94 protein-coding genes, 6 tRNA genes, 3 rRNA genes and 1 other annotated feature (2 of these 104 running past the window's edge) are annotated in these 115,343 nt (G+C 53.8%); of the genes, 73 read left to right on the top strand and 30 right to left on the bottom strand.

Annotated features, from left to right (window positions below):
• The 3 genes from PXC00_RS09760 to PXC00_RS09750 form a co-directional block, all read right to left on the bottom strand.
• Positions 1 to 574, bottom strand: partial view of a DUF4982 domain-containing protein gene (locus tag PXC00_RS09760; protein ID WP_275846232.1) — the 5' portion only. The gene continues 2,843 nt to the left of window position 1, outside the view; only the first 574 of its 3,417 coding nucleotides appear in the window; it begins with the start codon at positions 572 to 574; its stop codon lies beyond the left edge, outside the window.
• Between the two features lie 232 nt (positions 575 to 806).
• On the bottom strand, positions 807 to 1,205 hold the full coding sequence (locus PXC00_RS09755; RefSeq protein ID WP_275846230.1) for a metal-dependent transcriptional regulator: 399 nt from the start codon (positions 1,203 to 1,205) through the stop codon (positions 807 to 809).
• Positions 1,206 to 1,284: 79 nt separating this feature from the next.
• Positions 1,285 to 3,090 carry an oleate hydratase gene (locus PXC00_RS09750; protein WP_275846228.1) on the bottom strand — a complete coding sequence of 602 codons (1,806 nt, stop codon included), beginning with the start codon at positions 3,088 to 3,090 and terminating at the stop codon, positions 1,285 to 1,287.
• Between the two features lie 213 nt (positions 3,091 to 3,303).
• Between PXC00_RS09750 and PXC00_RS09745 the strand changes: the two genes are divergently transcribed.
• On the top strand, positions 3,304 to 3,858 hold the full coding sequence (locus PXC00_RS09745) for a TetR/AcrR family transcriptional regulator (protein WP_275846226.1): 555 nt from the start codon (positions 3,304 to 3,306) through the stop codon (positions 3,856 to 3,858).
• Between the two features lie 79 nt (positions 3,859 to 3,937).
• On the opposite strand, the gene PXC00_RS09740 is transcribed toward PXC00_RS09745, so the two are convergent.
• The 3 genes from PXC00_RS09740 to PXC00_RS09730 are packed head-to-tail and all read right to left on the bottom strand — an operon-like array spanning position 3,938 to position 8,958.
• Positions 3,938 to 6,850: a transglutaminase-like domain-containing protein gene (locus PXC00_RS09740; protein ID WP_275846224.1), complete on the bottom strand. Its 2,913-nt coding sequence runs from the start codon at positions 6,848 to 6,850 to the stop codon at positions 3,938 to 3,940.
• Between the two features lie 12 nt (positions 6,851 to 6,862).
• Positions 6,863 to 7,981, bottom strand: coding sequence for a DUF58 domain-containing protein (locus PXC00_RS09735; RefSeq protein WP_275846222.1), 1,119 nt, complete (start codon positions 7,979 to 7,981; stop codon positions 6,863 to 6,865).
• Positions 7,978 to 8,958 carry an AAA family ATPase gene (locus tag PXC00_RS09730; protein WP_407654269.1) on the bottom strand — a complete coding sequence of 327 codons (981 nt, stop codon included), beginning with the start codon at positions 8,956 to 8,958 and terminating at the stop codon, positions 7,978 to 7,980. Before PXC00_RS09730 ends, PXC00_RS09735 begins: the two co-directional genes overlap by 4 nt.
• A gap of 201 nt (positions 8,959 to 9,159) precedes the next feature.
• Here PXC00_RS09730 and PXC00_RS09725 point away from each other — a divergent pair, with 201 nt between their 5' ends.
• The 12 genes from PXC00_RS09725 (at position 9,160) to PXC00_RS09670 (ending at position 16,462) form a co-directional block, all read left to right on the top strand.
• The gene (locus PXC00_RS09725; RefSeq protein ID WP_316934939.1) at positions 9,160 to 9,531 is read left to right on the top strand and encodes an anti-sigma factor antagonist; all 372 of its coding nucleotides are present in this window, start codon (positions 9,160 to 9,162) and stop codon (positions 9,529 to 9,531) included.
• On the top strand, positions 9,515 to 9,958 hold the full coding sequence (spoIIAB, locus tag PXC00_RS09720; protein WP_275846218.1) for an anti-sigma F factor: 444 nt from the start codon (positions 9,515 to 9,517) through the stop codon (positions 9,956 to 9,958). The genes PXC00_RS09725 and spoIIAB overlap by 17 nt, the downstream gene beginning before the upstream one ends.
• Positions 9,951 to 10,598: a sigma-70 family RNA polymerase sigma factor gene (locus PXC00_RS09715; protein ID WP_275846216.1), complete on the top strand. Its 648-nt coding sequence runs from the start codon at positions 9,951 to 9,953 to the stop codon at positions 10,596 to 10,598. Before spoIIAB ends, PXC00_RS09715 begins: the two co-directional genes overlap by 8 nt.
• Positions 10,599 to 11,001: 403 nt before the next feature.
• A 16S ribosomal RNA gene (locus PXC00_RS09710) occupies positions 11,002 to 12,514 on the top strand.
• A gap of 133 nt (positions 12,515 to 12,647) precedes the next feature.
• Positions 12,648 to 12,723: transfer RNA gene (locus tag PXC00_RS09705), tRNA-Ala, on the top strand.
• A 32-nt stretch (positions 12,724 to 12,755) separates the two neighbouring features.
• Positions 12,756 to 12,832: transfer RNA gene (locus PXC00_RS09700), tRNA-Ile, on the top strand.
• Between the two features lie 171 nt (positions 12,833 to 13,003).
• Positions 13,004 to 15,839 (top strand): 23S ribosomal RNA (locus tag PXC00_RS09695).
• A gap of 70 nt (positions 15,840 to 15,909) precedes the next feature.
• A tRNA-Lys gene (locus PXC00_RS09690) sits at positions 15,910 to 15,985 on the top strand.
• Positions 15,986 to 15,987: 2 nt separating this feature from the next.
• A tRNA-Glu gene (locus PXC00_RS09685) sits at positions 15,988 to 16,062 on the top strand.
• Between the two features lie 61 nt (positions 16,063 to 16,123).
• A 5S ribosomal RNA gene (gene rrf, locus PXC00_RS09680) occupies positions 16,124 to 16,240 on the top strand.
• Together the 16S, 23S and 5S rRNA genes with 6 tRNA genes alongside form the textbook arrangement of a ribosomal RNA operon.
• 7 nt (positions 16,241 to 16,247) lie before the next feature.
• A tRNA-Asn gene (locus tag PXC00_RS09675) sits at positions 16,248 to 16,323 on the top strand.
• A gap of 62 nt (positions 16,324 to 16,385) precedes the next feature.
• A tRNA-Ile gene (locus tag PXC00_RS09670) sits at positions 16,386 to 16,462 on the top strand.
• Between the two features lie 354 nt (positions 16,463 to 16,816).
• On the opposite strand, the gene hydF is transcribed toward PXC00_RS09670, so the two are convergent.
• From hydF to PXC00_RS09645, 5 genes are all read right to left on the bottom strand, one after another.
• On the bottom strand, positions 16,817 to 18,043 hold the full coding sequence (gene hydF / locus PXC00_RS09665) for a [FeFe] hydrogenase H-cluster maturation GTPase HydF (protein ID WP_275845348.1): 1,227 nt from the start codon (positions 18,041 to 18,043) through the stop codon (positions 16,817 to 16,819).
• Positions 18,044 to 18,055: 12 nt separating this feature from the next.
• Complete coding sequence (gene hydG, locus PXC00_RS09660) at positions 18,056 to 19,474, bottom strand: [FeFe] hydrogenase H-cluster radical SAM maturase HydG (protein ID WP_275845346.1); 1,419 nt, start codon at positions 19,472 to 19,474, stop codon at positions 18,056 to 18,058.
• 40 nt (positions 19,475 to 19,514) lie between these two features.
• Positions 19,515 to 20,582, bottom strand: a complete 1,068-nt coding sequence (gene hydE, locus PXC00_RS09655) for a [FeFe] hydrogenase H-cluster radical SAM maturase HydE (RefSeq protein ID WP_275845344.1) — start codon at positions 20,580 to 20,582, stop codon at positions 19,515 to 19,517.
• Positions 20,579 to 20,836 carry a TM1266 family iron-only hydrogenase system putative regulator gene (locus PXC00_RS09650; RefSeq protein ID WP_275845342.1) on the bottom strand — a complete coding sequence of 86 codons (258 nt, stop codon included), beginning with the start codon at positions 20,834 to 20,836 and terminating at the stop codon, positions 20,579 to 20,581. Before PXC00_RS09650 ends, hydE begins: the two co-directional genes overlap by 4 nt.
• Positions 20,837 to 21,019: 183 nt before the next feature.
• The gene (locus PXC00_RS09645; RefSeq protein WP_316934938.1) at positions 21,020 to 23,176 is read right to left on the bottom strand and encodes a helix-turn-helix transcriptional regulator; all 2,157 of its coding nucleotides are present in this window, start codon (positions 23,174 to 23,176) and stop codon (positions 21,020 to 21,022) included.
• Between the two features lie 293 nt (positions 23,177 to 23,469).
• Here PXC00_RS09645 and PXC00_RS09640 point away from each other — a divergent pair, with 293 nt between their 5' ends.
• The 5 genes from PXC00_RS09640 to PXC00_RS09620 all read left to right on the top strand — a co-directional run bounded on the left by PXC00_RS09640 (position 23,470) and on the right by PXC00_RS09620 (position 25,668).
• Positions 23,470 to 24,126, top strand: coding sequence for an NAD(P)H-hydrate epimerase (locus PXC00_RS09640; protein ID WP_275845338.1), 657 nt, complete (start codon positions 23,470 to 23,472; stop codon positions 24,124 to 24,126).
• A gap of 124 nt (positions 24,127 to 24,250) precedes the next feature.
• Positions 24,251 to 24,439, top strand: a complete 189-nt coding sequence (locus PXC00_RS09635) for a hypothetical protein (RefSeq protein WP_275845336.1) — start codon at positions 24,251 to 24,253, stop codon at positions 24,437 to 24,439.
• The gene (locus PXC00_RS09630) at positions 24,432 to 24,611 is read left to right on the top strand and encodes a hypothetical protein (RefSeq protein ID WP_275845334.1); all 180 of its coding nucleotides are present in this window, start codon (positions 24,432 to 24,434) and stop codon (positions 24,609 to 24,611) included. Before PXC00_RS09635 ends, PXC00_RS09630 begins: the two co-directional genes overlap by 8 nt.
• Positions 24,612 to 24,962: 351 nt before the next feature.
• Complete coding sequence (locus tag PXC00_RS09625) at positions 24,963 to 25,328, top strand: FlxA-like family protein (RefSeq protein ID WP_275845332.1); 366 nt, start codon at positions 24,963 to 24,965, stop codon at positions 25,326 to 25,328.
• 67 nt (positions 25,329 to 25,395) lie between these two features.
• A complete protein-coding gene (locus tag PXC00_RS09620; protein ID WP_275845330.1) occupies positions 25,396 to 25,668 on the top strand; it encodes a hypothetical protein in 273 nt (90 codons plus the stop codon).
• A 3-nt stretch (positions 25,669 to 25,671) separates the two neighbouring features.
• Here PXC00_RS09620 and dinB read toward each other — a convergent pair whose 3' ends face one another.
• Entirely contained in the window at positions 25,672 to 26,895 is a 1,224-nt protein-coding gene (gene dinB, locus PXC00_RS09615; protein WP_275845329.1) for a DNA polymerase IV, read from the bottom strand.
• Between the two features lie 306 nt (positions 26,896 to 27,201).
• On the opposite strand from dinB, the gene PXC00_RS09610 reads away from it, so the two are divergent.
• The 10 genes from PXC00_RS09610 to PXC00_RS09565 all read left to right on the top strand — a co-directional run bounded on the left by PXC00_RS09610 (position 27,202) and on the right by PXC00_RS09565 (position 37,901).
• Entirely contained in the window at positions 27,202 to 28,707 is a 1,506-nt protein-coding gene (locus PXC00_RS09610; protein ID WP_407654331.1) for a 4Fe-4S dicluster domain-containing protein, read from the top strand.
• 95 nt (positions 28,708 to 28,802) lie between these two features.
• Complete coding sequence (mutY, locus tag PXC00_RS09605) at positions 28,803 to 29,840, top strand: A/G-specific adenine glycosylase (RefSeq protein WP_316934937.1); 1,038 nt, start codon at positions 28,803 to 28,805, stop codon at positions 29,838 to 29,840.
• A 29-nt stretch (positions 29,841 to 29,869) separates the two neighbouring features.
• Positions 29,870 to 30,418: a GNAT family N-acetyltransferase gene (locus PXC00_RS09600; RefSeq protein WP_316934936.1), complete on the top strand. Its 549-nt coding sequence runs from the start codon at positions 29,870 to 29,872 to the stop codon at positions 30,416 to 30,418.
• Positions 30,409 to 30,936, top strand: coding sequence for a GNAT family N-acetyltransferase (locus PXC00_RS09595; RefSeq protein ID WP_275845322.1), 528 nt, complete (start codon positions 30,409 to 30,411; stop codon positions 30,934 to 30,936). The genes PXC00_RS09600 and PXC00_RS09595 overlap by 10 nt, the downstream gene beginning before the upstream one ends.
• 70 nt (positions 30,937 to 31,006) lie before the next feature.
• Complete coding sequence (locus PXC00_RS09590) at positions 31,007 to 31,768, top strand: NYN domain-containing protein (protein WP_275845320.1); 762 nt, start codon at positions 31,007 to 31,009, stop codon at positions 31,766 to 31,768.
• Between the two features lie 187 nt (positions 31,769 to 31,955).
• Positions 31,956 to 33,074, top strand: a complete 1,119-nt coding sequence (locus PXC00_RS09585; protein WP_275845318.1) for a polysaccharide deacetylase family protein — start codon at positions 31,956 to 31,958, stop codon at positions 33,072 to 33,074.
• Positions 33,075 to 33,482: 408 nt separating this feature from the next.
• The gene (locus tag PXC00_RS09580; RefSeq protein ID WP_316934935.1) at positions 33,483 to 34,382 is read left to right on the top strand and encodes a hypothetical protein; all 900 of its coding nucleotides are present in this window, start codon (positions 33,483 to 33,485) and stop codon (positions 34,380 to 34,382) included.
• 229 nt (positions 34,383 to 34,611) lie between these two features.
• The gene (locus tag PXC00_RS09575) at positions 34,612 to 35,670 is read left to right on the top strand and encodes an inorganic phosphate transporter (protein ID WP_275845313.1); all 1,059 of its coding nucleotides are present in this window, start codon (positions 34,612 to 34,614) and stop codon (positions 35,668 to 35,670) included.
• A 67-nt stretch (positions 35,671 to 35,737) separates the two neighbouring features.
• Entirely contained in the window at positions 35,738 to 36,358 is a 621-nt protein-coding gene (locus tag PXC00_RS09570) for a DUF47 domain-containing protein (protein ID WP_275845311.1), read from the top strand.
• Positions 36,359 to 36,488: 130 nt separating this feature from the next.
• A complete protein-coding gene (locus tag PXC00_RS09565; RefSeq protein WP_316934933.1) occupies positions 36,489 to 37,901 on the top strand; it encodes an MATE family efflux transporter in 1,413 nt (470 codons plus the stop codon).
• A gap of 25 nt (positions 37,902 to 37,926) precedes the next feature.
• Here PXC00_RS09565 and PXC00_RS09560 read toward each other — a convergent pair whose 3' ends face one another.
• Positions 37,927 to 38,577 carry an HAD family hydrolase gene (locus PXC00_RS09560; protein WP_275845307.1) on the bottom strand — a complete coding sequence of 217 codons (651 nt, stop codon included), beginning with the start codon at positions 38,575 to 38,577 and terminating at the stop codon, positions 37,927 to 37,929.
• Between the two features lie 287 nt (positions 38,578 to 38,864).
• On the opposite strand from PXC00_RS09560, the gene PXC00_RS09555 reads away from it, so the two are divergent.
• The 3 genes from PXC00_RS09555 (at position 38,865) to PXC00_RS09545 (ending at position 43,344) form a co-directional block, all read left to right on the top strand.
• The gene (locus PXC00_RS09555; RefSeq protein ID WP_275845305.1) at positions 38,865 to 39,887 is read left to right on the top strand and encodes a hypothetical protein; all 1,023 of its coding nucleotides are present in this window, start codon (positions 38,865 to 38,867) and stop codon (positions 39,885 to 39,887) included.
• A 285-nt stretch (positions 39,888 to 40,172) separates the two neighbouring features.
• Positions 40,173 to 42,281, top strand: a complete 2,109-nt coding sequence (locus PXC00_RS09550) for a methyl-accepting chemotaxis protein (RefSeq protein ID WP_275845303.1) — start codon at positions 40,173 to 40,175, stop codon at positions 42,279 to 42,281.
• Positions 42,282 to 42,420: 139 nt separating this feature from the next.
• Positions 42,421 to 43,344, top strand: a complete 924-nt coding sequence (locus PXC00_RS09545; RefSeq protein ID WP_275845301.1) for a LysR family transcriptional regulator — start codon at positions 42,421 to 42,423, stop codon at positions 43,342 to 43,344.
• A 46-nt stretch (positions 43,345 to 43,390) separates the two neighbouring features.
• Here the strand turns inward: PXC00_RS09545 and metF are convergent, their stop codons facing one another.
• From metF to PXC00_RS09495, 10 genes are all read right to left on the bottom strand, one after another.
• Positions 43,391 to 44,248: a methylenetetrahydrofolate reductase [NAD(P)H] gene (gene metF, locus PXC00_RS09540; protein ID WP_275845299.1), complete on the bottom strand. Its 858-nt coding sequence runs from the start codon at positions 44,246 to 44,248 to the stop codon at positions 43,391 to 43,393.
• Complete coding sequence (gene metE, locus PXC00_RS09535) at positions 44,245 to 46,521, bottom strand: 5-methyltetrahydropteroyltriglutamate--homocysteine S-methyltransferase (protein WP_275845356.1); 2,277 nt, start codon at positions 46,519 to 46,521, stop codon at positions 44,245 to 44,247. Before metE ends, metF begins: the two co-directional genes overlap by 4 nt.
• Positions 46,522 to 46,745: 224 nt before the next feature.
• On the bottom strand, positions 46,746 to 48,218 hold the full coding sequence (locus PXC00_RS09530) for an RnfABCDGE type electron transport complex subunit A (RefSeq protein ID WP_275845297.1): 1,473 nt from the start codon (positions 48,216 to 48,218) through the stop codon (positions 46,746 to 46,748).
• Positions 48,218 to 48,994 carry an electron transport complex subunit RsxE gene (rsxE, locus tag PXC00_RS09525; RefSeq protein ID WP_275845295.1) on the bottom strand — a complete coding sequence of 259 codons (777 nt, stop codon included), beginning with the start codon at positions 48,992 to 48,994 and terminating at the stop codon, positions 48,218 to 48,220. Before rsxE ends, PXC00_RS09530 begins: the two co-directional genes overlap by 1 nt.
• Before the next feature lie 3 nt (positions 48,995 to 48,997).
• Positions 48,998 to 49,567 carry an RnfABCDGE type electron transport complex subunit G gene (locus tag PXC00_RS09520; protein ID WP_275845293.1) on the bottom strand — a complete coding sequence of 190 codons (570 nt, stop codon included), beginning with the start codon at positions 49,565 to 49,567 and terminating at the stop codon, positions 48,998 to 49,000.
• Complete coding sequence (locus PXC00_RS09515; protein ID WP_275845291.1) at positions 49,564 to 50,511, bottom strand: RnfABCDGE type electron transport complex subunit D; 948 nt, start codon at positions 50,509 to 50,511, stop codon at positions 49,564 to 49,566. Before PXC00_RS09515 ends, PXC00_RS09520 begins: the two co-directional genes overlap by 4 nt.
• On the bottom strand, positions 50,511 to 51,851 hold the full coding sequence (gene rsxC / locus PXC00_RS09510; protein ID WP_275845289.1) for an electron transport complex subunit RsxC: 1,341 nt from the start codon (positions 51,849 to 51,851) through the stop codon (positions 50,511 to 50,513). The genes PXC00_RS09515 and rsxC overlap by 1 nt, the downstream gene beginning before the upstream one ends.
• Before the next feature lie 218 nt (positions 51,852 to 52,069).
• Entirely contained in the window at positions 52,070 to 52,591 is a 522-nt protein-coding gene (locus PXC00_RS09505; protein ID WP_275845288.1) for a Gx transporter family protein, read from the bottom strand.
• 13 nt (positions 52,592 to 52,604) lie between these two features.
• On the bottom strand, positions 52,605 to 52,982 hold the full coding sequence (locus tag PXC00_RS09500; protein ID WP_275845286.1) for a NusG domain II-containing protein: 378 nt from the start codon (positions 52,980 to 52,982) through the stop codon (positions 52,605 to 52,607).
• A gap of 13 nt (positions 52,983 to 52,995) precedes the next feature.
• Entirely contained in the window at positions 52,996 to 54,051 is a 1,056-nt protein-coding gene (locus tag PXC00_RS09495) for an FAD:protein FMN transferase (RefSeq protein WP_275845284.1), read from the bottom strand.
• A 448-nt stretch (positions 54,052 to 54,499) separates the two neighbouring features.
• Between PXC00_RS09495 and PXC00_RS09490 the strand changes: the two genes are divergently transcribed.
• The 3 genes from PXC00_RS09490 (at position 54,500) to cdd (ending at position 56,162) form a co-directional block, all read left to right on the top strand.
• Positions 54,500 to 54,997: a YbaK/EbsC family protein gene (locus tag PXC00_RS09490; protein ID WP_275845282.1), complete on the top strand. Its 498-nt coding sequence runs from the start codon at positions 54,500 to 54,502 to the stop codon at positions 54,995 to 54,997.
• Positions 54,994 to 55,647, top strand: coding sequence for a tRNA (guanosine(46)-N7)-methyltransferase TrmB (gene trmB / locus PXC00_RS09485; RefSeq protein WP_275845280.1), 654 nt, complete (start codon positions 54,994 to 54,996; stop codon positions 55,645 to 55,647). The genes PXC00_RS09490 and trmB overlap by 4 nt, the downstream gene beginning before the upstream one ends.
• Before the next feature lie 92 nt (positions 55,648 to 55,739).
• Complete coding sequence (gene cdd, locus PXC00_RS09480) at positions 55,740 to 56,162, top strand: cytidine deaminase (RefSeq protein WP_275845278.1); 423 nt, start codon at positions 55,740 to 55,742, stop codon at positions 56,160 to 56,162.
• Between the two features lie 57 nt (positions 56,163 to 56,219).
• On the opposite strand, the gene PXC00_RS09475 is transcribed toward cdd, so the two are convergent.
• Positions 56,220 to 57,119, bottom strand: coding sequence for a DMT family transporter (locus PXC00_RS09475; RefSeq protein ID WP_275845276.1), 900 nt, complete (start codon positions 57,117 to 57,119; stop codon positions 56,220 to 56,222).
• A gap of 305 nt (positions 57,120 to 57,424) precedes the next feature.
• Between PXC00_RS09475 and yfmF the strand changes: the two genes are divergently transcribed.
• From yfmF to recN, 9 genes are all read left to right on the top strand, one after another.
• Positions 57,425 to 58,714, top strand: coding sequence for an EF-P 5-aminopentanol modification-associated protein YfmF (gene yfmF / locus PXC00_RS09470; protein WP_275845275.1), 1,290 nt, complete (start codon positions 57,425 to 57,427; stop codon positions 58,712 to 58,714).
• Complete coding sequence (gene yfmH, locus PXC00_RS09465; RefSeq protein WP_316934932.1) at positions 58,711 to 59,988, top strand: EF-P 5-aminopentanol modification-associated protein YfmH; 1,278 nt, start codon at positions 58,711 to 58,713, stop codon at positions 59,986 to 59,988. Before yfmF ends, yfmH begins: the two co-directional genes overlap by 4 nt.
• 74 nt (positions 59,989 to 60,062) lie before the next feature.
• Positions 60,063 to 61,088, top strand: a complete 1,026-nt coding sequence (gene lgt, locus PXC00_RS09460) for a prolipoprotein diacylglyceryl transferase (RefSeq protein WP_275845273.1) — start codon at positions 60,063 to 60,065, stop codon at positions 61,086 to 61,088.
• The gene (gene folD / locus PXC00_RS09455) at positions 61,081 to 61,947 is read left to right on the top strand and encodes a bifunctional methylenetetrahydrofolate dehydrogenase/methenyltetrahydrofolate cyclohydrolase FolD (protein WP_275845271.1); all 867 of its coding nucleotides are present in this window, start codon (positions 61,081 to 61,083) and stop codon (positions 61,945 to 61,947) included. Before lgt ends, folD begins: the two co-directional genes overlap by 8 nt.
• 12 nt (positions 61,948 to 61,959) lie before the next feature.
• Complete coding sequence (dxs, locus tag PXC00_RS09450; protein WP_275845269.1) at positions 61,960 to 63,822, top strand: 1-deoxy-D-xylulose-5-phosphate synthase; 1,863 nt, start codon at positions 61,960 to 61,962, stop codon at positions 63,820 to 63,822.
• On the top strand, positions 63,819 to 64,634 hold the full coding sequence (locus tag PXC00_RS09445) for a TlyA family RNA methyltransferase (protein WP_275845353.1): 816 nt from the start codon (positions 63,819 to 63,821) through the stop codon (positions 64,632 to 64,634). The genes dxs and PXC00_RS09445 overlap by 4 nt, the downstream gene beginning before the upstream one ends.
• Positions 64,631 to 65,479, top strand: coding sequence for an NAD(+)/NADH kinase (locus PXC00_RS09440; protein WP_275845267.1), 849 nt, complete (start codon positions 64,631 to 64,633; stop codon positions 65,477 to 65,479). The genes PXC00_RS09445 and PXC00_RS09440 overlap by 4 nt, the downstream gene beginning before the upstream one ends.
• 24 nt (positions 65,480 to 65,503) lie before the next feature.
• Positions 65,504 to 65,953, top strand: a complete 450-nt coding sequence (locus PXC00_RS09435) for an arginine repressor (protein ID WP_275845265.1) — start codon at positions 65,504 to 65,506, stop codon at positions 65,951 to 65,953.
• Between the two features lie 4 nt (positions 65,954 to 65,957).
• Positions 65,958 to 67,652 carry a DNA repair protein RecN gene (gene recN / locus PXC00_RS09430; RefSeq protein ID WP_275845264.1) on the top strand — a complete coding sequence of 565 codons (1,695 nt, stop codon included), beginning with the start codon at positions 65,958 to 65,960 and terminating at the stop codon, positions 67,650 to 67,652.
• A 39-nt stretch (positions 67,653 to 67,691) separates the two neighbouring features.
• Here recN and PXC00_RS09425 read toward each other — a convergent pair whose 3' ends face one another.
• Entirely contained in the window at positions 67,692 to 68,474 is a 783-nt protein-coding gene (locus PXC00_RS09425; RefSeq protein ID WP_316934931.1) for a class I SAM-dependent methyltransferase, read from the bottom strand.
• A gap of 120 nt (positions 68,475 to 68,594) precedes the next feature.
• Positions 68,595 to 68,853: a binding site (T-box leader), on the top strand.
• 57 nt (positions 68,854 to 68,910) lie between these two features.
• On the opposite strand from PXC00_RS09425, the gene tyrS reads away from it, so the two are divergent.
• Both tyrS and PXC00_RS09415 read left to right on the top strand, forming a co-directional pair.
• Positions 68,911 to 70,140 (top strand): tyrosine--tRNA ligase, encoded by a 1,230-nt coding sequence (gene tyrS / locus PXC00_RS09420; RefSeq protein ID WP_275845261.1) that lies wholly within the window; start codon positions 68,911 to 68,913, stop codon positions 70,138 to 70,140.
• Positions 70,141 to 70,268: 128 nt separating this feature from the next.
• On the top strand, positions 70,269 to 72,932 hold the full coding sequence (locus PXC00_RS09415) for a YfhO family protein (protein ID WP_275845260.1): 2,664 nt from the start codon (positions 70,269 to 70,271) through the stop codon (positions 72,930 to 72,932).
• A gap of 58 nt (positions 72,933 to 72,990) precedes the next feature.
• Here the strand turns inward: PXC00_RS09415 and PXC00_RS09410 are convergent, their stop codons facing one another.
• Positions 72,991 to 74,163: a glycosyltransferase gene (locus PXC00_RS09410; protein WP_275845258.1), complete on the bottom strand. Its 1,173-nt coding sequence runs from the start codon at positions 74,161 to 74,163 to the stop codon at positions 72,991 to 72,993.
• A 260-nt stretch (positions 74,164 to 74,423) separates the two neighbouring features.
• Between PXC00_RS09410 and hprK the strand changes: the two genes are divergently transcribed.
• The 8 genes from hprK (at position 74,424) to PXC00_RS09370 (ending at position 86,041) form a co-directional block, all read left to right on the top strand.
• Positions 74,424 to 75,389 (top strand): HPr(Ser) kinase/phosphatase, encoded by a 966-nt coding sequence (gene hprK, locus PXC00_RS09405; protein WP_275845257.1) that lies wholly within the window; start codon positions 74,424 to 74,426, stop codon positions 75,387 to 75,389.
• A gap of 197 nt (positions 75,390 to 75,586) precedes the next feature.
• Entirely contained in the window at positions 75,587 to 76,327 is a 741-nt protein-coding gene (locus tag PXC00_RS09400) for a phosphatase (protein WP_275845256.1), read from the top strand.
• 23 nt (positions 76,328 to 76,350) lie between these two features.
• On the top strand, positions 76,351 to 77,259 hold the full coding sequence (gene murB, locus PXC00_RS09395) for a UDP-N-acetylmuramate dehydrogenase (RefSeq protein ID WP_275845254.1): 909 nt from the start codon (positions 76,351 to 76,353) through the stop codon (positions 77,257 to 77,259).
• A 13-nt stretch (positions 77,260 to 77,272) separates the two neighbouring features.
• Positions 77,273 to 78,130: an RNase adapter RapZ gene (gene rapZ / locus PXC00_RS09390; RefSeq protein WP_275845253.1), complete on the top strand. Its 858-nt coding sequence runs from the start codon at positions 77,273 to 77,275 to the stop codon at positions 78,128 to 78,130.
• A gap of 448 nt (positions 78,131 to 78,578) precedes the next feature.
• Positions 78,579 to 79,511 (top strand): DNA-binding protein WhiA, encoded by a 933-nt coding sequence (gene whiA / locus PXC00_RS09385; protein WP_316934930.1) that lies wholly within the window; start codon positions 78,579 to 78,581, stop codon positions 79,509 to 79,511.
• A 28-nt stretch (positions 79,512 to 79,539) separates the two neighbouring features.
• Entirely contained in the window at positions 79,540 to 83,055 is a 3,516-nt protein-coding gene (locus PXC00_RS09380; RefSeq protein ID WP_275845250.1) for a DNA polymerase III subunit alpha, read from the top strand.
• A 150-nt stretch (positions 83,056 to 83,205) separates the two neighbouring features.
• A complete protein-coding gene (gene pfkA / locus PXC00_RS09375; protein WP_275845248.1) occupies positions 83,206 to 84,174 on the top strand; it encodes a 6-phosphofructokinase in 969 nt (322 codons plus the stop codon).
• Positions 84,175 to 84,382: 208 nt separating this feature from the next.
• The gene (locus tag PXC00_RS09370; RefSeq protein WP_275845247.1) at positions 84,383 to 86,041 is read left to right on the top strand and encodes a glycosyltransferase; all 1,659 of its coding nucleotides are present in this window, start codon (positions 84,383 to 84,385) and stop codon (positions 86,039 to 86,041) included.
• 57 nt (positions 86,042 to 86,098) lie between these two features.
• Here PXC00_RS09370 and srtB read toward each other — a convergent pair whose 3' ends face one another.
• Positions 86,099 to 86,857 carry a class B sortase gene (srtB, locus tag PXC00_RS09365; protein ID WP_275845246.1) on the bottom strand — a complete coding sequence of 253 codons (759 nt, stop codon included), beginning with the start codon at positions 86,855 to 86,857 and terminating at the stop codon, positions 86,099 to 86,101.
• Between the two features lie 3 nt (positions 86,858 to 86,860).
• Positions 86,861 to 92,719, bottom strand: a complete 5,859-nt coding sequence (locus tag PXC00_RS09360; protein WP_275845245.1) for a prealbumin-like fold domain-containing protein — start codon at positions 92,717 to 92,719, stop codon at positions 86,861 to 86,863.
• 449 nt (positions 92,720 to 93,168) lie between these two features.
• Here PXC00_RS09360 and PXC00_RS09355 point away from each other — a divergent pair, with 449 nt between their 5' ends.
• The 5 genes from PXC00_RS09355 (at position 93,169) to PXC00_RS09335 (ending at position 99,328) form a co-directional block, all read left to right on the top strand.
• Entirely contained in the window at positions 93,169 to 94,995 is a 1,827-nt protein-coding gene (locus PXC00_RS09355; RefSeq protein ID WP_275845244.1) for a methyl-accepting chemotaxis protein, read from the top strand.
• Positions 94,996 to 95,187: 192 nt separating this feature from the next.
• Positions 95,188 to 96,126, top strand: coding sequence for a quinolinate synthase NadA (nadA, locus tag PXC00_RS09350; protein WP_407654268.1), 939 nt, complete (start codon positions 95,188 to 95,190; stop codon positions 96,124 to 96,126).
• Positions 96,127 to 97,431, top strand: a complete 1,305-nt coding sequence (locus tag PXC00_RS09345; RefSeq protein WP_275845242.1) for an L-aspartate oxidase — start codon at positions 96,127 to 96,129, stop codon at positions 97,429 to 97,431.
• The gene (nadC, locus tag PXC00_RS09340; RefSeq protein ID WP_275845241.1) at positions 97,428 to 98,282 is read left to right on the top strand and encodes a carboxylating nicotinate-nucleotide diphosphorylase; all 855 of its coding nucleotides are present in this window, start codon (positions 97,428 to 97,430) and stop codon (positions 98,280 to 98,282) included. Before PXC00_RS09345 ends, nadC begins: the two co-directional genes overlap by 4 nt.
• A gap of 140 nt (positions 98,283 to 98,422) precedes the next feature.
• On the top strand, positions 98,423 to 99,328 hold the full coding sequence (locus PXC00_RS09335; RefSeq protein ID WP_275845240.1) for a glycoside hydrolase family 25 protein: 906 nt from the start codon (positions 98,423 to 98,425) through the stop codon (positions 99,326 to 99,328).
• Position 99,329: 1 nt separating this feature from the next.
• On the opposite strand, the gene PXC00_RS09330 is transcribed toward PXC00_RS09335, so the two are convergent.
• Entirely contained in the window at positions 99,330 to 100,193 is an 864-nt protein-coding gene (locus PXC00_RS09330; RefSeq protein WP_275845239.1) for an alpha/beta hydrolase, read from the bottom strand.
• Between the two features lie 338 nt (positions 100,194 to 100,531).
• On the opposite strand from PXC00_RS09330, the gene PXC00_RS09325 reads away from it, so the two are divergent.
• The 14 genes from PXC00_RS09325 to PXC00_RS09260 all read left to right on the top strand — a co-directional run bounded on the left by PXC00_RS09325 (position 100,532) and on the right by PXC00_RS09260 (position 114,242).
• Positions 100,532 to 101,200 (top strand): HAD family hydrolase, encoded by a 669-nt coding sequence (locus tag PXC00_RS09325; protein ID WP_275845238.1) that lies wholly within the window; start codon positions 100,532 to 100,534, stop codon positions 101,198 to 101,200.
• Entirely contained in the window at positions 101,182 to 101,856 is a 675-nt protein-coding gene (ispD, locus tag PXC00_RS09320) for a 2-C-methyl-D-erythritol 4-phosphate cytidylyltransferase (RefSeq protein ID WP_275845237.1), read from the top strand. The genes PXC00_RS09325 and ispD overlap by 19 nt, the downstream gene beginning before the upstream one ends.
• Positions 101,857 to 101,858: 2 nt before the next feature.
• Positions 101,859 to 102,326 carry a 2-C-methyl-D-erythritol 2,4-cyclodiphosphate synthase gene (gene ispF / locus PXC00_RS09315; protein ID WP_275845236.1) on the top strand — a complete coding sequence of 156 codons (468 nt, stop codon included), beginning with the start codon at positions 101,859 to 101,861 and terminating at the stop codon, positions 102,324 to 102,326.
• An 89-nt stretch (positions 102,327 to 102,415) separates the two neighbouring features.
• Entirely contained in the window at positions 102,416 to 102,646 is a 231-nt protein-coding gene (locus PXC00_RS09310) for a DUF3343 domain-containing protein (RefSeq protein WP_275845235.1), read from the top strand.
• Positions 102,643 to 103,827 (top strand): aminotransferase class V-fold PLP-dependent enzyme, encoded by a 1,185-nt coding sequence (locus PXC00_RS09305; RefSeq protein ID WP_275845234.1) that lies wholly within the window; start codon positions 102,643 to 102,645, stop codon positions 103,825 to 103,827. Before PXC00_RS09310 ends, PXC00_RS09305 begins: the two co-directional genes overlap by 4 nt.
• A gap of 68 nt (positions 103,828 to 103,895) precedes the next feature.
• A complete protein-coding gene (gene cdaA, locus PXC00_RS09300) occupies positions 103,896 to 104,780 on the top strand; it encodes a diadenylate cyclase CdaA (protein ID WP_275845352.1) in 885 nt (294 codons plus the stop codon).
• On the top strand, positions 104,770 to 106,077 hold the full coding sequence (locus tag PXC00_RS09295; RefSeq protein ID WP_275845233.1) for a CdaR family protein: 1,308 nt from the start codon (positions 104,770 to 104,772) through the stop codon (positions 106,075 to 106,077). The genes cdaA and PXC00_RS09295 overlap by 11 nt, the downstream gene beginning before the upstream one ends.
• A gap of 30 nt (positions 106,078 to 106,107) precedes the next feature.
• A complete protein-coding gene (locus tag PXC00_RS09290; protein ID WP_275845232.1) occupies positions 106,108 to 106,299 on the top strand; it encodes a hypothetical protein in 192 nt (63 codons plus the stop codon).
• A gap of 5 nt (positions 106,300 to 106,304) precedes the next feature.
• Entirely contained in the window at positions 106,305 to 108,365 is a 2,061-nt protein-coding gene (gene recJ / locus PXC00_RS09285; RefSeq protein WP_275845231.1) for a single-stranded-DNA-specific exonuclease RecJ, read from the top strand.
• A 17-nt stretch (positions 108,366 to 108,382) separates the two neighbouring features.
• Complete coding sequence (locus tag PXC00_RS09280) at positions 108,383 to 110,569, top strand: RelA/SpoT family protein (protein WP_275845230.1); 2,187 nt, start codon at positions 108,383 to 108,385, stop codon at positions 110,567 to 110,569.
• Between the two features lie 59 nt (positions 110,570 to 110,628).
• On the top strand, positions 110,629 to 111,249 hold the full coding sequence (locus PXC00_RS09275; RefSeq protein ID WP_275845229.1) for an MBL fold metallo-hydrolase: 621 nt from the start codon (positions 110,629 to 110,631) through the stop codon (positions 111,247 to 111,249).
• Between the two features lie 2 nt (positions 111,250 to 111,251).
• Complete coding sequence (gene hemZ, locus PXC00_RS09270) at positions 111,252 to 112,754, top strand: coproporphyrinogen dehydrogenase HemZ (protein ID WP_275845228.1); 1,503 nt, start codon at positions 111,252 to 111,254, stop codon at positions 112,752 to 112,754.
• Positions 112,711 to 113,670, top strand: a complete 960-nt coding sequence (locus PXC00_RS09265) for a uridine kinase family protein (RefSeq protein ID WP_275845227.1) — start codon at positions 112,711 to 112,713, stop codon at positions 113,668 to 113,670. Before hemZ ends, PXC00_RS09265 begins: the two co-directional genes overlap by 44 nt.
• Positions 113,671 to 113,789: 119 nt before the next feature.
• Positions 113,790 to 114,242: a zinc ribbon domain-containing protein gene (locus PXC00_RS09260; protein WP_275845226.1), complete on the top strand. Its 453-nt coding sequence runs from the start codon at positions 113,790 to 113,792 to the stop codon at positions 114,240 to 114,242.
• A 137-nt stretch (positions 114,243 to 114,379) separates the two neighbouring features.
• Here the strand turns inward: PXC00_RS09260 and mscL are convergent, their stop codons facing one another.
• A complete protein-coding gene (gene mscL / locus PXC00_RS09255; protein WP_275845225.1) occupies positions 114,380 to 114,808 on the bottom strand; it encodes a large-conductance mechanosensitive channel protein MscL in 429 nt (142 codons plus the stop codon).
• A gap of 391 nt (positions 114,809 to 115,199) precedes the next feature.
• On the opposite strand from mscL, the gene PXC00_RS09250 reads away from it, so the two are divergent.
• Positions 115,200 to 115,343 carry the start of an ABC transporter substrate-binding protein gene (locus tag PXC00_RS09250; RefSeq protein ID WP_316934928.1) on the top strand. The gene runs 1,488 nt beyond the window's last position, so 144 of the gene's 1,632 nt are visible here — the first part of the coding sequence; the start codon lies at positions 115,200 to 115,202; the stop codon falls past the right edge of the window.

The raw sequence follows: 115,343 nt of genomic DNA, 5'->3' as shown, positions 1-115,343 counted from the left end.
CCGACGGATCAAGCACCGTGTGGCGCACAGAAACTTTGGCAGCCGCGGGCAGGTGGCTGTACACTTCGCAGTCGGCAAACAGTGTCCAGTGTGTTTTATCCTGTGCGGCAGTGGAAAGGTACAAACCGCCGGTTGTAAAGTGCACAGCCGGCCGGCGCACCAGCCAGACATTCCGGTAAATGCCGGAGCCGGGGTACCAGCGGCTGTTGGGGCAGCGGTAGACATTGCGCACCCAGACGGTGTTTTCGCCTGCGTGGACTTTGCCGGTCAGGTCCACTTCAAATCGGGAGTAACCGCATTTCCACTGAAAAATCTTCTCGCCGTTGAGAAAGACGGTGGTGTCGCGGTAGACACCCTCAAAAAGCAGGGAAAGCCGGTCGGTTCCCAGTTCCTCCGTGCGAAAGGTCTTTTTGTAGCAGCTGACCGCCTCTTCGTACAGATTTTCACTGTTGTAAATCATCCAGTCGTGCGGTATATCAACGGGCTGCCAGTCTGTGACTTGAAAGAAAACTTCCATCGGTGTTTCCAGCGGTTCCTTGTGAAAGTACCAGTTGTCATTAAAAAGTTGTTTCATTTGGACTCTCCTTGCTGTTTCTGTAGAGCTGCTTTTGGTGGAGCAGCCCTACACCCAGAGCGATGCACAGGCAGAACCTGCAGGCTCCATTTTATGAAAAATACCGGAATTGATCCGCGTTATTATACCACGCTGCGGCGTGCAGCCGCAACGCGTGGAGCTGAGATTTCACGAAACGCATAAAGTTGTCCGTACAGATTTTTCGCGGCAAAAGGAAAAAGCGGCGCATTTTTCAATGCGTGCCGCTTTCTTCAGAAGTTTGTGAAAGATGCAGTTTGGCGTGTTCTTTGATTTTCTCGAAAGAAACTTCACTCAGGTCATGTTCCACTCGGCAGGCATCCTCCGCAGCGGTTTTTTCGTCAACGCCGAGGCTGACGAGCAGTTTGGTCAGCACGCGATGCCGCGTGTAAATTTCGCTGGCGATGGCCATGCCACTGGCGGTCAAGGAAATGAACCCTTCTTTGTCCATGGTGATATAGCCATTTTCACGCAGATGCTTCATCGCGACGCTGATGCTGGGCTTGGAGTAGCCTGTTTTGTTTACAATGTCGATGGAACGCACCACCCCCTGCTTTTCTTTGAGCATGAGGATGGATTCCAGATAGTCTTCTGCTGATTCATGAATTTGCATAGCTTTAACCTCCATAAACTAAGCGTAACATAGTTGCGGCGGTTTGACAAGGCATAATTCATGAACACGGCGGCAGCGGCTACTTGCTGAGGGGCGCCTCCGGATGCAGCACGGAAACCTGCAGCGGAACCGTCTGGTTGCGGCCAAGGTACATCCGGTAGTACGGCGGGTAAGAATTCAGTACGGTGACGGCCATCTGCCGGAGCTGCTCGGCGCTCAGCCCGCTGAGTGCGGGAATGTCCGCTTCCGTAAGCTTTTCGGCGGCGGTCTTTCCGGCAAATTTTTTCAGGCGTTCAGCGATGTAGCGGATGTCGTAGCGCGAAGGGTAAACTTCCAGAACATCCTTTTCCAGACCGGTCAGCTTGTAGACGGCGCCCATAGCGGTGCGCACAGACATTTCCACGGTAAAGACCACATCTTCCGGCACCTCCACATACTGCCCCAGAAAACCGATGTTGGTGCAGCCGTCCGGCACGTTTTTCGGCCGGTCAGTGGCTTTGCGCGGCATAAACTGTGTGGTGACGTAGGGCATCATGCAGGTGGAAATATAGGAGTGCGCAAGCACTTCGTCCCGAATGTCCAGCATATTGAGGTGGTACAGCAGCTCGGTCATGATTTCCTCGCCAGTGCAGTCACACATCGGCTTTTTTATGTAGTTGCCCGCGCGCTCTCCATAGCAGCCGTACCCCCACATGACCTGCTCATCGGGTTTCTGATCCAGGAAAAACGGATTGTGGTGCAGCTCAAAGGACATATCCCAGTTGGAATCCAGAATGGTAATGGCACCGCCGGTGCCGGCTTTGCTGCCGGTCATTTTTTCAATTCTGCTGACCAGCTCCGGGTAGCCCTTGATGGTTGGCATGAAGGAAACCCACTTGGTTTTATCAATTTGTCCGATGAATTTTTCGGGATGCCCGAATTTCTCATTCTTTTTGGCAAGGTTCTGCCAGAGGGTAAATGCACCGAGGTCATCTGTGCTGCGGTTGGTGGGAGCCACGGTCTTGTTGTCGCCGAACGCACTGTTGGTGGTCATGGAACCGTTGGTGACCAGTACCAGGTCCTTTTCACTAAGCGCAATTTTGCTGTCCTTACCGTTTTTGCGCAGCAGGATTGCTTCTGCGGTGTTGCAGGCGCTGTCCATTTCGATATCATAAGCCCAGCAGTCATAAACGGTCTTGACACCGTGACTTTCGAGCCAAGCGAGCAGCGGGCGGATCATTGCGTCAAACTCGGCGTATTTCGTGTGGATAATGCCCTCCAGATATTCGTGGCGAACCTCCAGCGCAAACCGCTGAAAGTACCGCTGGCACTCCAGTGCGCTGTGGTAGTGTTTGAAAGCAAGGCAGCTGTGAAAATTAATCCAGCAGCTGCTGTTGAAAAAGGACTCATCGAAGAAATCAGAAATCGGCTTATCCTCCAGCGCTGACTCTGGCAGGCTGAGAAAACGCTGCATGGCCGCCATGTCCTTGGAATTGAAGCGGTAGTCGTGTACTTTGCTGTAGCGCTCGCCGCGGTTGCAGATGACACGGCATTCGGAGTGGATGGGTTCGTCGCGGTTAAAGTCCACAATTTCGTCAAGCACGGAACGCCCCTTGCTCTGCAGGGAGGGGATTTTGCTGAAGAGATACCACAGGCATTCCATGTACGGCTCCATCTCCCGCTCGCCGCGGCACAGGTAGCCGAATTCGTTTCGCATACCGTCCATGCTGCCGCCGGCTGTTGCACGCTTTTCCAGAATGGTGATGTTTTCACCCAGCATACCAGCATCATCAACCAGAAAAGCCGCCGCTGCCAGCCCTGCCAGCCCGCCGCCAACGATATACGCTTTTCGGGATGCAATGCCCGCCGGCTTTTGGGGCCGGTACATCGTTTTGTAAATATTCATGTTTGACATCTCCTTACGCAAATTTTAATTCTTTATTTTCATCTTCATATTAACATCAAATATAAAAAATGGAAATTTACAATTTGCTACGCCTGTAAAGATTCTTTACAGGCGTGTGCAGATGTAAAAAATACAGAGGCTTGTTCATATTGCTGCTAAAATTCCCGTATAAGCTATTGCATAATGACTTCCAAATAAAGGAATGAAGTGGAAATGCCGAAATATGCAAAACAAGCCTTTGCGGATTCTCTGAAAAAAATGCTTGCCCAAAAGCCGCTTGACCATATCACGGTGAAGGACTTGGTAGAAGACTGTGGTGTGTCACGCCAGGCGTTTTACTATCATTTTTCGGATATTTACGCACTGGTGGAATGGATTTTTATGGAGGAAACGTCCGCTGCACTGGCAGACCATTGCAGCGTGGATACTTGGCAGCAAGGGTACTGCTGCGTGCTGAAGCGTATGCGGGAAAACAAAAACCTGGTGCTCAATTCTTACCGCTCCCTTAGCAGAGAGAATTTAGAAGCTTTCATGTACCGGGTGCTGTATCAGGTGATTTATCCGGTGGTGGAGGAGCAGGCGGCCGGGCTGCGTGTGGAAAAAAAGCATAAGGCGTTTATTGCGCGGTTTTACAGTCTTGCGATTGTTGCAATGGGGCTGGACTGGGTACGCACGGGTATGCGCGAGGAGCCGGAGGAAATTGTCGAGCAGGTGGCAACACTGGTCAAGGGCGACTTCCGCAAGGCGCTGAAACGCTATGCAATCTGAATGTTCTAAAAGAGCCGAATCTCTTTCGCATTTGCGGAAAAGATTCGGCTCTTTTAGGGTCTAATACAGAGAGTCTGCATTAAGGCTTTGCAGGGGGGTGCTTGCCTTTTCCTGTGACGGCCGGCACTATGTTTTCCAGCCAGCGCAGGGCGAAACGTCCCCAGACACCGTGCTTTGCCAGCACCTGCTGTGCGGCATCGTCAGCCAGCGTGCGCAGACGCTGCATCTCCGCAGGGGTCAGCCCACTTCGGCTGAACAGGGCTTTTTCACCGAGCCGGTGTGCTTCGTCCGAAACCGGTACGCCGTATGCGGAAAGGCTTTGCAGATAGGCGTACACAGCGGCTCCGGCAGCTTTGGTATCCATTTGCGAAAAGGCTTTTCGGCGGCGGGTCAGGTTCCATGCGTGCCGCAGCAGCAGAACTGCCGCAAGCAGCGCGGCCATGCACACCAGTGGGAAAAGCAAGTCGGTATCGCTGCTGTCAGCAGGGGATTCTGTCGTTGCGCCGGACACAGCGGCAGCAGACTGGTGGGATACGGCGGTGCTTTCTGAGGAATTCTGAGAACTGGCAGCAGAGGAACTTGCCTGCGAAGAACTTGCGGTAGAAGCCTGCGCGCTGTGGGAGGGTGTCGCGTAAGACGCGAGATTGTCCTGCGTAGAAAGCGTGGTGAAACCCGGCGTTGCCTCAAACGGAATCCAACCGCGCCCCGGCGAGTACACTTCCACCCAGGCGTGCGCCTGATTGTCGGTGACGTCAATGGTTTCGCCGCGACCGTTGAGCTGGCTGCCGGAAATGTAGTATCCTTCTGCATAGCGCGCGGGAATGCCGAGTGTGCGCAGCAGCAGAACTGCTGCAGAAGCGAAATGCACGCAGTACCCATAATGGTTTTGATTGAGAAAATAATCGACAAAGTCCATTCCCGCGGGCGGTGCACCCGGTGACAGGGTATATTGACAGGAGGAACTCAGCGCCTGCATGACGTGATTGACCACAACACTGACCGCACTGTACTCCTGGTCACTGCCAAGGGAGGCGGTGCTGTCCGGGTTCAGCCCGCGTGCTTTCAGCCAGGTGACCAGCTTCGGGCGCAGGGAGTCGGGTACTTGGGTGTTCTCGCTGTAAACCGCTTTGCGGTACTGAAATTCGTACTCCAGAAAGTTCCCGACGTCGCTGTTGATGGATTTCAGGGAAACCGGATTGGACGTGTCCTGCACGACTTTTCCATCTTTTCGGGTCAGGGGACACAGCGGCTGGGTGTAAAACTGTTTCAGACTCATGGTTGGAAAAGTCTGCAGACGGCTGAGGAAGGTCTTTCGGTCTAAGCCGCGAAACAGGGCGTTCAGCTTATCGCTTCGGTTGGTAATTTCCTGTAGAATCAGGCTTACATCCTGCTGAGTCAGCAGGTAACCTGCACCACTGCTGTCGGTGTAGGTGTACTGGCTGCCGCTTTGGAAAGCACAGCTGCTGTAGGCCATCTGTGCACTGTACAGCTTCATAACCTCGCGCTGCAGGGAAGTCAGGGTAGAGATGTTTTTCCATGCAAACAGAAAGTTTTCGCCGTTTAAGGACAGATCCTCGGGATAAAACGACGCGCCCTCCTTGCCGGTAAAGATCAGATTGGAGAGGAATCCCGGAGAAAGTACCGGCCAGCTGCCGGCAGAGTAGGAGGGTACTTCACCGGCAGTGTTGTAAGAACCGGGGTCGCGCTCATCGGAACAACTGTAGAACGGAATGGTATAGACATTTTTGCTGAACAGATTGAAAAAACGTGCATTCAAATCATTTTGGTACCTTGCACCTTCCGGCAGAGAAGAAAGGCCGTAAGGCAGGTAGACGCAGCGGGAATTGGCAGCTACATTTTCAATGGTGATTTGAGAGTCCGCCTGCGGTGAAAGTCCGTATTTGGTACGCTTTAGTCCTTCATAAAGCGACATCAGCGCCTGCACGTTGTTCTGCAGGTAGGGGTTGCCTTTCAGTGTGCTGCTGTTCAGAAAGCTTTCGTAGGCTTTTCCGTCAGACAGCGACCAGGTGCTGTCCTGATAATTGGTTCCGCAAAAGGTTTTTAAGTACTGTGCCTCTTTTGCCTTGGTGGTTACGCGCAGCATGGTTTTTCCGGAAAAGGAAACCGAGGCAGTGTTACGCATATCCACGCGGCTTACGGCATTGGCAAGCCCGCCGTGAGCGTGCTGAGGGGAAAGGTTGCCAATGGCGTTTTCAAAGGCACTGCGCAGGGTTTCCAGTTGCTGCGGGCGTGTGTAAAGCGCCGGAGAAAGCATACCGTTCAGGATGCCCGCAACCAGCAGCGCCGCCGGCAGCGCAAGCCATCCGCGGCGGGAACCGGCGGGCAGGGTGGCAAACTGCCGCGGTCGGCGGCCAAGGGCAAACAGTGCCGCACACGCACCGGTTAAAAGGACAATGCCCAATGTCGGCGGCGAAACGGTCATGGAAAGCGCCGGTGTCAGCAGTGCCAGGACAAGCAATGTGCAGAGCAGCGCAAAACGGCAGTGTACCGCCGCAGCCAACACGGCTGCCAACAGGGCAGCCAGCAGCAGAAAGCACAGCTGGATGCAGAAAGCATCTGTGTACCCCGGCGCGGTGCTGACTGCCAAATAGCCGAAGTCAAACTGACCGTGTGAAGCGGCTGTCAGTGTGTTAAGGCTGCAGTTAATCAGCAGCAGTGCACCGGTTACCACAGCCGGCAGGTTTCGGATGAGCGCCACGCCCCAGACGACGCCCAGTGTGAGCCGAACCGGAAAACCGCCCCGCCGCCAGTGCAGGCTCAATTGCAGCAGCACGCAGAGCCCACTTGCAAACAGCAGCGGCAGGCGCTCTGCAATCGGCAGACCGTACATTTTTACAAGGCAGTTCAGCAGGCCGCAGAGCAGCAGCACCGCCAGCACACAGTCCAGCAGAATGCGGGAAAGCGGTTTTTCCGGTGCGGTGGTGACCAGCGGCTTTTCCGGATGCAGGTGCACTGTTTTTTTGTATTTCATAAGCCGTCTCCTTTACAACTGCAGGCCGTCAAGCGTGTCTGCAAGACTGCTGGGTGTAACGCCGCAGCAGCGGCAGGGTGCATCTGGCGGGGCGGCCTGTCCGCAGCAAAAAACGAAGGCGCTTTCGGGCAGCAGGTGCCAGGGGATTTCTGTGCCTGAAGTGATGTACAGCAGCTGGCGGCCGTTCTCCGGCACACGTGAAGCCAGCGCGGAGGCAGCCTGTTGCGGTTCTGCGGACAGCAGTCCGGCCGTCGCTTCCTCTGCTGCTGTTTCCGAGACAATTGCGACGGTGTGAAGCGTTCCGCTGCCGAACCAGAGCAGTCGGTGCTGCTGCCCGCCTGCGAGCAGTGCATGGGACAGGGCAAGCACAGTTTCCGCGGCACAGCTGCAGACTTCCGGCGGGGCTTCCTGCAGTTCCAGCAGAAGGTCCGGACCTGCCGGCAGCGGCAGGCTGCCCTGCCGTACCATCAGGCTGCCGCGCTTTTCACTCAGTTTCCAATGAATGCTGTTCAGCCGGTCGCCCGGCAGATATTCCCGTATTTCAAACGGCTCTGAAGCGTCATTTCCGGCATGATGCGGGTCGTACTCGGCACTGTCCCAAGCAGCGTCCGCAGCAGATGCGGCGGCAATCTGCAAGTTGGGCAGATTCGGCAGGACCAAAGCATACAGCATTTTTTGCGGTATTGCGCAGTTCCGGTCAAAAAGGCCGAACAGATCGCACACAGCTGCTTTTTCAATGGTCAGTTCCAGTTTTCCGCAATACGGTGAAGCCACCGGAATTTGTATGATGTTTTCGCCCGCCGATACCGGAAAGCGAAGCTTCTGTCGAAAGTGTTCGCTGGTCAGTGTGTTGCGACAGGTGTAGCGCAAAATCAGCTGTCCGGTGGGAATACGGGAAGTGCTGCGCACACATAGCTGAAACACCGCCGTTTCTCCCTGCCGAACAGCACGGGATTGCTGCCGAACGGTGCAGGAAAGGTGCTTTTTCGCGGGGAGCAGCAGAAAAAACGAGCACAGCGGCAGCACCAGAAGAAACAGCAGCAGGAACAGGGAAAAGGAACCGGTGTAAAAAATCAAAAAGAGCGCCGCGCCCAAAAGCGCCAAAGCGTATGCCACACGGGCGCCGGTCATTTCGTGCTCCCTGCGCCGGGTGCGGGCAAGGTCTGCAGAATGTTCCGCAGAACACCCTGTGCGGTTTCGCTGCTCAGTTTGGCCTGCGGGGAGAGCAGCACGCGGTGGCTGAGTGCATCCGAAAACACAAAGCGGATATCCTCCGGTACCACATAGTCGCGCCCCTGCAGGTATGCGCACGCGCGTGCCAGCGATGCCACTGCCAAAGAACCGCGCGGGCTGGCGCCGAGTTTCAGCAAGGGCGTTTCGCGCGTTGCGGCAGTTAGGCGGACAATATACGCCAAAATGGAATCTTCACAGTAAACCTGCGCGGCCTCCTGCCGCATTTGGAGCAGCTCCTGCGCGGTGGCAGCCGGCTGTACGGCGGCGAGGGGATCGCCGGTGTGCCGCCGCAAGATTTCCATTTCATCCTCCTGTGCCGGGTACCCCATGGAAAGCCGTACAGTAAAGCGGTCCAGCTGGCTTTCCGGCAGCAGCTGGGTTCCTGCGCTGCCCACCGGATTTTGCGTTGCAATGACGATGAATGGCTTCGGCAGCGGATGTGTAACACCGTCCACAGTTACACGCCCTTCCTCCATCGCCTCCAGCAGGGCGCTCTGCGTTTTGCTGCTGGTGCGGTTGATTTCATCCGCCAGCAGCAGGTTGCACATGGCTGCACCGGGCTGAAAAACGAATTTTTCGGATGCCTTATTATAGATAGTAAATCCGGTGACATCGGAAGGCAGAATATCCGGCGTGAACTGAATGCGTTTGCATTCCAGCTGCATGGCGCGTGAAAACGCGAGCGCCAGCGTGGTTTTGCCGACGCCGGGAATATCCTCCAGCAGAATGTGCCCGCCGGAAAGAATGACCATCAGGGTTTTTGTCAGAATTTCGTCCTTGCCGACAACGGCTTTGCGGACTTCCTGCAGAATTTGGGCGGCTTTTGTGTGCATTTCCATTTCCTCCTCAGCGCGGCAGTGCGCCATGCTGTTCATAATCAGTTCCTTTCATTATAAGTGTATTTTACGGAACTGTAAATAAACGTTTGGATTTTTGGCAAAAACGCAGGGCGGCGACAGAAACCGTTCGTTTTCTCGGCTGCTTTACGGTATAGTAAAACTTGTCCCAGCAGTCTGTGGCGGCGGGACAGAAGGCAGAGATTAAAAATTACCGGAATGGAAGGAAGTTGTCGCTTCATGGGAAACAATGCGCAGCCAAAGCCGGAAGAAAAATGCCCGGTGCGGCTGAAACTGCGGGACGATGTGCTGACCGCGCTGCTTTTCGGGGAAATTGACCATCACTCCGCGCGGGAAATCCGCGAGGAAATCGACATGACCGCCATGCGCGTACGCCCGGCGCAGCTGGTGCTGGACTTTGGCGGTGTGCAGTTTATGGACAGCTCCGGCGTCGGGCTGATTTTGGGGCGCTGTAAACTTACGCAGCTGTGGCAGGGGCAGATTATTGTACAGAATATGCCACCGAAGCTGGAACGGATTGTCTCCATGGCGGGGCTGACGGATTTGTGTACATTCAGAAAGGAGCCGGTAAAAGATGAAAGCGACGAATGAAATGCACCTGCACTTTCCCAGTGTCAGTGCGAACGAAGGCTTTGCGCGGGCGGCGGTAGCTGCTTTTGCCGTGCAGCTGGATCCGACCCTGGACGAGCTGTGCGACTTGAAGACCGCAGTTTCCGAGGCGGTGACGAATGCCATTGTGCACGGCTATAAGGATGCAATCGGTACCGTGTACATAGATTGCCGGCTGCTGCCGGAAAATAAAATTCAGGTACGGGTGCGCGACCGCGGCTGCGGGATTGCCGATATTGCGCAGGCGATGGAACCATTATATACAACAGCGGGCGAGGAGCGCGCAGGACTTGGCTTCGCGGTCATGAAAAGTTTTACAGACAAGCTTCGGGTACAGAGCAAACCCGGCGGCGGCACCACGGTGACCATGGAAAAGACGTTTTCGCCGCGCGTCCGCCAGAATGGATAGGGAGGAGCGCGTCACACGGAACCTCGGGCTGGCACACGCCTGCGCAAACCGGTTTCGCGGGCGCGGAATTGAGTATGATGATTTGTATCAGGCAGCCTGTGTCGGTCTGGTGCAGGCGGCAGACCGCTTTGACGAAAGCCGTGGGCTGCAGTTTTCCACATATGCGGTGCCGGTGATTCTGGGCGAAGTCCGCCGCCTGTTTCGGGAGGGTGGCGCGGTCAAGGTCAGCCGAGGTCTGCGCGAACTTTCCCGCAAAGTCAGCGCAGAAGCCAAGGACTTTGCGGAGGAATACGGAAGAATGCCTTCCGTGACGGAACTTGCGCAGCGGATGCAGCTTGATCCGGAAACCGCCGCCCAGGCGCTCGGTGCGCTGCAGACACCGATTTCGCTGACCGCAGAGGATGAGGAAGGCGGCATGATGGATCTGCCGGACGAACCGCATGAAGAGGAACTGACCGATGCCCTCAGTCTGCAGCAGGTGATGGGAACGCTGGAACCGAAGGATCGCAAGCTGCTCTATTTCCGCTACTTTCAGAGCCGCACGCAGACGCAGACTGCGCAGGCGCTGGGAATGACGCAGGTGCAGGTTTCCCGACGGGAAAAAAAGATATTGAGCGCGCTGCGAAAAGAACTGGGATGAGAAGAAAAGTCGAAGGTGCATATCTCGTGTCGAAGTAAAGAATTCGGGGCAGATCTGGTGGTCAGAACCTGCCACGAATCTTTTTTTGACTTTTTTTAAAAAAGGTGTTGACAGGCGGGGAATGGCGTGGTATTATATATGAGTCGCCGCGAGAGAGACACAAAAAACTAAACAAGCTGCTGCAAAGCGGGGCGGGAAGTTGAAAGGTGTTTGTCGAGAATGACGGCAGCAGGACCTTGAAAATTAAACAACGATGACAGAATGAACGGACCCGAAAATTCCGAGAGGAATGGCGAGAAGCTGACTCGCGAAAAAACAGCAAAAGCGATACGCAAGCGTATCTATTGAGAGCTTTCAAAAGCTTTAAGATTGATTTGGGCATCGAAAGATGTTTAGATATCATATTTTAGAGAGTTTGATCCTGGCTCAGGACGAACGCTGGCGGCGTGCCTAACACATGCAAGTCGAACGAAGCTTAGGACTTCGGTTTTAAGCTTAGTGGCGGACGGGTGAGTAACGCGTGAGTAACCTGCCTTACAGAGGGGGATAACGTCTGGAAACGGACGCTAATACCGCATGACATTTCAGCACCACATGGTGCAGAAATCAAAGGAGCAATCCGCTGTAAGATGGACTCGCGTCCGATTAGCTAGATGGTGAGATAACAGCCCACCATGGCGACGATCGGTAGCCGGACTGAGAGGTTGAACGGCCACATTGGGACTGAGACACGGCCCAGACTCCTACGGGAGGCAGCAGTGGGGGATATTGCACAATGGAGGAAACTCTGATGCAGCAACGCCGCGTGAAGGAAGACGGTCTTCGGATTGTAAACTTTTGTACTTGGGGACGATAATGACGGTACCCAAGCAGCAAGCTCCGGCTAACTACGTGCCAGCAGCCGCGGTAATACGTAGGGAGCGAGCGTTGTCCGGATTTACTGGGTGTAAAGGGTGCGTAGGCGGCTTGGCAAGTCAGTTGTGAAAACTATGGGCTCAACCCATAGCCTGCAATTGAAACTGTTGAGCTTGAGTGAAGTAGAGGTAGGTGGAATTCCCGGTGTAGCGGTGAAATGCGTAGAGATCGGGAGGAACACCAGTGGCGAAGGCGACCTACTGGGCTTTAACTGACGCTGAGGCACGAAAGCATGGGTAGCAAACAGGATTAGATACCCTGGTAGTCCATGCCGTAAACGATGATTACTAGGTGTGGGGGGTCTGACCCCCTCCGTGCCGGAGTTAACACAATAAGTAATCCACCTGGGGAGTACGACCGCAAGGTTGAAACTCAAAGGAATTGACGGGGGCCCGCACAAGCAGTGGAGTATGTGGTTTAATTCGAAGCAACGCGAAGAACCTTACCAGGTCTTGACATCCAGCTAACGAAGCAGAGATGCATTAGGTGCCCTTCGGGGAAAGCTGAGACAGGTGGTGCATGGTTGTCGTCAGCTCGTGTCGTGAGATGTTGGGTTAAGTCCCGCAACGAGCGCAACCCTTACTGTTAGTTGCTACGCAAGAGCACTCTAGCAGGACTGCCGTTGACAAAACGGAGGAAGGTGGGGACGACGTCAAATCATCATGCCCCTTATGACCTGGGCTACACACGTACTACAATGGCCATTAACAAAGAGAAGCGAAACCGCGAGGTGGAGCAAACCTATAAAAATGGTCTCAGTTCGGATTGTAGGCTGAAACCCGCCTGCATGAAGTTGGAATTGCTAGTAATCGCGGATCATAATGCCGCGGTGAATACGTTCCCGGGCCTTGTACACACCGCCCGTCACACCATGGGAGCCGGTAATACCCGAAGTCAGTTGCCTAACCGCAAGGAGGGCGCTGCCGAAGGTAGGATTGGCGACTGGGGTGAAGTCGTAACAAGGTAGCCGTATCAGAAGGTGCGGCTGGATCACCTCCTTTCTATGGAGAGCTGAGCAGATGAAACAAGCTGCTCTAACATCCAAGGTTGGTCGGATCCGTCTGTTAATCGTTGTTTAATTTTGAGGGTCTTGAAAGAGACACTCAAAGGTGGATGGGAAACAGCCACCAGTATGGGGGTATAGCTCAGCTGGGAGAGCGCCTGCTTTGCAAGCAGGAGGTCAACGGTTCGATCCCGTTTATCTCCACCAGGGGCTTCTGGTGAGAACCGGAGCCGGGAAATGGGCTTATAGCTCAGCCGGTTAGAGCGCACGCCTGATAAGCGTGAGGTCGGTGGTTCGAGTCCACCTAAGCCCACCAGTGGGGAGACCCCCACGGGGAAACCCGAAAGGCAGCTGTACATTGAAAACTGAATAAAGAAAGATTGCGAAAACGATATCAAGTAAAGTTAAAAAAATTACTACAATTTTGCAATTTACGAGTTCATGTTGAAGAACGAACAATATGAAGCATGAGAACCAAAGAACACATGGTCAAGCTACAAAGAGCGCAAGGGGAATGCCTTGGCACTGGAAGCCGAAGAAGGACGCAACGAACTGCGATAAGCTATGGGGAGCCGTAAGTAGGCCGTGATCCATAGATTTCCGAATGGAGCAATCCGGCTGGAGTCATGTCCAGTCATCGTAAAGTGAATTCATAGCTTTGCGAGGGGAACCGCCTGAACTGAAACATCTAAGTAGGGCGAGGAAGAGACATCAAATGAGATTCTGCTAGTAGTGGCGAGCGAACGCGGAAGAGGCCAAACCGAGGGTAGCAATACTTTCGGGGTTCGGACAGCATTTAGCATGCAGAGCTTTAGTTGAACGGTCTGGGAAGGCCGGCCAAAGAATGTGAGAGCCACGTAAACGAAAAGGCGAAGCAGCGAGCTGTATCCAGAGTACCGCCGGACACGTGAAACCCGGTGGGAAGACGGGGGGACCACCCTCCAAGCCTAAATACTACCCAGTGACCGATAGAGAATAGTACTGTGAAGGAAAGGTGAAAAGCACCCCGGGAGGGGAGTGAAATAGAACCTGAAACCTTGTGCTTACAAGCACCGAGAGCCCGTCAAAGGGTGATCGGGTACCTTTTGTAGAATGGTCCGGCGAGTGAATGTAACTGGCAAGGTTAAGGACTTCAGGTCCGGAGCCGTAGCGAGAGCAAGTCTGAATAGGGCGCACAAAGTCAGTTGTATTCGACCCGAAACCGGGTGACCTACCCATGTCCAGGTTGAAGTGAGGGTAAAACCTCATGGAGGACCGAACCGACTCCCGTTGAAATGGTAGCGGATGAGGTGTGGGTAGCGGAGAAATTCCAATCGAACCCGGAGATAGCTGGTTCTCTCCGAAATAGCTTTAGGGCTAGCCTCGTACTCAAGAGATTACCGGAGGTAAAGCACTGAATGGTTAAGGGGCCGAGAGGCTACCAAGACCTATCAAACTCAGAATGCCGGATAATTGATGTACGGGAGTCAGACGGCGGGAGATAAGTTTCGTCGTCAAAAGGGAAACAGCCCAGACCCACAGCTAAGGTCCCCAAACACGGTTAAGTGGAAAAGGATGTGGGGTTGCACAGACAACCAGGATGTTGGCTCAGAAGCAGCCATACATTAAAAGAGTGCGTAATAGCTCACTGGTCGAGTGACCCTGCGCCGAAAATTTAACGGGGCTAAATCGTGTACCGAAGCTTGGGATCCGAAAGGATGGTAGGAGAGCGTTCTGTATGGGGTGAAATCAAAGCGGAAGCGTTGGTGGACTGTACAGAAGTGAGAATGCCGGAATAAGTAGCGCGAAATGTGTGAGAATCATATTGGCCGAAAGTCTAAGGATTTTGGAGGAAGGTTCGTCCGCTCCAAGTAAGCCGGGAGCTAAGGCGAGGCCGAAAGGCGTAGTCGATGCACATACGGTGGAAATTCCGTAGCCGCCAAAAGATTTAAGATAAGTGACACCTGCAAAGCGAATAACCCGGGCGATGGTTGCCCCGGGCGCAAGGGACCGAAATTAGAGTAGGGAAGTATTCGCAGCGCAGGGCGAGAAAAGCTTATTGTATATCTGAGGCGCCCGTACCGCAAACCGACACAGGTAGACAGGAAGAGAATTCTAAGGCCAACGGGAGAAGGGTAGTTAAGGAACTCGGCAAATTGGCCCCGTAACTTCGGAATAAGGGGCGCCTCCCTCAGGGGAGGCCGCAGTGAAAAGGCTCAGGCGACTGTTTATCAAAAACACAGGTTTCTGCCAAATCGAAAGATGACGTATAGGAGCTGACACCTGCCCGGTGCTGGAAGGTTAAGAGGAGATGTGCAAGCATTGAATTGAAGCCCCAGTAAACGGCGGCCGTAACTATAACGGTCCTAAGGTAGCGAAATTCCTTGTCGGGTAAGTTCCGACCCGCACGAATGGTGTAACGATCTGAGCACTGTCTCAATTACCCGCCCGGCGAAATTGTAGTACCGGTGAAGATGCCGGTTACCCGCGACAAGACGGAAAGACCCCATGGAGCTTTACTGCAGTTTAATATTGGGTTTCGATGGTTTATGTACAGGATAGGTGGGAGACATGGAAACATGCGCGCCAGCGTGTGTGGAGTCACCCTTGGGATACCACCCTTAAACCATTGGAATTCTAACCTGCGGCCGTGAAACCGGCCGGGGGACATTGTTAGACGGGCAGTTTGACTGGGGCGGTCGCCTCCTAAAAGGTAACGGAGGCGCTCAAAGGTTAGCTCGGCACGGACGGAAACCGTGCTTCTGAGTGTAAACGCAAAAGCTAGCCTAACTGCGAGGATGACAATCCGGGCAGTAACGAAAGTTGGAGTTAGTGATCCGGCGGTATGAGAGTGGAATTGCCGTCGCTCAACGGATAAAAGCTACCCTGGGGATAACAGGCTGATCTCCCCCAAGAGTCCACATCGACGGGGAGGTTTGGCACCTCGATGTCGGCTCATCACATCCTGGGGCTGTATTCGGTCCCAAGGGTTCGGCTGTTCGCCGATTAAAGTGGTACGCGAGCTGGGTTCAGAACGTCGTGAGACAGTTCGGTCCCTATCTGTCGTGGGCGCAGGATATTTGAGGAGAGCTGTCCTTAGTACGAGAGGACCGGGATGGACGCACCGCTGGCGCACCAGTTGTCATGCCAATGGCACAGCTGGGCAACTAAGTGCGGATCGGATAAACGCTGAAAGCATCTAAGCGTGAAGCCGACTCCAAGATAAGATATCCCATTGCGTAAGCAAGTAAGACCCCTTGAAGACTACAAGGTTGATAGGCTGCGTGTGTAAGCATGGTAACATGTTTAGCTTGGCAGTACTAATAGGTCGAGGGCTTGACCATAGTTCATGGTTCTGTCCATATCCAATTCGTAATCTTATTCTTTATTCAGTTTTCAGTGCACAGGCAATATGCGCCATTAGCTCAGTTGGTAGAGCACCTGACTCTTAATCAGGGTGTCCGGGGTTCGAGCCCCCGATGACGCACCAACGGCCCGTTGGTCAAGCGGTTAAGACAGCGGCCTCTCACGCCGTTAACGTGGGTTCGAATCCCGCACGGGTCACCATTAGAGAATACGAAAGAAAAGTTCATATAGCTGATTACTGCGAAAGCAGATCAATTAGATTGTTGGTGCTGATGACGGTGAGGGTCCACCTGTTCCCATTCCGAACACAGAAGTTAAGCTCACTCGTGCCGAAAATACTTGGCTGGTAACGGCCCGGGAAATTAGGTAGGTGCCAACTTTTATATTCCTCCTTAGCTCAGCTGGTAGAGCATGCGGCTGTTAACCGCAGGGTCGTTGGTTCGAGCCCAACAGGGGGAGCCAAATTGGAGAGCGGTAAGCCGTTCTCCTTTTTTTGAATGCCGGTGTTTTGTCCGGTGTTTTGCGGGCCATTAGCTCAGTTGGTTAGAGCAGCCGGCTCATAACCGGTCGGTCCGGGGTTCGAGTCCCTGATGGCCCACCATGAAGAAAGTCCCGAAAGCCAGTATTTATTCGGCATTCGGGACTTTTTGGATTTTTGTTAGCGCAAAACAATTAAGTAATAACCCTTGAACGATAGCAGCGAGCGCTCAAAAAATTTTGTGATAAGTAAGTGTTTATCCGGAATTTTTTGTGCGTGCAGCTTTCGTTTAAGGGCTTTTTTAATTGCGCGAGCAGCATAATCACGAACAAAAAAAGAACCTGCTATGCTTTCCTATGGTCGTGTGACCGCTTTTTTAGCATAGCAGGTTTTCTTCAACGGGCGATGTAAAGCAGTTCGCTGTAAAGGAAGCAACACTGCGAATTGTATAGGTGCTTCTGTTTTTACGCTGTTATTCTAAGACTGCGCATCACGATCATTCTCGTTCAGCAGTGCGAGCAGATTCGGAAACAACGCAATGCTGCGTTTCAGGATTCCTTTCATACGGGCAATGGCAATGCCGTAGTTGGTCATGGGAACATTCTGCTCCTGCGCGCAGCGGCGGCGATACTGCATTTCACGCTCATTTAGCATACAGGCGCCACAATGTATAATCAGCTTGTAACGCTGCAAATCCTCCGGAAATTCTCCGCCGGAGGTAAACGAGAAAGCAGGCTGACTGCCGGTATAAGTACGAATCCAGCGCGGCAGTTTCACGGTGCCAATATCGTCACACTGCCGGTGGTGCGTGCAGCCCTCGGCAATTAAAATGGCATCCCCATCCTGCAAAGTATCCAGCGCCGCGGCACCCTGAATGGCCGTTTCCAAGACGCCCTTGTATCGTGCAAACAGAATCGAAAAGGAAGTCAGAGGAATCTCCGGCGGAACCACTGCGGATACCTCGGCAAATGCCTGACTGTCCGTTATGACCATGCGCGGCTTTTTTCCGAGGGAGTGCAGCGTTTCGTGCAGTCCGGTTTCCTTGACCACGATGGCGGTGGCGTTGGATTCCAAGATATCGCGGATGGTCTGCTGTTGCGGCAAAATCAGCCGTCCTTTCGGTGCGGCAGAGTCAATCGGAACCACCAGAACCACAAGGTCGGCGGGGGCGAGCAAGTCCCCGACTAGCCGCTTTTCCGGTTCCTGTGGAGCTGCCAGTGCGGCAAGGCGTTCCTTGAGCTGTTCAATATTCTGCTTTTTTTCTGCACTGATACAGATTTCCTTGGGGCCGGTCTGTCTTGGCGCGGCAAGCAGGTCACATTTGTTGTATACAATTAAATACGGCAGCTGCTTCTGCGCAAAGAGCTGCAGAAGCGCTTTTTCTTCCGCGCCGCAGCCCCGTGCTGCGTCGACAACCAGAACGGCGGCATCCGTTTTGTTCAGAACCTGCCGTGCCTTTTTGACGCGCAGTTCCCCTAAAGGGCCTTCGTCATCAATGCCGGGCGTGTCAATGAGCACGACCGGACCCAGCGGCAAAATTTCCATAGCTTTGTAAACCGGGTCGGTGGTAGTTCCCTTTACATCGGAAACCACAGCGAGGTTCTGTCCGGTCAACGCGTTGATGACGCTGGACTTGCCGGCGTTGCGCTTTCCGAAAATGCCGATATGCACGCGGTTTGCGCTTGGCGTATCATTCATGCCCATGGTTTTGCTCCTTTAAACACGGAAATCGCGCTGACCGTTTTCAATATTGACAAGGTTTTGACGCACCAGTTCCCGCATCTTTTCACTGGGGATATTCGGAATCTGCGCTTCGATGAGTTTCTTTCCCACGGTGCGGGTGTCCGGCGATGCGTAGTCCTGCAGATACTCTTTGAGTGTCATGAGTGCGTTCGGCAGACAGCAGTTTTGAATTTGACCGCTTTTGCACAAGCTCATAAAGCGGTCACCGGTGCGTCCGGCGCGGTAACAGGCCGTGCAGAAACTTGGAATGTAACCCATCTGCATCAGCCAATTGACGACTTCATCCAGTGGGCGTTTGTCACTGACATCGAACTGCTCCGAGCTTTCACCTGCCGGTTCCGGCTCACAGTATCCGCCGACGCTGGTATGAGAACCGCCGCTGATTTGTGAAACACCGAGGTGCAGGACTTTTTCACGGCACGCTTTGCTTTCGCGTGTGGAAATAATCATACCGGTGTAAGGCACCGCCACACGGATGCAGGCGACGATTTTGGCAAAGGTGTCGTCATCGATGCCGTTGTCAAACACATCGGGATCAATATCATCTGCGCGGCGGATGCGCGGCACGCTGATGGTATGCGGACCAACGCCGTGTACGGCCTCCAAATGCTCTGCGTGCATTAAAAGTGCCGCGAACTCATAGCGGTACAGTTCCAGCCCGAATAGCACGCCGATACCCACATCGTCGATGCCGCCTTCCATGGCGCGGTCCATCGCTTCCGTGTGGTAAGTGTAATTATGCTTTGGCCCGATGGGGTGCAGTCGCTCATAGCTTTCTTTATGATAGGTTTCCTGAAACAGAATGTATGTGCCGATGCCCGCCGCCTTCAGTTTACGGTAATTTTCCACCGTTGTAGCGGCAATGTTGACGTTTACCCGACGGATAGAGCCATTGTTGTGTTTGGTGCTGTAAATGGTCTTAATACACTCCAGAATATAATCAATCGGATTGTTGACCGGATCTTCGCCAGCCTCAATAGCAAGGCGTTTGTGCCCCATATCTTCCAGAGCTGCTACTTCGCGTGCGACCTCTTCCTGCGTCAGCTTTTTGCGGGCAATGTGCTTGTTTTTTTGATGGTACGGACAGTACACACAGCCGTTGACACAGTAATTGGAAAGGTACAGCGGCGCAAACAGCACAATGCGGTTGCCGTAAAAATCTTTTTTAATCTGCTCTGCCAGCGCATAGATTTCCTGATTCTTTTCCGGAATCTGGCAGTCCAGAAGCACGGCGGCCTCACGGTGGGACAGACCCTTGCGCAGCTTTGCTTTTTCCAGGATGCGGTCAATCAGCTCCGCGTTGCGGCAGTTTGCCTTGGCGTATTCCAGGGTTTCCAGTACTTCTTCGTGAGAAATAAATTCTTCGGCTTTCAGAGACTTTGGATTGTACATAGATGGTTTCCTTTCTTGCGGGTCAGAAAAATCTTTCCCGTCAGTGAGAATATGAAGATGAATGAAGATAATCGCCCCGCGAAACGGTCAGTTGATAACCGATTCGCTCCATGCGGCGCGCCAGACAGAGGCGGCATTCCGCCGCTTCCTCTCCGGTGCAGATTTTGTTATCGTAAAGCATATATTTTTTCCGCACGGAAACCGGCGAAAGGTTGGGCATAACAACATTGGCGCCCGCCAGGATTCCCAGTTCGCGCCCCTGGGGGTGAATGGTGCCGAGCGCCGTGGTGGCAGGCAGCAGCACATTTGGCAGCAACAGGCGCAGCACACCCAGCAAAAACAGCGTTTGTTCCAGTGTGCCGGCAGGTTTGTCTGCAAAGGGGGTCTGATGCTGCGGGATGAACGGACCAATCCCGACCATATGCGGGTTCAGCTCCTTGGTGAACAGCAGGTCTTCTGCCAGGCATTCCACTGTTTGATATGGCGAACCGACCATGAAGCCGCAGCCGACCTGATAGCCCAATGCTTTTAAGTTCCGCAGGCAGCGCTTTCGGTTTTCCAAAGAGAGCTCCGGTGGGTGCAGTTTGGCGTAATGGGCGGCATTCGCCGTTTCATGCCGCAGCAGGTAGCGGTCTGCACCGGCTGCACGGTAAAGCGCGTAGCTTTCACGGCTTTTCTCACCGATGGAAAGGGTTACGGCGCAGTCCGGGTGTCGCTGCTTGATGCGGCGTACCAGTGTCGCGATACGCTCGTCAGTGAAGTACGGGTCCTCGCCGCCCTGCAGCACATAGGTGCGGAATCCCAGCTCGTAACCGGCGTCGCAGCACTCCAGAATCTGTTCCGGCGTCAGCCGATAACGCTGTGCCTGTGCGTTGCTTCTGCGAATGCCACAGTAGTAGCAGTCGTTTTTGCAGAAGTTGGTAAATTCAATCAGCCCCCGCATATAAACATCGTGTCCGTACACGCGGTGTCGTGCGTTACGTGCCTTTGCAAACAGATACTGGGCGGTTTCCGCCGAAGTGTCCTGCAGCAGCTCCAGCAGCGCCTGCCTGCCAAGCGTGTGGGTTTCGGCAAGCGTGTCAATCAGCTTTTTGGAAGCGGTGTTCATGTTTCTGTTTTTACGTTGGAATACGCCACTTTGGTGCTGACGCCGGGCAGCCTGCCGATTTTTCCGGACAGGGCGCTGATGACTGTCTGCGGTGCGTCTATGGCAATGCTGATGATTGCCAGTCCTTTTTTGCGGTAAGGGATTCCCATGCGCCCGATGATATAGGTGGCATAGGCGTGCAGAATGGTGTTCAGTGTCTCTACCGAATCCGGATTTTCCACAATGATGCCCACAAGGGCTACCCGTTCTTCCATGTGTTTCCTCCTTTTCTGGCAGCTTTCCCGCACTGCTGCTGCGGGCGACCCTTCACGCAGAATGAATCTTGGTGTCGGCATTCGCCTGTAGCGCAAAAGAGGAAACCTGCGGCTGTATGTTCTCTATCATACTCATTTTGTATTTCTATGTCAACTTTTTAACAAAGCCGTGCGGTGCCTGCGTCACTTGGATTCGCCGTTTTTGCCGAACAGACTTGCTGTGCGGAAAGCGCTGGGCGTGACGCCGCGCAAACGTTTGAAGGTTTCCGTAAAGACCGGCGTTGTGCTGTAGCCAAGCTTTTTGGCAATGCTGTTGACCGGGTCGCCAGCCGCCAGCATGGCTTCTGCCTGCTGAATCCGAAGTTCGTCGATAAAGCGGGACAGTGTCTGCCCGGTTGCTTTTTTAAACTGATGGCTCAGATTGGAGGGGGAAGTTCCAAACTCTGCCGCCATGTACTTAATGCTGAAGACAGGGGACGTGCAGTTTGTTTCAATATATTGCAGAATGGTGTGCAGGTTGCGCGGCAGGTGCTTTCCCTGCGGCAGCGGTTTTTCATCCGCATGCTTTAAAAACGCAGTAAACCAGGTGTCGATTGCCTGGCACACGGTTTGCACATCTAGTCCGGGAACCTTGCTGATGAGTTCCTTGGCGCGCCCAGATTCCCCTTGGCACAAGGTGGTGCACACCGCCATCAGAACCGCGCCGCGGATGGTTTCATTGTAACCTGCCACCTGGTTTTTGATCATGCGCAGGCTGAATTCCACTTTGTCAATATTTTCCGCTTCAACGGCTTCCTGCAGCGACTGCAGCTCCAGCTGCGGATATTCCGCCGCGGCTGGCGCGCCGGGTTCCTCCGGCTGAAATTTACGGATACTCATATATGCACTGCGGATGTTCTGCACGCCCCCGACAACCTCGCTGACTGAAACGAAGTCTTCATTTTCCTGCGAAAGTTTCTGCAGAAAAGCGGTCAGCTCCCTGCGCGGCAGGTCACTGGTGACCAGAAACAGATATTTGTTTTCCATGATGTACAGGGAGTACACATTCAAATTTTCCGTATCTTTGTCTTCCATAGCAGACAGCGTTTCAAAAAGCGTGTAATTTTCCTGTGTGTCTTCCAGAAGAATACAGGCGAAGTATTTGCGCTCCACATGGATGCCTGCACGCAGGCACTGCTGTTCCAGCGCACTGCCCGACTCTACCTGATTGTCCAGAATGTAGTAGAGGTACTTTTCCCGGCGCATTTCCTGATTGGATTCCTCCAGAAAACGTTTGGAATACGCCAAGTCGTCCAATGCATAATCAATGCATTTAAACTCATCAACAAATTTTTCCTGGGTGCCATCCACTGAAAGCCGCTGCAGGATGTGCTGAATCGGCTCATAGCTTCTGCGCGAGGCATGCAGAATCAGCAGAATGCCCAGTACCATAACCACGAAGGTGACAACAGTTTCCAGAAAAATGACCGGAATCAAGTTTTCAATGAGCAGGAATTTGTTTATGCGCCACCAGACGGTGACACCGTTTGCTTTGTAGCGATATGTTAGAGTATTGGCGGGATTGTACAGCGCGGAAAGGCTGCGTGCCGCGTAGATGTCCTCCCGAACCGCAGGGTCGGAATCGTAAATGGGAATATCATTGTACAGCAGCAGGCAGGAAGCTCCCTTTGTGCTGCCCCACAGGTTTTCCAGGGTTTTGTCAGAAATAGTGAAGAGAATGTACGAAGCCGGCGGTTGGTCTTCCTCCAGCTCCAGCGGCGCGGCAATCAGCACACCATTTCCCTCGCCAACATTGTGTACGCGCATGGTGCGGATTTCGTTGCCGGTGCGCTGCAGCCGCTGAAAGTCCGCCGCCGTCAGCTGCAGGGAGCGTGTGGAGTATTGGCTGCCGGTGAGGCTGTCGTCCCGCTCCCCCTGCGATTGCCCGAGAAATTCACCTTCATGTTTCACCGTGTTGTAGGTATAAATCAGACCGCTTTCACGATTATAATAATTGACACTGTCAAAAAAAGAAGTCCAAACAGAATCCTTTGCCAGCGTTTTGGAAATTGCATAGTAAGACACCGTCAGGTCGCTCTGGGATTTCGTGTAGAAATTTGTGTCGGTACGCCGCTCGTTGACCAGCTTATACAGGATGTTCAATTCGTTGTTCATCAGTTCCAGTTTCTGCTCCGACGCGATGCGCAGATCATTTTCTGTGGAGGAAATGTTTTGATGATAAATAATGGTGAAGTTTACGATTGCAATGACAGCAACCGGAATCATTAGCAGAAAAGACAAAATCACAGTATTCCGCCGCAGAAAACGACTCTGCCCGTACTTCTTTTCGAGTTTCCGCAAGTTCTCCCGCCCTTCCCTACAGGCAATATCGCCAAATCTATTTCAGTAAAGTGTAAATCGTTCATTGATTTCTTGAATAAGTATAACAGAATCTACAAAATGATTCAACTCTTTTTGTGCGGAATCTTTAAAAAAAGCCATTGGATGATTTGGACATCGTTTCCGCAGCAAAAGCGGAGCACACATATGGCGCTAGAACAGTTGCCAAACAGCAGTTAAAAGACTATACTAAATATAAAGATTTCACCGTTCTGCCACTGCGGGCAGGCGGAGGGTATCATGGGAGGGATTTTATGAAAACCGTTACGGTTTCGCAAATGAAGCAAATTGAAAAAAACGCTGCGGAAAGTGGACTTTCTTACACACAGATGATGGAAAACGCCGGTGCGCGGGCGGCGGACTTCCTGCTGGCACAGACACCGCCGGCGCGCTCCGCTGTGGTATTCGCCGGCAAGGGCAACAATGCCGGCGACGGCTTCGTTGCGGCACGCCTGCTGAAGAAAGCGGGATGTGAGGTGACTGTTGTGCTGACGGACGGGCTTCCGCAGACTGCGGATACGTGCCGGAATCTGGAAAAGATACAGGCAATGGGCATTCCTGTTTTTGATTTTTTGGAAGAAACAGCGGCGGTGACCGCCCAGCTGAAAAATGCCTGCGTAGCTGTCGATGCTATTTACGGAACCGGTTTTCACGGCGCGCTGCGCCAGTCTATGCGGTTGGTCACCGAGGTGCTCAACGCCGGCGGGCGCTCCATACTGGCGCTGGATATGCCAAGCGGTGTCAGTGCAGACACCGGCGAAGTGTCTCCCGGTGCGGTGCGTGCCACATGGACCATGGCTTTTGACTCCCTGAAGCCCGCACATCTTTTAGAAAAATCAATTCCATTTTGTGGGGAAATCGTTCCTGTGGATATTGGCATCCCGGCGGAATGCCACGAAATACTGGAATAGAAACCGTTCATTTCCCCTGCAGCGCGCGGATATCCGCTGGCAGCCGGCATACACTAAAACACGTTCTGATTCGACTGCTTTCGTAAGTGGCCGGAAAGAACAGATTGACTGCGGAGGGATGTGCATGGAACCGCTGAAAGAGTTGCCGCTTGGTTTTGGCATGGCCTTGTTTGAAAACGAAGCGGCGGCGCAGAAATTTGCGTCTATGAACCACAGCACACGGCAGGCGGTTGTGCAGCAGGCACGGCAGGTGCATTCCAAGGAAGCAATGCGGGCTTTCGTGAACCGGATTGGAGGGGAGGCAGATGGCTGACCGACACGCCTCCAGTTCCGACCGGCACCTGTGTCTGACAGACTTGCTGGATCAGGATCTTTCCAGTTATGAGTGGTTTTACGCCCAGCCGAAGGCGGTGCAGCAAAAACTGCGGGAGGCGGACCCGTCATCGTTTGAAGAAATGCAGGCGGCGGCTTCCGCTTTTTCCTGAAAGAAAAGAACGCTGCCGCAAAAAAGCCAGAGCAGCCATACACAAACGTATGGGTTGCTCCGGCTTTTGCTTTTTATGAAATTTGCGGAACCTGCGACAACTCTGCGTGCGTGGGTTGGCGTTTTGGCGGGACTTATCTTTGATTTACCACAGGGACAGCACTTTCGGAGCCGATGCTGGAATTTTGGCGGCAGAACGGTTTGATAGACAAAAAACGACATATTTTTCACGGTAAGGCTCTATTTTCGGTTTGTTATGTGAAGGTTGTGTGATACAGATTGACATTTTCTAACAGGAAGCTTATAGTGAAAGAAAATATATGGAAGTATGTATCAGAAGGAGGTTCGTTCTATGAGCAGTTTATCTATTAACGCGACCGGCTCTGTCGGCCGCACCACATCCACCAGCAGCGACACATCGCAGCAGATCTCGCAGCTGGAAAAAGAAGAACAGAACTATGAAAAGCAGCTGACCAAACTGAAGCAGAGTGACACTTCCAGCAAGGAAGTACAGACGCAAATGCAAACCCTGCAGAATAAAATTGAGCAGCTGGAGCAGAAAATTCAGCAGTTGGAAAATCCGTCTTCCGGTTCCACTGCCGCGTCCGGTACACAGTCAGCACAGACTGCTGTAACCGCCGCGCAGCAGACCGCGCAGGTTTCTGGCAGCACATCGGCAGTCACAGACGGCACACATGAGGTGGATGTCCTGGCATAAACGCACGGACACCGCAGTCCGCAGGGAATCCCTGCGGACTTTTTGTATTTGGGAAAGGAGAATTCATATGAACGAAACACTTGCCAGACTGCTGGATGATGCGCGCGCGGACAGCCGGCTGAAAGCAGCGCTGCTTGCCACGCGCAGTGCAGCAGACCCGATGGACGCTTTCTGCACCTGTGCAACGGAACTGGGCTATCCGGTCACGGTGGGGGAACTGTTTGAAATGGGCGAACAGTTTACCGACGATATTTTCTGCAGTTGCAATGGCCGCGCGGAGGAGCCCATCGCAGAGTGGTCGGATGCCTATGAAACCTTCTTTGCCGCGCTGGGGAACTAAGCGCTATTTGCAGGCGGGTGGAAGCGGGGAAAAGCGGTCGCAGGGATTGTCGTGCAGCAGAACAGCTGGCTGCACGCAGGCGGTTCCGTAGCGCTTTTTCAGGCTGTCCAGCGCAGCATCGAGTTTTTCCTCGCGCTCACGTTCCAATTCGTCCTGAAACAGGTTTGTCTGTACGCACGCTTCTGCGGCTGTAAAATCGGAAACGGTCAGCCCAATACTGCGCAGCGGCAGTGACCAGTGATAGCTTTCCTGAAACAGCGTCAGCGCGTCTGCGGCGATTTCCCGGGTGATGTTGGTGTACTGTACGCGCGTGCGGCGGCGCGTGAAAGTGTGCAGGGACGTGTCCCGTACGCTGATGGTAACGGTTCGCGCCAGGAATGTCTGCTCTCGCAGGCGGCGGGCAACGCTGTCTGCAAGCTCCAGAAACACCCGCTTCACATCCGCTTCGCAGGTCAGGTCATGCGGCGTGGTGACAGAGTTTCCGATGGATTTCACTGCAGCTCTGCTGCCCCAGTGCTCCACCGGCGCCGTATCCAGACCATTGGCGTAGTTCCACAGAACAGCACCGCTTTTTCCGAAGCGCGCCTGCAGCACGTTCTGCGGCATTGCGGCGAGGTCGCCGATGGTATGCACACCGTATTCCAGCAGCTTTTTCTGGGTGGCGCGCCCGACGAACAGCAGATTTTCAACGGGAAGTGGCCAGATACGGCTTTTCCAGTCATTTCGCAGAAAAACCGTGGTGGCATCCGGCTTTTTGTAGTCGCTGCCCAGTTTGGCAAACACCTTGTTCCAACTGACACCGACGCTGACGGTAATGCCCAGTTCCTCACGAATCCGCCGACGGATTTCATCTGCGGTACGGACACCGGCTGCCGGGGAGGCAACACTGCCGGTGATGTCCAGCCACGCTTCATCCAGACCAAATGGTTCCACCTGGTCGGTGTACTGTAGGTACAGTGTGCGTGCGCGTTTGGAAAACTGTGTGTAAAGCGGAAAGCGCGGTGGCAGTACCACCAACTCGGGGCATTTGCGTCGCGCCTGCCAAAGTGCCTCGCCAGTTGCCACACCGCATTGTTTTGCCAGCTGATTTTTGGTCAGAATAATGCCATGCCGTTTTTCGGGGTCGCCGCCCACAGCAAAAGGCTTGTTCCGCAGTTCCGGATGGTACAGTGCCTCTACAGAAGCGTAAAAGCAGTTGCAGTCGCTGTGCAGGATGATGCGGTCCATGGTGCGCCCCCTCCTTGTGAACAAATGTTTATAAATTTATGATAGCACGAATGTTCGCGGAAAGCAATAGTCTGTGCGCACCATTTTTCGCGGGCGCCTGCCGCAGCGAAGTCTGTTAGATTCAGTAAAATATTATTGAAAAAGGAGCGGTTTTCTGCCAGGACGGGCGGCTTCTGCAAAAAGTCGCGGGGAATTTTCTTTTTCGCAAGACAAATGCCTTTTCTTTTGCTATAATAGGAGCAAAGCGAGAATGATAAACTTTTATCAAGCATTGAGGAAGACTACAAAGGAGAATTTGGAATGGCAATTAGAGGAATTCACTCTTCCGTTACGGACATTCGCCGTCAGGTTTTTACCGCAGTGGCACGCTTGGCCTATGAAGGGGGCGACTATTCCCGTATCGAAGAGATACCCTACAAAATTGTTCCCGGCGAGCGTGCCAGCTACCGCAACAGTATTTTTCTGGAACGCGCCATCGTCGGTGAGCGCCTGCGCCTGGCCATCGGTTTGCCGCTGCGCTCTGTTGAGCAGCATGCGCCGATTTCCGACGGTATTGTGGAAAGTGCGATTGCGGAAAAATACTACGATCCGCCGTTGGTCAACGTAATTAAATTTGCCTGCAACGCCTGTCCGGAAAAATCTGTGCATATCACGGATATGTGCCAGAACTGTCTTGAACATCCCTGCCGCGAGGTGTGCCCGAAGCACGCCATCTCCGGAGAAAACGGCAGAAGCGTGATTGACCAGGATCTGTGTATTAAATGCGGGCGCTGTGTGACAGTGTGTCCTTACAACGCGATTATTAAAATCGAGCGGCCCTGTGCGGCGGCCTGCGGCATGGATGCGATTTCTTCTGATGAACTGGGCCATGCCACCATCAACTATGACCGGTGCGTGTCGTGCGGGCAGTGCTTGGTTAGCTGTCCGTTTGGCGCGATTAGTGACAAAGGACAGATTTTTCAGGTGGTTCATGCCATTAAGCAGCCCGGCGAGATTTATGCGGCAGTCGCGCCGGCATTTGTGGGGCAATTCGGCCCGAAGATGACACCGGAAAAACTGCGCGGCGCTCTGCGGGAGCTTGGCTTCACCGATGTGGAGGAAGTGGCTGTGGGGGCTGACCTTTGCACCATTGAAGAGGCACATGATTTTCTGGACAATGTTCCGGACAAGCTGCCTTTCCTTGCGACTTCCTGCTGCCCGGCGTGGTCGGTGATGGCAAAGAAGGAATTTCCGGAGTACGAGAAATGCATTTCCATGGCATTGACGCCGATGGTGCTGACCGCCCGCCGGCTCAAAAAGGTGCACCCAGGCTGTAAGGTAGTCTTTATCGGGCCGTGTGCCGCGAAAAAACTGGAGGCAAGCCGGCGCTCCATTCGCAGCGATGTGGACTTTGTCCTGACCTTTGAAGAGGTCATGGGGATGTTTGAAGCTAAGAACGTTGACCTTTCCGGCGATCTTCCGGAAACGGAGCTGAACGAAGCAACAGCGGCGGGGCGCGGCTTTGCGGTCAGCGGCGGTGTTGCTAATGCGGTGGTGGAGGCTATTAAGAAAATTGATCCAGAGCGCGAAGTCAAGGTGCAGGCGGCGCAGGGACTGCGCGACTGCCGGCAGATGCTTCGCCTGGCAAAGGCGGGAAAGCTGAACGGCTACCTGCTGGAGGGAATGGCGTGCCCGGGCGGCTGTGTTGCGGGTGCCGGCACCTTGCAGCCGGTGGCAAAGTCGACGGCAATGGTAAAAATATACACGAACAAAGCAGATAAGAAAAACGCACTTGACAGCAAGTACAGGGAGATTGCCGATAAGCTCAACTGATGGTCTGTTAGCACATCATTCGTACAGAAAGGGAAAGATGCCTTGTCCGGTTAAGCCGGCAGGGCTTCTTTTATAGGGTCAGAGAAATGGAAGGAATGGGGATTGTCGAACCGCTGCTTCTGTGGTATGGTAAAAATAAGCGGGACCTGCCGTGGCGGCACAACTGCACGCCGTATCGGGTCTGGGTGTCTGAAATTATGCTGCAGCAGACGCGCGTGGAGGCAGTGAAAAATTACTTTGTCCGCTTTTTGCAGGCAGCGCCGGATATTCCGTCGCTGGCAGACCTGCCGGAAGAAAAGTTGCTGAAGCTTTGGGAGGGGCTGGGGTACTACTCCCGCGTGCGGAACTTGCAGAAAGCTGCCAAACTGCTTGTCAGTCGGTACGGCGGGCAGATGCCCGCATCTTATGCACAGCTGTTGGAACTGCCCGGTGTCGGCAGCTATACGGCGGGGGCGGTGGCATCCATTGCTTTCGGTCTGCCGTGCCCGGCGGTGGATGGCAACGTCCTGCGTGTCTGGATGCGGTTGACGGCAGACGGTGCTGACATTGCAGACCCGCACACCAAGCGGCAGACAGAAGCGGCTCTGCGGCCGCTGATGCCGGTGGGGCGCTGTGGCGATTTTACACAAGCGCTGATTGAACTGGGTGCGCTGGTGTGCGTGCCAAATGCCACGCCGAAGTGTGCGGTGTGCCCACTGGCGGATTTCTGCAAGGCGCACAGGCAGAAAGAGGAGCAGTGCTATCCGGTCAAAAAGCCGAAACCGCCGCGGCGGGTGGAACAGCGCACGATTCTTCTGCTGGAGCAGGCGGGCAGGATTGCGCTGCGAAAGCGTCCCGCCAAAGGGCTGCTTGCCTCTTTGTGGGAACTGCCGGGATTTGATGGCACACTGTCGCAGGAGCAGGCGATTGCGGCTGTGCGTTCGCTTGGTTTGGAGCCGGTTCGGCTGCAGCCGCTGGCGCCTGCCAAACATATTTTTACACATGTGGAGTGGCACATGACCGGCTGGCAGGTGCAACTGGCGCCGCTGCCGGACACGCACCGGCTTGTCTGGGCAACTGAGCAGGAGCTTCGGGAGCGGTATTCGCTGCCGAGTGCTTTCCGGCCGTTTTTGCAGAAATTTTTACAAACATAGCGGAATGGTTTGAAAGGTGTGACAATTTGATGTATAGTATAATCAGAAACATGAAAAAGGACGAATATTCTGAAGTTTATCAAATATTGGAAGATTCGTTTCCTGCCACGGAGCGCCGCACGCGGCAGGCGCAGCAGAGCCTGCTGAACGAACCGGCGTATCAGATTGTGGTCTGTGAGCATGAGGGTCGGGTAGGCGCTTTTCTGGCGTACTGGCAGTTGGAAGACTTTCTGTTTATTGAGCACTTTGCGGCGAATCCCAAGCTGCGCAACCATGGTCTCGGCGGGAAAATACTGCAGGACTTTTTGCAGAACAGTCAGCAGCGGACTGTTCTGGAAGTGGAACCGCCCGAAACTGAGCTGGCAAAGCGCAGAATCGGGTTTTACATACGAAATGGATTTTCCTTGAACCGTTACGGGTATAAACAGCCTGTGCTCACAGAAGGGCAGCAAACGATTCCGTTGTTGGTGATGTCCTCCGGCGGCGAACTGACTCTGCGGGAATTTCAGTGCTTCCGTGACGAAGTTTTCCAAAAGGTTTATCATGTTGGGGTTAAGGAAGGGAGTCTATGTTTGTAGAAACACAGCGGACGGTTTTGCGCAATTTTGCAGAGAAGGATTTGCAGGACGTCTGGGAGTATTCCAGCCAAAAGGGAATGGAAATGGCCGGACTGCTGCCGCATTGTTCTGTTGCGGAATCCGAGAAAGCGCTGAAAAAGGACTTGCAGAATCCGAATAAATACGCAATTGTATGCCGCAGCAGCGATAAAGTAATCGGTTATCTTTTGGTCAAGGAAGATTCAGAAGAACACCGCGCGGATACCAAAGAGTTTGGCTGCGTACTGAACAGTGCCTATCGGCAGCAGGGTATTATGACGGAAGTGATTCTTGCAGTCCTGCAAAAACTGTTTGAGCAGGAGATTTCCTATGTATGGGCTTGCTGCTTTCAGGAGAACCTTGCCTCCAAGCGGATGATTGAAAAGTGCGGCTTTTCTTTTCGACAGGAAGGTACTTATTTTGCTAAACCGCTGCGAAAAGAATACAAGAGTTTTGAGTATGTTTGGACGAAAGAAAATTGGCTTCGGAAAAATATGTAAATTTTTCGGATTTTCGTATGAAAAAAGCAGAAAATGAAAGAATATTGAAAAAAGAAAGGAGAGAAGAGAAATGCCTGGTGAAAATCGTTTTGCGGTGCTGATTGATGCGGACAATGTTTCCGGAAAATATATCCGTTATATTCTGGATGAAATCAGCAGCGACGGGATTGCAACGTACAAGCGGATTTACGGGGACTGGACGAAACCTTCACTTGCTTCCTGGAAGAACGTGCTGCTGGAAAACTCTATCATTCCGTTTCAGCAGTACGGCTATACAACCGGAAAAAGCGCGACGGACTCTGCCATGATTATTGACGCGATGGACATCCTTTACACCGGTCATGTGGATGGCTTTTGTCTGGTTTCCAGCGACAGCGACTTCACGCGGCTTGCGGCACGCCTGCGTGAGGGCGGCATGGTGGTAATCGGTATGGGAGAGAAAAAGACACCGAGCGCCTTTATCGCGGCGTGCAATAAATTTCGGTATCTGGAGGTGCTTGCCCAGCAGGCAGAGGAAACCGAAAAAGAGGAAGATGAGCCGGCCAAGCCGGAAATGGTGCCGCCGGACAAGGTTATCAACACCATTTACAATATGGTGCGCGATAATGCCGATGAGGAGGGCCGCGTGCTGATTGGTGATGTCGGCAACACGCTGGTGCGCCGCTATCCTGACTTTGATGTGCGTAACTACGGCTTTAAAAAGCTGAGTCTGTTTTTGCGCTCGCTGGATATGTTTGAAGTCATCAGCGTTCCGGCTGAAAACGGCAGAAATCGAATTTATTATGTGACGGAAAAGCCGGGCCGCCGGAAGAAGCCTAAGATTCATGTATGAGCATCGGCCGTGTTTCATATATAAGAGAAAGAGTTCTTCCGGAATCCTACAAAACTGTTTAGGCAGGTAACAAATCTTTAACTGGTATAAAGGCTGCACGGTTGCTATAATGAGATTATGGTAAACAAAAGGCAGAAAAAATAGCATTTTGTCTTTTTTACGGTGCAGGAAGAGGGAGTAAAAGAACATGTCAAGTCACAAAAGGATGAGTGCACGCGAGCGGCGCAGGCAGATACATAAACGCCACGCAGTCATTGTTTTAACCTGTGTGGTGCTGGTAGCTGCCCTGATTGGCGGCACTTACGGCGTTACGACACTGATGCTGCGGCAGGCCGAACCTGCGGGGGCGTCGAGTACGGTTTCCAGTCGAGCATCCGCGGGGAGTTCCGGCGTTTCATCGGCAGCGGCATCTTCAGAGGCGGCGCCATCCTCAACCGGCGACCCAACCCGTGCTGGCGAGGCGTTTGAGGTAAGCAAAACCAACTTGACAGGGTATCAGGCGAAGTACCCGAACCTTTACGTGAAAACCAAAGTGGGTCAGTGGAAAAATGCCGAGGACAAGGCCGTGTACCTAACTTTTGATGACGGTCCCAGCAATTTGACGCCAAAACTTCTGGAAGTGCTCAAGCAGTATAATGTAAAGGCAACGTTTTTTCTGACTAATCAGCCGGAACAGAAAAATGACATTCATTACATTCGCGATATTTACAAAGCAGGTTCTGTCTGCGCGGTGCACAGCGCGTCACACAACTACAAAAAGATTTACGCTTCAGTCGATGCGTTTCTGGCGGATTTCAACGAGATGTATGAACTGATTCAGAAAGAAACAGATGGGCATTGCGCGCCGTTTTTCCGCTTTCCCGGCGGCAGCAACAATCCGGAGATGTCCGCTTCTGTGCGCAAGGGCATCCTTCAGGAAATGACGCGGCGCGGTTTCTTTTTCTATGACTGGGATATTGACTCGCAGGACGCGATGGGCGCCGGCGCCAGCAAGATTTATGAAAATGTCATCAGCGGAATCCAGCGCGGCGGCAACATCCCGCTGATGCACAACAGCGCTGTGAAAAAAGCCACGCTCAGCGAAGTTGGCAGCATTATTCAGTACGGGGTGCAGAACGGCTACACCTTTAAAACATTAGACGGTACTTTGGACCCCAGTATGTACAGCTTTTCTAATTCGGTTTTTCTGCCGCTTCTCAAAGACAGCCCGAATTTCAAGCTCAGCGATAAGCACGAAGCGCGGTTTGCCTCTCTGCTCGGCATTTCCTCCGTGCCCACTTCTTCCACGGTTACGTCTTCCAATTAAATAGGTTTATTGAGCTGCACCCTGTTTGTTTTCGTGTGATACACTGATTTACGAATGGGGTGCAGCTTATTTTACGGTGGAATGTGGTATTGCATACACAAAGACAGAATTTCGGTAAAAACAAAAGTAAAGAATCAAAATATTACCAAATTGCATTGACTCGATTTTGAATACATGATGAAATAAAATCAGGAAATATATTCAAATTAATTAATTTATTCAGGAGTGAATTAAACTGAGAAGAGGTTTTCGGAAAATTGGAATTGTTCTAACGTCTACTGCACTTATATGGTAACTTGTAAATACCATGGTGCTTTGTACATATCATAATGTTTTCGAGAAAGAATGAAAACAATGAAAAAACGTGCTATTTGTTTTGGAGCGCTGGCTTTAGTAGGCGCCGTGCTGTTGAGTGCATCGGGTTGTGCGTCAGGTGAGAAAGTGTACGCACAGATGGCGGCATCCTCCTCTGCAGCGGCGGGTTCGGCACAGACAACTGGACTTCATAATCCGCATCAGACAACGTTTCGTCCCCTTGTGTGGCAGGCACAGGATACGTCGCAGGATGCGCACAGCGATGGCAGTGTCAGCCATGTGGTGCTGCAGAAAAACAGCAGTTCCCCAAAACTGTCGGTAACTTTGCCGTGGCAGATTTATGAGGTCTGCAGCAAGCTGAAGGATTGTACTTTGACTTACCGAACACCACAAACCAAGACCGAGAATGCACCGTCTTTGCAGCTTTTTTATAACGAAACAGAGCGATATACTTGGTCGCAGCATCTGTTTACTTTTCAAAGTGCCAGCGCTTCCGGCGGTTTGATAGATTCTCAAGGCCACGAAACATGGCCGTTGGGGGTGTACGACTCGCCGCAAGCGGACAAAGTGATTGCGGAGGAATACGATGCGTTTTCCAAACAGCCAGATGCTTCCGCCTATGCACCGAAGCAAATCACGTTTGGCGAACTACTCAGCAGGTCTGACTGGAAGGTTGAGCAGGTGATTCTGCAAAAAGGCCAGCACGGCGGTTCTTATAAAGAGGGCGAAGACAATGGAATGCGCACGTTGACGAAAGCAGCGGATATCGAGACTTTTCTGAAAAAGCTGGAGGGCTGCACGCTGACGCGGGCAAATGACAGCGCACTTACCAGCGAGATGTATAGCGTGGATTTGAAAGTGAACGGCGGGTTTTTCAGCTGGGAAGACAATGCTTGTACCACCCACCTGGGGTTGAAGCTGCAGGCAGGATTGCCGGTCGGAGACTATGTGTCCGTACAGGCGCAGAAAGTGGTTGACGAGTACTGTGCCTGAGTTGGGCGGTTTTGCGGGGCGTTTTGGCGCCCCGCTTTTTTTTACTTCGCATATAGAACATAAATCAATAGTAACTATGAAATATTTAGTTTCCATGCAAAAAGACTTACACAGAATCGAAAAGAAATTCTTGTATCTTGCCGAAAAACATGGTATGATAGGTTTGTTTGTTAAGAAAATATTAAGGTTCGGTTAAAACTGAATCGCGGCAAGGAGAAATCGATCTGTTATGGTGATCTCATTTTCCGACTTTGTGCAGCAGCTTGTGAACAGCCCGCCGTTTTTGATAACCGTGGTGCTCATTCTTGCCGCAATCGTTGTCAACGGCGGCACCGATGCGCCAAATGCGATTGCGACCTGCGTTTCAACCCGTTCCATTTCACCGAAAGCGGCTATTTTCATGGCCGCTGGTTTTAACTTGCTGGGCATTATCATAATGACGAAGCTTTGCCCGACCGTTGCAGAAACCATTTATAAAATGGTTGATTTTGGCGACAATGCGAACAATGCGTTAATTGCTGTCTGCTCCGCAATGATTGCCATTGTGGTTTGGGGCGCGGCGGCATGGGCGCTCGGCATTCCCACCAGCCAGAGTCATTCCCTGATTGCCGGGTTGACCGGTGCGGCGGTTGCCGTGCATAATGGCTTTTCTGGTATTAACGGTGGGGAGTGGGTCAAGGTTCTGTATGGTCTTGTGCTCTCCGCGGGTTTGGGCTTTGGTCTGGGGTGGTTGCTGACCAAATTAACAGCCGCTGTTTGTCGGAATATGGACCGCCGTCACACCGCCGGCTTTTTCCGCAACGCACAGGTTTTCGGCGGTGCGCTGATGGCATTTATGCATGGTGCGCAGGACGGACAGAAATTTATCAGTGTGTTCATGCTTGGTCTGCTGCTGGTGAATGGAAAAACCGCCGCTGCCGGTGGCATGATGCAGATTCCGCTTTGGGTCATGGTGCTGTGCGCCGTTGTTATGGCAACCGGTACGGCGGTAGCAGGGTCCAAAATCATCAAATCAGTCGGTATGAATATGGTGAAGTTGGAGCGCTATCAAGGCTTTGCCGCCAATATGGCAGGTGCCATCTGCCTGCTGATTTCTAACCTGACAGGATGGCCGGTCAGCACAACCCATACCAACACAACCGCCATCATGGGTGTTGGCGCTTCCAAGCGGATGTCTGCGGTGAACTGGGGCGTGGCAAAGGATATGGCGCTGACCTGGATTCTGACATTCCCTGGCTGCGGTATCATTGGCTTCGTTGTAGCAAAAGTCTGCCTCCTGCTCTTTTAAAAAGAATTGCTCATTTTTACATAGTGACTATGACTTTAAGGAAACTGACAAAGGAGCGTTATAACACGTGGCTAGAAAAAAGAGTCCTTATTATGATGGCTTTGTTGCAATGAACAGCTATTGCTGCAAGGCGGCGCAGACCCTGCAGGAAGTTCTGAATGACTTCAAGCCGGAGGTCCTTTCGCAGAAGCAGGAAGCGATGCATACGATTGAGCATGAGGCTGATAACGAAAAGCATAAGATGATGGAGCAGCTTGCGCGGGAGTTCATTACGCCGATTGAGCGGGAAGATATCATTGAGCTGGCGCAGGCTATCGACGATGTGACGGACAGCATTGAGGATGTGCTCATGCGGATGTATATGTACCATATGCAGGAGGTGCGCCCCGAAGCAAAGCAGTTTGCACAGCTGATTTTCAAGTGTTGCGAAAACCTGCAGCAGGTGCTTGAGGAATTCCACAATTTCCGCAAAGACACAAAAATTCACGCTCTGGTGGTGGAGGTTAACTCTCTGGAAGAAGAGGGCGACCGCCTGTATGTTTCCACGGTGCATCAGCTGTACGGGGAAGACGGCGAGCCTTCTGTGAAGATTGGCTGGGTGCGCACATTTGACTGCCTGGAAGAGTGCTGCGATGCCTGTGAGCATGTAGCGAATCTTGTGGAAAGCATCATTATGAAGAATACCTGAATTTGGGATGGAAAGCCCTGCCGCGCGGCAGGGCTTTTTTGCAGGCACTTTTCAAAAACGCAAAAAAGGTATATGATAATACGTATTGTCTGTAAAAGACGAAATCTGCGGGCAGAAAGGAGCATACGGCTTGAAATTAAAGTTCCTAAAGCAAAGTGCGGAGCAGCGGCGGGAGATGATTCTCAACGGCAGCATTCCGCGTTCCCTATTTATGTTGGCATTGCCGACTTTGATGATGGGCGTGGTGCAGTCGATGATGCCGCTGACCGACGGTCTGTTTATCAACAATGTGGCAGGCACACTGGTGGCAAGTGCGGTGACGTACTGCCAGCCGATTCTCAATATGGCGGTTGCGCTGTCGCAGGGGCTTGGCGCGGCAGCTATGGCGATGATTGGCCAGACAAACGGTCGTGGAGAAACGGAGGAAGCCAAACACATTTCCACGCAGGTGATGGTGTTTGCCTTTGTACTGGGTCTGTGCCTGGTTCCGGTGCTGGTGTTGGTGTCTTTTCCGGTTTCCGCGCACGTTACGCCGGAAATTTCACGGAATGTTTTTCTTTATATCGCACTTAATGCGGCAGTGCTGCCGTTTTCGTTTCTGGAGTCGATTTACAATGCAATCAAAAATTCCAGCGGCAAGCCGGAAGCAACATTGGTGCGAATGCTGATGATGCTCACCTTGAAAATCCTTTTCAACTGCATCTTCATTGTCTGGCTGCGGCTCGGCATTGTGGGCTGCGTGCTGGCGTCCCTGGGGGCCAATGTTATTGTCAGCGTTTGGATGTACTTTGAACTCTTTGTGCTGAAAAGTGAAGACAAGCTGGAACTGCATGGCTTTCACTTTGACCGCGGCATTTTGCGGCAGCTCATTCACATCGGCATTCCCTCCATGATTTCCAGCGTCATGCTGCAGATTGGCTTTTTCCTCATTAACAATGAGGTGCAGAAGTACGGCGCTGTGGTGCTCAATGGGCAGGGGATTGCAAACAATATCACGAATATCTGCTTTAACCTGCCCTCGGCGTTCGGCGCTGCGGTCACCACCATGGTTAGCATGAACATCGGCGCGGGGCAGGCAAAACACGCTCGCCGGTGTATGTGGGTCGGCTGTTTGTTCAGTATGATTACAGCCGTGCTGATTATTGCGATTGTGGTTCCGCTTTCACCGTATCTGACGGTGCTGTTTACACGCGAAAAAGAAGTGCTGTTTATCGCCAATCATGCCCTGCACATTTACACATATTCCGTGGTTGGGTTCGGCGTGTGCATGGTGGAGCAGGGCGCTTTCATCGGCCTGGGGCGCACCAAGGTGCCCATGGTCATCGGCTTCCTGCGCATCTGGGCGCTGCGCTATGTATTTATCCTGTGCACAGAGTCGGTTTTAAGCTTTTACTCTGTCTTTTGGGGCAATCTGTTTTCTAATTATGTGGCGGCAGTCATCAGCACCCTGCTGATTATGCACGTCGAGTGGAAAAGTATGCTGGATGACGGTTCGGCTCCCCCGAGGCGGCACCGTTCCCTTTTGCATTTGCCCAAACATTAAAAAGAGCCTTGCGGCAGGCAGCTTTTCAGAGGCTGTCCGCCGCAAGGCTTTTCGTTTGCCAATGAACGCCGGCATGGTGCAGGTCTTGCGTCAGTGCATCAAAGCCGGTTTCATACAAATGGGTTTGCAGACCTAGTTTCTCAGCTGCTGCAACATTTGCTTCGTTGTCGTCAATGAAAAAACATTCTTGCGGTTGCAGGGAATAACGGGAGAGAAGCGTGTGAAAAATAGCAGCGTCAGGCTTTACTTGCTGTACGTCTGCCGAGTAAACAGCGCCGTCCAAAATGGAAAACGCCGGTATCCGATGGCTGTAAACGTGCAGGCGCACGCCGGTGTTGCTCAGCACATAAATGCCGTAACCGGCACGGTGCAGGGCAAAAGCAAGGTCGTTTGTTTCGGGGATGGGGCGCAGATAGGTATGCCAGCCGTAAAACAGCAGGCGCGCCGATTTGCGCAGGCGTTCAGGCAGCTGCGCGAGCATTTCGGCAAGCGCCTGCGTTTCGGTAATCTGACCGGCATCAAGCTGCTGCCAAGTTTCACCGCCGAACAAAACGTCTGTGATTTGTCGGCAGTCACCGGCGTCTGCGCTTTCTCCCAAAAAAGCAGCGGTGTACTGCTCCGGGCAGTAGTCAATCAGCACACGCCCCATGTCGAAAACAATATTTTTTACAGCCATTTTGCAGCATCCTTTCTGTTTATGCTTGGCACAGAAAAAGCAGGAACCGAACGGAATTTTCTTGTTTATTATAGCATAAAAGGGAACCGGAGTAAACTGGTACAGCTGCGGTTTTATGCATACGAAGCAGCTGAAAATCTATTTTCATGGGCACACTTACAAATTTTCAGTTTTCTGACCTGCAGGTCTTGCACGCGCAGGGGAATTGTGGTATATTAACTACAGATAGATTTATTGCAGATTAAATGTGTATGTGACTATCTTACAGAACATTCGGAGGGAGTAAAATGCACTTCGCTGGAAGAAAAGTTTTTGCCGTATTTGCGGCGGCTGTCATGGCAGGCAGCCTGTCTGCGGTCGGAGCAAACGCCGCGCAGCTGTCCCGCTCTCAGATGATGGTAAAGGAAGCGTCGGCGGTTTATCACATGACTGCACCGATTTCCGGCGTTGGGTATACTACGACGGCTGTATCAAAAGAAGTTGCCGCAGGCGGCAGCTTTGAACTGCGTGTTGCCTTGCAGCCTGGCTTTCAGAAGCAAGCCCCGGTGGTCTGTGTGAACGGTGCACAGATTGCACCGCTGGAGATGGACAGTACACAGCATACCTATACCTATGTTCTTCCGGATGTATGCGCGGACGCTGCCTTTACCATTTCGGCACTTGCAGATTCGGCGGATATGCACACAACCGGTACGGCGGACTCACAGCCGGAGCCGGAAACGCCCTCCGGCTTTCCGCTGCATTACAACGGGCAGACGTGCGCGGACTTAACAGGCACCCAGTCTCTTTGCAGCGGCAGACTGCTGACGTTTCGCGTTTACAGCAGCGCTGCGCCGCAGACAGTGCGCAGCGGTAACGGCAAGGTCGGCAGTGTCAACGCAGTGATGCAGGCATGGGATGCACAGACGAAAACTTCTGTCTGGCAGGTGTATGGGGTCGCTTCCTCTGCCCGCAGCGGCGACTGCGCCGGCATTTATGCGCAGGTGGATGGCAGCCTGGTCAAACTGTTTACTGTGCAGCTCACCAAGCCGCCCTATACCTGTGACACAACGATGGACATTTCGGTGAAATCCGGGCAGCAGTACTGGGCAAAGGTGAGCATTGCTAAAGGAACGAAAGTTTCTTACACAGCAGGGAATGGCTTGGTTGTGGCTACACGCATCAAAAACGGTAGGCATCCGATTGATCTCGGCGATGGGAAGGATACGTATTATCTGGGGCTGCAGGGAGGCAGATCTGGTAAAACCGGTCTGTACCTCACGGCAGGCAGTCAACAGTACTGTATGTTCCGCGTTACCGTTACAAAATAAAACAATAAGCGCTCCGGCAGATTCGCCGGAGCTTTTTTGACGGTTTTCCCGGCTAAAGCAGTGGGAGGCCGTCTTTTCTTATGGATTCCAATCCGCTTTGATTTTCTTGTATTTGCATAATCTTCTCTGCTAGAAAGAAGGAGAATACTCTGAAATTTAGAATAATAAACAATATAAATTTATTTTATAAAAGATACTTGTGCAATAAGCAAAAACGTGGTAGAATAGATTAAAAGAAATAAGAAAAGTTTCTTTTATATTTTCACACCCACAGGAGGGAAAAATATGAATCGGGGAAAGAAATCCAAAACCAGTTCACTGCGGAAACGTTTTAGCAAGCTCATTACCCTGAGCATTGTTTTGCTGGCAGTCGTCAGTATTCTGACCGGCGCGATTAGCAGCTACCGCGGACTGCTGAAAAATGTTGATAAAGATCTAAGCAGCATTGTCCAGATTGCCGACGGTGACATTTCCGGAAAAATTTCCAGTCTATGTTCCAACGCAAACCGCGAGGTGCAGGATGCCGTGACCAATCAGGGTCAGATTACGCTGCAAGATTTGAGCCGCGCCAGTTCCTCTCTCAAGACAAACGGCACCGATAACAGCGGCGCGGCACTGATCTCTGCGGACGGAACCGTACAGGAATCCACCAGCGACACGCTGAAAAGTGTGAAATTCGCGCAGGATACTGCCTTTAAGCAAGCGCTGCAGGGAAAAACGCTGCTGGGTTCAACCATTTCCACAGGGGATGGCAGTGTGTTCCTGCCGGTGTATGTGCCGGTCAACAACCAGCAGGATGTTGTGGTTTTTCAGCTGCCCAGCACTGCGCTCAGTGAGATTGTCAAGGATTTTCGCGTGGGCGATACCGGCAACGTTTTTCTTCTGGATTCTCAGGGCGTCATGGTTGCTAATATGCGCGCGGAGCTGGTGAACCAGCGCGCCAATTTCATTACGGATGCCAAAACGGATTCCAGTAAGCAAGAGGCCGCCAATGTTTATTCCCAAATGATTGCCGGCAAGTCCGGTGTGTCCAGTTATGCTTACAGTGGTGTGGAACGTGTCTGTTCGTACCGGCCGGTCACAGACGGCAACGGCTGGTCTGTGGGCGCTGTTGCGCCGATTTCAGAGATGACCAGTTCCATCGGCGGCACAGTACTGATGATGACCGTGTTCATTCTGCTTTGTGCGGTTCTTTGCGAAATCGTTACCATGAAGGTGGTGGTAAAAATCACAAAACCGATTACAGACTGTGCCGGCAGGCTGACACAGCTGTCAGAAGGCGACCTGCACACGCCGGTGCCCACAACGGATGCCACGGATGAAACCGGTATTCTTTTGACACAGTTGCGTGTAACCATGGAGCATTTGCAGAATGTGGTGCGCGACATTGACAGCTATCTGGGAGCAATCGCACAGGGGAATCTTTCCATGAAAGACCCGCCGGTTTATCCGGGCGACTTTGCGTCGGTTTCCAAATCCATCAGTACTATTTTGGCTTCCTTAAACCATGTCATGCAGGAAATCGAGCAAAGCTCCTCGGAAGTAACCGGAGGCTCCGAGCAGATTGCCGCGGGTGCACAGGCGCTCAGTCAGGGTGCAACCGAGCAGGCAAGCTCTGTGCAGGAACTGGCAGCAACGATTCAGGAGATTTCCAAGCAGGTAGCAGATAACACCCGCCACGCGGGTCGCGCGGAGGATAAGGCAACCGAAACCGCGCAGGAGTTGGAGCAGGGCAAAGCGCATATGCAGGACATGGTGCACGCTATGCAGCAAATCAGCGATGCTTCCAACAAAATTAACGAGATTATCAAGTCTATTCAGACCATTGCGTTCCAAACCAACATCCTTGCACTGAACGCAGCCGTGGAGGCGGCACGCGCCGGAGAAGCCGGCAAGGGCTTTGCCGTTGTGGCAGATGAGGTTCGCAATCTGGCAAACAAGAGTCAGGAGGCAGCACAGAACACCACGCAGATTATCGGGCACTCTGTGGAAATGATTACCGCAGGCATGAAGATTGCCGATGAAACGGCAGCGTCCATGGATCGAATTGTGGAAGCTTCTGAAGTATCTAATCGAATGGTACATAAGATTTCACAGGCTTCCAAGCAGCAGGATACAGCCATTCAGCAGGTGACAAACGGCATGGACCAGATTTCAAGCGTGGTACAGACCAACTCCGCCACTTCAGAAGAAAGTGCCGCGGCCAGCGAGGAACTATCCGGGCAGGCAGAAATGCTGAAAAAACTGGTCAGCTTTTTTAAGCTGCGCCAAACGCAGGAGGCGGCTGCTTCGGAAACCGGCAGCAGTCTTTCGGCAGGCACAGGTGCGGCAGCACCTGCCGCTAGGTCTGCAGAACCATGTGACAATGCTGCCGATAAATACGAAAACTATTGACCGGCAGTTATCTGCAAAAGGGCTTGCGTTCGCACAGAGCGCAGGCCCTTTTGCTGCTCTGCCTGCACCCTCCGCGGTTTGACAGACCGGTTCGGCAGGGGTATGATAAAAGAAGAAATACAGGAAAGAGGGAAAGAGCATGACTTTACAGCAGCTGCGGTATATATCTAAGATTGTGAACTGCGGGTCGATGAATGAAGCGGCGAAGCAGCTTTATATCGCGCAGTCCACGCTCTCCAGCTCCGTGAAGGAGCTGGAGAAAGAGCTGAAAATTGAAATTTTTTACCGCAGCGCGCATGGCATTTCCCTGACGGCGGAGGGGGCGGAGTTTCTCTCTTATGCCCGCCAGATTTTGGAGCAGACTGAACTGCTGGAGCAGCGGTACCTGAACCGTCCGCCGCAGAAGCAGCTCTGCGCGGTTTCTACTCAGCACTATGCTTTCGCTGTCGAAGCGTTTGTGGCGATGATTCGGGAAACAGACGCGGCGGAGTACAAATTCACCTTGCGGGAAACGCGCACGCACGATATTCTGGAGGATGTCAGCACCCTGCGCAGTGAAATCGGGATTCTTTACCTCAATACGTTTAACCGCAGCGTCATGACCAAGCTGTTTCAGGAAATGCACCTGCAGTTTCAACCGCTGTTTCTGGCGCAGCCACACGTATTTGTCAGCAGCCGGCACCCGTTAGCAGGGCGGCAGTCGGTGACATTGGAAGACCTTAAACCGTATCCCTGCCTTTCCTTTGAGCAGGGCGCTTACAATTCCTTTTATTTTTCAGAAGAAATTCTGAGTACGGAAGCACACGCTAAAAGCATTGCGGTGAGCGACCGCGCCACGCTGTTTAACCTGCTGATTGGGCTCAACGGATATACCATCTGCACCGGCGTGCTCAACCGCAACCTCAATGGCGACAATATTGTTTCGGTGCCGCTGCAGGCGGAAGACTCCATGCAGGTCGGGTGGATTTACAACAAAAAGGCGCGGCTGAGTGTTGCGGCACAGCGGTACCTGCAGAAGTTAAAGGAAATTTTAGAGCAAGACGGCTTTGCCGTGCTGTCTTAGGCATACATTAAAAACCCGCCCCGGCACAATGTGTCAGGGCGGGTTTTTAGTGAAAAAGGGTTGCGGTTGCTTCGCTGATTTTTCGGGCAACCAGCGGGTTGTTCATAGTGTAAAGATGAATGCCGTCGACACCGTGTGAAACCAGGTCGACAATTTGATCAACGGCATAGGCGATTCCCGCGTCGCGCATGGCCTCCGGATTGTCACCGTATTTGTCCATCATCACTGTGAATTTTTCCGGTAGTGCGGCACCGCACAGGCTGGTCATATGCAGAATCTGCTTTCGATTGATAACCGGCATGATGCCGGCCTCAATGGGGGCGGTGATTCCGGCGGCGCGGGCACGCCGGACAAACCGGTAAAAGCAGGCATTGTCCAGAAAAAGCTGAGAAATCAAATGGTTGGCGCCGGCGTCTGTTTTTTCCTTTAAGTGCTGCAGGTCGCTTTCGGCGCTTTCAGCTTCCGGGTGTACCTCTGGGTAGCACGCCGCAAGCAGGTGCAGACGGCTGCTGTGCAAAAAGGCAATCAGATTTGCGGCGTGCGGGAAGTCGCCCTGCGGCGGAAGCTCCGGCACTTTGTCGCCGCGCAGCACCAAAATGTTCTGTACGCCGTGTTCCAGCAGCTGGTCAGTGGTTTCGAGCGCCTGTGCTTTTGAAAGATACAGGCAGGGCAAATGCGCCACACTTTCCATGCCGAAGCGGTTTTGAATTGCGGCGGCAAGCGCAACCGTAGAAGTACTGTTTTGACTTCCCGCAGCGCCGTAAGTGACACTGATGAAGTCGGGACGCAGGCCACGCAGACCGTCCAGCGTGCGGTAGATGGTGTCAATGGGAGCAGAACGCTTTGGCGGAAAGACTTCAAAGGAAAAAACAGTGTGATTTTGGAACAGTGTTTCGGAAATCATGCCTCCAATTCCTTTCTCACAGCTTTTGCCGCCTGCACCAGATGGGTCAGGCTGGGCAGGGTTTCAGCAGTACCGCGTGTTTTCAGTCCGCAGTCCGGATTCACCCACAGCTTTTTGCGGTCCAGTTTGGCAAGCATTTTGTGCAAGGCGGTTTCCATCTCTTCAGCAGAGGGTACACGCGGAGAATGAATGTCATAAACGCCGGGGCCAACTTCTGTTTTGAACTGTGTTTCCGCCAGTGCGTCCAGCAGGGAAAGGTCGGAACGGGAAGCCTCAAAGGAGATGACGTCTGCGTCCATGGCGTCGATGTCAGCGAGAATATCTTGAAATTCGCTGTAGCACATATGCGTGTGAATCTGCGTTTCTGGTTTGACGCCGCTGTGTACCAGTCGGAATGCCGGCACTGCCCAGTCCAGATAGGCGCTGTGCCAGTCGCTTTTGCGCAGCGGCAGCTTTTCTCGCAGGGCCGCTTCGTCAATTTGGATGATGCGAATGCCGTGTGCTTCCAAGTCCAGAACTTCCTCCCGCACTGCCAGCGCAATCTGCAGGGTGGATTCCCGATGAGTGATATCTTCGCGCGGGAAAGACCAGTTGAGAATGGTTACCGGGCCGGTCAGCATCCCCTTGACAGGCTTTCGGGTCAGGCTTTGCGCGTAAACGGCCCATTCCACCGTAATCGGTGCTTTGCGGGAAACATCGCCCCAGATGATTGGTGGTTTGACACAGCGGCTGCCGTAGGACTGCACCCATGCCTTTTCGGTAAACAGGAATCCTTCCAAGTGCTCGCCGAAGTATTCGACCATGTCGTTTCGCTCATATTCGCCGTGAACCAGAACATCCAGCCCAATCTTTTCCTGCAGGGCAATGCAGTCCGCAATCTGCTGGCGGAGGAAAGTCCGGTATTCGGTGTCACTGATTTCGCCGTGCGCGTGACGTGCACGGGCGGCTTTCACCTCTTTGGTCTGTGGAAACGAGCCGATGGTCGTGGTTGGCAGCAGCGGCAGGCCGAATTCCGCTTTCTGAATCTGCTCCCGCTTTGCAAAGTCCGGCTTTCGTGTGAAATCCGCCGCAGTCAGGGCAGCCACCTGTGCGCGGACAGCCGGATTTTTGCCGGAACGTTCCGCAGCAAAGAGCGCGTCATTTTCCGCCAGAACACGCGGTGCATTGCTGTCGGTGCCATCTGCCAGCAATGCCAGTTCCTGCAGTTCCGCCAGCTTTTCCTGTGCAAAGGCGAAAGCAACTTTCTTTGCCTGTGGCAGCTTGGTTTCACTTTTCAGAGTATACGGAACGTGCAGAAGGGAGCAGGAGGTGGAAAGTGCGGTCTGCGCAGCGTAGGGCTGCAGCTTTTTCAGCAGTGCGAGCGTTTTGCTGTAATGATTTTTCCAGATGTTTTTGCCGTTTACAACACCGGCAAACAGAATTTTGTCAGCGGGGAATCCGTGCGCCTCTACCAGAGCGAGGCTTTCACGCCCCTCTGAAAAGTCCAGACCGATTCCGTCAAACGGCAGGTCGGCGGCCTGCGTAAAGCAGTCGCGGATGTCGCCGAAATACGTCTGCAGCAGCACTTTGGCAGTTCCTTTTTTGGCAAGAATCGTGCGGTACAGGTCTGTAAACAGCGCAAGGTCTGCTGCGGTGAGATCCATGACCAGTGCTGGCTCATCAAACTGTACCCAGCCTGCTCCGGCATCCGCCAGTTTGGCAAGCAGTTCAGCGTAGGCATTTGCAGTGTCCGGCGCGAAGTCTTGTGCGGTTTTTTCGGTGCGGAAACGTGCCAGCTTTAGGAACGTGTAAGGGCCAATCAGTACCGGCTTCGTCAGGATTCCGGCACGCTTGGCTTCCAGGAATTCATCCACCGGCTTGCTTCCAGCAAGGCGGATCGCCGTGTTGTCGTCCAGTTCCGGCACAACATAGTGGTAGTTAGTGTTAAACCATTTTTTCATGGCAAGCGCGTGCACGTCGCCCTGTTTATGCTGAAAGCCGCGCGCCATGGCAAAGTAGGTGTCCAGTTCGGAAAGCCCCAGCGCACGGAACCGTTCCGGAACCACATTCAGCAGAACTGCGGTGTCCAGCAGATTGTCGTAGTACGAAAAATCGTTGGAAGGAATCAGGTCAATCCCGGCGTCCTGCTGGGTTTGCCAATGTGTACGCCGCAAATCTGCGGCGGTCTGCGCCAGCTCTTCTGCGGAAATCTCCTGCTTCCAGTAATGCTGCAGGGCAAATTTCAGTTCTCGTTCCGCGCCAATGCGCGGGTATCCAATGACGGAAGTCAGCATATGCCACACTCCTATTTTTTTCATATTCTTTTTGTTTGGTATGAGTATAACACAAAATACCGGTAATCAGGTAATGGCATTTTTTGATGTACAGCTATCAAAATAATTGATAGCAGAGCAGGAAATTGCAGTGAAAGCCGATGGAAAAAAGCGCAAAAAATCAGGCTCTGTATGCCCAATGTGGGTATAGCAAAGCCTGGTTTTTATTCTATACGGGGCTGTCTTTATGTGTTTGCCGGTGTATCTGCTTTTGGTACAAGCATCATCGTCAAACAGCCGCGCGGACATTCCTTTGTGCACAGTCCGCAGCCCACGCATTTCTGCGGGTCAACAGTTGCGTTGAAGTTTTCAATGGTGATGGCCTCTTTCGGGCAGACCTTTGCGCACTTGCCGCAACCAATGCAGCCCACTTTGCAGACCTTCGTGGTTGCTGCGCCCTTGTCGCAGTTCGAGCAGCGGTTTACGGCCTGCCGTTTCTTCGGTACCATCTGAATCAGATGGCGCGGGCACGCCTGTGCGCACATGGTGCAGCCGACGCAGCGGGTGACGTCTACCACAGCGGCACCGTTGCAGACTTGGATGGCATCATACTGGCAGGCATTGACGCAGTCGCCGATACCCATGCAGCCGTAAGCACAGCTGGTGGGGCCGCCTGAAACCAGGCTTGCAGCCGCACAGGTAGAAATGCCTTCGTACACCACTTTGTCTGTGCAGTTGTCATCATTGCCCAGGCACTGGACAACCGCCACTTGTGCGTCGGCGCTGCCGCCGACACCGAGGTAGTCGCCGATTGCTTTTGCAACAATTGCACCGCCGGGTGCGCACAGGCCGGGTTTTGCCTCTCCCTGTGCCAATGCGGCGGCGTAACCGTCACAGCCTGAAAAGCCGCACGCGCCGCAGTTGGCGCCGGGCAGCATGGCGCGGATATCCTCTTCCTTTTGGTCTTTCGGAACGGCCAGAATGGTGGAAGCTACCGAAAGAATCAGGGCGAACAGAATGCCTAGTACGCAGACGGTGACCACCGGAATGATAATCTGCATGGAGCCGGAAAGCTCTATGGTAGAGGTTTTCGGTGCTTCCAGCGTCACAGAACCGAACATCCCGTCAACCATACCGGCAAAGCCCAGAAACGAGGCTGCTACCAGGGAGGCGGAAACCAGTGTAATGGGCAGACCCTGCATGAATTTCGGGAAGTCGTTGCGTTCGGTGCGCTCGCGGACACCCGCAAAAATCACCATGGCCACTAAGAAACCGACACCGGAGCCAAAGGCATTGACCAGCGCCTGACCGTAGTTTTCGTTTTTGGTCAGAACCAGCTGCGTAATGCCCAGCACGGCGCAGTTGGTGGTAATCAACGGCAGGTAAATGCCGAGCGCTTGGTACAGGGCGGGCATCGATTTTTTGAGGATAGTTTCAATCAGTTGTACCAAGGAGGCAATGATTAAAATGAACACAACCACCTGCATATATTCCATGTTGTAGGGTTTCAGCAGGTACTGGTCAATGGGGAAGGTGACCGCAGTCGAAATAAACATAACCACAATGACCGCCATGCTCATGCCGGTTGCGGTGTCCAGCTTTTTAGAAACGCCCAAAAACGGGCAGATGCCGAGGAACTTACTGAGAATGTAGTTTTCCGTTAAAATAGAGGAGAGGAAAATGGAAAACAGCGAAACGAGAAACTGGTTTTTATCCATTACCGCTCACCTGCCTTTTCCTTTTCCGCAGGCTCGCGAATAAATTTGTTTTCCACAGCGCTTTGAGCCGAAACCTGTGCCGGCGCGTGCGCTGCCTGCTTTTCCTCAATATGTCCGCAGCAGCCGCTCATTGGGCAGGAACTGCAGTTCATTTCGAGCACCGGCTTGCCGCCGCGGCGTTCGGTGATGTAGTTGGTAATCGCCATGAGAATGCCAAACACAAAGAAGCCGCCGGGAGGAAGCAGGAAAATGATGATGCCGGGGTACATGGACGGCAGTACCTGCAGACCGAAAAACGTACCGGAACCGAGAATTTCACGGATGGTGCCCATGAGCAGCAGCGTCAGGGTAAAACCGCAGCCCATACCCAAACCATCCATGATGCTGGGCAGCACTTTGTTTTTGTTTGCAAAGCCTTCCGCACGGCCCAGAATGATGCAGTTGACCACAATCAGCGGCAGGTAAATGCCGAGCGTGTCTTTCAGTCCGGGTGAAAAAGCCTCAATGAGCATTTGCACAACAGAAACGAAGCCTGCAATGATGACAATGTAACAGGGAATGCGGACTTTGTTGGGAATCACGTTGCGCAAAGCGGAGATAACGGCGTTGGAGCAAACCAGAACAAAGGTGGTGGCAACGCCCATCCCGATGGAGTTGCTGGCCGCGGTGGACAGCGCCAGCGTGGAGCAGCAGCCCAGAACCAGACGAAGAACCGGGTTTTCCTTAATCAGACCTTTGGAAAACTCATGCCAAAGGCTTGTTTTCGTTTCAGCCATCTGTCAGGCACCTCCTTTTACAGTGTTGAATGTTTTGACTGCCTGATTGACAGCATCTGTAACCGCGCGGCTGGTAATGGTTGCGCCGGTCAGTGCGGCAATCTGCCCGTCGCCGGTTTTGCCGCTTTTGTTGACCTCAAACTGACCGCTGTCGGGCACCTTCTGCTTGTACTGGTCACGGAACGAAGCATCCTGTGCATTCAGACCTAAGCCGGGGGTGTCACTGGTTTCCAGCAGATTGACACCGGTAACTTTGCCATCTTTGCTGATGCCGGTCATGACTTTGACGTCGCCGCCGTAGCTTTTGCTGGTGGTTGTAAAGACATAGCCTGTCACGGCACCGCCCTTTTTGCCGACCGAGTAGGTCACGCCCTGCGAGGTTTTGGTTTCAAAGGAGTCAGCGCCCGGCAGCACCTGCTGCTGGCTCGCCTGCTCATTTTGCTGATTGATTTCCACAATCTTGTTTTTGGTCAGTTCGTTGGTGAAAGCAAGCATCAGCGAAACAATCAGACAAATTAGAAAGAGGACGACAACCGGTTTGGCAACATCCTTTGCAGTGACTTTTGTTTTCATTGCTTTGCCGCCTCCTTTGCTTTCTCCGGCGCTTTGCCAAAGGCGTGCGGGCGGGTGGCGCGCTCAATCAGCGGTGTGAGAATGTTCATGATGATGATGGAATAAGAAACGCCTTCTGGCAGAGAGCCGAACTGCCGAATCAGCATGGTCAGGCAGCCGCAGCCGATGGCGTAAAAAATCTGTCCTTTCAACGTAATAGGGCTGGTGGTGTAGTCGGTTGCCATAAAGATGGCACCCAGCAGCAGACCACCTGCCAGAATATCCATCAGGACATCGCGTCCCATCAGCAGGGAAAGGAATGCTGCTGTGCCGATGTAAACCAGTGGAATCACCGGCGTAATCACCTTGCGGTATAGCAGGTAGGCAAAGCCGAGCAACAGTGCCAGTGCGCAGGTTTCGCCCAGGCAACCGCCGCGGTATCCCAAAAACAGCTGCAGGTAATCCGGCGTCAGGCTGCCGCCCTCGTTTAAAATTCCAAGCGGGGTTGCCGTGGTCGCGGCGTCTGCCGCCATCGGCTTTGGCCATGTTGCCATTGGGCCGGGAAAAGAGTTCATCAGGATAATGCGTGCCATCAGTGCCGGGTTGACAAAGTTCTGCCCGATGCCGCCAAACATCTGCTTGACTACCACAATGGCAACCACATCGCCGAGCATGAGCATCAGCGGGTTTAAGGAAGACGGCACGTTCATCGCCAGCAAAATGCCGGTGACAACAGCCGAAAGGTCGAACATCGTGTTTTCACGCTTCATAACCTTGCGGCTTAAGTATTCACACAGTACACAGGTCAGTACCGAAATGATCAGCAGAAGCGCGGCGCGCCAGCCGAACAGGATGACCGAAGCCACCATGGCTGGCACCAGCGCGATGATTACGTCCAGCATGATGCGCTGGGTTGTGGCAGAAGTGTGAACGTGCGGGGAAGAAGAAACCATTAACTTGCCCATTATTTTTTAGCACCTCCTGCTTTGACGAGCGCTTTACCTACGCGGATTGCCTGCACCAGCGGCCGGCCAGCCGGACAGTTGTAGGCGCAAGTGCCGCATTCCATGCAGTCCATGATGTCGTAATCCACCAGTGCGTCCACGTCCTTTGCTTTGGCGTAAGCTTCCAGTCTGGTTGGTACCAGATGCATCGGGCAGCCCATTACGCAGCGTCCGCAGCGGATGCAGGCGGTCATTTGGGGTTTGTGCGCTTCCGTCTCGTCCAGACAGACAAGGCCGTTGTTTTGTTTCTGCACCGGTACGTCCAAAGTGGGGACAGCCATGCCCATCATCGGGCCGCCAACCAGCACTTTGGCAGGTTCACCTTTCATACCGACAAAGGCCAGCACATCGCGCACGCGGGTGCCGATGGGCACAATGACGTTTTTCGGTTCAGCAACAGCGGAACCGTCCACTGTCAGTCGCTTTTTTACGAGTGGCACACCGGTCTTGAGGTAGTCTGCCAGAAAGGCGACACTCGTGACGTTCATCACGATACATCCGACATCCGCCGGCAGCTTGCCCATGGGAACCACGCGGTCGGTGCAGGCTTTAATCAATACTTTTTCAGCGCCCTGCGGGTAAGTGGCCCGCAGCGCCAGCACCCCGACGCTTTTGTCGGTATTGCGCGTGTCCGTGTCCAACATAGAGCGCAGTTTTTCTATGACCTGCGGTTTGTTGCTTTCAACGGCCAGAATGCCGCGGCTCAGCCCAAGCATTTTTTTTACAGTGAAAACGCCGTCCAGTACGCTGGCGGTGTTTTCCAATGCTTCGCGGTTATCCGCGGTCAGATACGGTTCGCATTCTGCCACATTGATAATCAGCGTGTCGACCTTTTTTCCCTCTGGAACATTCAGTTTGACGTGCGTTGGAAATCCCGCACCGCCCAGACCAACCAAGCCGGACTCCCGAACGGCTGCCAGAAAGCTCTTCAGGTCGGTGATGTTTGGCGCCTTCAGGTCTGGACACATCTCCATCTTTCCGTCGGAGGCAATGATAACGGCATCGCCGTAACCACCGCCGCAAAGCTGAATTTTCTGAATGGCCTTGACCTTGCCGGAGACACTGGCATGAATCGGTGCGCTGACAAATCCGGTACTGTCGCCGATCTTTTGACCGACTGTTACGGGGTCGCCGGGCTTGACCATCGGTTTACAGGGCGCCCCCACATGCATTTGCATGGGGATGGCGACTTCACTGGGAACCGGCATGACCACCGACTCCGACTGCGCGGCGTGCTTCCGATGCGGAACCGCCGCACCGCCGTGCGTTCGGAATGGCTTTTGTGGAAAGCTCAATTCCATACTTTTCCCTCCAATACATAAACTTAACTAAAAATCTATAATCACTACCTTGCGTGAAGATAGGAATATACGAAAAACAGGTAAACCATTCGCCCTGTCGGGCAGCGTGCAATCCATTTCAATCCACGTGCTATGCCGGCGTGTGTGGAGCGGTCGTTTTATTTTATCGTTCCGAAATCGAAAAAAGAACTGCGTTTATCTGCCGTATACGCGTTTTTTCAGGGCTTGAAGCGCTCCAGAAGCGGAGTGATTGCCCGCAGAACCAGTCCTGTGAGAATGCCTGCCAACACCCCGAACAGCAGCAGCCAGGGTGCATACCAGCTTACAGCCGGTGTCGTCAGTAAAGCTGCCACGCCAAGCTGCGCCATGTTGTGCGTCAGCGCTCCCGCAACGCCCAGCCCCAGAAAGCCGAATGGCTGAGACTTTGGCTGCAGCAGCACCCACATGACCAGTGTGCTGGCAAGCCCGCCCGCCGTGCTCATTAGCAGCGCAACGGAGCCGGACATCGCCCCTGCAAACAGTCCTTTGAGCAAAGCAATCGCCAGGGCAGGCAGCAGCCCGACCGCTCCGGCGGCGTACATGGTTACCAAATTGGAAAGACCGAGCTTTGCGCCAGGCGGCAGCATCGGCAGCGGCGGCAGCATGGCTTCCAGTGCGGAAAGCACCAGTGCCAAAGCCCCCAGCATCCCGATGAAAGCCACACGGCGTGTTGTACGGGAAATGCGCAGTTTATCATGCATAAGTCCGCTGGCGTTAACCGGTAACGCCGTCCACCTCGCTTTTTCCGCCGGTTACCCGCACGCTAACTTTTGCGGGCAGGCACACGGCGGTTTGTCCCGGCTTGGTCAGCTTGCCCGTGCGTACACAAACCTGATCCGGACAGTCTGAATGATAAAAGGAAATTTTTCCGGGTTCCAGCAGCAGTTTTACATGGTATTTGCCGCCAATGTCGACAAGCTGCGTGCTTTTTTGCGTGGAAAGGTTATAGGTATGTGTGACTTTTCCGTTTTCCTCCACGATGGCGGTCAGCGTCGCCGGGGCGGGCTGCAGGTTGTTCCAGAGCAGCAGCCCGGCAGCAAGGAGCAAAACCGGCACGATTAGAAGCAGGTCTTTTTTCTTTGTTGTCTTCATTTCACACCGCGCTTCAGGAGGCCAGATGGTATGTTGAGGAATTCGTCAGTTGAAAGCGGTCTTTCAAGCCATTGGAAACATAAACGGCAGCTTTGCTGTCAATGAAAATGGTTTCCGCACCGTATTCCTTTGCCAGTGCTGTGCCCTTTTCCCGACCCAGTACAAAGCAGGCAGTGGAAAGAGCATCGCTCAGCGCACCGTTTTTGCAGACAACGGTTACGGACACCAGCCCGTTGTTTTCCGGCATACCGGTTTTGGGGTTCAGAAGGTGGTGGTAGGTTTTTCCGTTCTTCGTGAACTCTTTTTCGTAGGTGCCGGAGGTCGAAACGAACTGACCGCTTTCCATGCTGATGGTACCAACGCTGCCTGCCTTTTGATCCGAGGTTTTCGGGTCGCGGATCGCAACACTCCAGCCGGAGTTGTCTGGTTTGCTGCCGTACAGCCCGATGCTGCCCCCGGCGGCCACAACTGCCGCCTGCACACCGGCTTTTTTGTATGCCTCCAGTGCTTTGTCACAGGCGGCACCTTTGCCAACGGAGCCGAGGTCCACCCCTTCGTAGTGCATTTTCAGAGAAGCGGTGTGGTTGGCTTCATTGATGCGCAAGTCTTTATAATTGACGCGCGGCAACAGGGTTTTCAGCTCGCTGTCGGTGGGAACGTGCTGCTTGCCGTCAAAGTCCCAAAGCGAGGTGACAGGCAGCACTGTCGGGTCAAAAAGACCATCTGATTTTTGCGCCACGTCCAGGGAAAGCTTCAGCAAAGAAATGGTGTAGCTGTCTAAGGTTTCCCAGGTGGAGCCGGCCGCATCGTTGAGTTTGTGGATGTCGCTGTCGGAAATACGCCAGGAAATCTGGTCTTCCAGCGCGGTGACGGCCTGCGCCGCAGAGGTGGCGGCGGCTTGTGCATTTTTTCCGTAAACGGTTTGCTGCACATAGGTTCCCATTGCGTAGGAAGTGTTGCTGTAACTCTGCGTCCGGTAGCCGTAGCGGCTCCAGAGGAACACGAGCACGGCGGCAACTGCCGCCAGAATGCCGCAAAGAAGAATGGTGATTTTTTTCTGTTTGGACATGCAAACCTCCCCGGTGCTGTGTCAGTGACCGCTTGCCATTTTTGTGAAAAATGTATATAAGATAATTATAGCACAACGGTGTCAATTGTCCAGTGAAAGCCCCTCACAATCTGGACGGATTTTACACAAAAAATTCATGAAATTCCCTAAAAACATACCGAAAAGTGTGTTTGTAATTTTAATTCTTTGCATTATAGTTTGAAATCTGCCACTTTTTTGCAGAAAGGAAAGCGTTCTCTTCTGTCAGTATAAACGCAGTGCAAGGCAAAATGCAAGACTTGAAATTTTATCCGGTTTGTGGTAATATAAATAGGAAAAGAGATAGGGAAATCCGCACTTCTATGCGCGGGTTTCCTTTTTTATAATTTCCGCTGCGTGCGGTTTGCAACCGGACGGAAATATGCTATACTGTTTCGGATCTATTTTTTATGTGGAAAGCGGGAAAAGAATGGCACCTGAACTGAAAAAAGTAAAAGAATATCTTGCCGACTGCGGTCTTGCGGATCGTGTGCTGGAGCTGCAGGAAGTGAGCGCTACGGTCGAGCAGGCTGCGCACGCACTGCACGTGGAGCCGGCGTGTATTGCCAAAACGATCTCTTTTTACCGGGAGGGCGGATGTCTGCTGATTGTCGCGGCAGGAGACTGCAAAATTGACAACGCCAAGTTCAAGCGCACATTTGGCAAAAAAGCAAAAATGCTTGCAGGCGAAGATGTGCAGCCAATGACCGGCTACCCGATTGGCGGTGTCTGCCCGTTTGCCAATCCGGCGCAGGCGCAGGTCTGGCTGGACGAGTCCCTGCATCGGTTTGCAGACGTGTATCCGGCGGCGGGCACGACCAGCTCGGCAGTGCGACTAACCTGCGCGGAGCTGGAAAAAGTCGCTCACAGCTGCGGCTGGGTGGATGTTTGCAAACCGGTGCGGCAGGAAGGAGTAGAAGCAACATGAGAATGCGTGCAAAGCCTTGGGCAGGCCCGGAACTGGACGCCTGCCCTTTTTTTCTGCGGAATCCGCAGCGCATGAAAAACCGCTGGCTGGAATGGTTTCCACGTCGGCAGCCGCTGCACCTGGAGCTTGGCTGCGGCAAGGGCTGGTTTTTGGCCGGTTTGGCGCCGCAGCATCCGGAAATCAACTATTTAGGAATCGATATGAAGGATGCTGTGCTGGCTCCCGGTAAGCGCCTGATTGAAGAGGCTTTTGGAGAAAAACCGGTGGACAACATCGCCTTGACCGCTTACGATATCGAGCGCTTGCCGGATATTCTGGGGGAGCAGGACCGTGTGTCCAGAATCTACATCAATTTTTGCAATCCGTGGCCGCGGCCACGCCACCACAAGCGCCGGCTGACCCACCCGCGGCAGCTGCTGCTGTACCGCCCGCTTCTGGAGCCGGATGCCCAACTATGGTTTAAAACAGATGATGCGCCGCTGTTTGCGGCAACCTTGCGGTATCTGCCGGAAGCCGGGTTTGAAATTTTGGAACAGACACAGGATTTGCACGCACAGAACTGCCCGGACAACGTCATGACGGAGCACGAAAAGATGTTTTCGGAACAGGGAGTCCCAATTCTTGCGCTGAAGGCACGTCTCCTGCCGTAAATTCCGCTTGCGGTGGGGCTGGCGTGCGCCTATAATGGAAGTGGATACAACCAGACTGCCGGGATTCCCGGAAAGTCGAAGGAGGATTGTGTATGGAACCAGTCGAATTGCTCGAAGCTGCCAAGCAGGCGCGCGGTAATGCATATACGCCCTATTCCAATTTCCATGTGGGTGCGGCACTGCTGACCAAAGATGGGCGCATTTTCTTGGGCGCAAATGTGGAAAACAGTTCTTACGGTGCAACCATTTGCGCGGAACGTTCTGCTTTAGCGGCTGCGGTCAGCAGTGGCGCGCGTAGTTTTGCGGCCATTGCCATTGTCGGGGCGCCCGGCGGGGAAAAGGCGGACGCCCCCTGCCCGCCTTGTGGCATCTGCCGGCAGGTTATGTCAGAATTCTGCGGGCCGGACTTTCCCGTTTACCTTGCGGACGGACACGGCGGTGTGCAAAAGCATCGGCTGGGGGATCTGTTGGCGGACTCTTTCAGCGGAACGAGGCTGCATGCAAAGGATGAATAAAAAAGCAGGACTGCCCTACCGCTTGTTTCCGCGGCGAGGCAGTCCTGCCTGTTCTTTTTAGTTTTTCAATGCGCGGTTTTGCCGGGAGACGCTTTGCTTTGACAGCGGAATCTCCGAAAGAATCATTGCGGCGAAAATCAGCACGAAGCCGCCGGCAATCTTCCAGGTGGGGTGCTCTCCGAGCAGCAGAATGCCGAACAGACAGCCGAAAACGCTTTCCAGCGACATCAGCAGGGCAGCTTTTCCGGGCTTCACGTATTTTTGCGCGAAACACTGCAGGCTCATAGGAATCATCGTGCCGGGCACTGCCAGATAGGCCATGGAAAGCACGGAGCCGGTATCCCAGACCGGCAGCGGCGCGGTAAAGCCCGCTACGGCGCAGCCAAGCGCGCCGCAAACTACAAACTGCACGAAGGTCAGCAGAATGGGGTCGCTGTCTTCCGCCGTGATGCCCATGCACACAATGTGAAAGGCATAGACCACGCCTGTGGCGAGCGTCAGTACTTCGCCAAGGCCAAGACGCAGGCCGCCGCCGTCTAGGGAAAGCAGCCCCACGCCACAAAGGCACAGCACGGCGGAGAACAGGTGCTGCACACCCGGCTTTGTGTGCCGAACCGCCCAATACAGAAACGGAACCAGCACCACATAAATAGCGGTCAAAAACGCGCTTTTTCCGGCGGTGGTGTACTGCAGCGCCACAGTCTGCAGATAATAGCCCGTAAAGATGAGCACGCCCAGCAGCAGGCCGCTCAGTACCGTGCGGCGGTTCAGCTGTTTGAGCCTTCGGTGAAAGAGCAGCGCCATGAGCACGGCGGCGGCAGAAAACCGCAGACCCACCTGCCAGGCGGGCGGAACCTGCGCGTTGGCGTCCTTAGACACGGCGAAGCACAGTCCCCAGAGCACCGTGGCCAGGGTCAAACCGAGTTCGCCGGATTTTGTACGATTGAACACTTTCATGTTTCCCTCCGGTCAGAAGCAGCACACTGCTTCTGTTCCTTATTTCGACAATTTCCCAGTATACCACACCGCGCGGCGGAAGTACAAGCCTTTGTCGGCAGCCGGCTGCGGATGCATACTTTCCGGAAGTTTTAGAATGCTAAAAAGATTCCCTGTGGGTGGCAGCCACCAAAGTGAAAGTTTATTCAAATTCATAGAATATTCAGAAGTTTATTGCTTTTCATGCCTCGGTGCGTGTGCTATAATAACGTTAATTCCGGCTGCGCCGCCGCCGATTATTTTGAATTTAGGAGATGATCCGCTTTATGAATCAAGTCGAGCAGAGCACTCTGCACGAAGGCATCCGTTTCAGAAGCGTTCGTGATACGAAGTTTAAAACCTTCCGTATTTCCGTCAATTTTTTGTTGCCGCTGCAAAAAGATACGGCTGCGGCCAATGCGCTGCTGCCGTTTTTGCTCAGCCGCTGCTCGCGCGCGTATCCGGACTTTACGCTGATGAGCCGGAAGCTGGCGTCCCTGTACGGGGCGTCGCTGGGCGCGGAGGTCGGCAAGCTTGGCAATCTGCAGGTGCTGACTGTTTCCGCAAGCGGCATTGCTGAACGGTATGCCCTGGAAAACGAACATCTGGCGGCGGAGCTGACCGAGGTGCTGTGCGGGGCGCTGTTTGATCCGGCGCTGGAAAACGGCAGATTTCGGGAAGAGGACTTCCGCCAGGAACAGCGTCAAACGCTGGAGCAGCTGGATGCGGAGTTCAGCGACAAGCGCGCTTTCGCGCTGACTCGCTGCACGGAAATCATGTGTGCGGACGAGCCGTTCGGTTTGCACCGTTTTGGCTCCCGTGACGCGGTGGAACACCTGACAGTGGAGCAGGTGACGCAGGCTTGGCGGCAGATGCTGCAAACCGCCCGCGTGGAAATCCTCGCGCTGGGGGATTTGGACCCGCAGCCGGTTGCAAAGCGCCTTGCCAAGGCGTTTGACGGCGTGGTGCGCCAGTATGCGCCGCTGCAGAACACTGTGGACTGCGCACATTCCAAAGAAATTTCCCATGTGACAGACCGTCAGGATGTGGTGCAGGGGAAAATGGTGCTGGGCCTGCGGGTGCAGACTTCACAGCGGCAGAATCCGGAACTGGTGCCGGCAGCTCGGCTGATGAGCGCTATTTTCGGCGGCACGCCGAACAGCAAGCTGTTTCTGAATGTCCGCGAAAAAATGAGCCTGTGCTATTACTGCGCTTCTCTTTACAATTCCATGCTCGGTCTGATGTTCGTGCAGAGCGGCGTGGAGTTTGAAAATATGGAAAAGGCGGAACAGGCCATTTTGGAGCAGTTGAAAGCGGTGCAGGGCGGGGAATTTACAGATGCGGATATTGCCGCGGCGAAGCTTTCTATGGTGAATAACTACAACGGCGTGGCGGATTCCCTTTCCGCACTGGAGGGCTGGTATTTGTCCCAATCCGTTTCCGCGCAGGTTTACACGCCGGAAGCGTATGCCAAGTTGGTGCAGGATGCCAGCCGCGAGGACATTGTCCGCACAGCGCAGGGCGTGTATTTGGACACGGTCTACTGCCTAAAAGGGCAAAAGGAGGCTGCACAGTGAGTGGTTTGCAGGAAGTAAAAATCAGCCGCATGGGGGAGTCTTATCTGGAAATGCGCCATTCCTCCGGGCTGCACATCATGATTTACCCAAAGCCGCAGAGCCACACTTCCTACGCGGTTTTCGGTACCAACTACGGCTCCATTGACAATGTGTTCCGCCGCTCGGATGAGGCGGAGCCGACCCGTGTGCCAGAAGGCATCGCCCATTATCTGGAGCACAAAATGTTTGAAAACGCGGATGGAGTGGACGCCTTCGCCAAGTACGCTAAAACCGGCGCTAATGCCAATGCCTACACCTCCTTTGATAAAACCTGCTACCTGTTTTCCTGCACGGATCATGTTTATGAATCCCTGGAGATTCTGCTGGACTTTGTGCAGAAGCCGTACTTTACAGAGCAGACGGTGCAGAAGGAACAGGGCATTATCGGGCAGGAAATCCGGATGTACGAGGATGACCCTGGTTGGCGGGTGCTGTTCAATATGCTCTCTGCCATGTATAAGAATCATCCCGTGAAGCTGGATATTGCCGGTACCGTGGAAAGCATTGCGAAAATTACGCCGGAACTGCTGTATGAGTGCCACAAAACGTTCTATAATCTCAACAACATGGTTCTGTGCGTGGTCGGCAATGTAGAGCCGCAGAAAGTGCTGGCGCTTTGCGACAAGCTGCTGCAGCCCTCACAGGAGGTGCAGGTGCAGCGCATTTTTGAGCCGGAACCGCAGGGAATCCTCAAAAACCGTGTTTCGGAAAAAGGCAGCGTGGCGGTGCCGGTGTTTTACCTCGGTTTTAAAGCGCCGGCAGAACGCCGCGCGTCAACGCCGGAACTGGCGCAGATTGAGGTTTTGCTTGAAGCGCTCTGCGGGGAATCCTCGCCGCTGTTCCGCCGCCTGCTGGATGCGGGGCTGATTAACGAGTCCAGCTTCGGCAACGATTACTTTGAAGGGCCGGGCTATGCGGCAGTGGTTTTCAGCGGGGAGTCCAAAGACCCGGATGCGGTTGCCGCGGAAATTCAAAAGGAACTGGCTGCAGTGCGCAAAAACGGACTGGACCCGGCGCTTTTTGCCGATGCGAAAAAGTCCGTTTATGGGCAGGCGGTGTCCGGCTTTAACAGTGTGGAAAATCTTGCGACCAGTATGCTCTCCGCGTATTTTGCGGGCCGCTCCATCGCGGACGATGTGGAGTCCATTGCACAGATTACCCTGCAGGATCTGCAGGAAAGGCTGCGGGTGCAGATGCTGCCGGAAAACGCGGTTCTTTCCGTGATCCATCCCTGATTTTTCAGGGTACATAACAACAGAAATTTAGATTTGTCCGCCGCTTGCACGACGGTACAGAAGGTGGAGGAACTATGCTGCATATTCGATTTCCCGAACTGGGCATCAGCCTGGATGTAAACCGCGTTGCGTTCCATATCGGTTCGTTTAACGTTTACTGGTACGGCATTATTATCGCGGTCGGTTTTCTGCTGGCGGTGCTTTATGCCATGAAGAGCGCCCCGAAGTTTGACCTGGATCCGGACAAACTGATGAACTGCATCATTGTGGGCATCCTTTGCGGAATCGTCGGCGCGCGCGCTTATTATGTGATTTTTTACCCGGGTGATATGTTCCTGAAAAACCCCGCGAAAATCATAGACATTCACGACGGCGGCCTGGCCATTTACGGCGGAGTCATCGGCGGTCTTCTGGGTGGCTGCATTACGGCAAAGCTCAGCAAAATGCGGGTGTCTGCAGTGCTGGACATTGCCTCTCTCGGCTTTTTAATCGGGCAGAGCATCGGCCGCTGGGGCAACTTTGTGAACCAGGAGGCGTTCGGCAGGGAAACCGACCTGCCGTGGGGGATGGTCAGTGAAAATACAGGCAATGTGCCGGTGCATCCCTGCTTTTTCTACGAATCTATGTGGTGCCTGATTGGTTTCATCCTACTGCATTTCTTTTCACGCAGACTGCGGCATTACGATGGGCAGGTTTTTCTTCTGTACCTGCTTTGGTACGGCTTTGAGCGTTTCATTGTGGAGGGTTTGCGCACAGACAGCCTGTTGCTGCCGGGGCTTTCCCTGCGGGTTTCGCAGGTTTTGGCAGGCGCGCTGGTCATTGTCAGCGCCGTGGCACTGCTGGTTCTGCATAAACGCACGGTGTTAAGCGGCGTCGGCAGCCCGCGCATCATGGCGCTCAACGGAATTGTGGACAAAGTACCGGAAGATTTGGTGACAGATGAAACCGTGCAGGAGCTTTCTGCCGGACAGGAGCATACGGAAGCTTCCGAGGAGGGAAAACCTACGCAGGAGGCGGAACAGGAAACGAAGGCTGCTGACAGCGCCGAACCGGCGCCGCAGGAAACACAGCCAAACCAGCAGGAGGAAACGAATGGCTAAACGAATTGACGGCAAGGCGATTGCCGCACAGGTTCGCGCGCAGGTAAAAAATGAAGTTGCACAGATGGAGGAGGAGGGTTACACACCCGGTCTGGCTGTTGTGCTGGTAGGGAATGACCCGGCTTCGCATACGTATGTCCGCAACAAAAAGAAAGCCTGCGAGGAAACCGGTATTTACAGCGAAATTTGCGAGCTGCCGGAAACGGTGTCCCAGCAGGAGCTGAACAGTTTGGTACAGGAATTGAACCGGCGTCCGGATATTGACGGCATTCTGGTGCAGATGCCGCTGCCGCAGGGGCTGGACGAATCGGCGGTCATCAACGCGATTGCGCCGGACAAGGATGTGGATGCCTTTCATCCGGTGAATGTGGGTCACATCATGATTGGTGATTTCGATTTTCTGCCCTGTACGCCGGCGGGTATTCTGGAGCTGTTGCACCACGAGCAGATTGAAGTGGCGGGCAGGCACTGCGTGGTGATTGGTCGCAGCAATATTGTCGGCAAACCGATGGCGATGCTTCTGCTGCATGAAAACGGTACGGTGACAATTTGCCACAGCAAAACGCAAAATCTGCCCGAGCTTTGCCGGCAGGCGGATATTTTGGTGTCTGCCGTCGGCAAGGCAAAGTTTGTCACCGCGGATATGGTGAAACCCGGCGCGGTGGTCATTGACGTTGGGATGAACCGCGATGAAAACGGCGCTTTGTGCGGCGACGTGGACTTTGCGCAGGTGGAGCCGATTGCCGCCGCCATTACCCCGGTGCCCGGCGGGGTGGGACCCATGACGATTGCCATGCTGCTGAAAAATACGCTGACCGCCGCGCGCCGCCACAACCGGCACGGGCGCTCAGACGCTTAGGAGACGCGCAGAATGTCCAAACTGCTCGACCAAATTCACTCTCCGGCGGATTTAAAAGACCTGACGCCTGCGCAGTTGGAACAGCTCTGCACAGAACTGCGCACCATGATTATCCGGACAGTTGCCAAAAACGGCGGGCATCTGGCGTCCAATCTGGGTTCTGTGGAACTGACCGTCGCGCTGCATCGCGTGTTTGGCACGCCGGATGACCAGATTGTTTGGGATGTGGGGCATCAGGCATACGCACATAAGATTCTGACCGGCCGCAAAGACCGCTTTTTAACCATCCGTACACAGGGCGGGCTTTCCGGTTTTCCAAACCGCCAGGAGAGTCCGTGGGATGCTTTTACGGCAGGTCACAGCAGTACCTCTATTTCGGCAGCGCTCGGCATTGCGCAGGCGAAGGCACTCAAGGAAAAGCCTGGTTATGTTGTGGCGGTCATCGGCGACGGCGCGCTGACCGGCGGCATGGCTTACGAGGGACTCAACAACGCAGGCCGGTTCGGCAAAAACCTGATTGTGGTTTTGAATGACAATAAAATGTCAATTTCCCGCAATGTGGGGGCGATGGCCCGCTACCTGGCGCATATGCGCACCAAACCGGGGTATCTCAAGGCAAAGTCCAATGTGGAAACAGTGCTCAACGGCATTCCGCTGGTTGGAAAACCAATTTGGAAGGCGTTTCATGCCTTGAAAGCTGTGCTGCGCTCTCTGCTTTATAACAGCACCTTGTTTGAGGACATGGGGTTTTACTATTACGGGCCGTTTGACGGGCACGACCTGCCCCAGCTGACAGAGGTGCTGGAAACTGCCAAGACCATTGACCACCCACTGCTGCTCCATGTGGTTACGGAGAAAGGCCGGGGCTACTCCTTTGCAGAGCAGAATCCCGGTGCGTTTCACGGGGTTTCCAGTTTTGATGTGCAGACAGGCCGTGCGGCTGCTGCAAAAAAAGAAACGTTCAGCAGTGTTTTTGGCAGCACCCTGTGCAGCATGGCTGCAGAGGACAGCCGCATCTGCGCCATTACTGCCGCCATGAAATCGGGCACCGGTCTGGAAACGTTCAGCGAGCGGTTTCCGCAGCGCTTTTTTGATACGGGCATTGCCGAAGAGCACGCCGTTACCTTTGCGGGCGGTTTGGCGAGCCAGGGGATGCTGCCGATTTTCGCGGTGTATTCCACCTTCTTGCAGCGCGGTTACGACCAGATGATACATGATGTTGCCATCCAGCGGGTAAAGGTGGTGTTCGGTGTGGATCGTGCGGGCGTTGTGGGGGAGGACGGCGAAACGCATCAGGGCATTTTCGATGCGGCATATTTCAACACCATTCCCGGTGTGACGGTTTACTCTCCCGCTTACTTTGACGAACTGATTCGAGATTTGCACCGCGCTTTTTATGAAACGCCGGGAATGGTTGCGGTGCGTTATCCGCGCGGCGCGGAGGGGTTTCGTCCGGCAGACTTTCTGCATCGTGGCGAAGGCTTTGACCAGTACGGTGACGCTGCCGCGCCGGCGCTTCTTGTGACCTACGGCAGGCTGTTTGCGCAGGCGTGCCGTGCACAGGAGGTACTGAACAGCCGCGGCATGGCGGTGGAAGTGCTGAAGCTCGACCGAATTAAGCCGCTGCCAGAGGGCGCGCTGCAGGCGGCTGCACGCAAAAAGCGGGTGTTTTTCTTTGAGGAGGGCATTCGGACGGGCGGCGTCGGTGAGCACTTTGAAAGCCTGCTGTATGAAAAGACCGCTTTCAGCGGTACCTGCCGCATACACGCGATTGAAAACTTTGTTGCCCACGCATCTGTGTCCCAGTGTTTGCAGGCATTGGGGCTGGATGCGGACAGCATGGTGCAGACCATTACAACGGAGTGGGAAAATTGAGGGATAAGGTAAGGCTCGACTGCCTCATGGTGGAACAGGGGTTTGCGGAAAGCCGCGAAAAGGCGAAAGCCATCATCATGGCAGGGGACGTGTTTATTGAGCATCAGCGGTACGATAAGCCGGGTACGCCAGTGTCGCGTGATGTGAAGCTGGAAGTGCGCGGCGGGCTGCGCTATGTCAGCCGCGGCGGACTGAAGCTGGAAAAGGCAATGGAGGTATTTCCGATTTCGCTGGACGGCAAGGTTACGATGGACATTGGCGCCTCGACCGGCGGCTTCTCTGACTGTATGCTGCAGAACGGAGCCGTGCGCGTATACGCGGTGGACGTTGGTTACGGTCAGCTTGCGTGGAAACTGCGTACAGACCCGCGGGTGGTCAATCTGGAGCGCACCAATGTGCGTTACCTGACACCGGAACAGGTGCCGGAGCAGGTGGACTTTTTCAGTGTGGATGTTGCGTTCATTTCCTTAAAGCTGGTGCTGCCGGTTGCACACCGCTTTCTAAAAGACGGCGGCGGGGCAGTCTGTCTGATTAAGCCGCAGTTTGAGGCGGGTAAGGGCAAAGTCGGTAAAAAAGGGGTGGTGCGCGATCCGCAGGTGCACTGTGAGGTCATTGCGGAAATCACCAATTTTGTGCTGCAAAACGGCTACTCCATTTTGGGGCTTACTTTTTCTCCGGTGCGGGGGCCGGAGGGAAACATTGAGTATCTGCTGTATCTGCAGAAAGCGGCGGAACCGCAGTCGGTGGCACTGGATATCTCTGCATTGGTTGAGGAGTCTCACCGTGTGCTGAACGGCGGTGACAAAAAATGAAGATTGCGCTGCTGCCCAATCTGGAAAAAAAGAATGCGGCACGGTGTGTGGCAGAAACGATTGACCGCTTGCACGCCCTGGGCATACAGGTATGGATGCGCATAGCGAACCGGCAGTATGGCTTTGCGGCGGACTGTTGGGCGCCTGACGATAAAGAACTGTTTTCCGGCTGCGATGCGGCAATTGCTGTGGGCGGCGATGGCACCATTATCCGCGAGGCACGGTGTGCAGCCATGGCCGGCAAGCCGATTCTGGGCGTTAATACCGGCAGACTCGGTTTTGTTGCAGAACTGGAGCCAAATGAGCTGCACTTGCTTTCCCATCTGGCAGAGGGAAATTACACGATTGAGAATCGACTGCTGTTGCGCGCTGAATTTGCGGACGAGCAGGGGGTACAGCGGATTGATGCACTCAATGATGTGGTCATCGCGCGCGGCGCGCTTTCGCGGATTATCGACTTTCAGGTGGGATTAAACCAGACGGCGATGGCACGCTACCGGGCGGACGGCTTGATCTTTGCAACGCCGACCGGCAGCACTGCTTACTCACTTTCTGCGGGCGGCCCGGTGCTGGATCCGGTCATGCGCAGTTTTCTGTTGACACCCATTTGCCCGCACGCGCTGAACAGCAGGCCGGTTGTCTTTTCAGAGGAGGCTCGTCTGACCGTTCAGACCTTTTTGACGGCAGATGCCAAGGCATATCTTTCGGTTGACGGCGACCGAGCGATTCCGCTGTGCCAGGGGCAGCAGGTTACCATCAGCCGCTCGCCGCATACGGCGCGGCTGCTGAAGCTTAAACAGCATCATTTCTATCAGATTTTGAACCAAAAACTCGGCAGTACCTGAGCACTGCGGAAAGGAGTATCTGCTATGAAAACACGACGGCACGCCAAGATTCTCGAACTCATCAGCCAGTACACGATTGATACGCAGGAAGAACTGCTGCGCCGCCTGCGGGAGTCCGGCTTTGAAGTGACGCAGGCAACGGTTTCGCGCGATATTAAGGAACTGCGTCTGGTTAAAACACTTTCTGCAGACGGGCAGTACCGGTATTCCACCGGCAGGGAAGAGAACAAGGATATTTCCAATAAATTTTATTCTCTGCTGAAAGACAGCGCCGTTTCCATTGTTAGCACGGGCAATCTGGTGATTATCAAAACGCTGACCGGCATGGCACAGGCGGTCTGCGTGGCGATGGATACCATGCACTGGGAGTCGGTTTTGGGGACGCTCGCCGGGGATGACACCATTTTTGTTGCCATGCGCAGCGAGCACGCATCCCAGCAGTTTGTTGCCGAGCTGACCAGAATGATGGGGTAATCCAATGTTAAATCAGTTGTATATTGAAAATATTGCAGTGATTGAAAAGGCAACCATAGACTTCGGCGCCGGTTTTAACGTGCTGACCGGTGAAACCGGCGCGGGCAAATCCATTATTATCGACGCGATTCATGCGGTGCTGGGGCAGCGCACGTCGCGGGAACTGGTGCGCAGCGGTGCCAAGGGTGCTTTTGTCAGCGCGAGCTTTTCGGACTTTGGGCAGCGGGTGCAGCGAAAGCTGGAGGCTCTCGGCTTTTCGCCGGAGGAAGACGGCACCCTGCTTCTGCAGCGCGAAATCCGTGAGGACGGCCGCACGGTCTGCCACATCGGCGCGCGACCGGCTTCGGTTTCCGCGCTGAAGGAACTGGGCGCGCTGCTGATCAATCTGCACGGTCAACATGAGAGTTACGGTCTGCTTTCGCCGGAAAACCATCTGCGCTATCTGGACCGTATGGGTGTTTCGCCGGAGCTGCGGCACAGCTACCGGGAGGCATACACCGCATGGAAGGGTCTTTGCAGGCAGCTTTCCACTGTGAATTTGGACGAATCTGAAAAAGCGCGGCGGATTGACTTGCTCACCTACCAGGCAGAGGAACTGGAAGCGGCGCAGATTCAGCCGGGCGAGCAGCAAGAACTGCAGAACCGGCGGCAGCGTATCCGCAACAGCGGGAAAATTACCGAAGCCTTGCGTCAGGCAGACACCCTGCTCAACGGCGGCGAGGAGCTGCCCGGTGCCTGCGCTGCAGTGCTGGATGCGGCAAAAGCCCTCTCTTCTGTGGGAGATGTGCTGCCGGAGTTGGGCGCGCTGACAGGCAGGCTGGAAAGCATTGGCTATGACCTGCAGGACTGCGCGGAAGAAATCGGCGGGCAGTGTGAAGACAATGAGTTTGACCCGCGGGAACTGGATGATATTGAAGAACGACTGAATGTTTACTATCACTTATCCCTGAAATACGGCAAAACTGAAGAGGAAATGCTGCAGTATCTGGAAAACTGCCGCCGGGAGCTTGACGCGGTGCAGCACAGCGGCGAAGAATTGGAGCGTTTGCAGAAAGCCTGCGCCAAAGCGGAAAAAGAGGTGCGGCAGTTGGGTGCGCAGCTTTCTTCCGCGCGCAGAAAGGCTGCTACTGGATTTGCTAGACAGGTGCGCGCCGAGCTTGCGTATCTGGATATGCCGGGCGTGGTGTTTACAGTGCAGCAGGAGCCCGGTGAGCCGGGGCCTGCAGGCTGTGACGCAGTGCAGTTTTTGATTTCCGCCAACCCCGGTGAACCGGCACGCCCGCTTGCGAAGATTGCTTCCGGCGGCGAGCTTTCACGTATTCTGCTGGCGATTCAGTCGCTGCTTTCCGGCAGGGACAGTGTTGGTACGCTGATTTTCGACGAAGTGGATACCGGCGTTTCGGGCAGCGCGGCACAGAAAATCGGGCAGAAACTGCGGCAGACGGCAAAGGGGCGGCAGGTGCTGTGCGTGACGCATCTGGCACAGATTGCAGCACTCGGCGACCGGCAGTACCGCATTGAAAAGCATACGGAAAGCGGCAGAACCTTTACACAGGTTACGCTGCTGGATCATGCCGGCCGCAGGCAGGAGCTGGCGCGGCTGATTGGCGGCACACAGATTACGCCGCTGACACTGCAAAATGCAGAGGAGATGCTGCAGCTTGCCGTAGGAAAAAACAGCAAAAACGAAACAGAATAAAGCAGCGGCTGCCGTGTGATTTCCGGCAGCCGCTGCTTTTTAAAGGGTGCAGAGGAACATCCCGTATTCCTCGGGAATCCGGATAACCCCGCACTCGTTTTTCTGTGCTTCAAAGTATGCAAAGAGTGCCGCGCGGTCTAAAGAAAGATTCGTCATAGAAGTCATGGACAGAATGTAGTCTACCAAATCCTTGGTTTCCGTTACTTCCAGTGCGTCCGGATACACGCATCTTTCAACGGTTCGGAAGCGGCGGGACAGAAGTGCGTTTCCGTTTTGCAGGGTAAAGGTGTTGTTTACTTTCTGGGAAAAGCCGTAAGCGTGCAGGTGCTCTTCCAGATAATCCGCAATGCCGTGCTCCCCATAGGTGGCGGCAGCAAAGTGCCCGCCAGGTTTTAAAACACGCGCAGCTTCAGCCAATGCCCCTTCCAGGTTTGGCACATGGTACAGCATCATGTTTGCGATGACCCAATCAAAGCTGCAGTTAGGGAAGGGAATATTCGCTATGTCGATTTTTTGGCAGGAAATGTGCGGACAGGCGGCAAATTTCTTTTGTACTTCCGTAACCATCCCCTGCGAAAAGTCAGAGAGAATCAGCTCGCTTGACGCGGGCAGCAGGTCTGTGTGACTTTCCCAGAGGTCGCCGGTACCGCAGCCGAGTTCCAGAATCCGGCAGCCGGGAAAGAACCGGTACTGCTCCAAAATCCAGTTGCCGAAGCCCTGCCGGTTGGTGCTGTACTTCTCATGCAGGGTAATGCGGATGTTCAGGTTATCCGTGCTGCGGTACTGCTCTTTGACCAATTCCGTGCGGTTCATTCGGTTCATAGTAACACCTGATTCTATTCTTTTGGAAGCCCTTATTCTAGCAAAAAAGAATTTCAAATTTATGAAGCGGGGATGAATTTTCGTTTCTTGACATTGCTTCGGAAAAACGGTATAATGCACACAAAGGCTGTGATGGGAATCCTTAAGCGGGAAAACAGCGCCACAGAGAGCCGGCGGTTGGTGCGAGCCGGCGCCTGCTCCCGCCCAAATTACCTCCCGGAGCCGCCCACTGAAAGCAATTTGCCGGTAGGCTGGGCCGTGTGCGCGCGTTACAGCGCAGGGGTATCTTTTCCTATATGTATGAAAAATGTACCCGTGAGGCCGCTTTTGTGAGAAAGCGGTAAACTGAGGTGGTACCGCGGAATTTTCCGCCCTCTGCAAGAAAAAGCAGGGGGCGTTTTTGTTTACTCTCTGCAGTATTTTTGGAGGTATTCAAATGGGTGTATACGAAGATTTAAAAGAACGCGGACTCATTGCGCAGGTGACAGACGAGGAAGCCGTGCGCGACTTGCTGGATAACCGCAAGTGTGCGTTTTACATCGGCTTTGACCCGACCGCGGACAGCCTGCACGTCGGGCATTTCGTAACCATCATGACCATGGCACGCCTGCAGCAAGCAGGACATACACCGATTGCCCTGTTTGGCGGCGGCACCGGCATGATTGGCGACCCATCCGGTAAAACGGATATGCGCAAAATGCTGACGCGCGAGCAGATTGACCACAACGTGGCGTGCTTCCGCAGGCAGATGGCGCCGCTGGTTGATTTTTCCGAGGGCAAGGCGATTATGGCGAACAACGCCGATTGGCTGCTGAACCTCAATTACGTGGAGTTTTTGCGGGACATCGGCGTGTGCTTCTCCGTAAACCGGATGCTGGCAGCCGAGTGCTACAAGCAGCGTCTGGAGCGCGGACTTTCTTTCTTTGAAATGAACTACATGGTTATGCAGAGCTATGACTTTCTGGAATTAAACCGCCGGTACGACTGTGTGCTGGAGGTTGGCGGTGATGACCAGTGGAGCAATATCATCGGCGGTGTGGAGCTGATTCGCCGGAAAGATAACAAATCCGCTTATGGCTTGACGCTGGGACTGCTGACCAACAGCGAGGGCAAGAAAATGGGCAAAACGGAAAAAGGTGCCGTTTGGCTGGATCCGAACAAGACAAGCCCGTTTGAATTTTACCAGTACTGGCGGAACATCGGCGACGCGGATGTGGAGCGCTGCCTGAAATTCCTGACGTTCCTGCCTATAGAGAAGATTCGCGAACTGACAAACTGCGAGGGCAGCGCGCTGAACAAAGCCAAAGAGGTGCTTGCTTACGAAGTTACAAAGGCCATTCATGGCGAAACAGAAGCGGAAAAAGCCCGCGAGGGCGCGCGCGCGCTGTTTGGCGGCGGCGCAGATACCGCCAATATGCCCACCAGCACGCTGGAACTGTCTGACTTTACAGAAGATTCTGTGGCCGTACTGGAACTGCTTGTCAAGGTGAAACTGGTGCCCAGCAAGAGCGAAGCTCGCCGTCTGGTGCAGCAGGGTGGTCTTGCTGTCAATGGCACGAAGGTGACTGATCCGGCGGCTGTGTTGACGGCGGCGGACTTCCCGGATGGGGCAGCGGTGCTGAAAAAAGGCAAGAAAGTTTACCATAAAGTGCTGTTGGGCAAATAAGCGGAAAGCAGAGGAAACGGTCTGTTTCCTCTGCTTTTTTTGCAAATTTGCGGTGCGGACTTGCTATTTGCACAAGAAAAAGGTAAAATATAACAATCTTATCTGTGCGGAAGAAAGGGGATGATTGTTTGCAGATACGGCAGAACCGGGCGATTTTGGCTGCGCCGCTGGCAGTTCTGCTGCTGGTTTCCGGCTGCTTTGCCGCGGCAGGCCTGTTTCCGTTTGGCAGCAAAACGGTGGCGTGGTGCGACATGAACCATCAGGTTGTGCCGCTGATGATGGAATTTCAGGATATTCTCGCGGGAAAAACCTCTATGTTTCTAAATCTGCAGAACGCAGGCGGCATGGACTTCTGGGGTGTCTTTTTCTTTTTCCTCTCCAGTCCGTTTACGTTTTTGACAGCCTTTGTGCCGAAGGCGGATTTCTATGTTTTTATGAACATTCTGCTTCTGCTGAAGCTGGCGCTCTGCGCCGGCACGGCAGCGGTTCTTTTTACGACCTTGTTTCCGCACCTGAACACCATGCAGGCAAGCAGCTTTTCCGTCATGTACGCCTGCTCCGGTTTTGCGATGATGTACTACCAGAACATCGTCTGGCTGGACATGGCAGCGCTGTTTCCCATTTTGGTGCTGGGGGTGTATCGGCTTTGCCGCGCGGAAAGACCGGCTTTGTTTGTGCTGACACTCTGCGCAGTGATTGTGGTCAACTACTATTTAAGCGCCATGGTGTTTTTCTGGCTGGTATTACTGTTCGGCGTTTTGTCAGCGGTTTACCTGCTGCCGCGACGGCGCGGGCGCGTGCTCATGCTGCTGGGGCTGAGCACAGCGGCGGCGCTGCTGGCAACGGCGGTCGTGTGGCTGCCGTCCTTTCTGGAGTATCTGCAGTCCGGCAGGGTGATGGATTTAGTCTCCAGTGTGAGTGGTGGCAGCTTTACGCCGAGCCTGCCGACCACGCTGCCGATTTGGACCTGCACAGCGGCGGCAGTCGCGGCGGTGCCGCTGTATTTGACGGAGCCGCGAAAGCGGGAGGTGCAGGGGGCGCTGTTCCTGACACTGCTGTTCCTGCTGCTGCCGCTGGTGATTGACCCGATTGACCGAATGTGGCACCTGGGCAGTTACCAGGCGTTTCCTGTGCGCTTCGGGTACATGATTCCGCTGACGGGTTTGCTGCTGACCGCATGGCATCTGGAGCAGAGCCAGCGGTTGGCGCCTCCGCAGCCTGCCGCAGGGCCGGGGCTTTTGCTGCTGGCGTGCGCAGGCACAGCAGGTGCGGCGGCACTGGGTGCGTGGCTGCTCAGAACGCAGAAAACGGCATTGACACGCTATGCGCAGACGCTGTGGGCAGACAACAGCGCGCTGAAACTGGGTCTGCTGTTTACCGGCGCGGTGCTCTGCGTGTATTTGCTCCTGTTTTTTGGATTCCGCTGCCGCCGCTTTTCAGTAAGGGCAGTGAGTGTGCTGCTGTGTGTGGTGACGGCGGTGGAGCTTTGCTTTAACGTCAATGTATATGTGACCGCCGCCGCGGGAAACGGAAATGCGTACCAGAGTGTGACAGACCTGCAGAACCGTGTGCAGGACAGCTCCCTGTACCGCATGAAAGTGGATGACCTGTACTTTGACACCAACCTGACCGGCGCATTGGGATATCCGGCGCTTGACCATTACACTTCGCTGACCAACGGAGTATATATGGAGTCCCTGCAGAAGCTGGGATATTCCTCGCACTGGATGGAGATTCACTCCAGCGGCGGCACGCTTTTGACGGATGCGCTGCTCGCGCAGAAGTACAGTATCACGCGCAGCGGCAGTGAAAACGGGCGAAAAAGCATTTACAGCAACGGTACCTATTCCATTGTGAAGCAGCCGTACAGCCTGCCGTTTGGCTTTGTAACGCAGGCATTGGGCAGCACGCCGAAGGATGGCGACCGCTTTGCCGCGCAGAATACGCTGTATCAGACGGTGTTTGGAAAGAGCGACTCCCTGCTGACGCGCGTTTCTCCCACAGAATTGTATCAGGCAGAGGTTGAAACGGTTCCGGGCAGCGGCACGCGCGTTTCCGCCTCCTCCGATGGAAGCGTTTTGTACCAGATTCTGGTGACCGGCAAAACAACTTTATACTTTGACTGTTACAACAAAACGTCACGTGATTTGAGCAGCCCTTTGGACAACGCGTTCCGTATTTACGTCAACAACAAGATGGTAATGGACAATTATCCAAACGGCAATTTTAACGGCCTTCTGGATCTGGGAACCTTTGAGGATCAGAAAGTGGAGATTCAGGTGGAGGTTTTGCACAATGTGGACTGCCTCTCCTTTGGCGTTGCGAAAATGGATGATGAAAAGCTGGAAGCGGCGCTGCAGCAGACACAGACCGCCGACCTGCAGGCGGACGGCAGCACGATTTCCGGAACGGTGCAGGCGAAAAGCGGCGGTTGGCTGGTACTGCCGCTGCGCGGCGGAAGCGGCTTCCATGCGACTGTTAACGGTACCACGGCACAGACCAGCCTTGCTTCCGGCACGTTTTTGGCTGTAAAGCTGCAGGCGGGGAAAAACACCGTTCGCGTGCAGTATACATCGCCGGGCTTTGTGGGCGGCGCGGTGTGCAGCGTCTTTGGTGCTGCGGCAGTCATTCTGCTGCTCTTGCTGCACCGCAAAAAGTGGCTGCGCCGTCTGCGATGGCTGGAAAAACCTGCCGGTCTGCTTTTTGCGGGAATTGCCGCGCTGATGACCATGGCGCTGTACATTTTTCCGGTTGTGCTGTATCTGGCACAGCATATTCGGGAGATGCTCTAGGAATATTTCTGCTGACAAAGAAAAACCGTACTGCCGTTTGAATCGGCAGTACGGTTTTTTATTCGTCCCGCAGCGTTTCGCGGTGGTGTTTCTTTGCTTCTTCGTAGGTATCCTCCATAACGGCGGCAAGGTTTTTGTCAGACAGATTGACCGCGCTCTTGCGCACGAGCTTTCGCAGAAGAATTTCCCCCTCCGGGTCAAGACCCGCCATCATGTGCAGCTTCTCACCAAACTGCGACGGTGTGTCATAGGTGAAACCATTGACACCATCGCGCACCAACTCTGCATTGGCGCTGTCCTTGTGGACGATGACCGGCAGACCGGCTGCCTGTGCTTCCAGCGGAGAGGCCTTCACCGCAGAAGAACGGCTTGCACTGACAAATGCGCGACAGCAGGAGAAGCAGTCGTTCAGGTCAGACGGCGATAGCTCACCGGCAAAGGTCACTTGGTAGGAGAGGGAGAGCATCTTGACTTTTTCCGCAAAAAATGCTGCGTCCGGCCCACTGCCCGCGACGATCAGGTGCAGGTTGTCGATTGCGGGTACAGAGGCATTCCACACCTCCAGCAGCTCATCAAGGCCGCAGTCATCCACCAGCCGACCGGCGAAAATGTAGCAGGTCACGTCTTTGGGGATGTTTAGACGCTCCCGAATCTGTGAAGTTGGCTCTGACGGATGGAAAGTTTCCAAGTCAATGCAGAAAGGCGAACGCGCAACCGCACAGGAGATATCCAGTTCCTGCAAAAGCCCAGCAGTTTGGGCGCTCGGCGCCAGAACCATGTCACTTTCCGTCACGATTTTCCGTACGGTGCTGCGCACCTTCATTTTTGCCAGGTTGTCATAGGCTTTGTTGACGCCGTAGCCTTCCAGAGCGTCGTGGAGGTTGTGAATGGTGGTGACTAGCGGCAGGCGGCGCCTTTGGGCATATTTCAGCCCGGCCAGCCCCATTTCATCCAGTGTGACAAGGTGAACCAGATCCGGGCGAAAGTTGTTCAGCAGTTCTTCCATGGGGCCAAGCAGACTGGTGCGCACAGACATCCCGTAAAGGCTAGGGGTGATTTTTGCCGGGCAGAAAATTTTGCCGTCCTGCGCGAAGCAGTCGTCAATTGCCGGGTCGGCGGTAACCAGCAGAACCTGGTGGCCTGCCTTTTCCAGTCCGCTTTTCAGCACGGAAGTATAAGTGGAGGCGGCGCATTTGACCGCGCCGGCCCCGGAAAACAAGGCGACTTTCATAAACGACCTCCGAAATGGTTTTTGCCCGGCTGACAAAAACGGACAGGAAACTGCTGCCTTCCACGAAAAAGGCACCATCCGGACAAAATCAGAATTATTTACATTATAACACAATATTCGCGCTGTTCAAGCTGAATAAAAGAAGAATAATTCATCTTTTGCGCTTTTTGGTCTTTAAACTTTTCGGTACTTAGGATATAATAGAAAGAAATGGCGGCAGTCTGCCGTGCAGAAAATCTAGAAAGAGCAGGTGTTTTCGTATGGCTACGACGTACAGCGTTTCTCTTGACAAAGTCATGAAGGAGCTTTCCCTGGAAACCATTTATATGCCTGGCGACCCGCAGAAGATTCTGATTACTTCTACGGATGTGAACCGCCCCGGCCTGGAACTGAACGGCTTCTATGATTATTATGATACTTCGCGGATTTTGGTGCTTGGCAATGCGGAAACTGCTTTTCTGAACGACAGTCCTGTTGCAAAACGAAAAGAAGTGCTGGATGAAATCTTCAGCAAAAAGCCGCCGGCCGTCATCATTGCCCGCAAGTTGGACCCGGTGCCGGAATTGCTGGAGGCAACCAAAAAATATGAGGTACCGGTGCTGGCAACACCGGAAACAACCAGCAGTTTGGTTGCGTCTTTGGTTGCGTACATGAATGTGGAGCTGGCACCGCGTGTAACCCGGCACGGGGTGCTGGTGGAGGTGTATGGCGAGGGCGTGCTGATTGTCGGGGACAGTGGCGTGGGCAAAAGCGAAACCGCTATTGAGCTGATTAAGCGCGGTCACCGCCTGATTGCCGATGATGCGGTGGAAATTCGCCGGGTCTCCGCAAAGAGCCTGGTCGGGCAGGCACCCGCCAACATCCGCCACTTCATCGAACTGCGCGGCATCGGCATTATCAATGCCCGTCGGATTTTCGGTATTGGCGCGGTCAAAGTTTCAGAAAAAATTGATTTGGTCATCAACATGGAGCAGTGGGACGGACACAAGGTCTACGACCGCATGGGAATTGACAGCGAATACACCGAACTGCTGGGCATTAAAGTGCCGGTGCTGACCATTCCGGTGAAACCGGGGCGGAATTTGGCAGTCATCATTGAGGTCGCTGCCATGAACAACCGCCAGAAAAAAATGGGTTACAATGCGGCGGAAGAATTGCTGCAGAGTTTGGGCATGGATCTTTCCATGGTCAAGCAGCAGGAAACCAAACGGGAACTTGATATTTAACCGGTTTTGTATGGGGAGGCACCATGTTCCGTCTTTCCGCCGAAAGGCGTGGACACAGCGGGATATGTGTGCTATTCTTTTATGAGGAGTATCGTCGAAAAGTTAGTTTTGCGGCGGCGTTTTACATGAAAGCAGACGGTGCTCTCGTGGTTTTCCACAGAATGGTTTATAGGGTTTTACAAGGGGGCATACTGGAAATGAAGTTTATTGCGGATTTGCATATGCACACGACCGCTTCCACGCACGCTTACAGTTCACTGCAGGAAATGGTGGACGCGGCGGCGCAGCGGGGGCTTTCTGCAGTGGCGATTACGGACCACGGCATTACGATGCCGGGCGCACCCGGAAAATGGTACTTTCATAATCTGCGGGTGGTGCCGCATCGCTTTCACGGCGTTCTGGTACTGCGCGGGCAGGAAACGAATATCATAGATTACGAAGGGCATATCGATGTGGAACAGGAATGCGAGGAGGATCTGGACTGGGTGGTGGCTTCCATTCACTCGGTCTGTATGCCGCAGGGGGAGCAGCCTTCACCGGAAAAGGTCACGCACCTTTGGGAACAGATTTGTAGAAATCCGCGTGTGAATGTGATTGGACATTGCGGCAGCCCGGAATATGCGTTTGACTACGAACGGGTGCTGCCGCAGTTTGCCGCTGCCGGCAAGCTGGTGGAACTCAATGAAAGTACATTCCGCACTCGCCTGGACTATGTTCCGAATTGCCGCCGGATTATGGCGCTCTGCAAAAAATACAGGGTGCCGATTGTGGTGGACAGTGATGCGCACTTTTCCACGCTGGTGGGGGATTTTTCGCATACGCAGGCGTTGCTGCAGGAACTGGACTTTCCGGAAGAACTGGTTGTGAACTCCAGCGAAGAACGGCTGCATACTTATCTCGCGGAATACACCCGTGCGTTTGCCACACCGAATGACTGAATCAATATTAGGAGGACGATCCGATGGAAAAAATTGAGGCCCTGAAAAGAACGGCGGAAAATGCCGGCTGCCTGGTGCTGAAAGAGGAACCGATGAGCCGGCACACAACCTTTCAGATCGGCGGTCCTGCGGATCTTTATATTGCCGTTAAAGATATTATTGCCCTAAAGGACATTGTCCGCACGGCGTCTTCGCTCAATATCCCGCTGATGGTGCTGGGAAACGGAAGCAACGTGCTGGTCAGCGACGAGGGCGTTCGCGGCGCGGTGCTTTCACTGACAGGAGATTTCCGCCGCATCACGCTGGCAGACCCCACAACGGTTTCCTGCGGTTCCGGCGCCACATTGGCGGGACTGTGCAAGTTTGCACAGCGCAATGGGCTGACCGGTCTGGAATTTGCATGGGGGATTCCCGGCAGTGTGGGCGGCGCGGCGTTTATGAATGCAGGTGCTTATGAGGGGCAGTTCAGCGACGTGTTGATTTCTACCACGCACGTAACCAGCACCGGCAAGACCGATTCGCTGCTCGGGCCGGAGATGGAGATGGATTACCGTAAGAGCGCCTATCAGAAGAACGGCAGTATCCTGACTTCCATTGTGGCGCGTCTGGAGCCGGGCAATCCGGAACAGATCGCCATGCAGATGGAGGACTACTTTAACCGCCGCAAGGCGAAGCAGCCGTTGGAAATGCCCAGTGCCGGCAGCATTTTCAAGCGTCCGGACGGCGCTTACGCTGGTACATTGATTGAGCAATGCGGTTTGAAAGGCGCCCAGGTCGGCGGCGCGATGGTCAGTGAAAAGCACGCGGGTTTTATTGTGAATGCCGGAGACGCTACCTGCAGTGATGTGCTGGCTTTGATTGAAAAGATTCAGGAAACCGTATTCAAGCAGGCCGGCGTGCGGCTGGAGTGCGAGGTGCGTCCGGTTTCGTAAGGAGTTTTCACAGATGGATTTTATTATTGTTACCGGGCTTTCGGGTGCGGGAAAATCCCGTGCGGTTCATGCGCTGGAGGATATTGGCTTTTACTGTATGGACAACATTCCGCCCAAGCTGATTCCTGCGTTTTATGACCTTTGCACGCAGGCAAAGGATACTTTATCCCGTGTGGCGGTGGTCACGGATATTCGCGGCGGCGGGATGTTTTCGACCCTTTTGGATACGCTGGAGGATCTGCGGATTGCGAATAAGACCTACAAAATTCTATTTTTGGACGCCAGCAATCCCGTACTGATTAACCGCTTTAAAGAAACGCGCCGCCGCCACCCGCTTTGCGAGGGTGCGACCGGTTTGGAGCAGGCAGTTCGCCTGGAACGGGAGATTCTTCGCCCGGTGCGGGAATTGGCAGACTATGTCATTGACACCTCGTTGCTTTCACCGGCGCAGCTGAAAGAGCGCCTTTCCACACTGTTTCTGGGGGATGTGACCTCGGCTCTGCAGATTCACTGTATGTCGTTTGGCTTTAAGTTCGGCATGGCAACGGAGGCGGATTTGGTTTTTGATGTGCGCTGCCTGCCGAATCCTTACTACATTGAAGAGTTGCGCCATCAGACGGGGTTGGACGCGCCCGTGCATGATTATGTGCTCAAGTGGGACCAGACCAAGGGCTTTGTGACGCGGTTGCTGGATTTGCTCGATTATATGATTCCACTGTACTGTGATGAAGGCAAAAGTCAGCTGGTGGTGGCAATCGGCTGCACTGGTGGGCATCATCGTTCAGTAACGATTGCGCAGCTGCTGTACGAACATTTGATTGAAAAAGGGTACCGTGCCAGCGTCAATCACCGCGACATCCAAAAAAACTAGCCGTGCAGGCTCAGTCTGCGCGGGGAAGCTCCCGCTGGCGGTGTGCTGAAGCTCACGGCGGGGAAGCCCCCGCTGGCGGTGTGCTGAAGCTCACGGCGGGGAAGCCCCCGCTGGCAGTGTGCTGAAGCTCACGGAGCGCGCCTGCACTTCCTTTACAATCTGCGTCAACAAAAAGTTGGCACTTCGACAGGTTGCTTTCTGTCGCTTTCTTAGAAAGCGACAGGGGGCGCGGGGGCAAAGCCCGCCGCGACCTTCGTAAGAGAAGCAGGTTCGGGCGCAAGCCCGAGTGAAAAGGGAAGCCTCTTTTGCCTTTACAATGCTCCTGTGGAGCATTGTAAACAGCAGCTGGCGGGGAAGCCTGCTTCCTTTGCAGTCTGCGTCAACAGGAAGTCAGCACTTTGAGTGCATAAGCAGTAAAAGTTCCAAAGCCTTAGAGGAAAGGAGCGCGGTGCCTGTGTCTTTTGCCGCCGATGTAAAAAATGAACTTTGCCGAAAGAAAATGCGGAGTGCCTGCTGCCAGAAAGCGGAATGTTACGGAATGCTGCTGATGGGGCGCACTTTTCAGGAATCCGGTATTTCTCTGACCACAGAAAGCAGCGCGGCCGCCCAGCGCATCGCGCAGATGACTGCGGAATTGACTGCCGCCATCCTTTCCACACGAACGGTTTTGCGCCGCGCTTCACATCCTGCCAGTGTCGTTTCTGTGGATGACGAGCGCGACAGGGCACGCATTCTGGACTTTTTCGGGCATACCGGGCGGGAAGTGACCCTTCGGCTGAACCGCGCCAATTTAGAAAATGAGTGCTGCCCCGCATCCTTTCTGCGGGGAGCTTTTCTTACCTGCGGAACCGTTGTGAATCCCACCAAAGATTACCGCCTGGAGTTTGTTGTGCCGCGTATGCACCTTTCGCGCGACCTTACCGCGCTGTTGGGGGAGCTGCCTGTGGCGGTGCAACCGGGGGTTTCGCAGCGAAAGGGCGCCTATGTTGTGTACATAAAGGGCGCTGACCGCGTTTCAGATTTACTGACGCTGATGGGCGCACCCAAAGCCGCCATGGAAGTCATACAGATGAAAATGCTGCGCGAAATGCGCAACCAGGTGAACCGGCAGACTAACTTTGAAACCGCCAATCTGGGCAAGACCGCTTCCGCGGCGGCACGGCAGATTCAGGCGTTGCAGCGGCTTCTGGACATGGGGTTGGGGTTACAGGCTTTGCCGGAGAATTTGCGGGAGCTGGCACGCCTCCGCTATGAAAATCCGGAGCTTTCGCTGCGCGAACTGGGGGAAAAGCTTACGCCGCCGCTTTCGCGCTCCGGAGTGAATCACCGCCTGCAGCGTGTTACCGAGCTGGCAGAAAAGCTGTGCCGCCGAGCAGAGTAACCGGGTGTTTGGAAAGGAAGCGGGTACCATGTTTGTTCATTTGCATCTGCATACGGAATACAGCCTGCTGGACGGCGCGTGCCGCATCGAGCGGTTGTTGGATACGGCAAAGGCGCGCGGGGACAAAGCGGTTGCCATTACCGACCACGGCGTCATGTACGGTGCGGTCGATTTTTATAAAGTGGCAAAGAAGCGCGGTATCAAGCCTATCATCGGCTGTGAGGTTTATGTGGCGCAGCGCAGCCGCTTTGACCGCACACGCGAGTTGGACGGCGAAAACCGCCATTTGGTTTTGCTGTGTGAAAACAATACGGGCTATCAGAATCTGATTCAGCTGGTTAGCTGCGCCTGGACGGAAGGGTTTTACAGAAAACCGCGCGTTGATTTGGAACTGCTGCAAAAGTATCATGAGGGTCTGATTGCGCTTTCGGCTTGTCTGGCAGGGGAAATTCCGCGTGCACTCAGTGCCAATGACTATCCGCGCGCTAAAGAAGCGGCGCAGCGCTATGCTTCAATTTTCGGGAACGAGCATTTTTATCTGGAGCTGCAGGATCACGGTCTGCCGGAGCAGAAGCGTGTGAACCCGCAGCTCATTCGTCTTTCGCAGGAAACTGGCATTCCGCTGGTGGTAACGAACGACTGTCACTACATTGAGCAGGAAGACAGCGAAATGCATCATGTTTTGCTGTGTATTCAGACCAACCATACGCTGGATGAAGAGGGCGGCCTGAATTTCGGCAGCAAAGAGTTTTACTATAAAACAGAGGAGCAGATGCGCGCACTGTTTCCAGAGCATCCGGAGGCGGCAGACAATACCGCCAAAATCGCGGAGCGCTGCTGTGTGGAATTTGAGTTCGGTAAAACCAAGCTGCCGCGTTTTGATACGCCGAATGGGCAAGAGAACACCGCATATTTCCGTGAAAAATGTTTCGCCGGTTTGCACGCGCATTACGGGGAAAATCCGTCGAAAAGAATCGTGCGGCGGTTGGAATATGAACTGGATACCATTCAGAAAATGGGGTATGTGAATTATTACCTGATTGTGCATGATTTTGTCCGCCATGCCAAAGAGGTCGGCATCCCGGTGGGGCCGGGGCGCGGTTCCGGCGCAGGCAGTCTGGCGGCGTACTGCATTGGCATCACCGGTATTGACCCGCTGCAGTATGATTTGCTGTTTGAACGCTTTTTGAATCCGGAGCGGGTCAGTATGCCGGACTTTGACATTGACTTTGCGGACGACCGCAGGTCGGAAATGATTGACTATGTTGTGGAAAAGTACGGTGCGGACCACGTGGCGCAGATTGTGACGTTCGGCACAATGGCGGCGCGGGGTTCGGTTCGGGATGTCGGCAGGGTCATGGGGCTGCCTTATGCGTTTGTGGACCGTGTGGCCAAACTGATTCCAACCGCACCGGGGCAGAACATGACGCTGGAAAAGGCGCTGGAGGCCTCCAGGGAGCTCAAGCAGCGTTATGAGGAGGACCCGCAGGTCAAAGCTTTGATTGACATGGCGCGTAAGCTGGAAGGTATGCCGCGTAACACCTCCACACACGCAGCCGGTGTGGTCATTACAGATAAGCCGGTGGCAAACTATGTGCCGCTGGCAAAAAACGGTGATGCCACCGTGTGCCAGTACACCATGACCACGCTGGAGGAACTGGGACTGCTGAAGATGGATTTTCTTGGTCTGCGCAACCTTTCGGTGATTCATGACGCAGAGGAAATGATTCGCAGGGAAAAGCCGGACTTCCGTATCAGCAAGGTTCCGCTGGATGTGGCGGAGGTTTATGCGCAGTTTACCGCAGGAAACACGGAAGGCATTTTTCAGTTTGAGTCTGCCGGTATGCGCAGCATGATGATGCAGCTGCATCCGGAAAAGCTGGAAGACCTGATTGCTGCAAATTCCCTGTACCGCCCCGGACCCATGGAGTTCATTCCGAAGTACATTCAGAACCGGCAGCACCCGGAGGGCATTACGTATGCGCATCCCCTACTGGAGCCAATTTTAAAGGTGACGTACGGCTGCATTGTTTATCAGGAACAGGTCATGCAGATTTTTCGCTCGCTTGCAGGGTACAGCCTGGGGCGCGCAGATATTGTCCGCCGCGCCATGAGCAAGAAAAAGCACGATGTCATGCAGCGGGAAAAGGAAATTTTTATCCACGGTCTGCAGCGGGCAGATGGTACCTGGGAGGTACCGGGCTGCCTGCAAAATGGGGTGGATGAGCAGACAGCCTTGCAGATTTACGGGGAAATGGAAAGTTTTGCTTCCTATGCATTTAACAAATCCCACGCGGCGGCGTACTCTTATCTTGCTTACCAGACCGCTTACCTGAAATGTTTCTATCCGCAGCAGTATCTGGCGGCACTGCTGACCAGCGTTTTGGACAGCACCGGAAAACTCTCACAGTACATTGCAGAGTGCGGGCGCCTGCACATTCGGGTGCTGGGTCCCGAAATCAACAGCAGCGCCGCTGCCTTTACCGTGGTTGGCAAAGATATCCGCTTTGGGCTGCTTGCAGTCAGAAATTTGGGGCGCGGCTTGATTGACGCAGTGCTGCAGGAGCGGGAACGCAGCGGCCCATATCGCTCTTTTTATGATTTCTGTAAGCGGACGTTTGACAAAACCAACCGGCGCTCCCTGGAAAGCTTTGTGAAGTGTGGTGCACTGGACGGTTTGGGCAGCAACCGGCGCGAGATGATGACGGCGATTCCCCTGGTGTTGGACACGCTGTCCAATGACAAGCGGCGCAACCTGGAGGGGCAAATCGGCTTTTTTGACCAGCCGGAGGAAACGGACGGTGCGCAGGAAGTTTTTCAGATTCCGAAAATGGAGGATTACAGTGTCAGCGACCGCCTTGCCATGGAAAAGGAAGTGACTGGTCTGTTCCTTTCCGGAAATCCGCTGGCGGCGTATGAGGACTTGTACCACAAAATCGGCGCGGTTAAAATTGGTACCGTTTTGGAAAGCTTCGAAACGGAAGCCGGCGGGCGCTGGAAGGATGGAGACCGCCTGTGCCTGCTGGGGATTGTTTCCGGTATTAAAACCAAAGTGACGAAAAACAACAGCACCATGGCATTTGTTACACTGGAGGACGCTTGCGGTTCGATGGAATTGCTGGTATTTCCGCAGGTTCTGGCGCGCGTTTCGCCGCTTCTGGAGGAGGGCCACGTGCTGTGTGTGACTGGCCGCTTGAGTATTCGTGAGGATGAAGACCCCAAGCTGCTCTGTGAGGAAATCCGTTCGGCAGAGGAGGCGAGTGCGGTACCGCGGGAGCAGCCTGCGGCGCCTGCCGCACAGCTCTCTGGAAAGCACGTGAAGCCGGGGCTTTACTTGAAAGTGAAGTCGCGGGAAGACCCGGCTTACCTGCGGGCGAAAAAGTATCTGGCTGTTTTTGACGGACGCACACAGCTGTATGTGGTTTTCACGCAGGAGAAAACCATGTTCCGCGCGCCTGCTTCGCGCGGCGTGGATGTCAATGAGGTGCTGCTGCGTGAGCTGTGCCGTGTGCTCGGCAATACAAATGTTGCGTACGTGCAATAATTATCCATACGAAAAGCACAATTATCCATATAATGCCCTTGTGGATTCTTCCGGAATAGACTATAATAAAAGTACCAGAAATTTAAGGAATTCCGCCGTTTTTCAGCGGTTTCCTGCAAATGGTTTATGCTAGAATTGGAGGTTTTAGAAATGAGTGCAAAGTCCATTGCGGTTCTGACCAGCGGTGGGGACGCTCCCGGAATGAATGCGGCTGTGCGTGCGGTAGTTCGCGCCGGTATTTCCAAGGGATTTGGCGTTATGGGCGTTCGCCGCGGTTACAACGGCCTGCTGACAGGAGACGTTGAGGAGATGAACCTGCGCAGTGTGTCTGATATTATCGGCCGCGGCGGTACGGTGCTTTACACTGCGCGCAGCCCAGAGTTTAACTCGCAGGCCGGCGTCGAGAAAGCAGCGGAGGCCTGCCGCAAGCTGAATGTTGTCGGTGTTGTGGTAATTGGCGGCGACGGCTCTTTCCGTGGCGCACGGGATTTGACCGGCGCGGGTGTGCCCTGCATCGGCATTCCCGGTACCATTGACAACGACATTGCTTCCAGCGAATATACCATTGGCTTCGATACCGCTATGAATACAGCCGTGCAGATGATTGACCGGATTCGTGACACAGCCGAATCCCATGACCGCTGCAGCGTGGTTGAGGTCATGGGTCGCCGTTGTGGCGATCTGGCACTGCAGGTGGGTGTTGCGGTCGGTGCTACTTCCATTCTGGTTCCGGAGGTCGCGTGGGATTTCCAGAAAGATATTGTTGACCGGATGCATTTTGCACAGAAAACCGGCAAGCAGCATTTCATCATCATGGTGGCTGAGGGTGTCGGCGGCACAGCGGAACTGGCAAAGAAGATTCAGGAAACCACCGGGATTGAAACGCGCGCCACCATTTTGGGCCATGTACAGCGCGGCGGTTCGCCGACACTGCGCGACCGTGTTGTCGCCAGCGAGATGGGCTACCATGCGGTGGAACTCTTGGAAAAAGGCAGCAGCAATCGTGTTGTCGTAATGCGCGGCGGAAAGATTGTCGATCTGGATATCACAGAGGCGCTGAACATGAAGCGTGTGTTTGACAAAAATTTATATGACATCGCCTTGCAGATTTCTATTTGATTTTTGCTTTGCGTAATCTTTTCTGAATTTGTTTCAAAAACGGAGCAGACATTCTGGACTTAGAATGTCTGCTCCGTTTTTTGTGTTCTTATCATGAAACAAGCCCCAAACAGCATAGAATTTGGAAAGGCTTTCTCTTCCAAAGACGGTCTGTGCACGGAGTGGCCGGCAGACTGTGGAAAGGATATTCTGAAAAGAGAGGTAACGTATGCAAAAAGAAATGACGCTGTATCCCTTTGCGGATACCTATGTGGACAGTACCATGCCGTATGACAATTTTTCGGAAAAGGAATTTTGTCTTTTGGGTTGTTTCCGGCAGGATGCGGTTTACAGGATTCTTATGCAGTTTTCGTTGGCGGAAGTCCCGCCGGAAGCGGTCATTGAAAAAGCGGTGCTGCGCTTGTATTGTGTCCGCAACGACTGTATGGAAACGAAAAACGGATTTGTGATCTGTCCGGTCAAGGAAGCGTGGGAGCGCGGCAGAGTCAGTTTTGACGTACAGCCGCCATGCAGTTGTGTTGGACTGCCTTTGCAGACGGAATGCGCGGTTTACGAATCCGTTTCTGCAGAGATTACCCCTTTGGCGCGCGTCTGGCACGAACGTCCGGACAGCAACCATGGGATTCTGCTCCGGGCAGCAGATGAGCAGGAAGAGGAGCGTTTAACTGCTTTTCTCAGTACCCGCCAGAGCTGCCCGGACTGGCGGCCGTGCTTGGAGCTGACCTTGCAGCTGCCGGAGTCGTCACCATCTGCAGACGAAAAAAAGCGGGTAGCGCTGCTGACCAGCCGCTTTCTGGAGCGGGACGGGGCGCGTTGTCTGCCTGACGGGCGGGTGCGGTACCTCAGAGATCTGGCACGGCTTTTGGCGGGGCTTGGCTGGCAAGTGGATATTTTTCAGCCGTCGAACGGTTTGTACTGGAAGAAAGAATATGACGGATTTCGTGTTTTCGGCATTGGCGAGGGTGGCTTTGACGAGGACTTTTTTCTTTCTTTGAACAAGAGTTTTTATTCGCTTGCACAGGACTATGACCTGCATCTGTATTTTGGCATGGATTTGCTGTATCCATATGTATTTGAAAACGCAATCTGCGTGAGTCAGGGCATTTGGTGGGACGCAGAGAAAGCGCCCTGGTGGCGGTCACAGGAATGGTACGGGAGGTTGTTTACGGGTCTGAACCGCGTCAAAACGCTGGTCAGTACGGATACCAATACCCTGCATTGGCTCAACGCCGTCCATCCGTCAATGGTGTGCAGGCGAATTTATTTGCCCAATTACGTGGATCTCACGATGTTTCATCCGACGGACGCTGCAGAAAAATCGGAAAAGCTGACAGTCCTGTATCCGCGAAGGCTTGTTTACAGCAAGGGCTGGGGTGCTGTGAAAGAAGCTGCAAGGGCACTACTGCAAAAGCGCGAGGATCTGCTTTTTTCGTTTGTTGGGCGGGGAACAGAGCAGGCGGAACAACAGATGATGCTTCTTGCAGAGCGGGAAAGTGGCATTGTGTATCATTGGTACCCCATGGAGAAGATGGCAACTGCTTATCAGGCAGCTGATTTGGTGTTGCTGCCGTCCCGCTATGCGGAAAGCACATCTTTTTCCCTGTTAGAGGCCATGGCGTGTGGAAAGCCGGTGCTAGCGGGCAATGTCGGTGGCTTGACGGATTTGGTGATTGACGGTTTCAACGGGGTATTGCTTTCGGCAGAAAAGGATGCACTGGAACAGGCCATCGTTCGTCTGGCGGATGACTGGGAACTGCGTCTGGAAATGGGGAAGCACGCTGTGCAAACAGCCCAGTGCTTTTCAAAGAAAATCTGGGAGCGCCGCTGGAAAGAACTCCTGCTGGCGCACCGACAGACAATAGAATAACAGAAAAACCGACGTTCACAAAGGAACGTCGGTTTTTTAGAGAGCTATGTGACCTTTTTAGGATTGCTTAACCAGCTTGCCAATCACCGCCAAGCGGGCGTTGTCAAAATCGTAGGTGCAGGTGCAGAGCGTGAGCAGCCGGTCTTTCGGTGTAACCTGTACTTTGCTGGTAAAGACACTGTGCTTGCGGGCGTTTTGCAGGAATTGCTCTTGTGCCTCGACCGTGGCAAACCGTGTTGGAAAGATGGGGGAGTCTCCATCCAGGACATATCCTGCAATCAGTTCGACTTTGTAGGTGGCAGACGGCGTCATCAGATCCATGGTTGGGTGCTCTTTGTAGTACGCCTGGTCCCGATACTTTTCCAGAGAGGTAAACATATCTCCGGTCGCCAGATGGTGCGCAAAGAGGATGGAGTTGTCGTCTGTGAAATTCGGCGAGTTGCTTTTGTTTAGGAATACAGCGCCGTTTTCGTTGCTGGTGTTGTCAGCCCGGTGCGAAAGATAGAATTTGTTGTCCTTTGCCTGTACCACCGGATAGTCAATCGGCGTGCCGCTGCTGTAAATCCACGCAACTGCGCTGGGGCAAGTGACCTTCAGATTTTGAAAGTCAATCTGCGGCGTCATTTTGACGGCAGAAGCGGAGGAGGGCTGAACTGTTCGTGTGGCAAGTGTTTCGTAAAACTTATGGCTTTCACTGCGGCTGGTCAGCTCAAAAAACAGACCGAATGCAAAGAAGTCTATGGCCAGAAAACAGGAAACTACGCACAGCGGAAAGGCAATGTGCCTTTTCTTACGGGCTTTTTTTGAACGGGACATTTGTTATTCCCCCTTCTTTCTCCGTTTGTAGCCCCAGCGCAGAACAAAGAACGTGCAAAGCAGGGACACAGCCAAGCCGGCGCTCCAAAACGGGATGGTGTCCGGTACATTGGTTTTGGGCAGAGTCTCGCCCTTTTTCGCTGCGGAGGAGCCGGAAGTGCCATTCGTGCCGTTTTTCCCATTTGCGTTGCTGCCGTTGGTACCATTTGTACCGTTTGTTCCATTTTTTCCGGCTCCGCTTGCATTCTGCCCGGAAGCGCCGCTGGCATTTTGCCCGGAAGCGTTAGAGGAACTGCCGGAGACATTCGAACTCTTAGAAGCACTGCTTCCGGTATTCGAGGTACCGGAACTGCCGGAAGCAGTGGAACTGGAGCCGGAGGCGGTGGAAGTCGTGCTGCCGGCCGTCTGCGTGTAGTCAAATGTGGCGGTGGAAGTGGTGTCGGAAACGTAGCTGTCTGTATTGTTCTTGGACTTTAAAGTGTAACCGGAAATGGTCGGTGCGGCAATGGTGTAGTGGTAACCATACGGAACTTTGAGGATAGCAGTGGTGGAAGTTTTGCCGTCTTTCATGGTCATGGGAAGACCAGCGGTGCTGTCCGTGCTGGCAAAGCTAGTGGCTGTGCGCAGCGAGAGCTTTTTCGTTGTGCTGCTGGAAGTGGTGCCTTTCCCGAATGTCAGGCTGCCCGTTTTTCCATCGCTGCGGGTGTAGGTGAATTTCCCGTTTACAGGGTTCCCGCTTTCGTCCTGCAGACGGACGGTAAAGTTATATTCTTTGCCAATTTGGGCGTCTGTAACTTTGTCGTACTTCATTTCCAACGTCACGTGCCCCATTTGCGAAGCGGGATCCGGCGAATCCGTGACCGTTTGTTTCGTAATTTCGCCTTCCTTTACAGTGACAGCATCCACATCGGAAGTGAGTAGATATCCCTCCGGCGGGGTGACTTCGTGCAGGATAAAGGTGCCTGCCGGCAGCTTCGAGAAAGCAGCTAAGCCGGTGCCGGCCGCGGAAGTGGCTGTTTGGAAGACAGCTCCGTCTTTCGTGAGCAGCTGGAAGACGGCACCGCCTAAGCCTGCTTCGCCGGTGTCTTTGCCGAGCTTTGTGACCTGCACAGTACCGGTACCCGTTTTCGGGGTATAGCTGATAATCAAAAAGTTTGATTCACCAGAGAGGTCGCCTTCGGAGAAAGTCACGTCATTTTCTGATGTCAGTACAGCTTTATAAGGCGTAGATGTTTTATGAGAGGCAAATAGGTCTGGAGGTGTAATCTCCTGTATGTAGTAGGGATCGCCACCCCATGCCAATTTCGTGAATTCAATCTTGCCGTTGCTGTCACTGGTAGCTTGCTGCAGCAGGGTATCACACGCCTCATCTTTGTAGAGTCCATACACAGCGCCTTTTAGCGCGGTACCAGACAGGTGGCTGGAAGCTGTTTCTCCCGCACCGCGCAGTGGCAGCGCACCGGTAAAGACGGCCTTGGTGCCGCTTTCCGAGGAAGCGGTGCTGTCTGTGGAACTGGAGGCTGCAGAACTGGCGGCAGAAGAGGCATTGGAACTGTCGGTAACGCTTGATGTGTTAGAGGATGCGGCAGAATCCGTGCTGCTGGTTGTGGAAGACGCAGGCGGCGTTGACTGTGCATAGAGCACAATGGAACTGTCATTGTTGCGCTTGTTAACAACCGAAACAACATTTCCAGAAGATGTATCTTTAGAAAAGCCCTTTTCCGTACCGTAATACTGATATACATTTCCGAGGGACGCAGTCGTTACGGTCAACTGCACGCCGCCCGTGCCGTCTTTTTGCTTGGTAAAGGGCGAAGAACTGTCCATGGTGTAGCCGCTTGGCGCTTGGTATTCCTCAATGGTATAAGTGTGTCCCGCAGGGACACGGAATACCGCCAGACCGTTTTTATTGGTTGCAACAGAAGCGAAACGGCTGCCTGTCAGCATAGGCATATCTGTGCACAGAATGTCAAACAAAGCGCCGGCAAGCGGTGTACCGGAATCGTCTACTTTCTGTACTTTGATGACCGCGCGATCACTTGTGGCAAGGGTAGACGCTTCATCCACACTTTGCAGGGTGACAGGTGTTGTGTTGATGTTTGTTTCATAATTATAGGTGATTAGGTTTTGACCGGTTCCGGCAGAAACCAGGGAACCAACTTCTGCCGTAAACAGAATGCGGCAGGGTCTTGAGAAATCATCTCCGGTTTTCGATATCGTGAGGGTTCCGCGTCCGGGTGTACCATTTTCAGAACCGGATACGCTGTAGGTATAGTCGGAACCGGGGACAAGTTGTTTCACTGGATAACTGTCGCTATATTTACCGTTTGCGTTTTTCATACTGGCTTCGTCGACACTGGAGCCATCTGACGTGACCGCTACATCTTGAAACTGCACACTGTTTTCGATGACCTGCATTCCGGCAGGAAGCTTTACAGAAATGGGGATTTTATTGGTTCCACTGATGGCAGTGCCAATTTTATTGACGAGCAGCTGATACTGCACAGTGTGATGGCTTGTGTCTTCCGGCAGTACTTTTTCTTCTACGATTGGGCTTTCGACTGTTACGGATTGATTTGCAGAATCGTCATTGGTATTTAGTTCAGTCCATTGGGCGAAAGGGGATTCGTTCTTTGTATCAGCCGAGGCGCTTTGTTTGGTACTGTAAAGATAAGTGTTATTCTTCAAGGTAAAGTTGGGAAGGGGTTTATCGCCGTCCAGTGCAAGTACTGCCAGTTCAGAAGAGGATGACTGACTCGAATCTTTTGTAATTTCAATATTGAAAGTGAAAGTTAAAGTTTTACTGTCGACGCTAGTATTCTGGGTATTCTGGATGGTAAAATAAACGGTACCGGAAGAAGTGGAAGCATCTACAATGATTAAATCGTTAATCTTATTGATGGTGTTTTCCGTTCCGCTGCTGTCTGTCAGCGTTCCGGAAAGACTGTCTTTCACATAGCTGGTTCCGGTAGGTAAGACGTCTTTGATGCAGTAGCCGTTCATTTCACTCTGCTTGTTTTGGTTTACGGTTACTTGCAGCTTTAATGTATGTTTGACATAATCATATTTTGCACCGTTATCCAACACGTTTGTAAAACCCGCACGCAGCATGGTACTGGTAACTTTAACAGTTCCGGTTTCAACTTTTGGACTGTCCGCACTGCCTAATGTAACAGCATCTTCGTCAATCTGTTTGCTCTTGTCTGCTTTGGTTGTGTCCCACTTTTCGTAATGGTAAGTCGCAATTAAAGGATTACCCTTTTTATCCTTTACAATGCTAGAATCTACAATGCTAGAATCTTGGTCACTATCCGTGGTACTGACTGTTTTTGTAGCGCCAGTTCCTGTTGTGCAGTAAAATTTATCTGCAACAAACCGACCTTTGTTTGGATCAGGAACAGGATTAACGGCAGTAACTTGAGTGGTGCCGCTTTTAAGGCTGGTATTATCTGTGGCAGAAAGGGTAACATTTGTGGAAACAGGAGAAGCAGGTCCCGGATTTACGAATAATTTTGCATCATTCTTATATTCGGTTCCGCCGTCCTTGCCATTTCCGGTATAATCAGCTCCTGCCGTGATAATTGTTCGGTAGTGGATTGTTTTTTTGCTTTTGATAGGCAAAACCTTAGCTGCCGATTCATTATTTTCTTTTGCAGTAGTGGCAGAGTCGGAATCCGCCCATGTTATGTGAATCGTACTGGTATAATAGTCTGTACTGCCAGCTGTGCTGTGATAGGTGGTAGTATCGATTGTACCCGTTGCGACACTTTCCGTGCTATTTTGACCGCCCTCATTGATTTCAATATAGTTTTTGAATATATCAGACTGTGTCTTGCTGTCAACAGTGCCTACGTCAATTGGTGTCACATCATTCAGAGGAATTAGTCGTTGACGGGTACCACTCTTGCCCGTTTCGTCACTGGAATCAATGACATCTTGCAAATCCACATAAGTCCACTGTGCGGTTGCTTCGTTTAAGTAAATGGTCCAGTCAATTGTATGCGTGTCAGCGTGATAAACGCCAACTTTTCGCAAGGCAGAAATACCTGGAGTAACCGGTGTATTTTCCTCCGCTCCTGTGGCGCCGGTCCATTTATCGTTTAGTGTAAACCCAATGTGTGGGTCATCCGTTACAGACTCCTCCTCTGCATTTTCCTGATTAAAAAAGTCCGTATCTACTTTGGTTGTGTACCAAATGTACAGAGGATTATTAAATGTAGTCGAACCGGTTTTATCCTTCAAATCAATTGTCATCGTTCGTTTATCGTCGCTCAGTTTGGGACTGTTAAGTGTCCAAAGCGTGTCTACGTTTTGAGCAGTATCATCCGCCACAATTGGTTTTGTACTGACGTAAACTGTGCCGGTGAAGGTTTGCTGATCCAATTCATCCTGAATGGTAATATCTTTTACAGTGCGGGCGTTTTCATTAAAAAGCAAGATCCAATATACCTGATTGCTGCTTTTCATATAGATACCTTTTTTCCGCAGCCATGTCTGTGAAAAGTCTACACTGGCTTCAGGGCTTGGGAAAGAACCGCCTGCAAAGGTTAAACCGGCTTTGGCCGTAATGGTACTGGTAAGCGCTTTGGTGTTTGTATTGGATCCAAAGGTGTGGGAAGGCTGCACAAAGTCGCTGTCTGCCGGGCGTGTTCGGTAGGTCAGCACAATTTGTTTGGTAGCGGAGTCAGCATATAAGTTCAATGCGTTTGAAAACGTGACTTTTACCGTTGCGGACGAGCTATCTGCTGTTACGTTTTGCGAGGAGTTTCCCTTAAAAACAAAAGAATTTGCTACATAATCACCCGGCATTTCGTAAACAAGATCTGTATAGGAACAGTTATTTGGTGTGATGACCGCTGTCCATTCAATTTCCCCGGTGCTGACGTCTGTAAAGGTTGTGGATTGTCCATTGATAGAAACCGTTTGCGTAGTCGTAACCTGATGGCCGGAAAGGTCAATCACAGGGGTTTGCGGGGTATACTCTGCGAACTGCAAATCAAGTGTAAAGTAGCTTGCGTCTCGGCTCTTGTTATCACCGCCACCGAAATAATAGGCAACTGTAGACTGCTGATTGACATTTACAGCTGATTTTTCGAGTTTATAATTCAGTTGAAAGGAACAGTTGGGCCGATAGCTGTCATTGACCTGTGAAGAACCGTCCTGCTGTTTCGCATAGACGTTTAGTAAGGCGTCATAATTCGGAATGGCAGAGAGCGTAGTAGCACTATCGGCTTTTTTGTATTTTCCTAGTGTTAGAATTGCCTTTTTCGTGGTAGCGGTAGGGCCAACAATCGAAACACTTCCAATTGGCATGGTAGTAATCGTTGTGGTGGTACCTTCCAACTGGATGGCATTTGTAAAGGTTGCGGTAACGTTCACAGTGCCTCCAACATTGCTGATACCGGTGCAGATTTCAGGCGGCAGGTCAAGGTCATAGGTGTAATCGGCTTCAACCGCGCTGTCTTTATTTCCGTAACTGCGCTGGATTTTATCCATGGGGATGGTAAAGTTGTATGTGATGGCGCCGGCCCAGTCAGAATTGTCTGCATTCCAGCTGTAGCTGGCGCCGCTGGTAGTCGGAGTGGTGCCGCTGACGCTTACGCCCGCTTTCAAATCGGCTTTACTGATTAAGTTTGTAATCAGTCCCTTGTTGTGTGGGTCTGCGGACGACGTAGAGGTTGCAGACTGCGAGGGTTGAGTAGTTCCAGTATCTCCCTCATCCGCCGCGTGCGACGACAGTGGTGCAAGTCCTGTAAAGGCAGAAACTGTTACAGCAAAAGCCAGCACGGAAGACACCGCCTTGCGCAGCGTGTGCCGGATGGTTGTGGATACATTCTTTCGTTTCTCCATATTTTTCAGCATAGCAAAGTCCTCTTTTTCATATAGAATTGTTTCCGCGTGCAAACAAGTCTTATTTTATGGGAAAAATTACGTAAAAAAGATAATATCTATTCCATAATAGAGTATCACAATCTTCCTAATACTGTCAATGCAACAAGCGACAATTTTCCCCGGAAAATTTTCCTGCGAAACGTTGAAAAATCGCCGATACGGTGCGATTATAAAGATGTAACATTCCTATTTTGCATAGTGCTTTCATCTTCATGTGACTGTGCTCCACATAAAGCCGCGCAGGAGATGTGCGGCAGAAAAAATCCGGCTGGACAACAGACGAAAAATCGGGTATACTTGAAAATTGGTTTGAAAACCAAGAACTATTGCAGTTACCATAAGTACATCTCACCAGGCGGCCGCTTACTGCAAAAGGCGCAGAAACGGCGGGCCGGCAGGATTTTCAATGGAGGAAGAACATGAAGAACTTAAAGATCTCACGAAAGCTGTTTGTGATTTTCACGGCGATTTTGGCGTTCGTTTTTCTCACCACCGGAATTTCTTTGGGAAATCTCATCTACTCAGCGAATCAATTTCAAAACTTTTACGAGCATTCGTATCAGGCGGTGCAGCTTTCCACCAGTGCCGCAAACAGTTTGGAAACCGGCGCGAAGTTTGTCGGGTATTCCATTATGTCTGACGATGCTTCAAAAAAGGAAGAGTTTATTAACAGCGCGAAAAAGAACCTCAGCAACTACAGCGACACTTTAAACAAGCTGAGCAAGGTTTATCAGGGCGACCAGACAAAGCTGAAGTCTATGATGAGCGTGGTGCAGAATCTGGCGACCACGCGCGACCAGATTCTTAACTATGTGGACAACAACGAAAGTGAGATTGCTTCTCAAATTTATTTCCGCGATTACCAGCCCACGCTGGACAACCTGGTGTCCGTTCTGCAGGATGTGCAGGCAAACGCGCAGAAATCTGCAGACGCCAGCTATGCGGCGGCGCAGGGGGTGCGTGACCGGTCTATTCTAATCACTGTGATTTTTAACCTGCTGACCATGGCGTTTGTCATTTTCATAGGTATTTCCCTTTCCAAGCTCATGACAAAGCCAATCCGCGAACTGGAACGTGCGGCAAAGGAAATGGCGGCCGGTCATTTCGACTCGGTGCGCCTTTCGTATCAGGCCAAAGATGAGCTGGGCAGTCTTGCAGACTCGATGCGCACGCTCATCCATGTATTGAATGAGGTCATTCAGGACGAGGGTCACATCCTTTCCGAGATGGGGCAGGGCAACTTTGAGGTTCGCTCGAAAGACCTGAAGCTTTACAATGGCGACCTTACCAAACTGCTGGACTATATGCGCAACATCAACGGTGCTCTGTGCGCAACGCTGAAAGAAATACAGCAGTCCGCAGACCAGGTTTCCGGCGGCGCGGATCAGGTTTCCAGTGCGGCGCAGTCGCTCAGCCAGGGCACGGTGCAGCAGGCCAGCTCGCTGGAAAGCCTGACGCAGACTGTGGAAGATATTTCTCAAAAAATTCAGGCGAATGCCAAGCACGCCAAGCGTGCCAGCGGCGACGCGGTCGGCTGCCAGCAGGACATGATTTCCAGCAACGAAAAAATGCAGCAGATGATTACGGCGATGAACCATATCAGTGAAAGCTCCGGCGAGATTGCGAAGATTGTCAAGACCATTCAGGATATTGCGTTCCAAACCAATATTCTGGCGCTAAATGCTTCCGTTGAGGCGGCTCGCGCGGGAGAGGCCGGCAAAGGCTTTGCGGTGGTCGCGGATGAGGTGCGCAATCTGGCGAACAAGAGCCAGGAGGCTTCTCAGAGTACAGCTAAACTGATTGAAACCTCGCAGAACGCCGTACAGGAAGGCACCGATATTGTCAATGACACGGCGGCAGCGTTGACAACGGCAGTAGAAGCCATCGATAAAATCGCGATTTCCATCGAAAAGATTTCGCGCGATTCCAATGACCAGGCCACTGCGGTGGAGCACGTGACCGAGGGTATTGAGCAGATTAGCAGTGTGGTACAGACCAATTCGGCCACTTCGGAAGAAACCGCTGCAGCCAGTGAGGAACTTTCCGGCCAGGCGGAAATGCTGAAGAAAACGGTTGGCCGCTTCCGCTTGAACACGGTGTTTGCCGAAAAAGATGAAGACGGGAATTTTAAGCAGGCGGCTGCCGCGGGTATCCCCCAAGCGGCTGAATCCCCTCGGCAGATTTCCACGGTGGAAAAGGGAAAGGCGGTTCGCGCCCACGTTGTTGGTACGGACAAATACGAATAAGTACGGAATGGAAATGTCCCCTGTACAGGTGCTGCTTGCGGCTCTGTGCAGGGGACTTTTTCTGTTGGCAGGATGCTTTTATAAAGACAAGATATGTGTCTTGTCATATGTAAATATATGTGCTATACTAGTTTCAATTTCAAATAAAAAACCTGGCGGATGCAAAGGGGAAACTGCGGGAGCGTTATGCAAATGAATGAAAAACAATTGCGAATCCTGAAATTGAAAAAAGAAATGGATGCGGTGGTGCTTGCACATTACTATGTGACCGGCGATGTGCAGGAAGTTGCGGACTATGTGGGAGATTCCTTTTATCTGAGTCGGGTGGCAAGCCGAGTGCAGGCAAAAACCATCGTTATGTGCGGGGTGCGCTTCATGGCGGAAAGTGCAAAAATTCTCAGTCCGGAAAAAAACGTCCTGCTGCCGGCAGCGGATGCGGACTGCCCAATGGCGCACATGGTCACCGCCGGGCAGGTGCGCAGGGTTCGCGCGCAGCATGAAGACCTGGCGGTGGTCTGCTATGTGAACTCTACGGCGGAACTGAAAGGGGAGTCGGACGTCTGTGTGACCAGCGCCAATGCGGTGCAGATTGTGCGGGCACTTCCCAACCGGCAGATCTATTTCATTCCGGACGAAAACCTGGGGCGGTTCATTGCGGCGCAGGTGCCGGAAAAGCAGTTTCTGTTTCACCAAGGCTTCTGCCCGACACACGCGTTCCTTTCGGCGGAGGATGTCAAAGCTGCCCGAAGGGCGCACCCCGATGCGTTGCTGCTGGTGCACCCGGAGTGCCGCCCCGAAGTGGTGGAACTGGCGAACTATGCCGGCAGCACAGCGGGCATTCTGCGCTTTGCGCGGGAAAGCCGCGCGAAGACGTTCCTAATCGGAACGGAACACGGCGTGCTGTATGACCTTGCAAAGGAAAATCCGGACAAATGCTTTTATCCGCTGCATCCGAAACAGATTTGTCCGAACATGAAGCGCATTACCTTGGAAAAGGTGATTCGGGCCATGGAAAGCGGATTTCCGTCCGTATTTCTGGAGGAAGAGGAAATTCAGCGCGCGCGGCGGCCGCTGCAACGGATGCTGGAGCTTTCCAAAGCGGCGGATTCCTGCGGAAAAGAGGGGAACTGAATGAGAAACGGAAAAACGGAATGGGACGTGCTGCTTGTAGGCACCGGCGTTTCCGGCTTATTCTGTGCGCTTCATCTGCCTGCTTCCATGCGGGTTCTGCTGATTACCAAGGCGGAACTGGACGAGAGCGATTCTTTTCTGGCGCAGGGCGGCATCTGTGTGCTGCGAAACGATGCGGACTACGCGGCGTATTTTGCGGACACCCTGCGTGCGGGGCATTACGAAAACCGGCGCGACTCTGTGGAACTCATGATTCGTTCGTCGCAGCACGTGATTCGGGAGCTTGCCTGCTTTGGTGTGGACTTTGCCCGCAGGAATGGAGAACTGCTGTTCACGCGGGAGGGTGCGCACTCCGCGCCGCGGATTCTGTATCACGACGACTGTACGGGCAAGGAAATCACGCAGAAACTCCTTGCAGAAGCGCAGAAGCGGCCGAACCTCAAAATTTTGACGCATACCACGCTGGTGGATCTGCTCTGTACAGGAAACCGCTGCCGCGGCGCGGTTTTGCAGACTGCGAATGGAACGCTCCTGCCGCTGTACGCGGCGGATGTGGTGTTGGCTACCGGCGGTGTCGGCGGCGTGTACGAGCATTCCACCAATTTTCCGCATCTGACCGGCGACGCGCTGGCACTTGCCCTGAAACACGGTGTCCGGCTGGAAAATCCGGACTATGTGCAAATCCATCCGACAACGCTGTATTCCGACAAACCGGGGCGCAGTTTCCTGATTTCGGAGTCTGTGCGCGGCGAGGGCGCGGTGCTGTTGGACAAAAACGGGCGCCGCTTTACCAAGGAACTTTTGCCGCGTGACTTGCTGACGCAGGAGATTTACCGGCAGATGAAAAAGGACAAAACCCGCCACGTGTGGCTTTCCATGCAGACGGTGCACTGCCCAAATCCGGAAAAGCGTTTTCCAACCATTTGGACGCGCTGTCTGGAAGAGGGCATTAACCCGCGCGTGGACTGGATTCCGGTGGTGCCGGCACAGCACTATTTTATGGGCGGCATTCAGGTGAACCTTTCCAGCCGCACAACGATGGAGCATCTTTATGCGGTGGGGGAAACAGCCTGCAACGGGGTGCACGGCGCCAATCGGCTTGCAAGCAATTCCCTGCTGGAAAGCCTGGTCTTTGCAGAACGTGCCGCGGCAGATATTCGCCTGCATTCTCATGCGGATGCGCTGGCGGAGCCTGTTTCGGTGGATTGGGACGCGTACCGGAATCTGCCGCAGTATTTTGCCGAACAGATTGCCGCGGTGCAGGCGGAAATCGCGCGGCAGAAAGAAAGGAGAGGACACAGATGAATCCGGTAACCCAAAGCCTGCAGGCAGACCGTCTGCTGCTGCAGGCCCTGCAGGAGGATATTCCCGTTGAAGACGTTACTACCAATGCGGTGCTGCCGGAAGCAACGCGGGGGCAGGCGGATCTGCTCTGCAAGCAGGACGGGATTTTGGCGGGCATGGATGTGTTTCGCAGGGTGTTTGAGCTGCTGGATGCTTCCGCACAGGTCACCGCCTTTTTTGCGGATGGGGATTCTGTACACAAAGGGGACCGGCTGGCGGTGGTCTGCGGGGATCTGCGTGCCATCCTTTCCGGTGAGCGCACCGCACTGAATTACCTGCAGCGCATGAGTGGAATTGCCACCTACACCCGCGCCGTGGCAGACTTGCTGCGCGGCAGCCGCACCCGGCTGCTGGATACCCGCAAAACCACACCGAATATGCGCCTTTTTGAAAAATATGCGGTGCGTGTGGGCGGCGCGTGCAGTCACCGCGTCAATCTTTCCGACGGCGTTCTGCTGAAAGACAACCATATCAGCGCGGCGGGCGGCGTTCGGCAGGCGGTTCAGCGGGCGCGCGCTTATGCGCCGTTTGTGCGCAAAATAGAAGTCGAGGTGGAAAACCTGGAGATGGTGCGGCAGGCACTGGAAGCCGGCGCCGACATCATCATGCTGGACAATATGACGCCCACCGAAATGCGCGAAGCTGTCCGGCTGATTCACGGACGTGCGCTGACGGAGTGTTCCGGCAACATTACCAAAGAAACAGTGGGACAAATTTTGGACATCGGCGTGGACTATGTTTCAAGCGGCGCGCTGACGCATTCTGCACCGATTCTGGATCTTTCCCTGAAAAACCTGCACGAAACCGCATAAAACTGTCCGCACGAAACGCAAAACACACAGCAGCCGCCGTCTGAAGTTCCTCAGACGGCGGCTGTATGCATTTGCATTTTTGAGAGGATTCGTGTAAAATCGACTTGTATATGCCGATACGGCACAGAAGGGACGATTCCATGAATCCATTGATCGGATTTTTCCGCTCGAAAAAACGCAGAAACCGTTTACTGCTGGTGTCCGGTGCGGTGGTGCTACTGGCAGCGCTGCTGACCGTTCTGCTGCACGCCTGCGCGGCAGAACAGACCGACACCACACCGGCGATTCCCAGCAACGAGCTTCTGATTAACGATTTGTACGAGGGAAAAAAGCTGATACCTAAATATTCGATTGCGAAAAACACCTATGTGAACAGCAAGTTTTCCAAGAAAAATGGTCTGCTGTCTTATGCTGACAAAAATGCGGTTCGGGGCATTGACGTTTCCGAGTGGCAGGGAAACATCAACTGGAAAAAGGTCAAGGCCGCCGGCATTGACTTTGCAATTGTCCGTGTCGGCTACCGCGGACAGACCGTCGGCAAAATCTTTGCGGACAAAAAGTTCCAGCAAAACATGACCGGTGCCAGTGCGGCCGGCGTGGAACTGGGCGTGTATTTTTACTCGCAGGCTGTTACCAAGGCGGAGGCCGAGGAGGAGGCCGCCTATGTTCTGCAGAAGATTGCTCCTTATAAGCTCAAATGGCCGGTTGCATTTGACTGGGAGCCCGGTGAGGCGGCAAATGGCACCGCCACCGGTTCCACGCGCACCGACCCGGTTACACCGACGCAGGTCACGCAGTTTGTCAAAGCGTTCTGCAGCAAGATTCAGGCGTACGGGTACCAGCCGTGTTTTTATACCAATAAAAATATGGGGTACGCCACCTTCAATCTGAAAGCTTTGGAAGCGTACCCCATGTGGTATGCCGAGTATCAAGATCTGCCCAGCTTTTATTATCATTTTGACCTTTGGCAATATGCCTCCAAAGGCAAGGTGAACGGAATCAGCAATACGGTGGATTTAAACATCGCCTTCCGCCATTTTTCCTGAGTCAGTCCTTCGGGTCTGTGCCGCCGGGCAGTGTGCGTGCAAGCCATGCGCTGCACAGCGCGGTCCAGCCCGCAACCTCCGGCACCAGAAGCGGAATGGAGCGGTCGCGCACCTGCGTCTGCATGGTCGAAAGGGAAAGTCCGTGGCTGCCGTGCGGGTAGATGTGCAGTTCAAACGGCACCTCTGCTTTGCGCAGGGCAAGCGCGAAGAACAGGGAGTTTTCCACCGGCACGCAGTCGTCGTCGGCAGTGTGCCACAAAAATACGGGCGGCATATCCGGGCGCACGCTGTTTTCCAGTGACAGTCGGTGCAGAAGCTCCGCAGAGGACTTTTCGCCCAGCAGATTTTCAAAGGAACCGCGGTGTGCGTAGGTTCCGCTGGTGATGACCGGATAGCCTAAGCAGAGCGCGTCCGGGCGGGTTTGCGCCGCCTGCAGGGAAAGCGGACCGCAGACCTCCGGCGCGTCCCAGAACAGGGACAGGGAGGCTGCCAGATGGCCGCCTGCGGAAAAGCCCATGACTGCGATGCGGCTGGTGTCGACGCAGTAACGTGCGCTTTCCTGGTGAATGTATGCCATGGCGGCGGCAGCCTCCTGCAGAGCAAGCGGATAGCGCGCCGGGGCGCAGGTGTAGCGCAGCACAAAGCATTGGAAACCGCGGGCGGCGAACTCCAGCGCGACCGGCTCCGCCTCCCGGTCAGAGGTCATGCAGTAGCCGCCGCCGGGGCAGACCAGCATGGCGGGCCAGGTGCGGCTGGGACTGATTTCCTCGGAACTTCCGCGTACATAGGTATACAGCACAGCGCTGCTGCCCAGACCCGCGAGCACGGGGAATTTTTCTGCCAGTGCAATTTTTTCAGTAATCAAGAAATGTACCACCTTTCAGCAAAGCATGATAAAAAACAACTCTATTATACAAGGAAGCCGGGGAAAAGAACAGGGGATTTTTTGTGGGAAATTACCCGAAAAAACGCTTATGCCCGCTTGCACCCGCTTTTTAACCGTTTGCGCGGGAAAGTGTGGGTTCCTTCCCGCAGTCCTGCGGCGGTTTCAGTACGATACAAAAAGACAGCGGCGTCTGCGGAATCTGCAGACGTTGCTTTTTTGGTTGCAACGCCTTTTCCGGCATGGTACACTATGGGACAGAATACGCGCCGCACAGCGGTGTAATCTAAAAGGGTGCCTTTGCGCCCGGGAGGAACTTTATGCAGGTTCAGTACGCAATTTTTGACATGGACGGTACCCTGCTGGACTCCATGTATGTTTGGGATACCGTGGGAGAAACGGTTCTGCGGCGGCACGGAATCGCCGCGCCGGACGACCTGCGGGAAACCATGCGGGACAAAACGGTGGAGGAGGTGGCACGTTATTTCCGCGCGCTGGGGGCGCAGGCATCTGCAGAGCAACTGATTCGGGAGATCAACGATGTGCCGTATGAAAAGTATCTGCGGGAAGTGCAGCCGAAACCCGGTGCGGAGGCATTTTTGCGGCGCCTGCACCGGCAGGGAACACCGATGTGCGTGGTTTCCAGTACGGATGCTGCCAGTATCCGCGCGGCGTTTGACCGGCTGCACCTGACGGAACTGTTCGACTTTTTGCTTTCCACCAGCGATTTTGGCAGCGGCAAGGACAAGCCGGAGATTTTTCGGGCGGCGGCGCGCCGACTCGGTGGCAAGCCGGAGAAAACGGTGGTGTTTGAGGATGCGCTGTATGCGGTGCGCACTGCAAAAGCGGCGGGCTTTCCGGTGGTTGCGCTGGAAGACCGGCGGGCGGCGGCGGAAAAGCCGGAACTGGAGCGTCTGGCGGATGTGTATCTGCCGGATTTGCGTGCCTTTCCATGGGAGGAGGATGCGGCATGGAATGCTGTGCGCTGATTCTCGCGGCAGGGGCTTCTACCCGCATGGGAAGGCCGAAGCAGGAATTGCCCCTGCGCGGCGTTCCTGCATTGGTTTACACCCTGCGCGCGTTTGAGCAGACGCCGTGTGTACAGGCGACCGTGCTGGTTTGTCCGCCGGGGCAGCAGGCGCATTACTGCCTGCTGGCACAGCGGTACCGCTGCGCGGAAAAGCTGCGCGCGGTGGTGCCCGGCGGCGAAACCCGTCAGCAGTCCGCCGCTGCGGGTGCCCGTGCCGCCGGTGACTGCGACTTTCTTGCGGTGCACGACGGTGCGCGTGTATTGGTGACACCGGAGGAAATCACCCGCGTAGTGCGGGACGCGCAGCAGTATGGCGCGGCGGCGCTTGCCGTGCCGGTTAAGGATACGGTGAAGGTTACAAACGCAGACGGCTTTGTAGACCATACACCGGAGCGCAGTACCCTTTGGGCGGTGCAGACGCCGCAGGTGTTTGCGGCACAGCAGTATCTCAGCCTGCTGGAAGCGGCGGAGGGCGACTTTACAGATGACTGCCAGCTGTTTGAACGGGCAGGGCAGCCGGTGCATTTGTGCCGGGGCAGCTATACTAACCTCAAGTTGACAACCCCGGAGGATATCCCCGCGGCAGAGGTGATTTTAAAGGCAAGGGAGCGGTAAAAATGCGTATTGGGCACGGCTATGATGTCCATCGGCTGGTTGAAGGCCGCAGGCTGGTTCTCGGCGGTGTGGAAATTCCGTATGAAAAGGGACTGCTGGGGCACTCGGATGCAGATGTGCTGACGCACGCGGTCTGCGATGCGCTGCTTGGCGCCGCCGCACTGGGCGACATCGGCTGCCTGTTTCCGGACAGCGATCCGGCATACAGCGGCGCGGACAGCCTGCTGCTTCTGCAGGAGGTTTGTGCGCGTGTGCGCGCTGCCGGCTTTGCAATTGCGAACCTCGACGCCACAGTGCTGTGCCAGCAGCCAAAGCTGCGGCAGCACATCGCGTGTATGCGTGAAAAGCTGGCAGCGGCGTGCGGCGTGGCAGTTTCGCAGGTCAGTGTCAAGGCCACCACAGAAGAGGGGCTGGGCTTTACCGGCACCGGCGAAGGCATCGCCGCGCATGCGGTCTGCCTGCTGCAGTGAAAAAAATCACGGTTCTTTCCGGTAAAAAAGGCAGAAAGCCATGTGCTGACATATTCTGTATCATAGTAAATACAGAGAGGTGATGCCTTGTGGGTCAGCAGCTGATTATCGTCGGCTCAATCACCTACGCGATGAGGAGCCGGGAATTGCTTTTTTCGTACGGAATCAGAGCTTATGTGGAGCGGCTGCCGCGCACGCCGGAGATTCCCGGGTGCGGATACGGTGTTTTTGTTCCAAAACGAACAGATGAGGCCGAGCAGATTCTGCGCAGTGCGGGAATCCGTGTGCTTGGACGCAGAGAGCGGGTGGGCGGCAGATGATTTATCTGGACAATGCCGCAACCACTTACCCCAAACCGCCGCAGGTGACAGCGGCGGTGCAGCAGGCGATGGTACGCTTCGGTGCCAATCCCGGCAGAGCCGGGCACCAAATGAGCCTTGCCACTGCGGCGGAAGTTTTTCGTGCCAGAGAAGAAGCCGCCGTTCTGTTTGGGGCGCCGGGACCAGCGTGTATCGCGTTTGTCATGAACTGCACGCAGGCGCTCAATATGGTCATCAAGGGTGCGGTGAAGCCGGGCGGTCATGTGGTGACTTCCTGTTTGGAGCACAATGCGGTGATGCGCCCATTGGAGGCACTGCGGGAAAAGGGCGTGATTACCTACACGGAGGCGCAGGTTGTGCCGGGCGACAGTGACGCGACACTGGAGGCGTTCCGTGGCGCTCTGCAGGAAAATACGTGTTTGTGCGTCTGCACGCAGGCTTCTAACGTCTGGGGCGTGCGCCTGCCGGTGGAGCGTATCGCGGCGCTCTGCCACGTTTATCAGGTGCCGGTTTGTGTGGACTGCGCCCAGTCTGCGGGGGTGGTGCCGATTTCCATGGCGGAAAGCGGCATTGATTATTTGTGCGCACCGGGGCACAAAGGGCTGTATGGCCCCATGGGCACCGGGGTGCTGGCGGCACTGGACGGCACAAAACTTGACACGATTTTTGAGGGCGGTACCGGCACCTCTTCGGAAAGCCTGGAGCAGCCGGCGGAGATGCCGGAACGCTTTGAAAGCGGTACAGTCAATGTGCCGGGGATTCTCGGTCTGCGCGCAGGCATTGCCTTTGTGCGGCGGAGAACGCCGGAGCAAATTTACCGGCATGAAAGCGAACTGGTCTGCTCGCTGTATGACCGGCTGAAGGCTTCCGGGCGGGTAACCCTGTATACGCCGCGTCCGGAGATGCCGAATTTTGTGCCGCTTTTGTCATTTAACATTCCGGGCAAAGGCTGCGAAGAAGTTGCCGCCGCGCTGGACCATCGGGGTTTTGCCGTGCGCGCGGGTCTGCACTGCGCACCGCGCGCACACGCATTTTACGGCACGCTGGGCTGCGGCACGGTGCGTGTCTGCCCCTCGGCGTTTACCACCAAAGCGCAGATGAATGCGTTTGCGGCAGCGGTGCTGCAGCTTGCGGAAAAGCAGCTTTTTGTAAGAGCAGCTAACTCTTTTGCAGAAAAGTAAAAGAAAATGATTGCATATCCCTTTTGATATGTTAAAATGAAAGAAGAGAGAAAGGAGGGACCGCCGTGATGCAAATGACGGAGTTCCTGGACCGTCTGGAAAATATTTTTATGAATTTTCGCTTTGCGGACGTTTTAGACGTCTTGCTGGTCGCCATTGTCATTTACAATGCCATTAAGTTGATTCGGGAAACCCGTGCGGGGCAGCTGGTCAAGGGGATTATCATTGTAATTGGCATCTGGATTCTTGCCAATGTGGCACAGCTGTACATGACACAGACACTGCTGACTTATGTGATTCAGTACGGACTGGTTTGCGTGTTTGTTTTGTTTCAGCCGGAGCTGCGCAGCGCCTTGGAAAAAATGGGGCGCGGCCGCGTCAGCGGCGGTTTGCGTTCCATTTTTAACGCGCACAGCAGCGAGGAGGCGGCGCGGCAGGATCGGCTGCGCCGTAGTATTCTGGCTGTGGTGGAGGCGTGCGACGGGATGTCCAGAAGTAAAACCGGCGCGCTGATTGTTTTTGAGCGAAAGACCAAGCTTGGCGATATTGTGGACACCGGTACGGTTGTGGAGGCAATCCCCAGCGTGCCCATTATCTGCAACGTCTTTTTCAACAAAGCTCCCCTGCACGACGGCGCCATGGTGATGCGCGACGGGCTGCTGTACGCGGCGGGATGTATTCTGCCGCTGACCAAGCGGAACAACGATGTTGCCGTTGAGTTGGGTACCCGCCACCGGGCGGCTATCGGTATGAGTGAAAATTCAGATGCCGTGGTGGTGGTCGTTTCCGAGGAAACCGGCCAGATTTCCATTGCTCTGGGCGGCACCATTACTCGAAACTATACCCGCGAGTCGCTGCAGAATGAACTGAACAGCCTGCTTTTAGACCAGGACCTGGCAAAAAGCCGCAGCGCGCTTTTTGCGTCCCTCAGGAGGTCAAAAGATGAAAAATGAAACCAAAGTGCGGCGGAAGAAAAAAGCGCAAGATCGCCTGAACGGTTTGTTCTACAACAATCAGTTCGTTTTGGTTTTGTCCATTGTCATTGCCTTTGTGCTGTGGATTGTGCTTGCCTTTAATGATACGGATCATCACCCCAAAAATATCAGTGATGTGCCCATCAGTGTGCAGCTTTCGGATGAAGCGCAGAAGCAGGGGCTGACAGTCTACTCCCCAACCAAAACGGACACGGTTTCCGTGTCTATTACTGGCAACACCCTCGTGGTCAACCAGATTCGCAGCAGTGATATCGAGGTGGCACCTGTCAGCGTGTCGCAGATTACGGCGCCGGGGGATTACAAGGTTGCATTGGTCGGTAAAAACATCAGTGCGCTTTCCAACTTTGATTTTTACGAAATCTCTCCCTCGGAGTGGACCATTCACGTAGATCGCGCCTTAAAAAAGTCATTCCCGATTAAGCTGCCTGCCAATATGGATAAAATCGACACATCGGGCTACTACAGTCCGGGACCAACGGCGGATGCGGAAAGCGTGACGATTTCCGGTCCGGAGTCAGAAGTGAATAAAATCGACCATGTTTCCATTGATTACAGCGCCGGGGATACGGCGCTGACCGAAACCAAAACCGTACAGGCTCCGCTGCTGCTTTACGATGCGTCCGGTAATGTGATTACGCCCAGTAAATATGTAACAATGAGCATTTCTCAGGTGAACGTGACCATTCAGGTGCAGCCGAAAAAGACCGTGAAAGTCCGCCCAACCTTCACCGGTCAGCCCACGGGGCTGCAGTTTGACCAGGACGATGCGTTTACCGTTACACCGGATACCATTGAAATTGCCGGGCCGAAAGATACTCTGAGTAAAATTTCAGAGGTCAGTCTGGAAGCAATCGACTTTTCACAGATCAATACCACGCATAACAGCTTTACCCAGCAAATTTCGCAGTTGCCGGCAGGCTGTACGAATCTGAGCAGTGGCACAACCGCACAGGTAACGCTGAAAAATATGAGTCAGTACACGTCTAAGCAGTTTACCGTTACAGCCTTTACGAAAATGAACGTGCCGGATAATATGACAGCTACCATGGTGACTAAGTCACTGACAGTCAGCGTTGTGGGCAAGGAAAGCGACATTGCCACCCTCACAGACAGCAACATCACCGCAGCGGTGGACCTTTCCAATGTGCAGGAAGCCGGCACGACCAATGCGCCGGTCAGTATAAAAATCGGTGGAAATAAAACCTGCTGGGCTTACGGAACGTATCAGGCGAGCGTAACCCTAACGCAGAATTAGTGTGGTGGCAGCCGACCGGAAGTGTGCGTAATGGCACAGTTTCTGGCCGGATTTTTGCATTTAGCGGGAAATTCAAAAGAAAAACCACGGAAACGATTGAATAAATACAAACAAAATGATAAAATGATTTATCAGGATTCTTTTAAATATGAACAAATTGTGACCGATAAAATTTCAAAAACAACAAAATTGCTTGTTTTTGACCAAAGAGAGGGCAGGTGAATCCATTGGCACTGAAAAAATGGGAGGTTGCCTCCTATGACCGGCAGGCTGTGCGGGAAATCGCACAGCAGACCGGTCTTCCGGCGGCGGCTGCCGCGCTGCTGCAGTCCCGTGGATGCAAAACCGCACAGGAGGCGGCAGAGATGGTGAGCGGCGCGCCGCTGCGGGACCCTTTCCTGCTGAAAGACATGGACCGCGCGGTGCAGCGGATTAACCGTGCAGTTGAAAATTTTGAAAAAATCGCGGTTTACGGGGATTACGATGCGGACGGTGTCACCGCGACTTCCATTCTGTATTCCTACCTCGAAAGCAGCGGCGCCGATGTTTCGTTTTATATTCCGGAGCGCGAAGGAGAGGGCTATGGTCTGAACTTGACCGCAGTGGAAACCCTGCATACGCGTCAGGTGGAGTTGATTGTGACCGTAGACAACGGCATTTCGTCTTTGGCAGAGATTCAGCGCGCAAATGAGCTGGGTATGGATGTTGTCGTGACCGACCATCACCAGCCGCGCCCACAGCTGCCGGCTGCAGTAGCGATTGTGGATCCGTATCGGGAGGATGACCACAGCGGTTGCAGGGGTCTGTGCGGGGCGGGGCTTGCCTTTAAGTTGGTGCAGGCGCTGGAGGGGCCGGAGGCCGACCCGGGATTTTTGTTGGAAATGTATGCAGACTTGCTTACCATCGGTACAGTGGGCGATGTGGTGCCGCTTGTGGGGGAAAACCGCACCTTTGTCCGCAAGGGTTTGCAGGTGCTGCCCCAGACAGACCGCCCCGGTTTGCGGGCACTGCTGGAGAAAGCCGGTTTGCAGGGGCGCACGCTTACCTCGGAAAACGTGGCGTTCGGTATTGTGCCGCGCATCAACGCGACCGGGCGCATCGGCTCGCCGGAACGTGCGGTGCGCCTGCTGCTGAGTGAAGACCCGGAAGAAGCGGCTTCGCTGGCGGCAGATATCTGCGATGACAACGACTACCGCAGACAGTTGGAAACAGAAATTTACGAAAACGCCCTGCAGCAGCTGCGGCAGGAATCGGACCGCCTGCTTGACCGTGTACTGGTGGTGGAAGGCCGCGACTGGCACCACGGGGTGATTGGCATTGTGGCAAGCCGTATCACGGAAACGTTCGGCAAACCGTGCATCGTGCTTTCTACCAATGCGCAGGAAACCAAAGGCTCCGGCAGAAGCATCGAGGGTTTTTCTTTGTTTTTGGCGGTGTCGGCCTGCGCCGACCTGATGACGAAATTTGGTGGGCACCCCATGGCGGCGGGGCTGACAATGCCACCTGAAAACGTGCCGGAATTCCGCAGGCGCATCAACGCCTATGCCGCGAAGCTGGGCGAAATGCCGGTGCCGGTGCTGCGACTCGACGGTGTGCTCAAGCCGGCGCGCCTTTCATTGGATCTGCCGCGCGCGGCGGAACTGCTGCAGCCCTTTGGCGCGGAGAACCCACGTCCGCTGTACGGGCTGTTCGGCGTGACCCTGCAGGAGATTCAGCCGGTCGGCGGCGGCAAGCACCTGCGGCTGGTGTGCAGCAGCGCCGGTGTCCGGCTGCGCTGCATGAAGTTCGGCATGACGCTGGAAGCATTTCCGTACCACCCGGGCGATGTGTTGGATTTGGCGGTGGAACTGGAGGTCAACGAATATAACGGCAAGGAACAGCTGTCTGTCATTGTGCGGGATATGAAAGCGGCGGGTTCCAACGCAGAGGCACTGCTGGCGGGACAGGCACTGTTCCAAAAGGCAATGCGCGGCGAGTCGTTGACTGCAGAGGAGCTGCACACGCTGCTGCCGGATCGGGTTGGCTGCGCGGGGCTTTACCGCACGCTGCGTGCGTGCGGCGGTTACAGTGGCGGTGCGGAAAAGCTGGCGGCAATGGATTCTGCCATGCCCTTTGCACGGCTTCTGGTTTGTTTGGAGTTATTTTGTGAGCACGGCTTGATTCAACTGGAGCAGTTTGGTATGCAGTACAAGGTTACGCTGTGCGCGACTTCGGGAAAAGTCAGCCTGTTTGAAAGTGCGTTTCTGCAGCAGCTGAAAGCACAGGTGCATCCGGTACCAAAATTGTAGGGGAGCGGTGAAAGACCATGATGAGCGGGGAAAATACGTTTGACAGACTGACAGCGCTGCTTGCGCAAAGTGAGCATACGTACCAGATGGAGTTGATTCGGCGGGCATATGACCTGGCGCTTTCCGCACACGGCGAGCAGAAGCGGCTTTCGGGTCTGCCGTACATTTCTCATCCGGTGGCAGTGGCGTGCATTCTGGTAGAACTGGGTATGGACAGCGAGTGCGTTGCGGCGGGTCTGCTGCATGATGTGGTCGAAGACACGAAGGTGACACTGGACGAGCTGCGCCGCAGCTTCGGCAGCGAAATTGCGAACCTTGTGGACGGCGTGACAAAGATTACAAAGATGGGGCGCATTCCGTACAACTCCCGCGAGGTGCAGCAGGCGGAAAATATTCGCAAGATGCTGATTGCCATGAGCGAGGATATCCGCGTTATCATCATCAAATTGGCGGACCGCCTGCACAATATGCGTACGGCAGAGTACTGGTCGCCTGCCAAGCAGCGGGAAAAGGCACTGGAAAGCATGGAGGTTTACGCGCCGATTGCGCACCGCCTGGGCATTCGCGCCATCAAAGAGGAACTGGAAGACCGCTCCCTACGGATTTTAGACCCGTTTGCCTATAAAGAAATTGAAGACAGTCTTGCCCTGCGCAAAGACGAGCGCAGCGCCTTTATTGAAAAGACCAAGAAGCTTTTGCAGGATCGTATTTCCGGCATCATCCCGAACGTTTATATTTCCGGCAGGGTCAAGAGCATTAACGGCATTTATCGAAAGATGTTCATTCAGGGCAAGGATATGGAGGAGATTTACGATATTTACGCGGTACGCGTAATTGTGGACACCGTCAACGACTGCTACAATGTGCTGGGTATTGTGCACGATATGTTCCGTCCGCTGCCGAACCGCTTTAAGGACTATATTTCCACGCCGAAGCCGAATATGTACCAGTCCCTGCACACAACGGTGGTCGGCAAGGACGCCATTCCGTTTGAAATTCAGATTCGCACCTGGGAAATGCACCACACGGCAGAGTACGGCATCGCGGCGCACTGGAAGTACAAACTCGGCATGACGGATGCCCGCTCTGCCCACGACAGCATGGAGAAGCGCCTGACGTGGATTCGGCAGATTTTAGAGGATCAGAGCAGTTCAGCGGACGCGACAGACTTGATTCATATTATCAAGTCTGACCTCACACCGGACGAAGTGTTTGTCTTTACACCGCGCGGCGATGTGATTAACTTGCCCTCCGGCAGCACGGTGATTGACTTTGCGTATGCGATTCACAGTGCCATCGGCAACCGCATGGTGGGTGCCAAAGTGGACAAGCGCATGGTGCCCCTGACCACCCAGCTGAAAACCGGACAGATTGTGGACATTATCACCAGCAAGGAGACCCGCGGCCCCAGCCGCGACTGGCTCAAAATCGTTAAAACCAGTGAAGCACGCAATAAAATCCGCACGTGGTTTAAAAAAGAAAAACGAGAGGAAAATATCACAGAAGGTCAGAATGAGGTTGAGCGCGAGTTTAAGCGCAACGGCATTTCCATGACACCGGAGGAGTTGCAGGCATTTTTGCTGCACCTTGGCGCAAAGCAGAATTGTACTACGCCGGAGGATGTTTATGCCACGATTGGCTATGGCGGCATTCAGCTTTGGAAAGTCATGCCGCGTGTGAAAGAAGATTACCTGAAAACGCACCACACGGAGCCACCGAAAGAGGTGCCGAAACCACAGGTGCGGCGCAAAGCCGCCAGCGGTGTGATTGTGGACGGCATGGAGGATTGTCTGGTCAAGTTTGCTCGCTGCTGCAACCCGCTGCCGGGCGATGAGATTATCGGCTTTATCACCCGCGGCTACGGGGTTTCCATTCACAAGAAATCCTGCAGCAATGTGCCGCATCCGCTCTCTGCTGCGGTGGAACCGGAACGGTGGATTGCCGCGCACTGGGCAGGTGAAGTGCAGGAGGAGTTCCAGACTACGCTGGAGATTGTGGCGGAAGACCGCTCTGGTTTACTTGCGGATGTGACGCAGCAGCTTTTCAGTATGCATCTGTTTATTCATGCACTGAATTCACGGGAACTGAAAGACGGGCGCGCGGCGATTTCGGCAAATATCACGGTAAACGGCCTTTCCCATCTGCGCAGCATTATCGGTAAGCTGGAAGCTGTGCCAGGGGTTGCGTCCATTCGCCGGACGTAAGCGCACGCCCGCGTCGCGCATAGAAAGAAAAAGACAGAGTTTTTGCAGGAGGGAACGAAATGCAGATTGAACGGATTACCGGCGGCCCGCTGCCAACGAACTGTTACCTGCTGACGGATGAACAAACCGGTCAGACAGCGGTCATTGACCCCGGATTTTACAATGCGGAACTTGCGGATGCCGTCCAGACACACAAGGTCGTGATGATTCTGCTGACGCACGGGCACTTTGACCACATTACCGGCGTGAAGCAGTTGGCGGACAGCACCGGCGCCAAGATTTACATGGACGAGGCAGACCGTGCGTTTCCCCAAAATCCGGAATTGAACTTGAGCGGTGCCATGGGGCTTGCGCCGGTGGAACCGTTTGTACCGGATGTGCTGCTGCACGACGGCGATGAGATTTCTCTGGGCAGCCTGCAGCTTCAGGTTTTGCACACGCCGGGGCATACCTGCGGCGGTTGCTGCTATCTGACGGGCGACGCGATTTTTTCCGGCGATACGTTGATGTGCGGCACCGTTGGACGGACAGACTTCCCCACCGGCAGCTATGAGGAAATTATAAAGTCCGTCAAACGCCTGCGTGACCTTCCGGGAGAATGGCGCGTGCTGCCCGGGCACGAGTTTGAAACCAAACTAAGCTGGGAGCGGGCAAACAATCCCTATATGGAAGCAGAATAGCTATGGATTTGATTCTTACCGATCGGTCGTTTCATTATGAGTTGGAAAAGCTTTGCCGCCTGTTTTATCCGGAAGAACCCATTAAGGTGTCAGAGGACGGCAGTCTGCCGCAGCAGCCGGACGCGCTGCTCGTTTTTGCCGGGGTAGAAGAGCAAAATGCACAGACGCTGCTGACGGCATGGGTGCGCAGCGGCGGACAGAAACACCGCGCACAGGCAGTGTACGTGCCGGAAAAGTACGGCGACACCGGCCCGGAACGCCAACTGGCGGAGTTGCTGTATGGTCTTCTGGTACAGCAGACCGGCTTCACACCGCGCTGGGGAATTTTGACCGGCGTGCGTCCGGTCAAGCTTCTGCGCAGCCTGGCAGAGCAGTATGGCGCGGAAAAAGCAAGGCAGGTGTTTTCGCAGGCGTACCATGTCAGCGCGGCGAAAACCCGCCTGGCACAGCTGACCATGGAAAATGAACGGCAACTGCTGCAGCGGGAGCGTCCCGAGGGGTTTAGCCTGTACATCGGGATTCCGTTCTGCCCAAGCCGCTGCGCGTACTGCTCATTTGTTTCTATGACAGTGGAAAAAACCATAGGGATGATTCCCGAATATGTTGCGTGCCTCTGCCGGGAAATCGAAGCGGCAGGAAAAACGGCGCGCGACTGCGGGCTTACCCTGCAGTCGGTATATATGGGCGGCGGCACACCCACCACGCTAACGCCGGAGCAGATGGACCGCGTGCTGGGTACCGTGCAGACATCCTTTGACCTTTCCGCGTGTCTGGAGTTTACCGTGGAGGCGGGCAGACCCGATACGGTGACGCGGGAAAAAATGGATGGTCTGCGCCGGCGCGGCGTGACGCGCGTCAGTATCAATCCGCAGACCATGCAGGAGCGGGTGCTCGAAGCCATCGGCCGCAGGCACACGGTGCAGCAGGTTCTGGATGCGTTCCAAATTGCGCGGGACGCCGGCTTTGCAGATATGAACATGGACTTGATTGCGGGGCTGCCGCTGGACACGCCGGAAACCTTTGCGGACACGGTGAACCGCGTGTGTGCGCTGGAGCCGGAAAGCATTACCGTGCATACACTGGCGCTAAAGCGTTCCTCTGCGATTTTTCAGGAGGGACGCCAGCGTGCAAGCGGCGCCACCGCCGCGCAGATGCTGGACTATGCCGGGCCAAAGCTGCTGAACAGCGGCTATCAGCCGTATTACCTGTACCGGCAGACGCGGATTTTGGGCGGCCTCGAAAATGTAGGGTTTGCCAAACCAGGGTACGAAAGTTTTTACAATGCCGCCATTATGGACGAAAGTCAGACAATTTTGGCCTGCGGCGCCGGTGCGGGCAGCAAGGTCTGCGACCCCTCCGGCAGCGGCAAGCTGGAGCGCGTGTATAACTTCAAGTATCCCTATGAGTACATTTCCCGGCACGGGGAAGTTTTGGCACGGAAAGAAAAGGTGAAGCAGATTTATGAGCAGTACACAGCACACGGAGTTTGTCCGCTTTCCAAATGACCTGCAGGAAATGAACCGCATGGCGCAGGTGCAGCCTGCCAAGATGGTTTCCCGTGCAGACCAGCGGTTTCATAACAGCATTCATGAAATTGCCAAGAAAGCACTACGGCAGAACTGCCGCGTGATTCTGCTGGCAGGGCCGAGCAGCAGCGGAAAAACCACCACGGCGCATTTCCTTTCAGCAGCTCTGAATCAGCTGGGGCACGAAACCAAAATGATTTCTCTGGATGATTTTTATAGGGCACAAGAGGAAACACCGCTGCGCGAAGACGGCAGCCATGACTTTGAATGTCTGGAGGCGCTGCGGGTAGATTGCATTCAGCGCTGCTTAAAAGATCTGACCGAGTCAAACAGCTGCGAGGTGCCGCAGTTTGACTTTGTGCAGCATCGGCCGGCTGCCGAATCCCGCAGGCTGGCTCTGAGTCCGAACGGCATTGCCATCATCGAGGGTATCCATGCGCTGAATCCAGCACTGACGGCGCAGCTGCGGCGCGGTGGCGTGGTTCGTATTTACATCAGCGTTAAGCAGGATATCAGTAACGGTTCGGAGCAGCTGCTCAGCGCGCATGAGGTGCGCATGATCCGGCGGCTGGTGCGGGATTATAACTTCCGCAGCACCAGCCCGGAGCAAACCCTGCAGATGTGGGATTCTGTCATGGAAGGCGAGCGCCGGTACATTCTGCCGTTTAAGCATCGGGCAGACTTCACGGTGAATTCGCTGCACGCTTATGAGCTGGGCGTGCTGCGCAATCCGGCGCTGCTGCTTCTGCGCGGCGTGACCGAGCAGAGCGGCTGGGTGGCGGAGGAAGTGAACCGGCTGCTGTTTGCGCTGCTGCTGGTGCATCCGGTGGACCCTGCCCTTCTGCCGCCCACCTCGCTTATTCGTGAATTTATCGGCGGCGGACTTTACAGCTGAGTTATGATTGAAGTATTAACATTTAGTTAAGATTCCTATTTTTACTTGCGCGTTTATGCGCAAACATGGTATAATCCAAACAAACCAGAGTATACTTACAGACAAGGAGCGTGGCGGATATGGGACTGTTTGAAGATGTTGTCATCAACGCAAAGAATGCTGCCTCGGCAGTAGGAGAAAAAGCAAGCCAGATTATGGACATTTCCAAACTGCGCATCAATGCGGCAGACCTGGACAATGAAATCAGCAAACGGTTTGAGGCTCTTGGCCGTATTGCCTATGATTCCAAAAAGACAGGCGCCTCTTCCGAGGAACTGATTGGCGAGTGTGTCGACGCGATTGACGAACTTTACGAGCAGCTGGATGCTGTAAATGAGCAGCTTGCAGCCAAGCGCAGCCGCATCCCCTGCAAAAAATGTGGGCAGGAAAACCCCGTCGGCGCTATTTACTGCAGTAAATGCGGTCAGAAACTGCAACAGGATGAAGTACAGGAAACTGAGGAATCTTCGGCGGAGCAGCCTGCGGCGCCGGAAGAGGATGCACAGAATCGGGACGAAACACCCAAAGAATAAAGCAATGCACCAGCAACGGCTCTGCTTTGCAGGCAGAGCCGAAACAAAAGCCGAAACAGCGGCTCCATCGGGAACGCTGTTTCGGCTTTTGTTATGGGGCGGCGCTTTTTGCCGGAAACACCGCACAGAGGGGCGGCTTACTGCTCGGTGTGCTGCTCTTTGAGCAGGTCGCGGATTTCCGTCAGCAGCACCTCTGACTTTGTGGTTTCCTCCTCTGCAGCGGCGGCCTCTGCCTCTTCTTTGCGGCTAAACTTGTCCTTTGCCCGATTGATTGCCTTGACACACAGGAACAGTGCAAAGGCAATTACCAGAAAGTTGAGGATGGCCTGCAAAAAACTGCCGTAGCTGAGCACGATGGGCGAGGAGCCCAAGAATCCCGGGATGGTGAACTTTAGGTTTGCGATGTTGATGCGCCCCAGAATGATGCTGAGCAGCGGTGTGATGATGTCCTTTACCAAGGAACTGATGATGGTGCTGAACGCACCGCCAAGGACAACGCCAATAGCAAGATCCATAACATTGCCTTTCATGGCAAATTCGCGGAATTCTGCAATCATTTTTTTCATGAAAAGATCCCTCCAGTGTCTTTTCTTTTCATGATAATACAAAACCACCGGTATAGGCAACCATCGGTGTGAATTTTTTTGAAAAATTTTTTTCTAACGCGTGGGATAGGAAGCGAAAAATGCTGTTTGGGTTGCAAAAATCGGCAGCCGCCGCTTTTTGCAGGTTTTTGTTTTAAAAGTGCCGAAAAAGTGGTAAACTGTAAAAAAGCGGTGCGAAAAAGCCGTGGAAAACACGGATTTTGCGGTTCAGGTTGACAAATCCGCGCGAAACACATATACTAAACTTCAAACCTGATTAAACATATCAGAAATAGACAGTATTTGTGGAAAATCTGATGTCCTGCGGAAAAATGACACCAGATATAGTGGATACGGCAATGGGGGTATTTGAATGAGAAATGTGAAAAAATGGGGAAAACAACTGCTCTGTACGCTTATGGCAGCGGCAGTTGCGGCGGCTTCTGCCGGCTGCGGTACTGGCGGTGCTGCTTCGGGACAGAAAACGGCGGTGGGCGGCGATTCACAGATTGTCAAT

The sequence above is a fragment of the Caproicibacterium argilliputei genome (assembly GCF_029211325.2).
Classification (GTDB): domain Bacteria; phylum Bacillota; class Clostridia; order Oscillospirales; family Acutalibacteraceae; genus Caproicibacterium; species Caproicibacterium argilliputei.
The sequence above is the reverse complement of the archived record's forward strand: the minus strand, read 5'-3'. Positions and strand labels throughout refer to the sequence as shown.

Bases quoted from the DNA above. Each gene is read 5' to 3' on its own strand.
- mscL (WP_275845225.1), bottom strand. From the start codon at position 114,808: ATGAAAAAAATGATTGCAGAATTCCGCGAATTTGCCATGAAAGGCAAT.
- cdaA (WP_275845352.1), top strand. From the start codon at position 103,896: ATGCAAATGACGGAGTTCCTGGACCGTCTGGAAAATATTTTTATGAAT.
- PXC00_RS09640 (WP_275845338.1), top strand. From the start codon at position 23,470: ATGAAAACCGTTACGGTTTCGCAAATGAAGCAAATTGAAAAAAACGCT.
- PXC00_RS09325 (WP_275845238.1), top strand. From the start codon at position 100,532: ATGCAGGTTCAGTACGCAATTTTTGACATGGACGGTACCCTGCTGGAC.
- PXC00_RS09600 (WP_316934936.1), top strand. From the start codon at position 29,870: ATGTATAGTATAATCAGAAACATGAAAAAGGACGAATATTCTGAAGTT.
- metE (WP_275845356.1), bottom strand. From the start codon at position 46,521: ATGCTGACTTCCGTCATTGGATACCCGCGCATTGGCGCGGAACGAGAA.
- PXC00_RS09500 (WP_275845286.1), bottom strand. From the start codon at position 52,982: ATGAAGACAACAAAGAAAAAAGACCTGCTTCTAATCGTGCCGGTTTTG.
- PXC00_RS09585 (WP_275845318.1), top strand. From the start codon at position 31,956: ATGTCAAGTCACAAAAGGATGAGTGCACGCGAGCGGCGCAGGCAGATA.
- nadA (WP_407654268.1), top strand. From the start codon at position 95,188: ATGAATGAAAAACAATTGCGAATCCTGAAATTGAAAAAAGAAATGGAT.
- folD (WP_275845271.1), top strand. From the start codon at position 61,081: ATGGCTAAACGAATTGACGGCAAGGCGATTGCCGCACAGGTTCGCGCG.
- PXC00_RS09620 (WP_275845330.1), top strand. From the start codon at position 25,396: ATGAACGAAACACTTGCCAGACTGCTGGATGATGCGCGCGCGGACAGC.
- PXC00_RS09740 (WP_275846224.1), bottom strand. From the start codon at position 6,850: ATGAAATACAAAAAAACAGTGCACCTGCATCCGGAAAAGCCGCTGGTC.
- dxs (WP_275845269.1), top strand. From the start codon at position 61,960: ATGTCCAAACTGCTCGACCAAATTCACTCTCCGGCGGATTTAAAAGAC.
- PXC00_RS09400 (WP_275845256.1), top strand. From the start codon at position 75,587: ATGAAGTTTATTGCGGATTTGCATATGCACACGACCGCTTCCACGCAC.
- lgt (WP_275845273.1), top strand. From the start codon at position 60,063: ATGCTGCATATTCGATTTCCCGAACTGGGCATCAGCCTGGATGTAAAC.
- pfkA (WP_275845248.1), top strand. From the start codon at position 83,206: ATGAGTGCAAAGTCCATTGCGGTTCTGACCAGCGGTGGGGACGCTCCC.
- PXC00_RS09425 (WP_316934931.1), bottom strand. From the start codon at position 68,474: ATGAACCGAATGAACCGCACGGAATTGGTCAAAGAGCAGTACCGCAGC.
- srtB (WP_275845246.1), bottom strand. From the start codon at position 86,857: ATGTCCCGTTCAAAAAAAGCCCGTAAGAAAAGGCACATTGCCTTTCCG.
- PXC00_RS09335 (WP_275845240.1), top strand. From the start codon at position 98,423: ATGAATCCATTGATCGGATTTTTCCGCTCGAAAAAACGCAGAAACCGT.
- PXC00_RS09545 (WP_275845301.1), top strand. From the start codon at position 42,421: ATGACTTTACAGCAGCTGCGGTATATATCTAAGATTGTGAACTGCGGG.
- PXC00_RS09295 (WP_275845233.1), top strand. From the start codon at position 104,770: ATGAAAAATGAAACCAAAGTGCGGCGGAAGAAAAAAGCGCAAGATCGC.
- cdd (WP_275845278.1), top strand. From the start codon at position 55,740: ATGGAACCAGTCGAATTGCTCGAAGCTGCCAAGCAGGCGCGCGGTAAT.
- PXC00_RS09265 (WP_275845227.1), top strand. From the start codon at position 112,711: ATGAGCAGTACACAGCACACGGAGTTTGTCCGCTTTCCAAATGACCTG.
- PXC00_RS09345 (WP_275845242.1), top strand. From the start codon at position 96,127: ATGAGAAACGGAAAAACGGAATGGGACGTGCTGCTTGTAGGCACCGGC.
- PXC00_RS09495 (WP_275845284.1), bottom strand. From the start codon at position 54,051: ATGTCCAAACAGAAAAAAATCACCATTCTTCTTTGCGGCATTCTGGCG.
- spoIIAB (WP_275846218.1), top strand. From the start codon at position 9,515: ATGAAAGCGACGAATGAAATGCACCTGCACTTTCCCAGTGTCAGTGCG.
- trmB (WP_275845280.1), top strand. From the start codon at position 54,994: ATGAGAATGCGTGCAAAGCCTTGGGCAGGCCCGGAACTGGACGCCTGC.
- PXC00_RS09590 (WP_275845320.1), top strand. From the start codon at position 31,007: ATGCCTGGTGAAAATCGTTTTGCGGTGCTGATTGATGCGGACAATGTT.
- mutY (WP_316934937.1), top strand. From the start codon at position 28,803: ATGGGGATTGTCGAACCGCTGCTTCTGTGGTATGGTAAAAATAAGCGG.
- PXC00_RS09730 (WP_407654269.1), bottom strand. From the start codon at position 8,958: ATGAACAGCATGGCGCACTGCCGCGCTGAGGAGGAAATGGAAATGCAC.
- hydF (WP_275845348.1), bottom strand. From the start codon at position 18,043: ATGGGCATGAATGATACGCCAAGCGCAAACCGCGTGCATATCGGCATT.
- PXC00_RS09380 (WP_275845250.1), top strand. From the start codon at position 79,540: ATGTTTGTTCATTTGCATCTGCATACGGAATACAGCCTGCTGGACGGC.
- PXC00_RS09715 (WP_275846216.1), top strand. From the start codon at position 9,951: ATGGATAGGGAGGAGCGCGTCACACGGAACCTCGGGCTGGCACACGCC.
- hydG (WP_275845346.1), bottom strand. From the start codon at position 19,474: ATGTACAATCCAAAGTCTCTGAAAGCCGAAGAATTTATTTCTCACGAA.
- dinB (WP_275845329.1), bottom strand. From the start codon at position 26,895: ATGGACCGCATCATCCTGCACAGCGACTGCAACTGCTTTTACGCTTCT.
- PXC00_RS09515 (WP_275845291.1), bottom strand. From the start codon at position 50,511: ATGGGCAAGTTAATGGTTTCTTCTTCCCCGCACGTTCACACTTCTGCC.
- PXC00_RS09650 (WP_275845342.1), bottom strand. From the start codon at position 20,836: ATGGAAGAACGGGTAGCCCTTGTGGGCATCATTGTGGAAAATCCGGAT.
- PXC00_RS09305 (WP_275845234.1), top strand. From the start codon at position 102,643: ATGATTTATCTGGACAATGCCGCAACCACTTACCCCAAACCGCCGCAG.
- hprK (WP_275845257.1), top strand. From the start codon at position 74,424: ATGGCTACGACGTACAGCGTTTCTCTTGACAAAGTCATGAAGGAGCTT.
- PXC00_RS09280 (WP_275845230.1), top strand. From the start codon at position 108,383: ATGATGAGCGGGGAAAATACGTTTGACAGACTGACAGCGCTGCTTGCG.
- PXC00_RS09555 (WP_275845305.1), top strand. From the start codon at position 38,865: ATGCACTTCGCTGGAAGAAAAGTTTTTGCCGTATTTGCGGCGGCTGTC.
- nadC (WP_275845241.1), top strand. From the start codon at position 97,428: ATGAATCCGGTAACCCAAAGCCTGCAGGCAGACCGTCTGCTGCTGCAG.
- PXC00_RS09735 (WP_275846222.1), bottom strand. From the start codon at position 7,981: ATGACCGGCGCCCGTGTGGCATACGCTTTGGCGCTTTTGGGCGCGGCG.
- PXC00_RS09505 (WP_275845288.1), bottom strand. From the start codon at position 52,591: ATGCATGATAAACTGCGCATTTCCCGTACAACACGCCGTGTGGCTTTC.
- rsxE (WP_275845295.1), bottom strand. From the start codon at position 48,994: ATGGCTGAAACGAAAACAAGCCTTTGGCATGAGTTTTCCAAAGGTCTG.
- PXC00_RS09745 (WP_275846226.1), top strand. From the start codon at position 3,304: ATGCCGAAATATGCAAAACAAGCCTTTGCGGATTCTCTGAAAAAAATG.
- PXC00_RS09370 (WP_275845247.1), top strand. From the start codon at position 84,383: ATGCAAAAAGAAATGACGCTGTATCCCTTTGCGGATACCTATGTGGAC.
- PXC00_RS09410 (WP_275845258.1), bottom strand. From the start codon at position 74,163: ATGAAAGTCGCCTTGTTTTCCGGGGCCGGCGCGGTCAAATGCGCCGCC.
- PXC00_RS09550 (WP_275845303.1), top strand. From the start codon at position 40,173: ATGAATCGGGGAAAGAAATCCAAAACCAGTTCACTGCGGAAACGTTTT.
- PXC00_RS09530 (WP_275845297.1), bottom strand. From the start codon at position 48,218: ATGGATAAAAACCAGTTTCTCGTTTCGCTGTTTTCCATTTTCCTCTCC.
- PXC00_RS09355 (WP_275845244.1), top strand. From the start codon at position 93,169: ATGAAGAACTTAAAGATCTCACGAAAGCTGTTTGTGATTTTCACGGCG.
- PXC00_RS09725 (WP_316934939.1), top strand. From the start codon at position 9,160: ATGGGAAACAATGCGCAGCCAAAGCCGGAAGAAAAATGCCCGGTGCGG.
- tyrS (WP_275845261.1), top strand. From the start codon at position 68,911: ATGGGTGTATACGAAGATTTAAAAGAACGCGGACTCATTGCGCAGGTG.
- PXC00_RS09630 (WP_275845334.1), top strand. From the start codon at position 24,432: ATGGCTGACCGACACGCCTCCAGTTCCGACCGGCACCTGTGTCTGACA.
- hemZ (WP_275845228.1), top strand. From the start codon at position 111,252: ATGGATTTGATTCTTACCGATCGGTCGTTTCATTATGAGTTGGAAAAG.
- ispD (WP_275845237.1), top strand. From the start codon at position 101,182: ATGGAATGCTGTGCGCTGATTCTCGCGGCAGGGGCTTCTACCCGCATG.
- PXC00_RS09360 (WP_275845245.1), bottom strand. From the start codon at position 92,719: ATGCTGAAAAATATGGAGAAACGAAAGAATGTATCCACAACCATCCGG.
- PXC00_RS09290 (WP_275845232.1), top strand. From the start codon at position 106,108: ATGGCACAGTTTCTGGCCGGATTTTTGCATTTAGCGGGAAATTCAAAA.
- PXC00_RS09260 (WP_275845226.1), top strand. From the start codon at position 113,790: ATGGGACTGTTTGAAGATGTTGTCATCAACGCAAAGAATGCTGCCTCG.
- yfmF (WP_275845275.1), top strand. From the start codon at position 57,425: ATGAATCAAGTCGAGCAGAGCACTCTGCACGAAGGCATCCGTTTCAGA.
- PXC00_RS09755 (WP_275846230.1), bottom strand. From the start codon at position 1,205: ATGCAAATTCATGAATCAGCAGAAGACTATCTGGAATCCATCCTCATG.
- PXC00_RS09575 (WP_275845313.1), top strand. From the start codon at position 34,612: ATGGTGATCTCATTTTCCGACTTTGTGCAGCAGCTTGTGAACAGCCCG.
- PXC00_RS09490 (WP_275845282.1), top strand. From the start codon at position 54,500: ATGGCACCTGAACTGAAAAAAGTAAAAGAATATCTTGCCGACTGCGGT.
- PXC00_RS09750 (WP_275846228.1), bottom strand. From the start codon at position 3,090: ATGAATATTTACAAAACGATGTACCGGCCCCAAAAGCCGGCGGGCATT.
- PXC00_RS09275 (WP_275845229.1), top strand. From the start codon at position 110,629: ATGCAGATTGAACGGATTACCGGCGGCCCGCTGCCAACGAACTGTTAC.
- PXC00_RS09595 (WP_275845322.1), top strand. From the start codon at position 30,409: ATGTTTGTAGAAACACAGCGGACGGTTTTGCGCAATTTTGCAGAGAAG.
- PXC00_RS09435 (WP_275845265.1), top strand. From the start codon at position 65,504: ATGAAAACACGACGGCACGCCAAGATTCTCGAACTCATCAGCCAGTAC.
- hydE (WP_275845344.1), bottom strand. From the start codon at position 20,582: ATGAACACCGCTTCCAAAAAGCTGATTGACACGCTTGCCGAAACCCAC.
- PXC00_RS09520 (WP_275845293.1), bottom strand. From the start codon at position 49,567: ATGAAAACAAAAGTCACTGCAAAGGATGTTGCCAAACCGGTTGTCGTC.
- PXC00_RS09560 (WP_275845307.1), bottom strand. From the start codon at position 38,577: ATGGCTGTAAAAAATATTGTTTTCGACATGGGGCGTGTGCTGATTGAC.
- rsxC (WP_275845289.1), bottom strand. From the start codon at position 51,851: ATGGAATTGAGCTTTCCACAAAAGCCATTCCGAACGCACGGCGGTGCG.
- murB (WP_275845254.1), top strand. From the start codon at position 76,351: ATGGAAAAAATTGAGGCCCTGAAAAGAACGGCGGAAAATGCCGGCTGC.
- PXC00_RS09475 (WP_275845276.1), bottom strand. From the start codon at position 57,119: ATGAAAGTGTTCAATCGTACAAAATCCGGCGAACTCGGTTTGACCCTG.
- ispF (WP_275845236.1), top strand. From the start codon at position 101,859: ATGCGTATTGGGCACGGCTATGATGTCCATCGGCTGGTTGAAGGCCGC.
- metF (WP_275845299.1), bottom strand. From the start codon at position 44,248: ATGATTTCCGAAACACTGTTCCAAAATCACACTGTTTTTTCCTTTGAA.
- rapZ (WP_275845253.1), top strand. From the start codon at position 77,273: ATGGATTTTATTATTGTTACCGGGCTTTCGGGTGCGGGAAAATCCCGT.
- recN (WP_275845264.1), top strand. From the start codon at position 65,958: ATGTTAAATCAGTTGTATATTGAAAATATTGCAGTGATTGAAAAGGCA.
- PXC00_RS09625 (WP_275845332.1), top strand. From the start codon at position 24,963: ATGAGCAGTTTATCTATTAACGCGACCGGCTCTGTCGGCCGCACCACA.
- PXC00_RS09440 (WP_275845267.1), top strand. From the start codon at position 64,631: ATGAAGATTGCGCTGCTGCCCAATCTGGAAAAAAAGAATGCGGCACGG.
- PXC00_RS09635 (WP_275845336.1), top strand. From the start codon at position 24,251: ATGGAACCGCTGAAAGAGTTGCCGCTTGGTTTTGGCATGGCCTTGTTT.